Genomic DNA, 115343 nt, shown 5'->3' with positions numbered 1-115343 from the left:
CTGTTATCGATAACAAGGGCCGGGATAATGGAGTCACTGCAGTTCAGACTCGGCATCTTTGTTACTCTCTTTGCGAACCTGATCTATCTGGTTCTCGTCTACTATCTGTGGAAGGCGATCTACGACTCGTCCGGCACATCCGTTGTAAACGGTATGACCTTTGAAGACACCATGATCTACCTGATCCTCGCGACGGCGCTCTTCAACTTCCTCGAAATGTTCGTCGTCTGGGACATGAGCAGGAAGATCCAGTCGGGTTCGCTCGTATTGGATCTTTTGAAACCGATGAGGTTCCGTAAATACACGTTCTGGTCTTACACGGGCAATCACGTGGTCCAGTTCGTACTGACATTCATACCGACGTTCATCATCGTCATGATCGTCACCAAGGGCGCCATACCTTTAGGTCTGAATATTTTGTGGTTCCTGATCGCAACGGTTTTCGCGCTCATCATAAACTACAACATCGAGATGCTTGTAGCTCCGATATGTCTTTTCACCGAATCGACATGGGGCATCAACATCGTAAAAGAGACTATCGTATTACTTCTGTCGGGCGCTTCGATCCCTTTGGCATTCTTCCCTGAGAAGGCAAGGATCGTTGTACAGTATCTGCCTTTCAGAGCGGTCTACGACATACCGCTGTCGATCTTGCTCGGCAAGAGCGGATCGGATACATGGCAGGGACTTCTGCAGCTCTTCGGACTGCAGCTGATCTGGCTCGTAGTGCTTACGGCAGCGGGCAACATTTTCTGGAACTGTGCGGTGAAGAAAGTCACCGTGAATGGAGGCTGACATGCGCAAAAGAGGACTGAGATTTTACGCGAGAATGTACAGAAAGATTCTCGTACAGGACCTTAAGAGCAAGATGAGCTACCGTGCGGACTTCATCATTTCGACTTTCGGAATGATAATGACGAACATCTCGGGCTTTGTCACCTTCATGATCCTGTTCCACAACTTCCCGACGATCAACGGCTGGGACTACTACCATATGCTGTTCCTGTACGGCTTCTCGCTGGTCGCGCTGACACCGGTGCAGTGCTTCTTCGACAACAACTGGAATCTGCGATTCATGGTCCAGAGCGGCGACTTCATCAAGTACTGCTTCAGACCGGTCAACGTGTTCTTCTATTTCATATCGGAGGTCTTCGACGTGAAGGGTTTGGGACAGCTGGCGTTCGGCATCGGCACCATCGTCTATGCGTGGATCAGGATAGGGATACCTGTCACACCGCTGATCATTTTGAAGCTGATCGTGTTCCTGCTGACCGCATCCCTGTTCATGATCGCGCTCATGAACTTCGCGGCCGCGACATGCTTCTGGATCAAGGGTTCAGGCTACGTAATGGTCATCATGTTCCGCTTCAAGGATTTCGCGAAATACCCGTCGTCCATCTTTGAAGGGATCTTCAAGGTGATCTTCACGTTCATCATCCCGATCGCGTTCATCGCCTACTACCCGAGCCTCGTCATCCTCACGCCTGACAACGTTCCGCTGCTCTCGTGGATATCGCCCCTGTACGGACTCGTCTTCGTCTACCTGAGCTACAGGTTCTGGATGCTCGGTGTACGAAAATACGACTTCACGGGTTCGTGACAGGATTTAGGATGCGCGCTGCCTGAGGCGGCCGGGTTTGACAGATTGAGTAACAACATTTGGAGCGGCCGCCTTTCCGGTCCGTGACCGGGCGGGGGATGCCCCGTGAAACCGATCTAAGCTATTATGAGAAAAACTAAGGAGGAATATTGAGATGAATGACCTGGTAAAGATAATCAAACAGACTGTTATGCCGAATTTCCTGAATATCAGGACTTCGATCAAAGCTTACGACAGAGACGCCCTCTGCTGCGGCGCACCTTGCTGGCGCTGGGCCTATCACGCGCTCCACTCCGCCGACAAGTGGTTCATCAACCCCAACGTCTACGAGGAGCCGTCCTTCCACGAAGAAGGCATGGACAATCCCGACAATCCGACATCCGTCGTGCTCTCCGACGAGCAGCTCCTCGAGTACCTTGATTCGATCGAAAAGAAGACGCTGGACTACCTCGACACTCTGTCTGACGACATGCTCTACGAGTGTCCCGAAAACTGCCGCTTCACCAGGATGGAGCTGGTATTGCGCCAGTACAGGCACCTGTCTTTTCATACGGGCATGCTGAACGGCCAGACTGCCCTGGCAACGGGTAAGTTCCCGATGTGGGTATCCGATGCCGACAAGTTCATCGATGACGGCGTGTTCTTCGGCCGTTACAGGAAGGGCCCGACAAAGATCTGAGTTGCTGCGGTTTGCTGAGGTTCGCGGCGGTTGTGGCGGTTCGCTGAAACTGTTGCGGCTTGCAGCTGTCTGCAGTGGTATGCAGCGGTCATCTGGTTCTACATGAGGTATCGTAACCGAGGATTTTTTCCCGAAAACGATACCTTGCAAAGTCATCAAAATGCGAAAGAGTTCAGTAGTACGTAAAACAGTACCGTTTCAAGGTAGTTTTGGTACCAGATCACGTACTTTATCGAATATTTACGCAAAACAGTACCGTTTCACGGCACTTTTGGTACCAGATCACGTACTTTATTGAATATTTACGAAAACGATACCTTGCAAAGTCAGCAAATATCGTTTTTCAAGACTTTTCCCATGAAAACGATATCTCGGTGCTTCGTCAGGTATCGTTTTTTGATAAATTCCATGAAAAACGATATCTTGTTATCGCAAAATCGAAAAATGAAAATTTAAGATAACTTGCGGGTTTCCTTCTTGCGTTCCGCAGAAAAGCACCCTGTTGCAGCCTGCTCAGAGGTCAGGCCCGGAGATGAAGATCATGGCTGCGAATTTATCCCAAACCTTGGATTATTTCCGCCGCGGGATAATTTTCGAAGGCATAATTATCCCAAATCTTTAAAAATGAATCTCAAGGGATAATTTCCTGTCCGTTTTTTATCCCAATCGCCCCGAAAAGCTTTCCCCGGGATAATTTCGCGCTCGATTTTTATCCCAAAGTCCCGAAAAATGAACGATCGGGATAATTTAGCAATCTCCGCCTCCGCTCCCCGAGCCTTGACAAACAGACTCCGGCGGCTTAAAATGACACCATGTCATTTTATCGACCAACGGTCAACTGCCAATGCATTACGCGCAGCGATGATGGTCACATGACAAGCAGCAGAACTGGTTCACCCGGACGGAGGTTTATATGCCGAGAGTCAGCGAGGAATATTTCGAGAAGAAGCGCAAAGAGATAATTGATGCGGCGTACCGCGTGTGCACCAGAAAGCCGATCACATCGATCGAGATGAAGGACATTATCGCGGAGACCGGCTTTTCGCACGGGGTTATCTACAGGTATTACAAAGACATCGACGAGGTGTTCAAGGACCTGGTCATCACGATCAATTCTGAGAACAAGATCGACGACAGGCTGGATGAGATCCTTAACAATGCTGACATCAGGGATTGGGAGCAGACTATTTACGATATCTGCCAGATGCTCGCTGACTACATGAAGGAAGTCGGAACGGATCTTCTTAAGGTATCGATCTACGGCGACATGCTCGCAATGACTGATCCCGAACGTGCGATGAACATCGCGAAAAGACTCGGCAAGGACGAGCAGAGCCCGCTGCTTTATGCGACTGAAGCCATGACGGATTTCCTTACAAAAGCCGTTAAGCAGAACAAGTTAAAGCCTGCGGTGCCGGTCGATCAGATCATCCAGTTTTTTATCGTGAACTATCACGGGATCCAGTCGGGATATGTGCTCACGGATTGCTTCAAGGCAGAGCACATAAAGGGCAAATATAAGGTCGACGACATGTACAGGAACCTGGCGACATCGGTGGTGCTGATGATGGGCGGAAAGGCCCGGACAAACTGACCGGTGCGGAAAACCAGGAAAAACTGCACTGCAGGCGGAAAGGCAAGACAATGATCTTTCATACATTCGGAAATAAGGACAACAGATCAATAATCCTCATCCACGGGATGCTAACGCCGTGGCAGATCTGGAACTATGCGGCGAAGCAGTTCGCTAAAGATTACTATGTGATCGTGCCTGAGCTCGATGCCCATACGGAGGTAACGCCTACCGTGTTCCATTCGGTGGAAGAGGAGGCTGCGAAGATCCATGATTACATTATGGAAGAACTGGGCGGAAAAGTCTTTCTTCTTGCCGGATTATCGATGGGCGGAAGGATAGCCGCAACCCTTGCAAAGAGCGATGACCTGAGCGTCGAAAACCTGGTGCTTGACGGAGCGCCGCTGACTAAGCTAAACGGTCTGCTGAAGGCAATAATGAAGTCGAACTACAAAACGATAATCATGAAGTCAAAACAGCACGACGCGAAGATCCTTGAGCAGGCAAAGAAAGACTTTCTGCCTGAGAACATGCTCCCTTACTACATCAAGATCGCCGAAAACATGATCATGGTGTCGGTAAACAACATGATAGATTCAGTGTTTATGCCTTTCGATTTCAAAGAATACAAAAGCAACATGAGGATCCTTTTCATGCACGGAACTAAGGGCAATGAGTCGGTATCCGCGAAGTGCGCGGTCAGGATGAAGAAGAGCAATCCGCAGACTGAGATAAGGGCATTCGAAGGCCTCGCACATGCTGAGCTCGCGTGTTTCGAGCCCGAAAAGTGGTACGGGGAAGTGAGGAGCTTTATAAGCGCATGATCGATTACATCAGGGAAAACTTAAGCTACTATCCCATGTACTACAGGCTCCTTTTCAAAACGAAAAAGGAGTTCACGCCGGAACGCGTGGATTACGGGCCGGACAGGAACCAGTATTTTCTGTACTACGAGCCCGCGAAACCCGTCAGCGGAAAGGTTGTCATCTGGGTGCACGGCGGTGGCTGGAATGCAGGCGATCCGAAGTTCTTCGACTTTGTCGGCCAGAGCATGGCAAAGGCCGGATACCGCTTTGTTTCCGTGGGTTACAGGCTGTCGCCGAAAAATAAATATCCCGCGCAGATAGAAGACGTCTGCAAGTGTTTTAATGCGGCTGTCAGATATCTCGAAGACAAAGGCATCGATACGTCAGAGCTTATTGTATCAGGACCTTCCGCGGGCGCGCATCTGTCGTCGATAATGTGCTACAGCAAAAAGGTTCAGGAAAAATATAATGTCGACGTATCAAACGTCATCGGTTACATCGGCGTCGGAGGGCCTTACAGCTTCAGGAAGGATCAGGGCATGACACTTAAGATGCTTTTGGGAATGCTTTTCGCGAAGGGGTACGACAGAACGGAAGGCGAGCCGTGGTCTCTCATGGACAAAAGCCATATCCCGATGCTGCTGATACAGAGCAGGCACGACGGACTTCTCGCGTTCGAATGCGCGGAAGACTTTGCCGAAAAGGCCGCGACGGTCGGAAACAGGTGCGAGATCTACGAAGTCGAAGATAAAAGGAACACGCATTCCTGGTATACGGCAGGGTGCTTTCTCTTCAGCCGCGAAGAGGATAAGACGTTAAACAGGTTCGTGACCTGGATCGAGAACATTTAAGATGAGCCGCCGGGCCGTGCGGCGCCGGGAGCTGCTGCCAGTTGAAGTCAGTTGCCCTCAGCAGTCAGTTGCCCTCAGCATCCATCAGTTACAGTCCGCCGCGATCAGAAAAACACTTCAAATTAAAGGCCGTCCCTCAGGTGATGCAACTCACCTTGGAGACGGCCTGAATGATTTTTGTTAAAGTTTAATCAGATGCCCAATGCCTGGAGCTCTGCTACGACTGCGTCAACCTGCTGCTCGCAGAGCTTGCAGTTCTTTCCGCCGAGGCTGCCCATGTTTGCCCAGCCGTTGGAGATGGCGCCCATGGCGATGTTCTTCATTACGTTTTCCTTGCCGATGGCTTCGTTCTTCATGACTGTCCACTTGGTGCCTTCGCCCTTCATGGATGCGGGAACGATCTGGACCTGATTCTGTCTGTCGACCTCAGGGAAACAGATAACCTTTGTAAATGCATGATCTACGAGCATCGGCTTTCCGGGTGTGAATTCATGATCCTTTATTGCGTCGAAAAGTGACTGTACGTTGTAGCTGTTCTTAAATTCAACCTTCTTTTGCTTGATTCCAAATGCCATATGAGCCTCCAAGTTATATTGATCACCCCGTTTCGGACGGGTTCCAAACTAATGATACTACTTACATAGGAATTTGTAACAACTCTTTTTGAGAAATTTAATATAAAGACAATATCCGGGCATCATTCGAGTAGTAATATGGGGACATCAAAAATGAAACAAGCGAGGTAACAGGTTGATCTCTTTTATCATTGCGCTGGCCGTACTGCTCATTGGCTATTTCACATACGGTAAACTTACCGAAAAGATCTTTGGTCCCGACGACCGCAAGACGCCCGCTGTCGAGATAAACGACGGTGTCGACTGCATGCCCGTGAAGACATGGAAGGCGCTTCTCATCCAGCTCCTCAACATCGCCGGAACGGGTCCCATTTTCGGCGCCCTGATGGGTGCGTGTTTCGGACCTGTCGTATTCCTTTGGATAGTATTCGGTTCCATCCTCGGCGGCGCAGTGCACGATTACATGAGCGGCATGATCTCGTCGAGGCACAGGGGCGCATCGATCGCCGAACTCTCGGGCATCTATCTCGGCAAGCCCGCGCTCTACGCAATGAGAGTCTTCTCGATACTGCTACTGCTCCTGACGGGCACGGTCTTCGTCACTTCGCCCGCATCGCTCATAGCAATGCTCACTCCCGGTTTTCTCGGCAACACGTTCTGGATAATCGTGATCCTGCTCTACTATGTCGCCGCAACGCTGCTCCCGATCGACAAGGTCATCGGCAAGCTCTATCCGGTTTTCGGCGTCATATTGATTGTCATGGCCGTCAGCATCGCGGGCGCCATGATCGTTCTTCCGCAGTACACCATTCCCGAAGTATCGCTGGCAGATCTTCATCCCGACGGACTTCCGGTCTGGCCTTTCATGTTCATAACCGTCGCGTGCGGCGCGATCTCGGGTTTCCATGCGACGCAGTCTCCCATGATGGCGAAATGTATCACCTCCGAGAAGGCCGGACGCAAGGTCTTCTACGGCGCCATGATCATCGAATCCGTCATAGCGCTCGTATGGGCCGCCGCTGGCGTCGCCTTCTACGGCAGCACGAAGATGCTCGGTGACGCACTCTCGGAAGTCGGACAGTCGGGCGCGGTATACGAGATCAGCAAGACGATGCTCGGCAACGCCGGCGGGATCCTCGCCATAATCGGCGTAGTCGTATGTCCCATCACTTCAGGCGATACAGCATTCAGGAGCGCGAGACTTATCCTTGCCGAATGGACGGGCCTGGAGCAGAAGAAGATCAAGAACCGACTCATAATAACTATCCCTCTCCTTGCCGCAGGCGCTGTCCTGACGCAGCTCGATTTCAACGTTCTCTGGAGATATTTCTCATGGAGCAACCAGACTCTCGCCATGATCTCCCTCTGGGTCGCGACCGCATATCTCGTCTTCAACGGCAAAAAGATCGCGAGCCTCATAACGGCGCTGCCAGCAGCTTTCATGAGCGCGGTGAGCGTCACATACATCCTTATGGCGCCCGAAGGGTTCAAGCAGTCCGCAGTCATCGGCTATCCCGCAGGCATTGTTTTCGCCGCCGTCCTTTTAGTGATATATTTTGTGATGTGCACCAAAAAAGTTCACTTGAAGGGACAGGTACGGGGATGAGGAATATCAAAAGGCTGACGGCGATCCTGATGTGCGCCGTTATGGCACTTTCGGTCTGCAGTTGTTCGTTTGTCGAAAGGGTGGTCGACAAGGTCAAAAACGACCCCAAAAAGCTTGAGAAAGCCGACGCGGAGCAGATCTTTGAGTATCTGAAGAATGAGGACATCGAGAGCCTGTGCGCTCTGTTTTCTCCCGAAGTAAAGAAGCATCACAACTTAGAGCTCGAGTGGGAGATCTTTTTCGATAATCTGGACGGCAATCTCGTGTCATATAAGAGCTTGAGTTATCCGGGCGAAGGCGGCAGTACCGATAAGAACGGTGAAGTCATCGATTCCCATATCTCGGTCAATTACAACGGAGTCACCACCGACACGGGAACCCAGTACAAGGAATTCGGATACTATCACGTAAGGGTCAACAGGAACGATCCGGATTCGGAGGGTCTTACGGTATTTACGATGCAGCTTCCGGTCTCGGGCAACTGGATAAGCGTCGGCGGGGAATAAGCCTGTTAAGTGTCCTGATTTTCCTTTCGAAAACCGTTAGTGCAAGAGCCCCCCTTAAAGCGCCGTCAGGATTGAAAAGGCGTATTGTTTTCGCTACTATTAAATAATCAGACGTGCGCGTTTTATGGGGAGGATAAGGTCTCGTGTCGAAGAAGAATAGGAGTAACCTGTCTTCCAAGATCATCCTGATGGTCGAGTGCATCATCCTGATCTCCAGCACGATCTTTTGCGCGATCTCCATCTACAGGGCAAGAGTCGGTATCCGCAAGGCGATCCAGCAGCGAATGCTCGACATTGCGAACTGCGCTTCCGGATCGGTCAACGGCGAGGTCATTAAGCACCTGACAGAGGACCAGGTCGGCAGCATCGGATACAACAAGATCTATGACACGCTTGCCGTCTTCAGGGACAACGTCGAACTCGAATACGTCTACTGCATCAAACAGGTGGGCGAGAAAGACTTTATCTTCACCATGGATCTTGACCAGGTAAGCCCCGCAAGCTACGGCGACAGCGTCGAATACACCGATGCGCTTGCGATAGCAGGAAACGGGACCGCAGCTGTCGACGAGGTTCCTTACACCGACCAGTGGGGCGAATTCTACAGCGCCTACAGCCCCGTTTTCGATTCGACGGGAAAGGTCGTCGGCATAGTAGTCGTCGACTTCTCGGCCGGCTGGTTCAACGACCAGCTTTCATCACAGACACGCTCGACGGTAATAAGCTATGTGATCATCCTCCTCTTATCGCTCCTCGTTGCAGCGCTCTTATCGCTCCTTACGGTAAGGCCGTTTGTCAGGGCACAGGGCGAACTCCTTGAAGAGAAGGTCAGGGCCGAGAGCGCCAACCACGCAAAGAGCGACTTCCTGGCCAACATGTCGCACGAGATAAGAACGCCGATCAACGCTGTCCTCGGCATGAACGAGATGATCATAAGAGAGGACCACCGCGCCCAGGAAGCTGCCGACGGCGATCCGAAGGCAGTGCAGGAAGCTATCCAGAACATCGGCGTTTATGCGGGCGACGTCAAGAAAGCCGGGCATAATCTCCTGGCCATCGTCAACGATATCCTCGACTTTTCGAAGATCGAGGCGGGTGCCATGGACCTGTCGGAATCGCCTTATCAGCTGAGTTCTCTTCTGAACGACCTCAACAACATGATCGTTTTCAAGGCGCAGGACAAGGGTCTTGATTTCTCGATAGACGCCGACCCTTCGATCCCCTGCGAGATCTGCGGAGACGAGGTGCGCGTCCGCCAGATCTTCACGAACCTTCTGAACAATGCGGTCAAGTATACGGACAAGGGCTCGGTCACTTTCAACCTTCACGGTGAGAAGCAGGACGGCGGAAGAATCCTTCTTGTTGCCTCCGTCAAAGATACGGGCATCGGCATCAGGTCTGAGGATAAAGAGAAGCTCTTCACGAAGTTCCAGCGTCTCGAAATGGAGCACAACAGCACGCTTGAAGGCACGGGCCTTGGCCTCGTCATCACGCAGCGACTTCTGGATCTCATGGGCGGAACCATTGAGGTCGATAGTGAATACGGCAAGGGCTCCACATTCACTGTCACCTTTCCGCAGAGGATAATCAACGCGACTCCGATGGGCAATTTCCATACCCATTTCGCAGCGAACATGCCGATCGACACACCGTACCGCGAATCTTTCCGCGCGCCTTCCGCGCACATCCTTATTGTCGACGACACGAAGATGAACCTGACCGTTGTTGTCAGTCTCCTTAAGAACACGCTGATGAAGATCGATACGGCCCTGTCCGGCGCAGAAGCGGTCGACATGGCATGGAGGATCAGATACGACCTGATCTTCATGGACCAGAGAATGCCCGAAATGGACGGCACCGAGGCCCTGCACCGTATCCGTCAGAAAGAGGACGGAGCGAGCGCCAAAACCCCGGTCGTCTGCCTTACCGCAGATGCAGTCATTGGCGCGAAAGAGCGCTATCTCGCAGAGGGTTTCTCGGATTATCTGACCAAGCCGGTCGACAATCACGCATTGGAAAAAATGCTTTTGAAATACCTTCCCGAAGAGAAGATCGAACTCGTTGCCGGGCAGGCAGAAGAGTCAGACTCCGGTTCCGGAAATGATGTCTCCGACGAGTTCTCGGATCTCCGTCCGGTCGGCATAGATCCGCAGACGGGTCTCATGTTCTGCCAGGAAGACGGTGCTCTCTACAGATCCCTGCTGATAGAATACGCAAACGGCTGGACCGAGAAAAAGGAGCGTCTGCAGAAGAGCTATGAAGCCGAAGACTGGCACGATTACGGCATCTTTACACACTCTCTCAAGAGCACGTCCAAGATGATCGGCGCGTTGTCGCTTTCCGAGCGTTTCGCCAAGCTCGAAGCCGCAGCCAACGCTGAAGACGCCGGCACGATAAGGTCGGAGCACAACGTCGTCATGAAGGCATATGAATCAGTAACGGGCGCCATCCTGTCACTGATCGGTCCTGACTCTTCAACAGGTTCCGACGACGGCGACGTCATGGAATTCTCGCCGAGCGAAGACGTTATCGAATTCCTTCCGAGCGGGGAAGAGGAATAAACGCAAAACAAAGGAGGGCTGTATCAAAATGCCGGTACAGCCCCTTACTTTCGCTTTTTGGCTGGCATTTGCCCAATGCCTGCTTTTCTGCCGTGTAAAAACGGCGAAAAACTGACCCCTTGAAGTGGATGTGCTAATGACCAGCCATGTCTGCCGGAAGGCCGAAGTATCGAAATGTTTAAGAAACCTCCGTTTCCGATATCTGTCGAGAGTTCAACGTATCGAAATCCGGGGAAATCCTTTGTTTTCGATACCTCGGCTGAACCGCAGATATCGTTATTGAGATTTTTCTTCCGAAAACGATACCTTTGATCTTCCACTGATATCGTTTTTGAAGACTTTTTCCTGAAAACGATACCTTTGATCTCCCGCTGATATCGTTTTTGAAGACTTTTTCCTGAAAACGATACCTTTGATCTCCCGCTGATATCGTTTTTGAAGACTTTTTCCTGAAAACGATATCGTAGCTTTCCTTGCAGCCGATTTTATCCCAAACCGTGAATTATTGCCTCCGTGGGATAATTTTCAGAGGTGAATTTATCCCAAAAGTTTAAATATGCTTCACTTGGGATAATTTGCGGTCCGAATTTTATCCCAAATCGCAAGAAACCCTCATCTTGGGATAATTTCGAGCACAAATTTTATCCCAAATCGCAAGAAACCCTCATCTTGGGATAATTTCGATCTCACCTTTCAAAAGTCGAGGTATCGAAACGCAGATAATCACTTCGATTTCGATACCTGTCGAAAAGACAGGTCAGAATTCTGCAATCAACTGCAACTGCCACACTTGCTGAAACAATAAGGGGCTGTCTCATTATGTTTTGAGACAGCCCCTGTATAACCTTTCGCAAATACCATTTATTTATGTTTATAGACTTTCGCAAGAGACTGGAGTGATATGCCGTTCGGCAGCTTTACGAGTTTATCGTTCTTGAAAAGTCCGGTGGACACATCAATGGGCGTGTGTCCGTCATAGAGTCTTACTTCGATCAAAACGTAGTCATCGAACTCGGAGATCGTGATCTCAACATTGCCGGTATAACGCACTTCCATTTTCTTCAGGTACTTGATGAGCTTGGCCGTGTCATAAGCGGCGCGCTCCTGTGTGTAGCGCCAGTCTGAAGCATTGCTCGTCGTGGCAACGGCGGTATAGGTATAGGTCGTCTTTTCGATCTCCTTGTAATTTGAGCTGGAACCGTTGACCAGATTCTTGAAACGGACCTCTCTTACTTCGGATACCGTTTTTCCGTTGAGCTCGAAATAAGCCTTGTAAGACTCGACCAGACCGTTGTTTACTGACGCTTCCAGCACATATGCCGGTTCACTTTTTGTTCCGCACGAAACAGCCATCAGGCACATAAGCATCAGTGCCATCACAGTGCATATCGTCTTTACTATTTTGGTCTTCATAATAAGCCGCCCCCAAATGCGCTTGATTTTTGTGTCAGAATATCACAATCCGCGGCTCATTTGAATCTAAAAGTGTCGAAAACGGCTCTGATTGCTTCATCTTCAGTCTTAAAACCGAAATAGACAGCATGTTTTCCGACAACTTTTTCGCCGAGTGTGAAGATCAGTTCGTTCGTATCCTCATCGACCGTCTTTACCGCGATCTCCCTGCCGTCATAGCTGTCCAGCATGAGACTTACGGTAAATCCCTTGGGGAAAGTACCCGTTACGACCGCTTCAGAAGCGCCGTCAGCGCCGAAATCCAGATATCTGAAGCCTACCGTTGCGCCGCTCTGGATATCGACGACCGGTGAGGAATCGCCCTCATAAACAGGGCTGATGTGTGCGCGTCTTACATCCTTATTCGTGCCTTCCGCATTGTCCAGATAATTGGGCTTGCCGGTGCCGTCGTAGATGTGGCATGCATAACCTGCGGAAATTATGGAGAAAGCATCAAGTCCGTCAGCGTTGAAGCCCTGTGATGTCATCTCGACCGTGTCGGAGCTTACGGGTTCGCCGTTCTCGTAGGTGATCTTGCCGATAAAGATCTTTCCGTTCTTATCGACAGCAACGTCTACAGGATCGACCATTCCCTGTCTTGCGAATTCGTTGCAGCCCGTCTGTCTGTGATAGAAGACGTACCACTTATCCTTTATCTGCATCAGAGAACCGTGGTTGTTGCCCCACTGATATGTCATTATGCCGTTGCCGTCAGGTCCCGTGATGACTTCGCCGCCGTTGAAGCTGATGTCTCCGCCCGGCTGGTAATCGCCGAGAGGGGTGTCGCACCACTTGTAGCTCAGGAAACCGTTGCAGCTGCCGAAAACGCCCGACTGGGGCTTGTTGTATTCATATCTCTTCGAATAGATGAGTACGTATTTGCCGTTGACCTTTCTCGGGCTCGATGCTTCGAAAAATCCGTCAACCGGATCGACATGTCCGTCGTCTTCCTTGATCCAGAAGGGTTTTGAATGGCCGATCAGATGAGGTCTTACAGTCTCTTTCTTAAGAGTGCACATGTCATCGTTGAGCTCGCCCGCATAGGATTCGCAGAAGCCCCAGAATGCATAGACCCTGCCGTCGTCATCTACCAGGATGCCGGGGTCAAAGCCGAGCTCCGTTTTAACAGGATCCGTAAAAGGACCCCACGGTGTCTTTGACTTGGCGAGCATTATTACCGATCCCTTTGACTCTGCCGCATACATATAGAAAGTGTCGCCCTTCTGAACGACATCGGGCGCATAGAGCATTCCGCCGTCAGATGCCCTGTAGCATTCGCCGTGGCATGTCCAGTTTGTCAGATCGTCCACGGGTGCCGACCATACGACATAATCGGGACCGCAGTATTCGGTCTTCATTGTGTCGTGTGATCCGTAGATATATATCCTCGTCTCGCCATTGTATGTGAATACGCGCGGCTCGCCGTCCGGGATATGTTCCCAAAGCGGAAGATAAGGATTGGCGCTCTTGATAGTTTTGATGTCAGTGTTCTCCATCGTAATACCTCACTTTTGTCCCTTGATTACACTATGCTACAACATAATCCCTGATTATGTAACTGATATATTGACGCGCTTTTTATTATTTTGTGAGGTCCGGTCACGGTCTGCGGAAGGGCATATCAAACGGTTAGTTTGTGCTAACTGTATAAAAACAGCCGTGTCAACCGCAAGGTTAGTTTATTCTAACTGTCAATTCCGCACAAAAGACGCCGAGTATATAATGGTGTCGAAAATAAAGTTTTACGATGCCGTCTGTCTGCAGGACTGGGCCCGATGTCAGGACTAAACAGCGGCCGGCATGGATCGGAGAGGTTATGACCTTAAAGGAACTCAAAGCAGGGCAGAGTTGCATAGTTGAGACAGTAGGCGGGGAAGGCGCGCTGAGGCAGCATTTCCTCGATATGGGAATACTCCCGGGCGCTGAGATCACGATCGTGAAGTTCGCGCCGATGGGAGATCCTGTCGAAGTCAGGATCCACGGATACGAGCTGTCGCTCAGACTCGATGACGCCGCACAGATCACCGTAAGAGACTCAGTTAAAAAGGCTGAGGAAGACAAGCCCGAGAAGCGCAAATCAAAGGTCGCGCACCCGAATCTCGGTGAGCCGGGCATCCACCACGACAAAAAGCATGAGAATCCTCTGCCGGATGACCACGTCCTTTCTTTCGCTCTCGTGGGCAATCAGAACAGCGGAAAGACAACTCTTTTTAACAGACTGACAGGTTCGAACCAGCACGTCGGCAATTTCCCGGGCGTTACGGTGGACCGCAAGGACGGCGCGATAATAGGGCACGAAAAGACCGTGATCACGGACCTTCCGGGCATCTACTCGATGTCTCCCTATTCGAAAGAAGAGATCGTGTCGAGGGATTTCGTGCTCGACAACAAGCCCGACGCGATAATAAACATCGTTGACTCCACGAATATCGAGCGCAATCTCTACCTGACGATGCAGCTTCTCGAGACCGAACGTCCCGTTGTAGTTGCGCTCAACATGATGGACGAGCTGACCGGAAACGGCGGTTCGGTCGATATCAACATGATGGAGCAGATCCTGGGCGTGCCTGTCGTTCCGATCAGCGCTGCAAAGAACCAGGGCATCGGCGAGCTCATTTCGCACGCCATCCACATCGCGAAATATTGCGAAAAGCCTCTTGAGCAGGACTTCTGCGCACCCGAGAGCCCTATCCACAGCTCGATCCACGCGGTCGAACACCTTATTGAGGAAAAGGCGAAGAGCACGGGTCTGCCGCTGAGATTTGCGGCATGCAAAGCGCTCGAAGGCGATGAACTCATACTTAACCAGCTGGACCTCGACGAGAACGAGAAAGATCTCCTCGAGCACATCAGGGTAAAGGTCGAAAAAAAGTCCGGCTTAGATCCCGCTGCGGCTGTCGCAGACATGAGATTCACATACATCATGCAGCTCGTCGGAAGCTGCGTTACGAAGCCCGTTCAGAACAAGGAACGCGAGAGGAGCGAGAAGGTCGACAGGATCCTGACCGGCAAGTTCACCGCGATCCCGATCTTCATCCTTATAATGGCTGCGGTCTTCTTCCTGACGTTTAACGTCATCGGTGCGGGCCTCCAGTGGCTGCTCGAACAGGGAATAGATACACTTACCAAATGGACTGAAAAGGCGCTCGTTGCGGCCAACGTAAACGATGTCATCCACAGCCTCATAATCGACGGCATCTTCGAAGGTGTCGGAAGCGTACTGAGCTTCCTGCCGATCGTTGTCGTAATGTTCTTCTTCCTGTCGCTCCTCGAGGACAGCGGATACATCGCGCGCATCGCGTTTTTCATGGACAAGCTCTTACGTAAGATCGGCCTTTCGGGAAGATCCATCGTGCCTCTCCTCATCGGCTTCGGATGCACGGTTCCCGCCGTCATGTCCACGAGAACGCTCCCTTCAGACAGGGACCGTAAGATGACAATAATCCTCACGCCTTTCATGAGCTGCACCGCAAAGCTCCCCATCTACGCTTTCTTTGTAAGCTCTTTCTTCCCGGGCCAGGGCGGTCTCGTAATGACGGGCCTTTATCTCCTGAGCATCGTTATCGGGATACTGATAGCTTTTGTATACAAGAAACTCCTCTTCAAGGGCGAGGCTGCACCTTTCGTAATGGAACTGCCGAACTACAGACTGCCTTCGATCAGGTCGACCCTGCAGCTCATGTGGGAGAAGGCGAAAGACTTCCTCCAGAAGGCTTTCTCGGTTATCCTCATCGCCACGGTAGTCGTCTGGTTCCTGCAGAGCTTCGATACGAGATTTAACCTTGTCACCGATTCGCAGACGAGCATAATGGCCCTGATCGCCGGATTCCTTGCGCCCGTAATGAAGCCTTTGGGCCTCGGCGACTGGCGCATCACGACATCCCTCATCAGCGGCTTCATGGCAAAAGAGAGCGTCGTCTCCGTATTGGAAGTCCTCTTCGGCGCCGAAGGCGGCATCACCGCAGTGCTCGGCACCGTCGAAGCCGGAACGCTCCTTATCTTCAGCCTTCTGTACACGCCCTGCGTTGCGGCAATCGCATCCGTAAAGCGTGAGCTCGGCTGGAAATGGGCTGCCGCACTGGTCGTCTGGCAGTGCATCCTCGCGTGGATCGTAAGCTTCCTGTTCAGGATCCTGATGCTCGCCATAGGAGGTGCTCTGTGAGACCTGTTGATATCGTGCTGATAATCGTGCTGGCCGCCGTACTTGCAGGTGCTGTCGTGCTCGCCGTCAGGCGTAAGAAGACCAGTCCCTGCTGCGGTAACTGCGCCGAGTGCATGAAGAAACGCAACGCGTGCGGGGAGAAATGAGTTTTTAGCGGCTCACGATATCTTCTCGCCCGTCTCCGATCCCGTAAGTTCAGTTCTGAGCGCCGATGTCGCGGCCTTGTGCCTGATGGGCTTCCAGCCGGGATTGACGAAGAGCGCCGTGAATGCGACGGGGATATATGTGAGCATGAACAGCGGGAAAGAGAATACAGAGAATATCTTCCGTGCCGTGCCGGCGTGAATGTTCTTCCATTCCGTGATCATCGTGATACCGCCCAATACGAAGAGCAGTGCGCAGGCGTTGATCACCGTTTCGAACATTGACCAGAGGGCTATCGTTATGTCGCCGCCGGTAACCGCGCCTATGATGCCGTAGAGAAGATTGCATGTGATCGAAATGGCTGTGAGAAGGAAAGCGGGCATTATGTTCATGGCCATGTCGAATGCGGCGAAATTGCCGTGCAGCGTCTCATACATAAGGTCCTTGCCGTAGTGGCGGAAGACCTGGATATAGCCTCTTGCCCAGCGCATGCGCTGTCTGAAGGACTGCTTTACCGAAGTGGGCTGCTCGTCGTAGAAGACGGCGCTCCTGCAGAATGCGATCTTGCGGCCTTTGCAGACGCGGTTGATCGTGAACTCGATGTCTTCCGTGAGGAGGTGGAAGGGCCAGCCGCCGATGTCCTTGAGAACGCTGTTTGCAAAGAAGAAACCGGTTCCCGAGATGGCTGCTGAAGAGCCGAGCTTGTAACGTGCGTAGTTGAGATACATCGTCTCTCTTAAGAACCAGAGGCCGTAGCCTGAGCTTATCCAGTTGTCTCCGTAGTTCTTGGTGTTGCGGTAGGAGGTGATGACGTCATTGCCTTCGAGGTGGCACTTGTGCATCTCTTCAATGTAGTCGGGCGATAAGATGTTGTCCGCATCGAAGACAAAGTATCCGTCAAAACCTTCCGGGAAGTCTCTTCTGATCTCTTTGAGGAGAGCTTCCATTGCGTAGCCCTTGCCGATGAATTCGGTCGAGTGGCGTGTGTATGCGACCGCGTTGTGGCTGACAGCGACATCGTATGTGTTGTCGGTGCAGTTGTCTGCCATAACGAAGGTCGTGATGTTGCCCTTGTAGGTCTGGCTGTTGATGCTGTCGATGAGTTCGCCTATGACGTTTTCCTCATTGCGTGCGCAGATGAGGACTGCATAGCTCTTGAGGTTTCTGTCGCAGAGCTCTTTGTCAGCCTGTATGTCTGCACGTCCGGCGGATTTCCGGGCCTTCTTTTCGCGGTGCTGCATCCAGAGCGATACAGGAACGTAGATGAACTGATAAGTGTAGCAAAGCGCGAAGATCGCGGTGATTATGAAGTTGATGATTCTAATAGTTTCCATATTATTTCTCCCGGCATCAATTATTGCACAGTGCCTTGAAAAAAGTAGTGGTTAAAACCTTAAGATTCGCTTAAGATTGAGGCAGTTTCAGTATAAACAGAGGCAAAACTCCGCTCCATCGGATCTGCTTACGCAGAACTTACACTTTTGTCACTTTTGGTCACGGCACGCCTGAAAGTGAAGCTATAATGTAAGCGGAAAAGAGGTATCGCATATGGCATTTAAGATAGTCCGCAACGACATTACGAAGATAAAGGCTGACGCCATCGTCAACACCGCAAATCCCGAGCCTGTATACATGGCCGGGACCGATACCGCGATCTATATGGCGGCGGGCGCCAAAAAGCTCCTGGAAGCCAGAAAAGAGATCGGCAGGATCGGTGAAGGAGAGGTGGGAGTCACACCCGCTTTTAACCTTCAGGCGGAGTATATCTTTCACACCGTCGGACCCGTATGGGAAGGCGGAGATAAAGGCGAGAGGGAGACCGTAAGAAACTGCTACGTCAACTGCCTTAACAAGGCTAAGGAACTGGGGCTTACGAGCATCGCTTTCCCGCTGATTGCGACCGGCACGTACGGCTTTCCGAAGACCGAGGCGTTCCTCATTGCGACGTCCGCGTTCAGCAGTTTTCTTGCGGAGAACGAGCTCGACATAACGCTCGTCGTTTTCGACAGCGAATCTTACGAGATATCGAAAAACATATTCGCAGGTATCGACCAGTATATCGACGAGAACTACGTTAAAGAGAAGTTCGACGAAGAGTACAGTCTGAACGATGAGATCTGTATCGACGGGGCAGCGCTTGAAGAAGCGCCTGAAGATGAAGAGCCGCCCAGGACCGCGAATGAAAGGCGCAGGGGAAACAGGGCTCCGGGAGGGCTTTTCGGGAACAGGAAGAGAGAAGCGGCCGAAGACCGGATGCGGGATATGCCGTTTACGGGAGCGGCCTGTGCTTCCGAAGCCAAGCGCGCTGTTCCGCCCGCAGCCGCATCATCCGCAATGGCAGCCGCAGTACCCGCCTCAGCAATACAGCCCAAAAGATCTCTTGAAGACGTTGTAAAGAACGTCGGAGAGACATGGCAGGAGAGCCTTTTGAGGCTGATCATCGAGAAGGGATATTCGGATACTGAAGTATATAAGCGCGCGAATGTGGACAGAAAGCTGTTTTCGAAGATAAGGAGTAATAAGAACTATCAGCCGAAGAAGGCAACGGCGGTCGCTTTCGCACTGGCGTTAAGGCTAAATCTCGACGAGACAAAGGACTTCTTAAGGTGCGCGGGATATGCGTTCTCGCCGTCCAGTATTTTCGACCTGATAATACAGTTCTCTATTGAGCACGGGATATATAATTTCATGGACATCAACTGCGTGCTCGAAGAGTACGGGGAACCCCAGCTGGGCGATTAAGACAAGCCTTTTACCGACAACTCACCACTCATTGACTGCAACTCGCCACAGGATCCGCAAAAGACCTGAGGCGGGTGTTAGCATGGCAGCATCAGAGAAAAGGAGTATCGGTTATGAAGAGATTTGCTGCACTGACACTTGTTTGCACGATCGCAGTCTCAGGCTGTACGGCGGTAGAGTACTACGAGCCTGCTGTCACGGCTGAGACCGGTGAGGAAGGGCCTGCAAGACCTCAGGATGATTTCTACAGATACGTCAACGAAGAGACGCTTAAGAACGTTGAGTTCAAATACGGTGAGAGCAAGGCCGGAGAAGCATTCAACCAGGACCTGATCGAGGACAGGGTAAAAGGGATAATCAAAGAGGTCGTAAACGGCGGAGAGTACGAGGAAGGCAGTGAGGAAGACATAATTAAAAGAGCTTACAGCCTCTATCTTGATTACGATTTCGACAACACGCCCGTTCCGGAGGACATAGCTTCGCTTTTTAACGATATAAAGAACGCGTCTTCAGTTGCGGAACTGATGAAGATCGATGCCCGGATGCACAGGGACTACGGCATCACGGGGATCCTGAACTGCGATGTTTACACAAATTTTCTGGAGCCCGGAAGAAACGACATCTGCTTCAGGAATTACAGCGGCATCATTACAGCTGATTTTGTGGCTCTTGCGGATTCATACTCGGGCCTCAACGAGATCAGGCAGATCGGCAGCAACGCCATGCAGTATATGGGTTTTGGCAAGGAGGAAGCTGACGGGGCAGGCACATCGCTCGGATATCTTGTAATGGACATCTACAATTCCACTGACATGGATATCATTATCGATTCGATGCCCATCGAGCATTTTTTCGAGATGACGCCCGATGAGGCGCAGGCGGTATTCACGAATATCGACCTGAACGGATACCTTGCGGATGCGGGCTTTGACACCTCGAAATGCGACAGGTTCAGCGCGATAGACAGAAGCCAGCTCGAGGCCCTCAACAGCATGCTCACCGAACAGAATCTTGAAGCTCTCAGGGCATGGGAAGCCTTGAACCTCATACAGGAGTACAACTGCTTCATAACGCCCGGTTCCGACCTGCTCCTGCAGTACTACAGCAAGGATTACAGGGAACCTGAAGAGAGGGCTATAAGTGAGGTCATAGGGAAGTTCTACGACCAGACCGATCCCCTTTATGTTGAGAAGTATTACACGGATGAGATGGATACGTATCTCAGAAGCATGTGCGACGATATAAAGGGCGGTTACAGGGAGCTTATTGATCAGGTTGACTGGCTTACAAAGGAGACCAGAGAAGGACTTCTTAAAAAACTCGATAACATCGTCTATGTCACGGGAAAAGACTTAAAGCGTCACGACAACGCGGAGTTTTCCGCCGTAAAAGGTTCGGACTACTATGAGTTATTCCGCAATTACAAAAGACTCCTGTCACAGAAAAGGACTGCACAGCTTGGTACGATGTCCGCAAGGGACGAGATATCGATGCCGATGCAGATGTTCAACGCGTGCTACAGTCCTTCGCTCAACAACATAACGATAACCGCGGCCATGATGAACGCCCCGTTCTTTGACATCACGGCAGATTACTATACCAACCTCGGAGGCCTGGGGATTACCATCGCGCACGAGATGGGGCATGCATTCGACAGCAACTGCATCGTTTTCGACTGTGACGGCAGATACGATCCGTCGTGGCTTTCCGGGTCCGACATCGAAGCGCTTGAGGAGCGCAACGGCACGGCCGTAAGGTATTTCGAAGACAACTTCACGGTCTTTGGCGTGTACCACATAAACGGTGAGAATACGCTCGGAGAAAACTACGCCGACTTAGGAGGCATGGAGTGCGTGATCTCGCTCGCAAAGACAAAGGAACAGCGCGAGAAGGTCTTCACGAACTATGCGGCCGTATGGTGCGAGAAACAGCTGGATACCGAAGTTCTGGACCAGCTCGAAATGGATGAGCACAGCCCCGCGGTGATAAGGGTAAACGCGATCCTGTGTACGCTGGACGAATTCTATGAGACTTATGACGTCAAAGAAGGCGACGGCATGTACATAGCGCCCGAAAACAGGATCTCGAGATGGTATTGACGGAGGGGATCAGGAAATGAACATATTGGTAAAGAACACATTAAGAAACACATTCGGAAAGCCGCTCCGCACGATCCTTGTCATATTCTCGATCTTTGTATGCTCGCTTTCCGCGATGCTCTCTTTCGACCTGTCCGATTCCATGAAGACAGTGCTGCTGGACGACTTAAGATCTGTCTCCACGGCGGATTTCCAGGTGCTCGTAAGGCCCGGGCAGGGAACAGACATGCCGGACGGTTTTCCCGAAGCCGACACCTTCTCCGTATACGTTTACGGAGAGAAGATTTATACCGACATTCCCGGTGAATATAACTACGTAAAGCAGCAAAACCTCAGGGTCATGGGCATCGATTTTGAAAAGGCCGCAGAGATGGAGTTTACGGACTATACCGAAGTCGGCCTGATGGAGACCGTGATCACTTACAGATTTGCGGTCAAACACGATCTGTCTGAAGGCAGCAGGATAACGCTTCACGACAAGGCCGGCGGGCCTCATGAGTTTACGGTCGTAAAGGTGCTTCCGGGTGACAACAGGAATGCCCTTCTGAGTCAGGATTCGGCACTGGTAAATCTCGAATCAGCAGAGATCCTTTCATGCGGCAACGATACGGTCGGTCTTCTCATGATCGACATCAAAGACAACAGTCTTGCGGAAGAAGCGGAGGAAATGCTCAAAGAAAAGTACGGTCCGGATTCAGTGGACAATCTCCTCGTTCCCGAAGAGATACTTGCCATGATCGACAATCTTGCGTCGATACTTACCATGGTATTCGTGATCACATTCCTTCTCGTCATCTTCGTAACCTATTCGATCTGCGAGAGGATCGTGAGCGAGAGGATGTCCCTTGTCGGAACATTAAGGAGTCTCGGCATGAGCTCAAAGGGCACGGCCAAGCTCCTGCTGCTCGAGAACGTCTTCTATGCGGTCTTCGGCAGCGTTCCCGCGGTAATTCTGTATACACTTATAAGAGTCCCTGTCATGTCGCTGTTACTTTCGGTCGAGTATGAGGACGGAAGCTCTTCGGTTCCGGACATTCCGCCCGTATCGGCCGTGCTCCTCGTATCGGTCATCCTGGGCGCGGTCCTCATCGAGTGCCTTATCCCGTTAAGAGCGGTCTTAAAGGCTCTCAAGACTTCCGTAAGAGACATAATCTTCGACAACAGGGACACCGAATACAAGTTCAGCAAAGGCATGATCATAACAGGCATCATCCTCATCGCGGCAGCAGCAGTACTGTTCTTCTTCAGGAGAAATCTCGTTGTATCGACGTTCTGCATGATCTGTGCGGTCACGGGACTCGCGTTCCTGTTCCCGGTCCTGTTCAGATACTTTACGGGACTTGTGAAGAAGATCTCCGCAAGCAAAGGTGACGCAAAGTGGAATCTCGCACTTACCGAAGCGGTATCCAGAAAGAGCACCGTCACGAGCGGTATACTCTGCGCAACGTCCGCTACGATGTGCGTGATAATCTTCGCCATCGCAATGTCCGCCATCAATACGTTCTCTGCCTCGGTCAATAAAGCGGATGTCATCCTCAGCTGCACCGAGAAGGCAAGCAGGTATTCATTCGTTGAACACATCGACGGCGTTGATGAAGTCGAAAACCTTTACTCCATGATGGACGAGGTCCGCATCGGCGACAACGGTAAGATCCGCTACTGCACGTTCTACGGAGTCCCCGAAGGCGGCTATAAGTATTACGACATGTTCCGCGATCTTCCGGACACCATAGAGGACGGAACGGTCTATATCCACACCTCCATGACGGATGTGCTGGGACTTAAGCCCGGCGATAAGGTGACCATAGAATTCAACACCAGAGGTCTCTTCCCGATAAGGAAGGAGATGACGGTCGGAGGGACCTTCAATACCGTATCCGCAAACGACGGAAAGAACTGCTTCGTTATTTCCCAGGCAGACTACATAAGGATCTATCACGACAATCCGAGCCAGATGCTGATAAAGACTGCTGTGCCTGAAAAGGTAGCAGCCATCATCAACAAATACACGACAGGTGATCAGGCGGCAAAGACCAGGACAGAGATCGAAGAAGAGGACAGACGTGATTCCGCAAGTTCGATCGCCGTATTCACAGCGGTCATCGCGCTCGCTATCGGCATGACCAGCATCGGCATGGTAAGCAATCAGATAATCGGCTTTGAGGGCAGAAAGAAGGAACTCGCGGTAATGCTCTCGACCGCAATGAGCAGGAAGACCTTATCGTCAGTCCTGACGCGCGAGATACTCACGATGTCGTGCTTTGCGTCAGGTCTGGGAGTCATAGTCGGAGGCATTGTCGGCATGATCCTTCGCTCAGCGATAGCGGGCATGGACGGGGTTTATTTCGACCTTCAGATAAACCCTATGGCGCTTCTCATATTCTGGGTGGTAATGACATTCCTGTACACGCTTACGGTGCTGTTCCCCGTATCCAGAATGAAGAAGATGAAGATATCAGAACAGATCAAATACGAGTAACCGGAGGATATAAAGATGAATACGATAATAGAAGTCAGCAACGTCTCAAAAACATTCGGCAAGGGTTCGAACCTCAACAAGGTTCTGGACGATGCCTGCATGTACGTGGGTGAGGGCGAGTTCGTCTCGCTCATGGGCGCATCGGGTTCGGGCAAGTCCACTCTGCTCTACCTCATAGGCGGCCTTGACCGTGATCTCGAAGGAAAGATAGAGCTCTGTGGCAGGGACATCACGACTTTAAAGGACGATGATCTTTCCGCTTTAAGGCTCGAAAAAGTCGGCTTTGTCTTCCAGTTCTACAACCTCGTCATGAACCTAAACGTCGAAGACAACATCCTTCTTCCTTCCACGATAAACGGCAGAAAGAGAAAAGACCTTGAGGCAGATCTCGATGAGATCCTTGAGATAACGGGTCTTACCGACAAGAGAAAGGCAATGCCCGCGACTCTTTCGGGCGGCCAGCAGCAGAGAGTCGCGATAGCAAGAGCGGTACTGGGAAACCCTTCCGTACTCCTTGCGGACGAGCCCACCGGCAACCTCGATTCAAAGTCGAGCAAAGAGATAATGGAACTCTTCGCAAAGCTCAACAGGGAAAAGGGACTTACGATCCTGCAGGTCACACACTCTGAGAAATGCGCATCCTACGGCACGAGGACCATAATCCTCGAGAATGGAAAGACCGTCGGGTGAGTGTTAAACTGAAAAAAATGAAGTAAAAGGGGGCAGTTATGCGTCTTGCCATAGTCGACGATGAGGAAGTGTTCAGGCTCCAGGTGGCCGACAGCATATTCTCACTTTACGGCAGGGAGAACGCGAGCTGCTTTCTTTATTCCGACGGCAGCGAGCTCGTAAAGAGCTTTGAGAACGGTTTTAAGACGGATGCCGTCTTTCTCGATATCGAGATGAAGGAACTGGACGGTATGTCCACCGCTAAAGTCATCCGGAACTATTCGAAAGACATCCCGATAATATTCCTTACGAGCCACACGGAGATGGCCATGGAAGGCTATGAAGTGGACGCTTTCAGGTTCCTCGCCAAGCCCGTCAACAAAGACAAGCTCCTTGAGGCTTTGAGAGATCTTGAAAAGAAGCTGAAGGTGGATGAGAAGATCGTCCTTAAAAAAGACGGCGAAGAAGTGATCTGCCCCGTAAAAGACCTTATCTATGTCGAGGCGGCAAACAACTCGGTCCGCTTTGTTTTCAGGAAAGACACCGTCGAGCTCCGCATGAAGTTTACGGAAGCACAGAAGACCGTTGACGGCGTGAGCTCCGATTTCTTCAAGTGCCACAGGTCCTACTATGTCAATCTTGCTCATGTTAAAAAGCTCGGCAGTACCGACTGCATGATGGATAACGGCGATGTCCTGCCCGTGGCAAGGAGCGCGGCACAGGATACGAAGAAGGCCCTTTTCGATTACATCAGGAGAGAAGGACGATGAGAGATCTGTTCGTAGGGATCCTGCTTCCTGTACAGCCCGTATCGATAATACTCTTTACGTTCTACTGCCTGGACAGGGTATTCAAGTATGAATACAAAAACAGGAAGACCGCGCTTATCGTATCACTTATAGCCGCGCTGGTAACCGGCGCAGCCGTGGACATAGCACACTTCTGTGTCCCTGAATCCGATACATCATCGGCAGCCGGAGACATTGCCCTCATGGCGGGCCTTGCCATTCACGCTTTGATCCTGATGTTCCTACTCAAGGGCAAGATCTGGAAAAGAGTCCTGGCAGTCTTTCTGACATCAGAGATAATCAACACCATCAACATGATATTCACAAACATACAGACACAGGTGTTCAGTATAATCGAATGGCCCGACAGGTACCTGTTACTGATAGCGTTCCTGATCATGGAGTTCTTCGCAATATTGCTCGAATTCTTTTTCCTCGTCCTTATCGGAAGGATCAGAAGGAAAAGCGACAACACACCGCTGCCGCTTCCTTTCATCGCGATCATCGCAGTCTCGCTGCAGCTCATCACCGGCTTCCTGCTCGATGAGGACACCGGTGACACATTGGCATCAGATATAGGTGTTATCAGGACCGTGGCGCTTCTCATGATCCTCGTCATCCTGATACTCTTTTTCTACATCCGCGTAACGCGCAAGGAGCGTGACGGATTAAAAGACATGAACAAGATCAACGCTGAGCTCATAGAGTCGCAGACGAAGTATTTCGAAGCCTCGGCGAAAGCCGATTCCGAGATCCGCTCCATGCGCCACGACATGAAGAACAACATCCAGGTCCTTATGCTCCTGCTCGAAAACAAAGAGTACGATAAGATGCGCGAATACCTTGAAGAGATGGGTGAGGGCCTTGCCGTTACCGACGTGAGCAGCCACACGGGCGACGTTATAGCCGATGCGATTATCGCCGACAAGAAGGCCAGAGCAGCTTCGGCCGGTGTGGAACTAAAGGTTACAGGCACCATTTCAGGCGTCGAGATATCGCCCGTCAACATGTGCAGGATGCTCGGAAACCTTTTAGACAACGCGATAGAGGCGGCCGGTGACGACAGGCTCAAAGACCTGCCCTCTGACGTCAGGGTAATAGACCTTCAGTTCAGACGTACCGATAATTTCTTCATGATATCAGTCACCAATCCGTGTGCCGAAAGTCCCAATATAGAGGACGGCAGGATCGTTACCAGCAAGTCCGACCGCAAGAACCATGGCTTCGGCATCCAGAACATACGCGGCGCCGCAGAAGAATGCGGCGGCGAACTCTCCGTCTCATGCGAAGAGAGACCTTTTGGTTATCTCTTCAGGGCAGAAGTGGTTATGTGAGTATCAGCATTCTTCTCTGCGTCTTCTTCTCGAGAGTATCAGCGTGATCGCAAATCCTGCGGAGATCGCGAGGATGATGCCTGCGCTGACGTCAATGTCTGAGTCGACGCCTGTAGGGAGGAGGACTGCACGTGAGTTGATAAACTGGACTCTTCTGTTGTTCTTGATGCTGCCGTTTACGGTTCCGTTTGAACTTACAAAGAGGCCGTCACGGTATCCCTTACTCTGATATCCCTTTGGATCCTCTGTAATCGAGAAATATGCGTCATCATCGATATCAAAGAATACGACGCTGTCTCCGTGGCCGAGTACGAGATCTATCTTTCCGTTATCAGCTGCGGTGAGGACATGTTCAACAAGGGCTTCCGCATTCTTCTGCGTATATACGGTACCGACATACGGATTACCGCTTCCGTCTGTAAGAGTTACGGTCATCGGGAATTCGTCAGCCCTGTTACCCATGTTACCTTCGACCTGCTTGGAAAGCATGAGATCTCCGACAGCAGGATCATTGTAGATCAGGAGAGTGTACTGAACCCTGTCGTTTTCGACTTTCTCTTCGACTATAACCTCAGGATGGACCGCATTGAGACGGATATCACCTGTTTCAGTAACGGTAAAGAGAATAAAGTAGTTAAGACCGAAATGGGTTGACGGGGTGGAGATCTCTCTGAGCTCATAAGTGCCGGGTGCAAGAGTTGAGTCGATGCCCGGAACGATTCCGTCAGCACGGGTTATAAGGTGTTCGTAACCCGGAATAGGCTGGAAGTCTACGATAGTGACACCGCCTACGGTCTTTTGCTTATGCAATGCAAACTCAACACCTGCAACAGGAGCATTTGTCAGTCTGTCCTTCTTTGAGATCGAGAAATCGTATCTGTAGTTAATGAGCGTGATAGAAGGATCTGCAGGACCGGCAACGTAATCAAATCTGTCAGAATCGATGCGGGCAGTCTTCGGATCCGGAGTTACTTTGATTGAACCGTCAGCGTTCATTCTTATGGTAAGAGGATTCTTGAGGCCGGCATAACCTGAAGGTGATTTGATCTCAGTGAGAGTATAATTAATGCCCTTTCTGAGATATGCCATGGTAACAAAGCCTGTTGCATCTGATTCGAACGTGCCGATGAGGGTACCAGCATCATCGCGCATCTCAAAGCGCGCACCTGCCAGAGGAGCACCGAAGTTGTCCGTCTTATTGATCGTTATACCGTCACGTGTGTTCTTAATGGTTTCAACACGCATATTGTTGCCGGTGTAATCAGGATTGCTGTCGTAAGTGACTTTGTATGTGCCGGGATAAGTAACGTTTTCGCCCTTAAGTCTGGCGTTCAGATCAAACTCGCCATTATCTGCCAAAGGAGTAATGGAAGTGTATGAAGTTACTTTGCCTTCGCTGTTAACGACAGGATCTTCGATGACGACTTCTCTGATGTGATAATTCTGCAGGGTCAGTCCGCTGTCCAATCTGTCGTAGTACCAGTATAAAGTACTTTTACTGAACTTAAGCATGTAGATCGAATCAGGATCCAATACCTCTCCGGAAGCAGAGTCCTTATAAACTGCAAAGTAAGTATTGTCACGGTAAGATACGAACTGTTCATCAGACCATTCCTTATAAATTCGTATACCAAAACCTTTGATGTTATGTACCTCTACATAAGGATCCTTGCCCTTGATGATGGTGCTCGTTGTATCGTCGTCCTCTATGTGACCTGTCTCGCTGACGTCATCGTGAACGACATAATGTATTCTTGAATAGCCGTCAGGCATCTCATCATATCTTTCCTCAACCCTGTATTTCGTTCCGGCAAGAAGTTCTCTGACCTCAACAGTATAGAAAGCAGGGATCTTGGAAATCGTACCGTTCATTGAAGTCGTAAAGCTTGCAGCAAGTTTATCCGAATCTGACATGGTCTCATAATCATTTGCACCGGGGATCGGAATAAACTTCTGCTGTGTGGAATCCCATCTGCAATATATGCCGTCAGGATCCTTTACATGATATGTATACATGTTGGCGAGGGTAAGTTCATTTGACGTCTCGTGCTCTGTTGCCAGATAGAGTCTGAAATCAAATGTTGTATCATCCGTTGTCAGCTCATTGCCCTCACCAATCCCGTTCTCGTTCCAAAGGTACTTCTTGAAGGACAATACACGAAGAGAAGCGGGGTTGACGTTATTGACATAATTGACACTGGTACGGTCCTTTGCTGAAGAATCTACCGTCTTATAATCACGCCTGTCATAACCTGATGCCGCACCATCAGGTAATGTCCCCGTCAGTTCGGCCTCGTTGGCATAGACATGGTTATAAACATACGGATCGATACCGCATTCAACGATGTAGTACTTGATGGTTTCATCAGGAAGCTTGATCTCGCATGATTCACCGGGTTTGAGGAAGAATACATCGTTATAAAGCTGATCGTCTATTGTATATTCATATTTATATTTAACACTGGTGTTGGTGCTACGGTAGACAACGTTTATATGCTGGTTGGAATTGTTGAGTCTCTTGAACGGTCCGTTTTCCTCGTCCTGATACCAGATCTGATAAGGGAATTCAGCGTTAAATTTTTCAACATTATTAACACCGGACAGTTCCTTGCTGAGGATAACGGTTCCGGGTTTTACCGAAGACTGGTTGAAGCGCATACGGAGGTTGGACGCACCGCCGCCTCTTTCCATGTAGAATATCTTCATGGTGTGAGCGGTGTAGTCCTTGAATACATATTGTCCGGCGGAATTCTGTTTGAATATCTCATCAAGTTTTGCATCTACTTCTGCAGATGATAATCCTCTGCCTTCATAGTTTGTCTTGAAGATATCATACAGATTGTATTCAACGGAAGGCTGTTTATCTCCGTTTGTCTGGACAATGACTTTACCTGTTGAATAGTTGATAGAACCAAACAATGCACTATGTACACCGCCCAGGTCGATTACGAGCTCGTCGTCAACATAAAGCCAGAAATCATCGTCACCCGTGAATTCATAGATGATGTCGTGGCCCCAGTCATCAAGTCCGTCAGGAGTCTGGACAAATGACGTCGTCAATTCTATGCCAAACTGATAGTCAGGATCATCTATCTTGTGCAGAAGTTCATTCTTTCTCGGATTGCTATCCGGAAGCGCAACCTGAAGAGCATTGTATTTATTCAATAGTGATGAGTAGTCTCCGGCGTCGATACCATCGAAAGGCAGGAATTGTCCATGCTGCATAGATGGCTTTGTAGAGCCATCTACGGTTACCAGTTCCTGATAAACAGTGAAGTTATCACCATTACCTTTTGTCAAAGTAGCTGTGTTTTGGGTACTGTCAAATACGAAGTATCCTGAAGAGTCGTAAGTCGATTGAATGAACAGATGATTTACTTCTCTGAGCCTGGAAGGATCGTAGAGAGTCTTCATCGACAGGCCGCTTTCTGTTGCTGTAGGATAACCGTCATCACCTAATTTAGTTGACAAAAGGCCTTGCGTCGGAGGAATACCTGCGGACCATAATGTTCCGGCACGGGAACCCAGGAAAGCCGTTTGCTCACCTTTTACCCAACCGTTGTTACCGGAGGGGCAATTGAAATCAATTATCTTCATTGAGATACCATATTGATTGTTATCGACAGTTTCTACTTCGTGAAGTTCGTCTTCATATGTTGTTTCCTTAATGGTCGCAAAATAGAAGTCTGTAGACTCGTTGGAAGGAACAGTGCCCGTGTAAGGATAGGAGATGATCTTCGGATGGTTGGGATTGGAACTGTCAGTCCTGATGCCCGCATATGCGTAGTTTGTGTCATCCCAGGCGATAAAAGGCGAGAAGTAATTACCTTCACGTCTTCCGGTCATATTGATACCGATCTTTGTATCTCCCAAAGCAGTATCGCTTCCTGCATTTGGCCTGATAAATTTCTCGGAATACTCATTGTATAGTTCGTAATAGTAGTTTTCGTTTTCCGGGGTCTCATCTTTATCTTCATAATAGTAAATGGTGAGATCCCACAACAAAGTGTTGATTCTGTCGTCGATCCACTGTATTTCGTCACCGTCTTCGTAACACTCATATAAAGATCCGTCGTGGTCGACAGCATAGAATCTGTATTGTTTATTTGCAGCATCCCAGACACGGGTGTATATGATTACGCGCGAACCGGTATGCAGGCTCGGATCGGATACGCTGATCTTTTGAGCCGAATAAGGCAGAACGTAATCAGAAGTCAATGTGGAAAGTCCGGCAAGATTAAGCCATTTGTAAGCGTTATTTACCGAGGCGTTTATGGTATTAAAACCAAGACCAGGGTCACCCGTGTAAGCTAACGCAGTACTTCCTGATACAAGCGAGATCTTACCGGCATTTGTACCTGTACCCGGAATTACCTGTATTTCCTTTGGAGTATCAGATACAGTAACGCCATAGGCATTTATATCAAGATATTTGATAGTACCGTCTATTTCAGCGGAGAGATAGTATTTGTCATCTTCAACTGATGCAAATGTCCACATCGTGAGATCCGTGTCATTAGGAACGAATATCTTTTTATCGTAATCATTATTCTTTGTAAGTACCGGCATGGTAAGGGCATCAAGGGAATTGGGAATGGTCGAGTCTGCCATCATACCCTTGCCTGAAATACCGGTTCCGTAATAGAGCAGGCCATATGTCTTACCGTCAAGTTCGTAACGGTCGTAGTTCGGGTCTTTGGCCGTGGTGTACCATAATGCGAGTTTTGCGTTGGGATCCTTAGCAGCATCTGTGGCATTCCCTTTAGCATTGTATGTGGCAAAGCCTTTTCCTTTGTCGCCATTTTGTTGATTAATATAGTAGGCTGTGGTTCCGCACTTTGCGTTGAAAACACCGGACGGGCCATCCGGAAAATCACCAAAGGTGAAAACAGTTGCAAGCGATGCATCCGTTACAAGCGATAATGAATTGCTGTTTTGCCTGACATAATATGTAGTTCCGTCTTTATCGATGCTGAGTTTATACTCATTTGTATTTCCGGTAGAAATGAATGTATAAGCCTTTGCATTATCGTTAGGATGATCACTTGTAGTTTTAGCTGTCTTTGAAATACCGGTTCTTGTTCCGCCTGCCGAATACTCTTCGTCTATAAAAGCACAGTTGTTATCGGGATTACCGATGTAGATCGCAGTCGCATGGGCAGGGATCCTGTCTAATGATTTGATCCTGTGCCATACGACATTGTTATTGGCAGAAGCAGAAGGTCCTTCGACGATGGCATATGCCGAGAAGCCTTCCGCTTCGAAAATGACCTCTGTTCCGTCACCATTTTCGGGATCCGTAACGTCAAGAGCGTCAACAACCGTTGCTTCCGAATCATCGCTGATATGAACGACGTTTACTTCGTCCTCGAGTGATTCGGCGAGCATGATCTTGACGGAAACCGATGTTCCTTCAAGAGGTTCATACTCGACACCGTCCTTCATAAGGCAGATGTCGAAGAATCTGACGCGGTTTATCTCAACATCGCTGAGAGCTTCCGCGGTCAGATCCATATATTCATTATAAGTATTGCCTTCAACTATCTCGCTCGCGATGAGCTCGCAGTCTTCAGGAATACCGGTTTCAGGTCCGTACGAAGCGGTTACCGTGTAACCGTCGCCTTCGAAGGTCTTAGTCGTGAGTTCTGTCTCCGTGACCGCAGTTGTCGTTTCTTCTGTGGCCGTGGTCTCATCTGCAGATGTTTCTTCCGCTGTTGTCTCTTCCGCGGAAGTTTCCGTCGCTTCAGCGGTCGTTTCACCGGTTACTTCACCGGTTGTTTCATCTGTCAGAGGCTCTGTTGCTTCGGTTTCATCCTGAGCAGTAGCTTCTGTCTCTTCGATCGTCGTGTCAGGTTCGAGAGAATCATTTACTTCCTTAAGCACCGTCATTCCGGACGAGGTCACCATGTTACCGAGAACAAGGATCAGGGCGATCGTGCGGCGCCAGCCGCGGGATCCGGTAAATCCTTTGAACTTAGCAAACAGGGAGGCTATGAAATCATGGAAAAAGTTGTCGTTAAGCATTTTCCGCCTCCCTTCTCTTTCTTTGAACAGCGAGGAGCATTGCTGTACCGGAAGAAAGCAGTATTACCGCGATCAAGGTATTCAGTGTGCCGTTTTCGCCCGTCGCAACAATGGGTGTGAGGGGCTTTATCGCGCTGTTTGCAAAATCCACTGATGTCGGCTTTACCATGTCGTCCTTCGAGAGAATGATCTGATATTGGAGCTTTCCGTTCCCGTCATCGGTGACATAGATCGTGACCATATAGACCGTGTCGTCATAGATTATGTTGCTGTCCGTGCCGGCTTTCTCATAGACCTTGTAGCGGTATGTGCCGGGCTCTTTGACGACTATCTTGAAAGTATTTGTGCCTGAACCGTCGATGGTGATCAGTTCTTCTTTTGCAGATGGGACATTTCCGTCGAGCTTTTCGATCACGAATTCGTAGAGCTTCTCAGCGGAGCGTCCTGAAATCTCGCAGTTGACAGGTACGGGTACCTCGAGAGGTGTGTAGTCGAACGCTGCCAATGCGTTTGAGAAACATACAGCAAGCATTACACTTGCGGCCGCCATGACCGTCAGTGCTCTTGTCAAAGATCTGATTGTCTTTGCAAATACTCTCACTTGCTGTCTCTCTTTCTTATGTTCCTAATAAGTACGCAAACACGACTATCCTTTTTGTTGAAGCGTCGCCCGCGCATGTCGACAGACATATGATTCGTTCCTGTCTGTCCATCGAAAGCTCTCTGAAGTATTCCTGAAGAAGCTCGTATTTATCAGGCTCGAAAACATATTCATCCTTTGCATCCGCCGACATCGCATAGAACACTTCAAGTTCATACGATGTCTTTCCGTCCCGTCCCACGAGCAGTTTGCCGTGTGTGTGGGAGGCGAGGAAGGAAGGATCGAGGTAGTCGTCCAACGCACCGAACATCATCTTGTATTCCATATGGTGTCCGTAGATCACGGAGTAGGGGTCCGTGAAATCGCCTGCGTTGCGACTGTCCAGGAATATGCTTCCCGACAATGAATAGTTTCCGAACGGATCCGTATTCAGATACTCTATATTCGAACTGCCCTGCATTACCGGGTAGTCAACGGACGTATCATCCAAAGTGATCCATCCGACCATATCATCCGTTATCGTTGCTGCCTGAACATCGGTTACCTGATTATCAGAATCCGGCTTGAAGTTCAGATAGTTCCTGTCCGTCGCATGATCGTAAACATACAGTGTGTCGTACAATGCATAACTTACGACCAGGAGAGCGGCAACGAAGATCGCCAGCATGACACGGTCATAGATACGATTCATCGTCATCCAGAACTTCTTCATACAAAGAGCGTTCCGGAATTATTACTGGTTTTCTGTCTCGAGTTCTTCGCTCTCTCTGCGCTTAACGCTCATGACTGCGAAGAAGATAACTCCTGCAACAACAACGAAGGCAATGCCTGCAACAGGTGCGATCTTAAGGAGAACGCCTGTAGGGATGATGCCCTGCTTGTCGTTTGTGAAACCTGTGTGGATGTTTGCATTTGTGATAGTTCCGTTTACGGAATCGGTCAAAGCGTCGAATCCGTCAGTTCCATCCCAGTTCAATGAGGAAAGAGTCTGTACGATACCCTGAGTAGAGGTATAGTCCTCTGCAGCCTCCGCAAGTGCATATTCTGTGTTTACAGCAAGACCGGAAACGGTGATGTACTGACCATCCTGGAGATAGAAATGAGTTACTACAGCTGTATTTGCCGTAAGATCAATCGTCTGAACATTGGTTCCTGATACTGTTGTTGCATCATTGACGCCTGCGGCAACTGTACCGTCAGCATTATGGAAAGTAACCTTAGCCGTTTCTGTAACAGGTGAAGTTAATGTCAGTGTAAAGTCAAAGTACTTGTCTCTTGAACCCTGGTTGCCTGTTACCTCTTTACCGAATGTGATCGTGTAAGAGTCGAAATAGTTAACGATACGGTTTGTCTTTGTAGCGCCGCCTGCAACATTTGCCTGTGGTGCTGCCGGATCCTGTACCGGTGTAGCAGCAGTAAGAGCTGCTCCCTGTGTTCCTGTTGTTGCTGACGGCGGAGCTGAGGTTACAGTGCCGTTATACATAACATAACTTGTAACGATAAGATTCTTATGATCCTTATCTGTGGTTGACTGGTCATCCTCAACATATACATCAAGTGTGCGGGTACGGTCGCCGGATGCTGTAGTCGGATTTGTCGGATCGACATCGTAAACGATTCCTGCAGCAGCGTTGTTATTTTCAGTAATGATGTAACGGTATACGCCGGGTTCTGTAAATGTAATTCTGGAGAAATCAACATCAACTGTTTTCTTGTATGTTGTGTAATTAGCATTGAGCGAAGTTGTTTCTGCCGCGTCTGAAGCTGTGAAAGAAACGGATGCTGTAGGTGTTCCGACACCCGGATATACCTGAATCGTTGAAGCGGTCGCTGGGATAGCGGTGCCTGCAGCGAAACCATAAGTGAAAGTTACCGCCGGTGCCTTCTCGCCATCTTTTACTAGCAGATACTTGTCAAATGACGTGTTCTGCGCGCTGACAGGAGTGTAATTTGTACCTGCTGCGGCTGCGGGCAATGCCAGGACGCCTGCGATGAGTGTGGTTACCAGCGCTGCTGATAACAGTTTTGTTGTCTTTTTCATTTTTTGCTCCTCCTAAAGAGTAATTCAATATTGCTAAATCCCGCGCCGGCGGAGGATGATAACGACCTCACCCTCACAGTCGGACTGCGGTATCGCGCCAAAGGTTCTGCTGTCGTTCATGTCGGAACGGTAATCATTGAGTATGAATACCGAGCCTTGGGGAACGACATAGGGGAAAGAAATGGATGCACCGTCAGCCGAGGTGGGGTAAACGGTGTCTTCGAGGACCTCGTAGCCGTTGACCATGAGACGCTGATTCATGATCTGCACCTCATCGTCCTCGAAAGCGACGATCCTGCCCATGCGGACTTCTCCGTCATGGCGGTAGACGATCTCCTGTCCGCCCTGAAGATCAGACAGCTTATAGGTGATAACCAGATCGCCGTCTTTGATCATGGGATAGGAAGAGTTGCCGTGATTTACGTGGATCCCGACAACGAATACGCATAAGACTGTGACTATGACGGCTGTTACTGCGATCTTGATCAAAAATTCGATCGCGTAATCCGTCGAAGTCTTCTTGCGCTTCTTTGCCTTTACAGCGGGCTTAACCTCCTGCTGTGCGGCTGTTACCTGTTCCTGACCGTCTATTTTCTTTCTCCTTATTATGCGCGCGGTAAAGCGCGCAATAATAGAAGGGCATAGTTACCCCACGTTTGCAAATATATCACTTTTTCTTGAATTGTCTATTTTTATATAAAAGAAAGACACTAATTTGACACAAAAAAATCCTGAAAATGTAATGTTTTTCGCGTTTTCGAGCAGAATTCCCGAAAAGTGCCTAAAACATTGGCTTTGCGGTTTTTGCCCCCCTTTTTTCAAATGTCGCCTGCCAGGCGACCAGTGACAGTGCACGTCCACCTATACTGAACTCAACAACCAAACAGCTGCGCGGAAAGCAGCGGAAAAAAGGAGGAAATAAAGATGAAAAAGGGATTGACAGAGATCGTATTCATACTGGACCGCAGCGGTTCAATGTGCGGACTTGAGGCAGACACGATCGGAGGCTACAACTCCATGATCGAGAAGCAGAAGAAGGAAGACGGGGAGGCCCTGGTATCAACGGTCCTCTTCGACGACAGGTCGGAAGTGCTCCATGACAGGGTACCGCTTTCCAAGATCGAGCCCATCACGGCAAAGGAATATTACGTAAGAGGCTCCACAGCCCTTCTGGATGCTGTCGGAGGCGCGATCCGCCACATCGGAAACATCCACAAATACGCAAGGGAAGAGGACGTTCCGGAAAAGACGCTGTTCATAATTACAACGGACGGAATGGAGAATTCGAGCCGCGAATTCACCTATGAAAAGGTGAAGAAGATGGTCGAAAAGAAGAAGGCAAAGAACCACTGGGAGTTCATTTTCCTGGGCGCAAACATCGATGCCGTAAGCGTTGCGGACAAGTTCGGCGTCGACAAGAGCAGGGCGGTCACTTACGAATGCGACAGCATGGGAACAGCACTCAACTATAAGGTCATGAGCAAGATGGTGTCCTGCGCAAGAGGCGCGGTTTCCGCAGCGGCGATGAGCAATGCTCTGGATTCTGAGGAGATGCTGGAGGACATCCGCTCCGACTACAAAAAGAGGCATAAGAACTGACCGTCTGACAGGGCAAAATCAGCCGCAACCCTTATCTCCGTAAGCGACAAGCGGGGATTCATAGAGTATAATTGTCTCGTTGCCCCGGCTTGACGGTTTTCAGGCCGGGGACAGCGAATAAGACGGCGGGAATTGCGGCAGATAATGAAAGTCTCAAGGAACAGGATCACGGTCACTATCCTGGCGGGCGTTGTGCTCGTTCTTTTTTTCGCGACGGTGGCGGGCCTGATCTATTACAGGGACATGATCGGACGTCTGGGCGAAGTCAGGGAAGAGGTCTACGAGGAGTATCCGAGACTCTATGCCTATATAGCGGAAGACCCTGACAGCCAGCTTTCAAACAGGATCTACAAGGAGATCTCCGAGTATGCCAAGGAGAACGACTGTTATGTCGAGATGACGGGACAGAATCTTTCCACGAGCTATTCAAAGGCGGACAGGATCGATATCGCCATCAGTTCAAGGGTCGACGGGATCATCCTGGAAGGCGACGATTCCGAAGAGACCGTGCAGCTCATCGAGAAGGCAACCGAGAAGGGGATCCCCGTCGTTACCGTGCTTTCAGACTGCAACGGTTCTTCAAGAAAGAGTTACATAGGCCTCAACAACTATACTCTGGGCAGCGAATACGGCGACCAGCTCGTCGCGATAGGCGAAGAGAAGAAAACGTATCCTCTTTCTGCTCTTATCCTTCTGGACAGCGATGACGGAAATGCCGACGACATCATACACTCGGCGATCCAGCAGGCCATGACGGGACGCAACATCAGCCTTTCATCGAGCGTCGTAGACACATCAACACCGTTCGCTTCGGAAGAGGACGTAATGAACATCCTTGACAGCCTCGATAAGATACCGGATGTCATCATATGCCTGAACGACAGAACGACCGAGAGTGCGATCCAGTGTGTCGTCGACAAGAACCTGGTAGGAAAGACCACCATCTTAGGCTATTACGACTCCGAGACCATCAGAAAAGCCATCGACAGGGGCTCGGTCTATGCGACATTCGCGATAGAGACGAAGACCCTTGCGAGACAGTGTGTCAAGGCATTAAACGAGTACTATGAGACGGGCTTTGTCAGCCAGTACTATCCTTCGAATTTTATCCTCATAAACCGCGAGAACTTATCGAGCTACGATCCGGAGGCAGCTGCGGATGAAGGCTAATTTCTTTGCGAACATGAAGATCTCACGCAAGCTCGTCGCGGTGTTCCTTGCTACGTCCGTGATCGCGATGCTCGTAAACGTTTTTATCTACATTAACCTGAACAGGGCGCTGGAAAAGATCAACCAGGTATTCGCGAGCAACATCAGTCTGAACGAGCTCCAGGATAACCTGAACCAGATCCACACCGGTCTCACGGGTTATCTCGAGACAAAGGGAACCGACGATCTCGAGCTCTATTACGCGTCCACACAGAGCATGAACATGCTCATGAAAGACCTTAATAACAGCGTCATAGACAACAACGTAAAACTTGCCGAACGAGACATAAGATACATGCTCGAAACGTATCTCAAGACGGCGGATGAGGCGATCCTCGCAAAGCGCGGAAGAAACATTGACGAATATACCGCGAAATATAACGAATGCAGCAAGATCAAGGATTATCTCAACACATACATCTATTCGGTAAACAACGAACAGTTCAGGACGAACTCCACCAATTACAATGCCCTCGTGAACTCCCTCAGATATACGGAGATCATGAGCATGCTCATCTTCGCGGTCGCGTCCGTAATGAACATCCTGCTCATCATCATACTGACGAATACAATAACGAGACCTCTTACCAGGCTGTCGGCAAAGGCCGAGGAGATCTCCCAGGGAAGCCCCGAGAACGTTGAACCTCTCGAGGTCATCTCGGAAGACGAGGTAGGTAAGGTGACCAGGGCATTCAACGAGATGCTCGCATCCATCAAGGACTACATCGCGCGTATCAGAACGCAGCTCATCACGCAGAGCGAAATGAAGGAAAAGAACCTTCTCATGGAGACGCACCTTAAGGATGCCCAGCTCAAGTATCTGCAGTCGCAGATAAACCCGCATTTCCTTTTCAACACGCTCAACGCAGGCGCCCAGCTCGCCATGATGGAGGGTGCGGACAGGACCGTAGAGTACATCAGGAATATGGCGGACTTCTTCAGATATAATGTTAAAAAGAGTTCCGAGACCGTAAAACTCTCGGAGGAGATCGAGCTCGTCGATTCCTACATGTACATCCTGAACGTAAGATATGCGGGGGAGATGCTTTTCGAGAAGGACATCGATGAGAGCCTGCTTGACGTTATGGTTCCGTCAATGATCATCCAGCCTCTGGTCGAAAACTCGATCAAGTACGGCATCAAGGACCTTGAACCCGGCGAAGGCAAGGTAACGCTTTCCGTTTACCGCGAGGACAAGATGTGCTGCATCCGTGTAAGCGATAACGGTATAGGCACCGACGAAGAGATAATCGAGAAGATAATGAACCATGAGAAGCGCCCTTCAGAGACAAGAGGCGTCGGAATAACGAATGTAATGGCAAGGCTCGACCTTTACTACAACAACAAAGAAGTCTTCGAGATGAAGAGCCGCAAGAATGAAGGAACACACGTTACGATAAAGATACCGCTGGAGGATGCAAATGTATAAGCTCATGCTCGCAGATGACGAGGGCATCGTAAGAGAGTCGCTTAAGTTCATAGTGGATAAGGAATTTCCGGGATCGTTCGAGACATTCGAAGCAAAGACCGGAAGACACGTTATCGAGCTCGCTGATGAGGTGCGTCCTGACATCGCATTCATGGACATCAGAATGCCCGGCATCAACGGTATCGACGCCATGAAGGAGATACGCCGCACGAACCCTAATATCGTGTTCGTGATCATATCCGCATACGATAAATTCGATTATGCGAAACAGGCTTTGAATCTTGGCGTCATCGACTACATAAACAAGCCTTTCGACAAGGCTCAGATCGTTGCCGTTCTCAAAAAGGCAATGGCTGAGGTCGACCGCGTAAGAGAGCAGAGAACAAGGGAACTCGAGATCAAGGAAAAGCTAGATTCCATCGTGCCCATCATCGAGAACGGCCTTATCCAGGACCTTTTGTCGCATGAGCATTTCAAAGAGAATATCGAAGAATACAAGAAGCTCCTTGAGATCGACGAAAAGTACGGTCTTATGCTCGCCATCGTCGGCGGTGACAGGGAACCCGGCGGATACATGCGCGGCGCGGTCCCCGCGAGCGTCAAGACACAGAATAATTACGAGACGGTCCTTCTCGTTATCTCCGACAATTTCAAGTGCATCACGGGCTCCGTAATGGGTAACAAGATACCCGTTCTGATACCCTGTGCAAAGAGCTCCCTGACACCTGAGGAATACCAGAAGATCGTTGATTCCGCGAGCAAAGCGCAGAAGGAATTATCCGATGCGCTGGGCATCGATTTCAGGATCGGGATCGGCCCCGTAAAACCTCTCGAAAACATGGCGGATTCATACAGCGAGGCGCTTTCCGTGCTCGTTAAAACGAAGCAGACGGTTGCGGAAGCCGTCGACCTTCCGGAGGGCTGCGAATACGATACGGATTATCCTCTGAAGACCGAAAAGGATCTTTTCGATGCCATCGCTCAGGGCGATGTATCCAGAGCGCAGGAGCAGGCAAATCTGTTCTTCGACTGGATGGAAAGATCTTCAGGCGGCGCCATGTCCGACATCTGTCTGAAGGTGCTTGAATTCGTGCTTTGGGGCGAGCGTCTGGCCTACAGCAACGGCGGTCACGTCTATCACTTCATGTCCAGGAGCGAATACCTTCCCGAGATCAATTCCATGAAGAGTTACGATGAGCTCCGTCTGTGGTTCTTAAGCCACATCGAGCGTGCCGTCAACATGATCAACGCAGCCAATGCCGCAAAGACCGAAGATGTTGCCGAGAAGGCGAAAAAGTACATCGACACGCATTTCCGGGAAGACATCTCCCTGGACGATATCTCCGGCATGTACGACATCAGCCCGTTCTATTTCAGCAAGGTGTTCAAGACGCAGACCGGCGTTACTTTCACCGACTATCTGACCGGCGTCAGGGTCGCAAAGGCAAGAGAGCTCCTCGAAGGAACGAACATGTCCATGAAGGAGATCTGCTCGGAGGTCGGTTATTCGGATCCGAACTATTTCAGCCGCATATTCAAGAAAAATACGGGTGTCACCCCCACCGAATACAAGGAGGGCAAGAGATGAGACGCAGGATCACCGCATTTTTGCTGGTAATAACGATACTTCTTTTCGCCGGATGCAAAGGACCGGAAGTAAAGGAAGTCACACCGACCACCAAGAACGAGGTGTGCACCATCGGACTGTCTTTCGACTCTTTTGTAATCGAACGCTGGACCAGGGACCGTGACGTATTCGTGTCAACGGCCAATGAACTTGGTGCAGAAGTAAATGTCCAGTCCGCAGGCGGTGATGTTGCCACCCAGATATCCCACATCAAGCTCTTCATTGAGAGGGGAGTCGATGCCATCGTCATCATAACGGCCGATGCGAACGCGCTTTCCGATATCGTAAAGGAAGCAAGCGATAAAGGCATTCCCGTCATCTGCTACGACAGACTCGTAATGAATGCCGGCGCCGATCTTTATATATCTTTCGATAACGAATCGGTAGGCAGACAGATGGCCGAGGCGATCTGCGCCAATGTTGAGGACGGCGGCAACATCGTGGAGATAATGGGACCCGAGTCGGATTACAACGTTCCCCAGGTAATGAACGGGTTTGATGCTGTCTGCGAAGAGCACGGAATGAACATCACCCTCAAGTATAACTGTGACAACTGGAAGCCTGAGCTTGCATACGATTTCGTAAACGAGCATTTCGATGAGATAGCCGGAGCAGATGCCATCATGTGCGGAAACGACGCGCTTGCGGGCGAGACGATCCACGCCCTGGCTGAGAGAGGTTATGCCGGCAGGATCTTTGTCACCGGCCAGGACGGCGATCTTGAGGCATGTCAGAGACTGGTCGAAGGTACACAGCTCGTGACGGTCTATAAGCCCGTCGAAAAGCTCGCGCGCCTGGCAGCGGAATGCGCGGTAAAGCTAGCGTCCGGTGAGTCTCTTGGACAGACGGAGTTATTCTTCGACGGCGGTCAGGACATTCCATATATAGCGATAGAACCTTCCGCTGTTACGATCGAGAACCTGGACAGCATAATAATCGACAGCGGTTTCCATCTCAGGGAAGAAGTCTACATGAACGCCGGTTAAGACCGGTATTTTCACTGGCAGGATTATCTTGTTATCAGATGCCGTGCGCATGTGTGCGCGCGCCAGAATAATATAATTAATTTCCACCTCAGTGTTAGATTTGTGGCATTTTTGCCGTATTTAGCACAATCTTGTCAATCTTGTCAGATGTACTACAAGATTGTGCTAAATTGCCTCAGAACCTTATGCCGTTTCGCCAAAAATATCAAGAATCTCGATATGCAACTCCTATATACCTCATGTTAAGGTGTACGTGGCAAGAAGTGCCAACATCATTTTTTAGGAGGAATTTCTCAATGAAAGCAAAGAAAATTGTTGGAACAATTCTTTGTGCTGCAATCGCATTTACAGCATTGACAGGATGCGCAGCCGGTTCAGGAAAGAACAAGGTTGGTGTATCAATGCCTACAAAGGATCTCCAGAGATGGAATCAGGACGGCGACAACATGAAGAAGGAGCTCGAGGCTGCAGGTTATGAAGTAGATCTTCAGTATGCTAACAACGACGTAGCTACACAGCTTTCTCAGGTTGAGAACATGATCAACTCCGGTTGTAAGGTTCTCGTTATCGCTGCTATCGAAGGTTCTTCACTCGGCTCAGCTCTTGATAAGGCTGCTGCAAAGAAGATCCCTGTCATCGCTTACGACCGTCTCCTCATGGACAACGCAAACGTTGACTATTATGCAACATTCGACAACTACATGGTTGGTACTATCCAGGGTCAGTATGTTGTAGATACTCTTGACCTCGCTAATGCAACCACAACTTACAACATCGAGTTCACAGCTGGTGACCCCGGTGACAACAACGCAGGCTTCTTCTTCAACGGCGCTTATGACGTTCTTAAGCCTTATATCGAGAACGGCACACTCAACGTAGTTTCCGGTCAGAAGACATTCGAAGAAGTTGCTACACCTTCCTGGAAGACAGAGACAGCTCAGTCCAGAGCAGAGAACATCCTCGCTTCCAACTATGCTGACGGCACAAACGTAGACATCTGGCTCTGCTCCAATGACTCTACAGCTCTCGGCGTTGAGAACGCTCTCGCTTCCAACTACAATGGTACATATCCTATTATCACAGGTCAGGACTGTGACAAGGCTAACGTTAAGAACATGCTCGCTGGCAAGCAGTCCATGTCCGTATTCAAGGATACACGTACACTCGCTTCCCAGGTTGTTAAGATGGTAGGTCAGATCCTTAAGGGTGAGACAGTTGACGTTAACGATACATCAACATACAACAACAACGCTAAGACCGTTCCTTCTTACCTCTGCAAGCCTACATACGCTACAGCAGACAACTACAAGACAGTCCTTCTCGACTCCGGTTACTACACCGAAGCTGACATTACTTAATCAAGTAGTTTAAAGCCCTTTGCAGGCGGGGGAGACCCCGCCTGTATATTGGGGTTGTGACTTTACTCTGAACGACAAACAAACTCAAAGCTTATAAATCTATACGAAAGAGGCGACACATGGCAAAAGTTTTGCTTGAAATGAAGAGCATAACCAAAACTTTTCCGGGCGTTAAGGCTCTCGACAACGTCAACCTTCAGGTTGAAGAGGGGGAGATTCACGCGCTGGTCGGCGAGAACGGTGCCGGTAAATCGACATTGATGAACGTTCTCAGCGGTATTTATCCGTATGGCACCTATGAAGGCGACATAGTTTACGACGGCGAAGTATGCGAATTTCATAACATCAAGGATTCCGAGAAAAAAGGAATCGTAATCATCCACCAGGAGCTCGCGCTGATCCCTTACATGACGATCGGCGAGAACATGTTCCTCGGAAATGAACAGGGAAGCAAGTGGTGTATCGACTGGAACAAGACCTATGCCGAGGCAGACAAATACCTCGAGATGGTAGGTCTTGAAGATTCATCGAAAACACTTATTAAAGATATTGGTACAGGTAAACAGCAGCTCGTAGAGATTGCGAAGGCTCTGGCTAAGCACGCCAAGCTCCTTATCCTCGACGAGCCTACATCATCACTCAACGAGACCGATTCAAGAGCTCTCTTAGACCTCATGAAGAAGCTCAAGAGCGAGGGAATGACGATGATCATCATCTCCCACAAGCTCAACGAGGTCTCTTATGTAGCAGACAAGATCACTGTCGTCAGAGACGGTTCCACGATCGAGACGATGGATGCAAAGACTGAGGATATCTCAGAGTCAAGGATCATCAAGGGCATGGTAGGCCGTGAGATCACGGACCGTTTCCCGAAGCGTCATGACGTCCCGATCGGCGACATCATGATGGAAGTCAGGAACTGGACCGTATACCATCCCGAATTTGCCGAAAGAAAAGTAGTAGACGACGTATCGATCAACGTACGTGCGGGTGAGGTAGTTGGAATCTACGGACTCATGGGCGCAGGCCGTACCGAGCTTGCGATGAGTATCTTCGGACGTTCATACGGTATCGGTATATCCGGAACCCTGATACTCCGCGGTGAACATGTCGTACTGAAGAGCCCCAAGCAGGCAATCGCAGCAGGACTTGCATACGTTACCGAAGACCGTAAGGGCAATGGTCTTGTCCTCACGAACTCGATCAAGACAAACACGACACTTGCAAATCTCAATGCTATCAGCAAGGGAAGCTTTATCGACAAGGATAAGGAATACCTGGTAGCAGAGGATTATGTACAGAAACTCAAGACGAAGACTCCTTCCGTCGAGCAGCTCGTAGGAAACCTCTCAGGCGGTAACCAGCAGAAGGTCCTCCTCGCGAAGTGGATGTTTGCGGATCCTGACGTACTTATCCTCGACGAACCGACAAGAGGTATCGACGTAGGTGCAAAGTACGAGATCTACTGCATCATCAACGATCTGGCAAAGGCCGGTAAATCAGTCATCGTAATCTCATCCGAGCTTCCTGAAGTCATCGGCATGAGCGACAGAATCTACATCATGAACCAGGCTAAGATCGTAGGAGAGATGAAAGCTTCCGAGGCAACACAAGAGAACATCATGGCTTGCATTGTTAAGTCGGGAAGTGAGGCATAACGATGGGTGGAAATAAAGTAGTAACCTTCCTGAGAAAATACATGATGCTTATCGCTACTGTCATAGTAGTCATAATCTTCTATTTCCTGACTGGCGGCAGGTCATTATTACCTCAGAATATCAACAACGTAATCTCACAGAATGCATACGTTTTCGTACTCGGAACAGGTATGCTCCTCTGTATCTTGACAGGTGGCAACATCGACCTTTCAGTAGGTTCTGTCGTCTGTCTCGCAGGCGGTGTCGGCGCCATCATCATGGAAGCAAACCTTCCCTGGCCCCTCGCTGTAATCGCAATGCTCCTCATGGGACTTCTGGTCGGTGCATGGCACGGCTACTGGATCGCATTTATAAAGGTTCCGCCTTTCATCGCAACCCTTGTCGGCATGCTGGCATTCAGAGGACTCGCGAACATCATAATGAAGGGTTACGCTTATCAGATCAGTGATAAGACATTCCTTAACATATTCGGCGGAGGCGACAGCTGCTATATTCCTGATTTCCTCGCCGGAGTCGGACCTGCAACATCATTCAACAAGACATGTATGTGTGTAGCGATCCTCATTGCAGTAGGTTATACGGTATTCACGTTTATTAACCGCACGAGACTGATCAATCAGGGCTACAAGGTAGATTCGCTTATAAGCGTCATAGTCAAGACGGTTCTCATCGATGCAGTAGTTATCTGGATCGGAAATAAGCTCGCAAACTACAAGGGTATCCCCACGGTTCTCATCTGGATCGCCCTCGTACTCGGCGTATTCGCTTACATCACATCTAAGACCACACTCGGACGTAACCTCTATGCTGTCGGCGGTAACGAGAAGGCTACAAGACTTTCCGGTATCAACACAAAGATGGTAATGTTCAGTGCATACACATTCATGGGACTTCTCGCTGGTTTCGCAGGCGTCCTCAACATCGCAAGACTCATGGGTTCACAGCCTACTTACGGTCTCGGTTATGAGATGGATGCGATCGCAGCATGCTTCATCGGCGGCGCTTCCGCATACGGCGGAACAGGTTCCATTGGCGGTGTTATCATCGGTGCTGCTCTCTGCGGTATTATCAACCAGGGCATGGTCATCGCGAACACACCTCCTAACTATCAGACGGTAGTCAAGGGTCTGGTTCTCCTCATCGCAGTCCTCTTCGACGTCATCATGCAGATGCGCAGAAAGGGTGCCAAGAAGACTGCCGCAACAGAAGCTGCAGATAAGGGAGGTGCTAAAGCATGAACACGTTCAGCATAAAGAATGTTCTTAAAAAGAACGTAATGACCATAGCACTTATCGTAATCTACGTCTTCTTTACGATAATGACCGGCGGTAACATGTTCACTCCCTCGAACGTTACATCGCTCATCGAACAGAACGCATACGTATTCATCCTCGGTGTCGGTATGCTCATGTGCATGCTCACCGGCGGTAACATCGACCTTTCCGTTGGTTCCTTCGTATGCTTCATGGGTGCGATCGCAGGTGTTCTTTCCGTCATCAAGCACGTCAACACACCTCTCACTCTCATCCTCGTTGTAGTAGTAGGCGTTATCTACGGTGCCATCTTAGGTTTCCTCATCGCATACCTCAAGATACCTCCGTGGATTGCAACCCTCGCAGGTTATCTCGCATTCAGAGGTCTCGGTACCCAGATCCTCATCTCCGTATCCGATACCAGCGCCATCTCAAACTTCCCGCCCGAACTCCTCGGCATCTTCTCCGGAAGGATCTTCGAGTCGGCATGGGGCACGCTCAACATCCCTTGCATTGTCCTCGGCGTTATCGGTGCTGCAGCTGTTGTCTACATCAACATCTCCACCCGTGCCAACAAGGTAAAGAAGGGATATCAGGCAGATCCTCTCGGATTCGTTATCGGAAAGAGCGTTCTTGAAGTAGCGGTAATCCTTATCCTTGCTTACCAGCTCGCAATGGACGGCGGCATCCCGGTAGTTCTCATCTGGATCATCGCAGTTCTCATCATCTACGGAATCATCACAGAGAAGACGACCATCGGACGTCACTTCATGACTGTCGGCGGAAACGCAGAGACAGCAAGACTTTCAGGTATCAACAATAAGCTCGTCATGTTCTGCGCTTACCTCAACATGGCAGTCCTTACGGTTCTTGCCTCACTCATCGTTACTGCAAGATTCGGTTCGGCAAACTCCTTTGCAGGACAGAACTTCGAAATGGACGCGATCGCAGCTTGTATCGTCGGCGGTGTTTCCGCATACGGCGGTTCAGGAACGGTCATGGGAATGGTAATCGGTGCCGCCCTCATCGGTGTCATCAACCAGGGCATGTCCCTGATGTCCATCGACCAGGACTGGATCAAGATCGTTAAGGGTGCGGTACTCCTTGCCGCAGTAGTCTTCGACATCCTTTCCAAGAAAGGAAACAAGAGACAGTAACAGATAAGAGAAGTAATAACCAGTTCTTTTCATAATACTGTTTTCCGGTCACCCGAATACCCGGAATGCACTTTACCTCCAGCCGCCGCGAGTCCCCTTGCGGCGGTTACTTATTGCAAGGAATTTTCATTTTTGAAAAATTACGTTATGCGTTTTGATTTTTCTCTTTCTGTATGATCGAAAAGAATCAAGAAATGACGTTTTTCTGATTTTTTGCCCCCCTTAAAATAAGAAAAAATCAAAATTATCAAGACTGAGATTTAACAATCAGTATTAACGTAAAAATTGAGACTAGTCTCACGACCACCGTATAGTCTCAATTTTCGGTGTAAAAACCGCTTGATGCGCGAATCACCCACATTTCTTGTTTGCAAGGTCATATAATCTCATCACAAGAAGGGAGGTGAACACATGGCTATCAACATCAGAAAAGATCTTAATGTCAGATATAGATTGTTGCAGAAAAGCATTGAGGAAATAGAGAAGAAATTGGCACATTCTTCTGAAGGTAGGATAAATGTCAGAGAAGAACATGGCAACTCATATTACTATTTGTTTGAAAACAAAACATATGTGAAATATCTGACTTCAGACGACAGCGAAATCATTGCAGAATTACTTCAAAAGAATTATCTCCAGAAAGTTTTGCGTTCTATGAAACAGGAACTGATTGCAATAGAAAAGATGCAGAAGATATATCCCGAAAAACTTGCAGAGGACGTATTTGATCAACTGTCGGATGGCCGGAAAGCTTATACAAAGCCTATTGTGTCAGCGGATGATTCATATGCACAAAAATGGATGGATACTCCATATGTACATAAGTCTTTTAAAAAGGGTTCACCGGAATTCTATACAGCCAAAGGTGAACGTGTCAGATCAAAGTCTGAAGTCATCATTGCCGACAGGCTGAGAGCTAATGGTATTCCATACAGATACGAATGTCCGTTGAAAGTGGGGAAGAAGATAATCCATCCTGACTTTACTATCCTAAGAATGAGCGACAGAAGGATTCTTTATCATGAACATTGCGGGAAACTGGGTGATCACGAGTATACAGAAGAAATGTTGACCAGAGCCAACGATTACAGTCAGGAAGGTATCATTTTGGGAGACAGATTGTTTTATACATTTGAATCAGATACTAAGCCTCTTAATGTAAAGCTGGTTGATATGATAATCAACACTCACTACAGATGAATAAATGATTTATAACCCATTTAGCTGCTGTATTTTGGTCTTCATATTACAAACCGAGTATCTTTGATGCATGGAGGGACTTGCCCCTCCTGAGCACAAAAAAGCACCTGCAATGCAAGCGGTCAAGGGGACCTTCAGGTCAGCTTCAGGCGGCCCCTGACGGCCGGTAATGAGCAGGTGCTAATAGTTTTATGCTTCTTTTTGTGTTCCGTTGTATGTGAAGCTCAGCATCGTAAGATCGTCGAACTGTTCCGCGTCTTTTACGAAATCTCCGACTGAAGCCCTGACGTTCTTTATCAGTCCTTCGGCTGACGTATCAGGATTGCTGTTGAGGGCAACGAGGATGCGGTCTGTTCCGAACATCTTGTTTTCTTTGTTGTTTGCTTCGGGAACGCCGTCTGTGTATACGAAGATCCTGTCACCGGGTTTCAGATCGACGGTGTATTCCTTGTACTTGCTTCCGGGCATTCCGCCTATTACGAAGCCGTGCTTGTCCTTGTAGAGTTCGAACGGTCTGCCTTCCTGCTTTAATATCGGATATTCGTGTCCGGCGTTTGCGGCTGTGAGCTTTCCCGTGGAGATCTCAAGGATGCCGACCCATGCCGTGACGAACATGTCGACATTGTTATTCGTGCTTAAAGCCTCGTTTGTCTTCATGAGGATGTCTGCAGCCGACTGGCCGAGCATTGCGCAGCTCTGAAGGATCGTCTTGGAGATCATCATGAAGAGGGCCGCGGGAATGCCTTTGCCGGATACGTCCGCTATTACGAGGCAGAGATGGTCATTGTCGATCAGGAAGAAATCGTAGAAGTCACCGCCGACTTCCCTTGCAGGTTCCATCGTGGCGAAGATGTCGAATTCAGTCCTGTCGGGGAAGGGAGGGAAGATATGGGGGAGCATTGCCGACTGGATTGCCGTGGCAAGTGAGAGCTCGGTTCCGATACGCTCTTTTTCGGCGATTATCTTTGTGAGGTTTGCCTCGTACTCGGAGAGGTCATGCTCCATGTCCTTCATCGTGACGGCGAGGTTCTCGAGCTCGTCCTTTGTGTGGATGTTGAGGTCTGAGAAGTGCTCTTTGTTATCAATGCCTTCCTGTCTGTCCTTGACGTAATTCTGGGAAGCTTCGGCTATCTTGTTGATAGGTTCGACAAGCTTTGTCTTTATGAGTTTTGTCTGGAACCACGCGAGAAGGAACGTGATGACGAGGAATACGATGGTAAGCTGGAAGGAGAGGTTTCCCATGCCTACGATAATGTTATGTATCGAGATGTCAACGAACATGAACGATACAAGGCTTCCGTCGGCTTTATCGTTGATGGGGACTGCGACCGTGCAAAGAAGCCCGTATTTCTCAGTGTTGTCAAAGTAGTATAGTGTCTCGTCTTCCGTGCCGTTCAGGAGTTTTTGCATGCCTTTGACGTTGGCGGGTTCCCAGTCGCCAGGCATCTGCTTTGTCTCCGGATTCTTGTCGGTGTCGACCATGTAGACGATTGCGTTGTTTTCGGGATCGAACATTCCGACATATATGTAAGCAATCTCGTCGTAGGTTCCGACATTATCGAGCATGTGTACCAGGACGTCGTAAATGCCGCCCTTTTCCATGTCCTGATGTTCAAAAAACGCCCTGTATTCCGGCGTGCCGATCTTGGCGCGGTCTTCATCGCTCAGGCCGTTATAGATATTCATGATGCTGCGCGAAAAACTTACGACGTCAGAACCGTGCATTGCCGACGAGCGGGCCTGGATCGCAGCGGCATGAGCAATTTCGATGTATTTTTTCGTGAAGGAATATGCATAGAACGACAGAGCCACCAGCTGGATGATAAGGCCGAAGAGTATGCAGCTTACGACGGTGGAACGGACGGTCTTAGCCGAGAGAGAATGACGCCTCTTCTCCCGGTCTGACATTTTCTTTATGTTGTTGCTCATTTAAGACACCTCTTTAAAAGGTTATTCCAGATTTTTTACTATCGTGAGATTGTTGCAGCCGTCGATGAATCTGTAGCGGATGTCATCCATGTACTGCTTGATGAGGAAGATGCCCAGGCCGCCGATCTGGCGCTCCTCGCCGGGGAGTGTGACATCGGGATCCTCTTTCGCGAGCGGATCGTATGGGATGCCTGAGTCGATGAACGTGATTAGGACCTGTGATCTGTCTTCGCTGAGGCCGATCTCGATCACGACGTCACCCGTTCCGGGCGCATAAGCATAGAGTGCGACGTTGACGAACAGCTCCTCCACCGCGAGATCGATCTGCATCTGCTTCTTCATCGGGCATTCGACTTCCTCCAAATAACCGTCGATGAAAGCAAGGACCTCTTCCAGGTTCTCTTTCTTTGCCTCTATCTCTATCTTCTTCATATCCGTATACCTCACTGTCTTGCGCCAGGCGTTGCTCTTGATGAAACTCTTAAGTATCTTCGCGTCTATCTTGCCCTTCTTTGCCATGTCCTCAAGTATCTTGAAGGCCTGCTCCGGTGACATCGGCGGCTTATAAGGCCGGTCGTCTGCCGTAAGAGCATCGTAAATGTCTATTATCGTGAGAAGCCTCGTCTCCCAGGGGATCTCGTCTCCCGAGAGCTTTTTGGGATAACCCGTGCCGTCGAGATATTCGTGGTGCGCGGATGCCCAGGCGGGAACGTTCTTATAGTCACCGACGAATTCCATCTTTGACAGGAGCTTTGCAGTCAGCGAGGCATGCGATTCGATGATGTGCCGCTCTTCGGCGGTGAGAGTTCCCCTTGCGACTGTTATCGCTTCGAGTTCTTCGGGTGAGAAAAGGGGAGTGGTGCCGCCGTCGGATGTCATGAGATCAATGTCCGCAACGGACTTAAGCTGTTCTATCGTTTCCTCATCGAGTACGGGTGCGGTATTTGCCGAGATTATCAGCTTTTCGAGCCTGCCGAGGCGGGCGAGTTCCTTTTCGCCCTCATCCCTGGTCTTCTCGCCTGAAAGGATGCGGTTCTTTATCATGAGACGCGCGATCTCGAGCTTTGTCATGACGGTGACGAGATGCGCGCCGAGCCTTGTGGCTTTATCCATTACCTCCTGGGGGATCAGGAGCTTGCCTATGTCGTGGAGCCAGACGCTCATGAGAAGAGGCCCGATGTTCCTGGAGGTGTTCTTTGCAAGTTCGCCGTGTGACGACAGCCAGTCGAGATAGGCCTCGGCGTACCTGACCATGTTCTTTGTGTGGTTTGCGTTGTATGCCGATTTTTCTTCGACTGCGGTTACCATGACCTCAACGAAGGAATTCATGAGAGCGGTTATCTGCGTGGCAAGGCTCTTGTTCCTGATGATGAGGTTTGTGACCTCTGTCTGGTCGGAAACTACCACGACGAGGTTTGTCTCTTCGTTGCCTGCGGTAATGAAAGTCGTGGTTACCTTGAGATATTTCAGCTGCTTGCCGTTGGTGAACGTGACGGTCTTCGAGACCTTTTTCTTAAGGTAGATAGCGTCCAGGAGCAGCTCGAAAAAGTCATCGTTGCCTTCGATCTCGGTCATGAGTCCTGCGATCGTTTTGCCGATGATGTTGTCAGATTTGATGCCCAGCATGTCGCAGGCAGAGTCATTACAGGTCTCGACCCTGCTGTCGAACCCGATAACGATCACTCCGTCGGAGAGATTCTCGATGATATTCTGATAGATGAGCGCTTTTTCGTCGTCCATAAAACACCACCTTATGACGTCAACCGTGAAACAATGCCTCTTATAATTTTAATGTATGCAGGCCGATTATTGAATATGCTCTTTTCGGCGGGCTGATCAGGCGGAAAGAACAAACATTTAATCGTTGATAAAGATTATGTGAATTTTGCCCGAAAAGATAAGATTTTTTGACTGTCCTATATTAAAATAAATATTATTTTAAATTGACGAAAGGGGTCTCTTTTATGAGTACACAGAAACAGTTCAAAAAGGGTGAAGTTATATTCAAGCAGGGCGATCTGGGCAACAGCTTTTTCAAGATCATCGAAGGAAGCGTTGAAGTCATCGTGAACTACGGCGAAGACGACGAGCGCTCACTGACCATCCTCAATCCCGGCGAGTTCTTCGGCGAGATGGCTGCGATCGAATCCTATCCCAGGAGCACGACCATCGTTGCCAAGGAAGATGTAAGCACGGAAGAGATCTCGAGCGACGAGCTTGAAACCTTCTTTGCAGAGAATCCCGACATGATCTACGCTATCATGAAGCATCTCGGAGTCAGGATCAAGGAGCTGTCCGCAGAATATGACATCCTTGCCGGCGTCTTAAAGGAAGTCCGCGCTGCCCAGGACAAGAAGAGCGATTCCATCTTCTCCAAGATCAAGAAGTATATCGACTATTATTCTTCCGGCAAGAACAATATCGAGAAGCCTTCCGCAGAAGCTCTCCGCGAGGCATCTGCAGGACTTAAGGACCAGAAGGCAGCAGCCATCGAGACTTATGACAAGGGCACGATCATCTTCAAGGAAGGCGAGACCGGCAAGTGCATGTACATCGTTTACGGCGGTGTTGTCGGTATCTACAGCAATTTCGGCAGCGACAGACAGAACAAGCTCACGGATCTTTATCCGGTATCCTTCTTCGGCGAGATGGGCATGATCGCAGACGAGCCCAGGAGCGCAACGGCTGTTTCCGAAGAAGACGGCACATATGTCGAGATCGTACGTCCCGAAGGACTCGAGCAGCTCTTCAAGGATACTCCGGTCAAGGTCGAGATGATCTTAAAGCATCTTTCTTACCGTCTGAGAAAACTCACTTACGACTACCTTTCAGCCTGCAAGGAGATCAATGATCTTTACAACAGCTGATAAGGATTTCTGTCAGATACAGCTGACAGGGTGATTGCGGTAAGACCGGGATGACTTCCCGGCCGGATGGAGGGGCGTCATGTTTGACAATATACCTGCCGAACAGATCAAGTATATCTTCGAGAACACCGATGATGCGGTATGCGTCGTCTCTTCTTCGGGAGTGCTCATGGACTCCAATCCGTCGGCCGAGAAGCTTTTCGGGATCCCCGCAAACAGCAACATAAAGATATGGGACGCCATCCCTTACGTTGAAGGCAACGACGACCTGATCCAGCTCTTCATCGACGCGGTAACGCAGAAGCTCACTTCCCAGGAAGCGATCGTCGATTACGTGAGCAATGAAGGTCAGGTCCACAACCTTCACGTCAGACTGACTTTTTACAAGGGAGACGTCTCTTTGTATCTGATCGTCATCACCGATCTTACGAAGCTCATAAAGGTGGAATCGGCTTTCGCCAGATACACTTCGCCTGATATCGCCGACTACGTGCTCACGACCTCCGAAGGCCAGAAGCGCGGCGGCGTTACCCAGGAAGTCACCATCATGATGAGCGATCTCAGGGGATTCACGGCGCTCGCGACAACGATGTCCGCGCAGAGGCTGATAAATCTCCTGAATCATTATTTCGAGAAGATGGTATCCGTCATAGAGAAATATCACGGCACCGTCATAGAGTTTTTGGGTGACGGCATCTTTGTCGTTTTCGGCGCCCCGAAGGAATGGCCGGACCATGCGACCCTTGCGGTGAGCTGCGGGATCGAGATGCAGAACGCCATTAAGGAAGTAAACGAATGGAACCGTGAGAACGGTTATCCCGATCTCGAAATGGGTATCGGCATCAATACCGGCAGCGTCGTTGTCGGCAACATCGGCTCCGAAAAGAAGATGAAGTACGGCTGCATGGGCTCGCCCGTCAACACTGCGGGAAGACTCGAAGCCCTTACGATCGGAGGCCAGCTCCTCATAACGGAGAACACGAGACAGCTCCTCAAAGAAAACATCGAATACATTTCGGACGGAGCATTCCTTCCCAAGGGTTCGACAAAAGAACTCAAGTATTACGAAGTGACCGGAATGGGCAGTCTTACGCTCGACGTAAGAGGACGGGACATAGAGTGGGGCGAAGAGGTTCCGGAGGAGTGTTCTTTCTTCATGCTCGAGGCAAAGACTGTCATCGAGGAGGAACTGAAGGGCACCATCCTGAAGGCTTCAAAGGATCTGAAGTTTGCGGTCCTGAAAACGGACAGGGAACTGCCGCTAAGGCAGAACATAATGGTGCAGAAGAACGGTTCAAGGATATATGCAAAGGTTATAAGGAAGGAGCCTGACGGATACATCGTCTGTTTCACTTCCGTAATGCAGGGCGTCTGAAGGAGAGTGTGGTCAAATGGCAAAATCAAAACTTGATGAATTCGTACAGAATGACGTAAAGAACCAGAAGGGTGTATACATCCCCGTTCACGCGGGCATTCTGGAGCGTATGTTTGTCAGGAAAGCCGCGTGCGCGAAACTCCATCCGAATGCCGAGGACGAGTTCTCCATGGAGTCGGTCGGTCCGAGCTACAGGATCATAAGCGAATACGAGACGAAGTTCCGTGAGGCCATGAGGCTCGAGCGCAAGGTTTTCGACGAGCCTTTGACGGTCGAAAAGCTCCGTCCGAACGGATATCTCCTCCTGAACGGCCACCACAGATGGGCGGCCGCGATGCGCTGCAACATCAAGAAAGTCCCGATCAAGATAATCAACGTCGCCACGGAATCAGACATCAAGAAGATACTCGAGAAGTCCCAGCACGATAAGCGCGTTACGCTGGATCTTGACGAGGTTGTTTTCAGGCCGGAAGACTACAAGTATCTCGAAAAGAAATTCATCTTCCCCCTGAACCTCCGCATGAAGCAGAGGATAAGGCTCGGAATCCCGGCTCTGTTCTACTTCCTCGCGAAGAACGGCTACGACATCTGGGTATATGCGGCAGATTACTATTCGATCGATGACATCCAGAAATTCTTCAGGGCTTATTCTGTCCACGTCGACGGCATAATCACGGGCGTCGCGAAGAGAGAGCAGAACCAGTCCGAGAGCGTGATGCGGATGGAAAAACTCATCGCAAACAAGTACGCAAAGACGCTTCACATCGATAACGACCTGATCCTCGTTACGCGCGGCAAGACCGGCGAGTTCGAGGAATATGAGATTAACTCCTCTGAGGAGGAATGGGCAAGAAAGGCTATTACCGTCATCGAGGAAATGGAGAAGAATGAAAGAAAAAAATGACGGGGAGAAGATGAGGGTCTCTTTTGACCTTGATGAAGTCCTCTTCGTTAATCCGGCGACCCACAAGACCGAAAAGGAACTGGCTTTTCCCTTAAACCACATCTTCAGGGAACGGTTGAGACTCGGCACGCCCGAGCTTATCAACACGCTTCAGAGGATGGGCTATGAGGTCTGGGTATACACGTCTTCGTTCCGCTCCGAGAAATACATAAAAGCCCTTTTCGCCCACTACGGCATAAGGTTTGACGGCATCGTCAACGGCTCGAGGCACCTTAAGGAGGTCCAGAAGGGCCACTCCCAGATACTGCCGCAGAAGGTCCCGAACAGATACCGCATATCCCTTCACGTGGACGACGAATCCGTCATCTGCTCATACGGCAGGGAATACGGGTTTGACGCTTACCAGCTCGACGCGCCCGACGATGAATGGAAAGAAAAGATCATCGCCAAGGCCGAGGAAGTCAAGCGCAAGTGGGAGAGGAGAAGGAAGTCTTGAAGACTTCGTTTGTTTCATTTATTATTTTCGCGAAAAGAAAATCCATCCCTGAAGCGAGAATAACATGGAACAGTTTTTGGAAAAGATCACCGAGATAAATGACGCAGTAAACTCTTTCGTATGGGTGAAGATAGGCCTCGTCCTTCTCATAGGCACGGGCATCCTTCTGACTTTTGCGACAAAGTTCTTCCAGATATCGCACTTGAGGCACTGGTGGAAAAAGACCGGCGGCGGCGTTTTTGACAAATCCAGCCACAATAAGAGGGAGAAGGGAAGTGTCTCGCAGTTCCAGGCTCTCTGCACGGCTCTTGCCGCGACGATCGGCACGGGCAATATCGCAGGCGTGTCGGCAGCCATCTGTATCGGAGGCCCGGGCGCGGTGTTCTGGATGTGGATCGCCGCTTTCTTCGGCATGATGACGAACTTTTCAGAGAACGTTCTCGGCATCTACTACAGAAGGAAGAACGAAGACGGCGAATGGTCCGGCGGCGCGATGTACTATCTGCAGGACGGACTTGGCTCTTATAAGGGCTGCAAATACATAGGAAAGATCCTGGCGTTCCTTTTCTCGTGTTTTACGGTCCTCGCTTCTTTCGGCATCGGCAACATGGGTCAGGTGAATAAGATAACGCTCAATATCGAGTCGGCTTTCTTCTCGGACATCTCGAATGACATCCTGATCGCCGGAAAGATCAAGCTCGTTCCGTTCCTCATCGGCATTGTCCTGATGGCAGTCGCGGCGATCGTAATACTCGGAGGTCTTAAGAGGATCGCGGCAGTAGCCGAGATGGTGGTTCCTTTCATGGCGGTCGCTTACATTGTCGGCGCGCTCATTCTGGTCATTATCCACATTCCTTCCATACCGGCGGCATTTGCGTCCATTTTCAAGTTCGCTTTCGGCATCAAGCCCGTTGCGGGCGCCGCTGCGGGTATCGTGCTGAAGGAAGTCATCACACAGGGCTGCAAGAGAGGCGTCTTCTCCAATGAGGCGGGACTCGGCTCTTCGGTCATGGTCCACAGCAACTCCGACGTCAAAGAGCCCGTAAAGCAGGGCATGTGGGGAATCTTCGAAGTTTTCGCGGATACGTTCGTCGTCTGCACCATGACGGCACTTGTTGTCCTTACGTCAGGCTTTATCAACCTTGAGACGGGTCTCGTAAACGAAGGCGTGGAGGATGCGACGCTCGTAGCCAAGGCTTTCAGCAATGTCTTCGGCAGGGGCGGCGAATGGTTCATCGCGGTTGCGATCCTGCTCTTCGCGTTCACGACTGTTCTTGGTTGGTCCCACTACGGGAGCAAGGCAGTGGAATATCTCATCGGCATAAAGGCCGCCAAGGTCTACAAGGTAATCTTTGTCCTTCTCATAGTCGCAGGCGCCGTCATGGAAAGCTCTCTTGCATGGGACCTCTCAGATACGTTCAACGGCTTAATGATGATCCCGAACCTGATCGGCGTAATAGCGCTCTTCCCGCTCGTGAAGAAGATCACTTCCAACTACGTCGCAAGGAAGATCAAAGGGCAGAAGGATGTTAAGCCCCTCTTATCTTACGATGAGAAGCTCCAGAAAGAGCACGAAGAGCTCGTCGAAAACGGCGCCGAGTAAGTTATTTCCTCGTTCTTGCGACGCGGTGCGCGATGTTCTGCCACAGATGCGGGATAACGCCGAAATCCCTGTGAAGGGACTGCGGGAGTGTCGGTACGCGATCGTAGAGGAGCTGCAGATATTCACACTCCTGATCTCCCATGTCGAGTATCTCGATCGTCTGTGTCCTCGCGACGTTGTTGCGGGATTCCTTGATGCCCGTGATAACGCCCTTTAAGGTGACGTTTGCTTTTTCGCTCGTGATGCTGACCTTTACTTCGGAACCTAAGCCGAGCTCGGGACCCTCATCGAGGAATACCGTGACGTTGTGTTCCGTCATCTGGGTCGTTACGCCGTCATAGGAAGCACCGTCCGCTTCGACGGATACCATCTCCGGATCGAGCACATGTACTGTCTCGCCGTCGCTGTCGCGGCCGTCTATCAGGAACAGCGCCATAATCAGGTAATAGAGGTTCCTGACTATCCAGAACAGGAGGATGACCGTGCTTATGGTCTGCGTCAGATCGAAGATGCAGGCGATCCTTACGATGCCCGCAACGGAAAGTGCGATCAGGACGAGGAACGGGATCATGGAGCGTATGTCGCGCTGGCGTCTCGTGCTCTTCTTGGACTTGTCGGTGACCTTGAATTTGGCGAGCGTGATGCCGACCGACTCCTTTAGGATCGGGATGAACAGGTGGGGCATGACGCTTGTCTCGTAGATGCCGCTCCACTTGGTCGAAATGGCGTTCTTACTGTTGAGCCTGAGGCTTAGATCCTGCAGGAAGAACATCGGAAGCCAGAATACGAGGAGCTCCAGCCAGTTGCAGTTGAAGACAGGTATCGCGAAGGTCGCATAGAGCAGCGGGCTCAAGACGTAGATGAAGTTCTTGAGCGGCGAATACCAGTATATGACCGAGCTCCAGTAGCTTATCTTCTGCGCGAGGTTCAGGTTCTTTCTCCTGAAGATCTTCAGCTTTTTGGCGGTAACGATAACGCCTCTGCCCCAGCGCGTACGCTGCTGGATGTGCTCCTTGAAGGTGTGCGGCGTCTGGCCGCTCGCAAGGGGCTCGGGGAGCGCGAGGCTGATGTATCCGGCAGATTCGATGAGGAGGCCGGTCGCGAAGTCTTCCGTGATGGAACCTGTGAAGAAGCCGCCGATGTCCTCTAATGCGCGCCTTGAAAGGATCGTGTTCGAACCGCCGTAGATAACGCTGTTTGTCGAAGTCTTTGCGGGTTCGATCGTGCGGTAGAAGAAGTCCTGCTCGTTAGGCGCGCGCTTCTCCGAATAAAGGGCGTGCTGGAAGACGTCAGGGTCGTAGAAGCACTGCGGAGTCTGCAAAAGACCCAGGTGCAGGCGCTCCTTCTCGGGCTTGTCCTTTTCGCGCAGTTCGACATCGACGAAGTAGGGGATGGTCTTCAAAAGGAAGTCGCTCTTTACGACCATGTCGGCATCGAGCGTGACGATGTAGGGCGCGCTCGTGAGGCCCATCGCATGGTTGAGGTTTCCTGCCTTTGCGCCCTTGTTGTCCGGGCGGTCGAAATATCCGACGTTCATCTTTTCGGCCAGGGCCCTCATCTGCGGGCGGCGGTTGTCGTCGCATACCCAGATGTGGACCTTCGACTTGTCGGGATACTTGAGATGCTTGCATCCGTTGATGGTCTTGTACAAAAGCTCCGTCGGCTCGTTGTATGTCGCGATGAAGATGTCGACATCGGGCCATGCGTCGTCGGGGATCACAGGGAGCGGATGGTCCTTCTTTCCGATGAGGTTGCGGTACAGGACGAGGGATTCGACGAAGCCCAGAACCTCGACTATGAGAAGGAGAATGTTCATTATGATCGGGAAAACACCTGCCTGGAGCGGGATCGAGTAGATCACACGCCAGCAGAGGTAGATTATCGTGAAGCCGATGCTGACGAAGAGGCAGAACTTGGCAAAGCCGCTGCCCTTGCCGTTCTTTGCGTCGCCTTTTACGACGTCATCGTACGTGAGTCTCTTTTTCGATCTCGCCGAACGGTAGATGAGCGCTATGAAGAGACACAGGAGCAGGAATCCCGCGGAGATGGCCGCGAAGAACCACCATGAGCCTATTGCCGCAAAACCGCGGTCGCCCAGGGAGTTGGTGACAAAGGTCCGTATGAAGTCGGTCTTGCTCTTTTCGACAATGGGAGCGGGTCTGTAGATGTCGCCCGGCCTGCCGCCGCGGATGAGCTCCCTTACCCAGAGTCCAGTTATCGTGAGGTCGCTGTCCTCGATCTGCTTTGAAGGATCGAATCCCGGCTTGAAGAATGCTGAAGTCTCGTCCTTGTCGGAGAGATTCCAGACGGAGTAGCTGATCTTGAACTTATTCAGCAGGCTGAACCACTCGACGGCCGATTTGAAATCGATATCCCCGTCGCCTGATTCCTCGCTTATTCCGCATTCGCTTATGAACACGGGAAGTCCGGCCGAGATGGCCGACATGAGCTCGGTCCTCAGACCTTCGTTATGCGTTGCGGCGTAGAAATGCAGCGAATATACGACGTTCTCGTACTTCAGCGGACGGAGCACCGGGTCGCCCAGGTTCCTTCCGAATTCGGGCGTTCCGACGATTATGACCGAATCGGGCATGTTCTCTCTGATGACCGGTATGACCTTGTCGGCGTAGACCGATACGTCGGACCAGTTCGCGGGGCCGTTCGGCTCATTGCAGATCTCGAAGATGATGTTGGGGCATTCCTTATATTCTGAGGATATTCTCTCGAAAAACTCTATCGCGGAGTCGCACTCCTCATTCGGATTGCCCTTCTCGAGCATATGCCAGTCGACTATGACGTACATGTCGTTCGCCACTGCCAGCTCGATGCCCTTCTTCATGAGGGCGTAGCTCTCCTCACGTTCCTTGCTCTCGTAAACGGAAGCGTACATCGCGAGCCTTACCAGGTTGCAGTCCCAGTCCCGCGACAACTGTTCGAAAAGATTCTCGTTAAGAAAATCGGAATACCACGTCAGTCCGTGGGTGCTTACGCCCCTGAGCTGCACGGGCGCACCGTTCTGATCCGCCAGGCACAGCCCTGCGACACGGAGTTGCCCGTTGACTGACGGTCTTGCGGTATAGACGATGTCGTCCGCATTGACTATTCCCTGTACCGGCAACAGCGCAAAACAGGTGATCAAAAGGCTCAGGATTATCTTCAGGCCTATCTTCGCATGCTTTTTCATGAGAGTCCTCCTTCGGGAAAGAGAGGTATTTTCATATTATATGCGTGTTTGACCGCGGGCGTGCAGATTCTAAAAGAATCTTTACAGATTGTTCACGGGGCCGGGGCGGGAGAGTGTGGCAGCGTGTCGGCGCGTGTGGATTGGAGTGGGGTGTGAGTGGATTGCGAGTGGCATTTGAATGATCCGCTAATGACCAGCCATGCCTGCCGGAAGGTCAAAGTATCGAAATATTGAAAAAACTTCTGTTTCCGATACCTTGATTGATCTGCCGATATCGTTATTGAATATTTTTCACTGAAAACGATATTTCGGCTGATCCGAAGATATCGTTATAGAAGATTTTTCACAAAAAACGATATCTTGATTGATCCGCTGATATCGTTATAGAAGATTTTTAACAAAAAACGATATCTTGCAAAGTCGGCTGATATCGTTTTTGAAGACTTTTTCCCGAAAACGATACCTTGCAATGGCGATTTTATCCCAAACCGTGAATTATTGCCTTCGCGGGATAATTTTCAGAGGTGATTTTATCCCAAAAGTTCAAAATGCTTCACTTGGGATAATTTTGAGCTGGGATTTTATCCCAAACTGCAAGAAAACCTCATCTTGGGATAATTTTGAGCTCAGAATTTATCCCAAAGTCCCGAAAAATGGCGCGGTGGGATAATTCAGCCCTGGTGCTCTGTCAAGATAACGGACAGTGATTTCACAAATTAAGCACCCCCGTTTTATCCCAAAGTTCAGAAAAATGGCTTAGTAGGATAATTCAGCGTGCCCTGGACTGGCTCACTGCCAGAAATCTCCATTCTCATCGACGAAAGACTGCTTCGCGAACAGGTCGTTCCTGCAGATCGCGACGGTGACTTTTCCTTCGAATTCCGGGTTGTATTCATAAGCTGCCAGGGTAGGGAGGAATATGAACGTGTCTTTCCCGGTCCTGAGCGTGCCATCAACAGGGCAGTTCGTGTCAAAAACCTGAAGAACGATGGCAGAGGCTTCCTGAAGGTTGCTCTTCACATTGCTGCTCATATAGGGTTCTATGTCGATACCGTTCTCAAGGCAGAAGGATTCGAGCTTTTCGTAGCTGTCGAAAATCTTATGCGTACCGATAAGGTCTTCTCCGCCGTAGGGTACATTCAGCATATTGGGATAGATATGTAGGCCATAGGACGGGGTAGGAGCGGGAATGAAGCCCATCAGTCTTTCCGCCTTATCCATTGCATTTGATAATGCCTCATCTTCGGTATCAAGCTTGAAATCCCCTCTCTTGAACACGGTGATCTCCTCACCGGTCTCCTGATTCCTGAAGTTCAATACATAGTTTCCCATGTCGTAGGCCGTTTGAACTTCGGAAGTCTTGGCGTCAGGGCTGATCTCAAGGCAGGCCTCGTACAGATCTGCGATCTTCTCGGGGTCTAAGTGTCCGTTGGGCTTTGCGTAGGTCTTAAGGTAAAGGAGGGCAATCTCCGGATCCAGGCCGATCCAGTCTTCGGAGGTATAAAGGTCCCCGCTTCTGGTGACGAGCGTGACAACGTGGGTAAATCCCCAAGCCATGTTGCTGTAGGAGTAGGTGAAGAGGATGTCGTCATCCTCAGTGAGTTCGGGCGGGACCGTGAAGCCGGTGCCGGCATCTGATGAGCTTCCTCCGGCGGAAGCGGCATCGTCCGTGACCGATATGTCATCCTGACCTGCGGTCTCTTCCATGTCCTCACTGCGGTCTTCAGCCGCCGTTGTTGTTACTGCTGCTGTGGGTGCTTCGTCCTTTCCGTTGTCTTTTACCGTGCCGCTGCAAGAAGTGATGCCCGCGATGACTGAAACTGCCAGGATCCCCGAAATTATCTGATTTTTCATGATATATATCCCCTTTTCGAATTGTTTGTATCCTAAATACAGGTAAAAGTAGTAAAATGTTGCACCGGGTCTGCCCGCGGCAGCCTGATAATGACCGCAAAGTGCTCATCCTCCAAGTCCTTGAAGGGGGGTGCAACATAATGTCTGTCATATCTGTATTATTGGTGTGACGGCCCGGAAAACAGGGTAAGCAAAGCGGTTTAGGGGGACAAATTGCAGGAAAGACGTTGCAAAAATACATCATTCTTACAATTTTCTTAAACAATTTGCGTTCTTGATAGTATAATAGGCAAGTCAAAATATTTTTATGGTAGCGTGTACAAGTGTGTAAACAGCACTAAACGCGGAGAAATGAGAGGTTTTTATGGCTGAACAACTCGTAATGAACATCAATGTTGATGAGCTGGCTAGAGCCAATTCGATCATCAACAACATCAGGACTTACTACAATTCCAAGATCGTAGGACAGTCGCAGCTGGGCGTATCGCTCCTGGTCTCCATGATCGCGAACGGTCACATCCTGCTCGAATCGGTTCCGGGTCTTGCGAAGACGACGGCTGCAAAGGTCATGACCGAAGCTGTCGGCGGTTCCTTCTCGAGAGTTCAGTGTACTCCTGACCTTCTGCCTTCCGACATTATCGGTACGCAGACGTTTAACATGACGAACAACACGTTCGAGACGAAGATCGGACCTGTATACGCAAACTTCCTTCTCCTCGACGAGATCAACCGTTCCAGTGCGAAGACACAGAGCGCCATGCTCGAGGCGATGCAGGAGAGATCCGTAAGTATCGGCGGCCAGACATACAAGCTCCCGCCCGTATTCATCGTTATCGCAACGCAGAACCCTATCGAGCAGGAAGGTACATATGAGCTTTCCGAGGCTCAGCAGGACAGATTCCTTTTGAAGGAAGTCATCACATACCCCAATGTCAACGAGGAAGTCGAGATCCTGAACAGGATCGAGGGCGATGTATTCACCGCTGCAAAGGCCGTCGTTACCATCGAGGACATCGAGTTCCTGCAGGATCTCTGCAAGAAGGTCTATATCTCACCTGCGATCAAGAAGTATATCGTTGACATTGTTCAGGCAACGCGTGATCCGGCGAGATACATCTCACCCAACCTCGCAAACTATATCGCAATGGGTTCTTCCACACGTGCAGCCATCGCGTTCATGGAAGTTTCCAAGGCTGTTGCCCTCATCCAGGGCAGGGCTTATGTAACACCTGATGACGTCAAGGCCATGAGACATGAGGTCATGCGTCACAGGATCATGCTCAATTTCGCGGCAATCGCCGACGGAATCAAGGAAGAGACAATCGTTGATGCTATCGTAGGTGCGATCGTTACTCCATGAATCTAGATTACGTATCAAGGATCAAGTTCGGGCTCAAGCGTTATAAGATGATAGCTACGGACAAGGCTACGAGCAGGGTGCTCGACGGTTCATACAACTCCATCTATAAGGGAAGGAGTATGAATTTCGACGAGCTCCGTGAATACGTGCCCGGCGACGATATCAAGGATATCGACTGGAAGGCCACGTCCAGGAGCCAGAAGGTGCTCATCAGGCAGTACATTGCCGAGAAGAAGCACAACATCATGCTCGTAATGGATACCAACAGGAGAATGCTTGCCGAGACGAAGGCCGGAGAGGTCAAGGGCGATGTTGCGCTCATGGCAGGCGGCACCCTGGCATACATGGTCACGGACAATGGCGACTATGTAAGCGGTCTTTATTACAATAATGAAAAGATGGAGCGTTCGCCTTTCAAGACAGGATTCCTCAATCTCGAGTTCCTTTTGGAAGGCTATGCGAAATGCCTGAAGCCGGACAACAAGTCCGATCTGAACGGCATACTCAAATACATGATGAACTACATCAACAGGAGGATGATCATCGTCATCGTGACGGATCTTGAGGGCATCTGCAGTCTCTCGGACAGCCTCCTGAACCAGATAACTATGGTCCACGATGTACTGCTCATCAGGGTAAGCGACACTGATATCTTCGGCAAGAAGGTCTACAATGTCGAGGGCACCGGATATCTTCCCCCGTTCATTTCGACGAACAAGTCGATCCAGAAGAAGCAGAAGAAGATAGTCCAGGATATGGAGAAGACTGCCGAGACCAAGCTCAACAGGCACGGCATTCCCACGATCACGGTCGATTCGGAGGTAAGAGTCGACGGCAGGATCGCGGAACTTTTGGAGAAGAACAAGGTCGTAAATTAAGGAATATGGAAACGACGATAGAATTAAGGAGATTATTTGATTTCTCTCAGCTTCCGATAATAATCACGGGGGCTGTTCTTGCCGCGCTCACGGTGACTGTTCTCATGATGTTCCTTTACAGCGTTCTTAAGGATATAAAGAGGAAGGAAAAGGAAGTTATCGAGGAGAAGCCCGTCTTTGTCAAGCCTGACATGCCCAAGCTCAAGGCTGAGTACCTTGCGCTTCTGGACGGCATAGAAGCCAGGTTCAACCAGGATACGACAAAGATCAGGCCGGCTTATGAGGACATGAGCCGCGTTGTAAGAGAATTTGTATACAAGGCGACCGGTACGGAAGTCGACAAGTTTACGCTTTTCGAGATCAGCAGGACGGATTTCGGTGATCTCGCCAAGCTCGTAGGCGAGTACTACCAGCCGGAATTCGACCAGATATCCGAAGGCGACGTAAGGGCGTCACTCGAAAAATCAAGGAGATTGGTGTCTGAATGGAACTGAAGAATCCCATGGCTCTGTATATATGTGCCGGTGTTGCGGCGGTGTTTGTCATCCTCGCATTCATCAACATCCGTTTCGGTAAGAAATACAGGGGCGGCAAGAAGGCATATCTGCCTGACTATCTTAAGAAAGAAGCAATGTACAAGACGAGGATCGTCTGGTACACGATCCTCAAGTATGTCCTTATCGTGCTCATAATCGCGGACATCCTGCTCTCGGGCTTCCTTATGGCAAGACCTTACAAGACCGAGTCCAGGCAGCTCGCGAACTATAACAGGGACATCATCCTCTGCATGGACATCAGTACGACCGTTGACCATCTGAACGCAACGCTCATTGACAAGCTCGAAGACCTGGTTCTTGAGCTCAACGGCGAGCGTTTCGGCATCGTTATCTTCAACACATCACCGGTCCTTCTGTGTCCTCTTACAAATGACTACCAGTACATCATCGAAATACTTGAAAAGGTGAAGGTCGGCCTTCAGATGAGACTCGATTTCACGAACGGAAAGCTTATCTATTCCGACAAGCTCCTTGAATCAGAGGCTTTCATCAGCAACGGCACGCTCGTCGACAATGCCGAGAGAGGTTCGTCCATCATAGGTGACGGCCTTGCTGCGGCAGCATTGGACTTCTACGACGTGGAGGACAAGCCCGACCGTTCGAGAGTAATCATCTTCTCAACCGACAACGAACTTTACGGTACGGAGATCATCACCCTCCCCGAAGCTGGACAGATGTGCCAGGACAGGGACATCATCGTATACGGCATCGGCACCGAGAAGATGGCTTCAGCCGACCGCGCCATGATGAAGGAAGTCGTTGAAGACACAGGCGGAACATTCTATTACGGCGAGGATGACGACATCGTCGAGAACATCGTCGCCGAGATAAGACAGCAGATGGCAACATTAGACGATACGCAGTATGAGATCATCGAGTACGAGACGCCGGAGGTTCCTTTCAAGTATCTCCTCCTTTCGCTCTGCTTAACGCTCCTGCTGGCGTTTATATTGAAAGTGTGATCAGATGGAAAATTTGCATTTTGAACCTATAATTCCCATCTGGTTAATGGTCATAATCTGTATAGGTCTCCTGGCGATCAAGCGCAGGGGCATCATGCCTTATGTCAGACAGGTGCTGATAGTGCTCCTTCTTTTCGCGATCAACTTAAGACCTCAGTACGTTTCGAACGAGATCACGGTCGTAAGACAGAAACTCAACTGCTACTGCATCATCGTCATCGACGATACGCTCAGCATGATGGCTGAGGACTACAACGGTGACAGTCCGCGTATGGACGGCGTTAAGGCCGATGTCGAGTACATCACCGAGCGTCTGGCAGGATCGAGGTTCTGCCTGATCGACTTCAACAACGACGTCAACCTCATCGCGCCTTTTACCGATGACACATACTACATCAGGTCCTGCATCGACAGCATCTATCCGCTTCCGGATTATCATGCCACGGGTACGAATCTCAATGTCTCGAAAGACCTTCTCGGCAAGATGATCATGGACGCGAACATGCTCGGAGACGGACACGTAGTCGTATTTTTCATCTCTGACGGCGAAAATACCGACAACCACGAACTCGAATCCTTCGTCAAGGTATCGGGCGGCATAGAGGCCGGCGCGGTAATGGGCTACGGCACCGAAGACGGCGGCAAGATGCATTACTGGGACGAACTCCACGAAGAGACAGTTCTTGTCGAGGATAAGAGAAGCTTCCCTTACGAGCCTGCCATCTCCTGCATCGATGAGGATAACTTGAAGCAGCTCGCAAAGGATCTCGGTGTCGATTACATCCATATGGACGATCAGTCCGACATCGATCCGGTCCTTGATGAGGTAATAGATCTTCTCGACACTAAGGAACAAGAGACAACGGAGTACGGATATGCCGATGTTTACTATTGGTTTGTCATCCCGCTCGCAGCACTTGTTGCTTATGAGTTCATAAGCGTGAAGAGGAGGGCCTGACGCATGGTAAAGAAGATAGCTATAGCAGTCTGGATCCTTACAGCCGCATTCCTGGGCATCCTTGTTCTCAACTATGTAAGCAACAGGAAGCTCATCGAGAATTACGGCGAGGGCGTATACCAGCAGAACGATTTCGGATTCCTGGGCTTCACGCAGCCTTATATCAACCACTTCAACAAGGGTAACATCTGCTACAAGCTCGGAGATTACGAGAAGGCCAAGCAGGAATATCAGATGGCTCTGAACCTGAGACCTTCTGATCCCTACGACTGCAAGGTCAGGGTCAATTACGCGCTTTCCCACGTTACGCCTATCGATGTCGACGAGATCGATGAAGACAACTACGAGGAGATCATTGAGATCTGCGAGACCGCAAAGAGCATCCTCTCAGAGAACGGATGCGCTACCGAGAACAACGACGGTCACTACTATGCAGCCCAGAAGCTCTATAACGAGATCAATCAGTTCATTGAGGATCTGAAGAATCAGTATGAGAATCCGCCGACGCCCACGCCGACAGATACTCCCACGCCAACTCCCAATCCTGACGATCCTACGGCAACACCTACTCCGACGTCAAAGCCGGACGCTGATGCCACAGAGACTCCGACACCTACGCCCACACCTGAAGGCGGCACGTCGACTCCGACACCCACGCCTACACCCGGCGGCGGAACGGCAACGCCCACACCTACTCCGGGCGGCGCGACACCCACACCTACGCCTACTCCCGGCGGTCCGGGCTCTCCTACGCCAACACCCGGCGGAGAAGGAACACCCACGCCCACACCCACACCGGGCGGAGAGGGAACAGGCACGCCCACACCCACACCCGGCGGAGAAGGAACGGGTACACCTACGCCTACTCCCGGCGGTGAAGGAACGGGTACACCTACGCCTACTCCCGGCGGAGAAGGAACAGGTACGCCTACACCTACACCCGGCGGCGGAGACGGCCGCGCTACACCTACGCCTACAAAGTCTCCTGAAGACAAGATCAGGGACATCCAGGACAGAGGCAACAGAGAACGTTACTCCGATGGCGGTGACGAGGGCGGAAGAGGCGGCCGCGGCAATTCGGCAACCTGGTAATTTTTTCCAGAGGATACGCCTATGTATAAGGAAAGACCTGCGATAAAGGTTTTTGACGGCATATTCATCACGGCTGCATGCCTGAGCCCTTTTCTCTATGAGATAAGCTACTGGTTCATCGCACTCACGGCCGTGCTCGCCATACTGGCCTTTGTATTCCCCGGACTGTACGCTTCGGGCGTTGCCGGCGGAAGGCTCAAGACCTGCTCTTACGGCAACATGATACTGTCCGTATTCCCGCTGACGCTCCTGGTCGTCGTACCGGTATTCATAGTAGCGCTCATCTTCAACGAAAAGATCGGCTGGACGCCCATCATCGTCTATGCCTGTGTGACCATAGGGCTTCTGAACGCATATTTTTGGACGGGAATAATACTCGTCTACCTGACTTCGAAGCAGATCGGCATCAGCAAGAGGCTCATCGGAATCTTCTGCGGCATGATCCCCGTCGCAAATCTCTTCGTTCTTTCCTGGATCGTCAAGGTGGCGACAAGGGAGATCCGCGAAGAGAGCGAGCGCTACTGGCGCGATGAGGCCAGAAAGGATCTTCAGGTCTGCAAGACCAGATATCCGATCCTCATGGTGCACGGCGTTTTCTTCAGGGATTCGGAGCACCTTAACTACTGGGGCAGAGTTCCCGAAGAGCTCATAAAGAACGGCGCGACCATCTATTACGGCGGTCAGGAATCCGCAGGCGACGTCAGGACATGCGCTCTCCAGATAAAGAAAGCGATCGTTCAGGTGCTGCAGGAGACAGGCGCTCCCAAGGTCAACATTATTGCCCACAGCAAGGGCGGTTTGGACTCGAGATACTGCATTTCGATGCTTGGCATGGCTCCTTATGTCGCATCGCTTACCACGGTCAACACGCCGCACAGGGGCTGCGAATTTGCCGAGTATCTAATGAACAAGGCGCCCGACAAGCTGAAGAATACGGTCTCCGCCGCATATAACAAGGGCGCGAAAGCTTTAGGCGACACGAATCCGGACTTCGTTAAGGCTGTCACGGACCTCACCAAGGACGGCGTCGCAAGGCTCAATGCCGAGATGGCTCCGATGCAGTCTCAGTTCGACGGCATCTACACTCAGAGCTTCGGTTCCAAGCTGAATCACGCCACGAGCGGCAGGTTCCCGCTCAACATGAGCTACTATTTCGTTAAATATTTCGACGGCTTCAACGATGGTCTTGTCGGAGAAGACTCATTCCAGTGGGGTCAGGAATACCACTTCCTCACGAACAAGGGCCTCCGCGGCATCTCTCACGCCGACATGATCGACCTTAACCGCGAGAACATCGACGGCTTCGACGTCCGCGAATTCTACGTAGGCGTCGTTCAGGGTCTTAAGGAGAGAGGACTCTGAGATAACCGCCGGACTCACGCTTCTTTTGCCGCCAGATCCGCGATCGTGTATTTCTTGAAGAAGGCTTCCATCTCTTCGCTGAATTCCTTCCACATCGGAAGCGTAACGCATGTGTTGATGCGGTCGCACTTTGGACCGTCAGGATTCATGCATGCGACGACGTAGAAGTCGTTCTCTGTGACAGAGATGATGTCCCATGCCGTGATCTCATTGGCGTCCTTAGCGAGCTTATAGCCGCCGTTCTTTCCGCGGAGTCCCTTGACCAGGCCGTTCTGCACGAGCATCTTGATTATCGATTCGAGGTATTTCTCGGAAAGCCCCTGGCGCTCTGCGATGCCGCTGAGCGTGACATAAGAATCCGTTCCGTACTTTGCTATATCGATCATTACGCGAAGCGCGTAGCGTCCCTTTGTTGATACGACCATTTATCTCTCCTCCGTGAAGAAAGTCAAAAAATACAAACCTATTATAGTAGAAGGTAAAAGGGGAAATAAAGGGCAAATCAAAAAGTTATGCAAAAGATTTGTATGTTGTTCGGGAACGCAGTAAAACAGGCACTTTAACAGTGTTACTTGAGAGGTTTTATCTCTTCGCCGTCCTTGAACTGCTTCCAGGGGAGCTTTCCGGTGTGTGCAAATTCACTCCACAGGTCGCGCATCTTCTCGCCCACGCATCTGGAGATCGGATCGTCGACATTGGCATACGGAGTAGACTTGCCGAACAGCACAGGGAGTTCGCTCGCGTGATAGCACCCGGCGCCCCTCTTCTCGATGTCGGGCGTCATGTACTGGTATTCGTAAACCCATGAGGGTCCCTTTATCTCCCTCGCGATCTCACGCGAAGGGTCGGTGTAGAACGTCTTGGTAAAGTCGTCGGACATGCGGCGGCGAGAGTTCTTTCCGGGTACGAACTTGAACTTGAACCAGTAAGCCGCCAGAGGAAGAGCCACCGTCGGAATGTTGCAGATGAAGGCATCGCCTTCCTGACTGCATGTGCCGATCAGGATCGGCTTGTTCGACTGCTTTGCAAGGTCTGCCGGGCGCCCTTTTATCACCGTGCCGTCTATGACAGGTGAGAAGGCGCAGTTTGAGTTGCCTTCACGGAACACGAGTTCTCTCAGTTCGCGGTTTGCCGCATGGATGCTCTCGATGTCCATGTCCTTGAGTTTACCCAGCTCTTCAGGCTTGATGCCGATGTATTTCAGGTACTTGTAAGTCAGGCGCTCGCTCTGCTGCTCCGTCCAGAACGACACGACGCACGGCGACTGCAGTATCGCCTTGTCAAAAAGGAGCTTTGCCTCAGGCATTCCGAGCAGCGCGATAATGCATGCCGCGCCTGCCGACTGCCCGAAAACCGTAACGTTGTCGGCGTCGCCCCTGAACCTGTTTATGTTGTTCCTTACGAATTTGAGCGCAGCCATCTGGTCGTAAAGTCCGTTGCTCTTATCGAAATTCTTGTCCAGGAAATTCAGATTGAGGAATCCCTCGAGATTCAGCCTGTAGTTGAAGGATACGACGACGGTCTTCGTCTCTCTTGCGAACTTGGCCAGGTCGTAGACCAGCTCGTCGCTGTCGTCGCTCACTCTTCCGCACCCGCCGTTGGCATACGAGCCGCCGTAGAACCATACCATTACGGGAGCGTTATTCTCTATTCCTTCGGGCACGAAAACATTAAGGTAGAGGCAGTCCTTGCTGTCCACCTCTATCGTGGATCTGCCCTTGCCCTGGACAGGGCTTACAGGGCCCCTCACGGCGTCTAAGAACCCTTCCCAGGGTTCGGGCGGTACCGGATGCTTGAACGCAAGATCACCCACAGGGGGCTTCGCGAACGGTATTCCGAGATATTCCTCGCACCCGTCTTTTACGATGCCCCTGACCAGTCCGTATTCAGTTGTGACTGTCCTCGAATAATTCATAAAAGAATTTTAACACGCTAAAAGTAAGGGGTGCAATCAGACTGTTAGCGAAAAAATAATGTTTGAGTTTCGTACAAATAGCAAGGTCTGTGTGTCAGTTCACATTCATGAGGGTCGGACCTCAGCTCACCTTTACGACAACGATCTCCGGATAGTTGTTGATCCTCACGGGCAGCACGCTGTTGCCCAGGCCTCGGCTTAAGACGAGCTTCATTCCGTCAAAGTCATGAATGCCTTCGTAAAGCTTCGGAAGTATCTCGAATTCGGGCGAGACAAGTCCTCCGACGTTCGGGATGATAATCTGTCCGCCGTGATAGTGACCGGTAAGGACGAGATCGGCGCCAAGGCTCTGATAGAGATCATGGTACTGCGGTTCGTGCGCGAGCATTATTACGGGCTTGCTGTCATCGAAAGGCGCATACGCATTGAAGGAATTGAGCGAAGCATCACCGATGCCGGCCAGTATGTATTCATCAGTCTCGATATAAGTATCGTCGAGGAAGATGACGCCCAGATCGCGCATGTCATCGAAGAAGGAATCGAGTTTAGCCCCCTTCATCCAGGCCTCGTGATTGCCCGTGACATAGTAGACGGGGCAGATCTTTACGGCGCCTTTTACGAAAGAGAGCGCGATGCTGTAAGAGGGATGCGTCTTGTCAACGATGTCGCCCGTAATGACGATCATGTCGGGGTTCTGCTTCTTGATCTTGCTCAGGAGAGCCGACTCGTTGATCCCGAAGATCTGGTTATGCAGGTCTGATATCTGGATCACGGTGATGTCGTTTTCGAGACCTAATGAAGCCTCATATTCCGTGACAGTAAGGTGGTAGTTGCCGATAAGCGAGAAGATGATTATCGCGATCTCGAGCGCCGTGAGGATCGGAACGGGGATGGCGAACTTCGGCTTTAATGTCTTGTGGTGGAAAAGCCTCATGCCGAGGAAGGCACCGATCGAGCCGCCTATCCATGCCCAGAACAGGAGTGTCTTTTCGGGTATGCGGCGGCGGTCCATCCTGGCCATGGATTTGTCATAGCCGTAGAGGATGAATGCGGTGAGATTGACTGCGATGAGGTAGTAGACGAGTAACATGTGCCGGTATTATTCTCCAGGAAGTTTGTAGGGGAAAAGAGGCTCGTAGTTGTGGAGCTTTCCGGAAGCATCCGGATTCTTCGAGCGTTTTGCCAATGCGAGTTCGTATTCCGCGACACCGTTTCTCTCGAGAAACCCGAGGATCTCCGGATGTTCCACGTTCAGCTCGTGGTAATTCGTTATTATCCTGAACATGATCGAATTGGAGTCTTTCCAGTATTTGCGAAGGATGACGGGTTTTTTCTCGTCGTCGATGTGGAATATAGACGCGTGGAAATTCGAGTTGAACGACAATTCATCGAGTCCCACCAGACTGACGTGCTTGGGTTTGTCGAAATAACACTTCATCTCACGGTAAGCCCAATAGTACGGCCTGTCTTTGTAAGGGATGAGGATGGGGTTTTTCTCCTCCGGTTCGGGTTCGTAATCCGCATACGAAACGAAGCCTTTGATCGGGGATTTTTTTGCGGCGACCTGGAGTATCAGCCTGCCGATCTGGCGGATGTAGAGAGCCTTCTCGTCCTTCTCATCCAGATCGATGTCTTCCGCAAGGGCCTTCTTGTGCGGATTATCCGTCTTTGAGAGTTCCTCGTCATCCGGAATGTCTACCACGTGGGCATTCTTTATGAGGTCTTCGAGTTCTTTGATGCGCTTCTCGTTTTCCGCTTGTTCGGCGGAGAGTTTGTCGAATTCTTCGTCGCCTTCACGGGGATTCTTTTTTGAGGCTTTTTTCAGTTCTTTCAAGAGCCTTTGCTTGATAGAGGTCGTTCTCTCGCCCCATTCGGCCATCAGAACCTCCAACTCTTCACCGGTCATCACGTATTTGTAGTTTTTCTTTTTTGCCATGTCATCCGTCCCTTTTCAAAAGCCGAAGCATTTGCCGTGATTTCTGAGTTTCCGATAAGGAGTGCCGTCATCCGTAAATAAGATTATAAAGCACTGCATTATAATTAGCACAGATGCTGCCGATTTCAAGGAAGCTTCGAAATGACTTCGAAATGACAGCCCGGCCGGCTCATCACAGTACTTCTGCCAGAAGATAGGCTATGAAGCCCTCGCATCCTTCCTTAATGTCGTCGTAGGCTCTCTGGAAATTGTCCGTATACCAGGGGTCCGAAATGTCCCTCGGGTCGGAAGTATAATCCAGCAGCAGATGGAATTTGCCGTCGGGGTCGTCCGGGATGATCCTTCTGAGGTTTCTTATGTTGTACTGCTCCATGCAGATGATGTAGTCGAATTCGTCGTAGTCGGAGGGGCGTATCTGCCTTGCGCTGTGGCGTGTGTAGGGCACGTGCATCTTGTCGAGCTGCCTCTTTGCGGGCGGATACATGTCGTTCCCGAGTTCCTCCCTTGAAGTCGCGGCTGAAGCCACGCTCACGCGGTCCGAAAGGCCCTTCTTTTCGAGCATGTCTCGCATCATGAACTCACACATTACGGACCGGCAGATGTTGCCGTGACATACGAATAGTACTTTTATCATTTTTGGTTTCTTTCTATTAAATAGTTTCTGCAGAACACATAAAATATATCATATCTGGTTCGTTATTTTGGGGAGCAGATAATGGAGAGCAGGGGCGACGAAAATGTCTGCCGGCAGTGCTTTTCTGAAATTTTCTTTGAAAGCGCAGAACTAATAAGTTTCATGTAACGCAACGTTGATGAATGCTGGGTCATCGACGATAGTTCTGCAGGATAATCCCAATAAAACGCAAAACGATAAATGCGGGTTAACATTACCATTTTTGCGTTTTTGATAAAAATGGTAACGTTAACTGGACTTTTACGCGTTCGTTCATCTTGTGTTTAGGCAAATTCACAAAGCGGCAATTATTTGGAGAAAAAACACATATATAGCAAATTTTCTCCAAATATAAGGCAAAAATTGATTTTATTTGGTTTTTGAACTATAATTTGTTTGATTGGAGTTGCTTTTGCGTTAAGGAGATATCAGAGAATGGCTATTATTGGAAGAAAAGATGATATTCGGGAGTTGGAACGCTGTGAACGATCTCAGAAATCAGAGTTGATTTGTGTATATGGAAGACGGCGTGTCGGTAAGACATTTCTTATCGAGCAAACATTTGCCAATTATTTTGCGTTTCGCGCTACAGGTGTTGAGAGTGGTAATACTCGTACCCAGTTAAAATCCTTTCATCAGAGATTGATAGAGGCTGGAGACCCGACAAAGCGGATTCCCCAAAATTGGTTTGAAGCATTCTCAAGACTTGAGAAAGTATTGGAATCTGACAACATAAGGCTTTCTATACACGGGAAAAAAATAGTTTTCTTAGATGAGTTTCCGTGGTTTGCGACTGCAAGGTCGGATTTTTTGGAAGCCTTTGGAGAGTTTTGGAACAGATGTGGAACTGTATCCAGAAACTACATGTTCATAATATGTGGAAGCGCAACATCATGGATTATTAAGAATGTTCTGGAAGATACAGGAAGTCTGTATGACAGGGTTACATGCCAGATGTTTCTTAGACCGTTTACATTAAGAGAAACAGAACTGTTCATGATTGATAAAGGCTTTGGTTGGTCAAGAAGGCAGATTGTTGAGAGCCAAATGGTGTTTGGAGGATTGCCGTACTTTTTTGACCTTCTTAATCCAAATGAGAGTTTGACCTGGAATATTGATATGCTTATTCTGAGATCGCATGCATTACTTCGTAATGAGTCTAAGAAACTATTAGAGGCAACCTTGAAGAAGTCACCAGCTTATAATGAAATAATGGAGTGCCTGTCAGCACATTATTATGGAATGCTAAAACAGGAATGCTTTGAGAGTTTGAATATTTCTCAAGGAACATTTTCAAGAGCTGTTGACGATTTAGTTAAATGCGGATATGTTCATGAGAGCGTGGATACATACACAAAAGGACATCCGTTGAGACTTCAGCTCGTAGATCCGTTTTTGCTGTTTCATTATTATTTCTTATCTAAAGGTTTTTCTGAAAACATAAAGTTTGAAGATTTTAAAAACGATACCGGAAGGTACATGAACTGGAGAGGACATGCATTTGAAATCTTATGCATGTACCATATCGATAGTATAAAAAACGCCTTGGGTATTTCCGGAGTAAAAACAAACGAGTATGCATGGGTGAGCCAAAACAAGAAATCACAGATAGATATTATTATTGAACGCGATGACGGCATTATCGACATATGCGAGAACAAATACACGGATACTCCATTTAGTATTAGTGAGTCTTATGAAAGAGATCTTCTGAAAAAGATGGATACATATCGCGAGGAAACAAATTCCCGAAAAGCATTGAAATTAGTAATGATATGTGCAGAAGGCATAGATGGTATTGCGCACACAGAACATATTTCCCGCACTTTAACTTTGGATGATTTGTTTAATTGATTGTTTTACGAGACAGATGTCCGAGAGCTTAGTTACGGAAATGCTGTATCGGGCTTGTTTTTGGTTTTCGCCAATCCGGTATATGGGAAATACCAGTCGGTATAAAGTCGGTATAAATGTGCTAACTTTACTCCGCAAATGCAATGAATTAAGTGATTTTCAGGTTTTCGGCAGTACAGTGCCGTGACAAATAAATAAATCTTTTATCATTCGTAGATTTCTTTCTTTACGGATTGTTCATGCAGAACACATAGAATATACCATATCGGACTGTGAAGACATTGGTTTTGATATAATTGATTAGTACAGATAATTATCAGCATAATTGACTAAGATAAATCGCAGTTTGCGGGGAAGATTACGTGAAAATAGAAAAAGATGAAATAACAATCCGAGATTTTACGGAAACAGATCTTCCACTCATGTTTAAATGGTTGACAGATAAGAGAGTGCTGGAGTATTACGAAGGTCGTGACGTCAGGTTTACGATGGATACTTTGTCTGCACATTTTTTGGAAGAAATTCCAGATGGATTCAGAATGATCATCGAGTATAAGAAATCCCCCATCGGATATGCACAGGCCTATCAATTGAGTGGTGAATTGTTCGATGAATATGACTATCCTGACGATGGACATATAGTGTTTGCTATGGATCAGTTTATAGGTGAGCCGAAATACTGGAGTAAGGGAATAGGCTCGTCTTTTTTGAAAATGATGGCTTCTCATCTGAAAGAAAATATGGCTGCGGAACGAGTTCTTCTTGACCCGCACCAAGATAATAAAAGGGCTATAAGGGCATACGAGAAAGCCGGGTTTAAAATCATTAAATCACTTCCAAAACATGAAATGTTTCAGGGAGAAAAAGTAGATTGCTGGCTGATGGAATTAGCACTGTAGATTCCAGTTTGCAGAGATGCCGTTGGTAAGAGAGGTATGCCATGATACTTGAAACGAAAAGATTGATCCTCCGACCGTGGGAAGAAAGCGATGCGGAGAATTTATTTAAATATGCAAGTCATCCTGATGTGGGACCAATCGCAGGATGGGCGGTTCATACAAGTGTAGAGAATAGCCGTGAAATAATCCGGAGGGTTCTTTCAGCGCCGGAGACCTATGCTGTAGTATTAAAAGAATCAGGCCAACCTGTTGGCAGCATTGGACTTATGCTTGGGAAAGCCAGCAATATTGGCCTTCCTGATTCAGAAGGTGAAATCGGCTACTGGATCGGAGTTCCGTATTGGGGACGAGGGCTGATACCGGAAGCAGTCAGGGAATTGATGCGCTACGGTTTTGAAAACCTGAAACTTAATAAAATATGGTGTGGTTACTTTGATGGGAATGAAAAGTCAAAGCGTGTTCAGGAAAAGTGCGGTTTTCATTATCATCATACGGCCTATAATGTGCCCTGTGCCATAGAGGGCGTTCTCCGAACGGAACACATAACATGCCTTTCCAAAGAGGAATGGCAGTCTGTCAGATAACTTCCAGTTTGTTGGGATGAGCATTATATAGACAGTTAAACGTAATGATCCTTATATGAGTGTAGATATCAGAGAAGCAACTAGTAAAGAGATTCAAAAGAATATACAAGTCGTCAAGAGAATGACGAAGGGTATGAGTTTTGACGAGAATATGGGTAATGTGAACTGGCGTATGGTTCGGCTTATCTCTAATTTCGGCTATAAATTCATGCCCAAAGCCAAAGGCGTAAGTTTTAAGAAATATAGAGGAGATGGGTGCCGTTATGAAGTAGCGTTGCCCAAAGAAATGACCGGAAATAATGTGATCTGTTATATACACGGTGGAGGATTTGTATCAGGAAGTGCATCGTCATCCCGTGGATACAGTTCCATGTTGGCTGTCACGAGCGGCCTCCGTGTGTTTTCTGTCGATTACGATCTGGCTCCGGAGCATCCGTTTCCTGCCGGATTTAATAATTGTTGCTCAGTCATAAATGAGATAAGAAGACTTTATCCCGACTCCAAGATTGCTCTTGTAGGCGAAAGCGCAGGGGCAAATCTTTGTATTGCAGTAGCATTGAAGATGAAAGACAAGGTCTCATCGGTAATAGTCCATAGTCCGTTCGTTGACTTCACCGGATCTCTTGAACGAAGTGAACATGAGATAGACGATTTTACGGTTAAAGAAGGATGCCTCAAGCCTCTCAACGATATATATGTTGCCGGTAACAATGCAATGGATCCTTACATATCTCCTATGTACGGCGATTATAATGATTTTCCGCCGACCTTTATTACTTGCGATTATAACGAAACCCTTTTTGCAGACTCTATCTGGCTATACAGAAAACTTCAGGAAAATGGAATCAAGGTAAAGATGATACAGATGAAAGGCGCTTTCCATGCTTTTGCAACCACAGGAACACAGGCTCCTGAAACAGCGACGATCTTGAAAGAAAACGTTGAATTCATTAAGGAAAACATGGCCTGTTATAATTCTTTTTGAGTGGAGCCTATTGGTAAAGAAAATCAAGAAATATGAAAAGAATACTGAATTCTGTTATAAAGATCATAAAGTGGATTGTTGTTATAGTTTTATCGCTGATAATCCTGTTTCTCGCTGTTGTTTATATCGGTAAAGGAATCAACCACATTACTCCCAAAGGCGGGATCAATGAGACTCAATATGTGGAAGTGAATGGTCAGGAGATGTGGATCAGCATATACGGGAAAGATATTAACAATCCTGTTCTTTTATATTTGCATGGTGGCCCCGGGTATTCTACAAGTTATGCTGATTATGCGATCCTGAATAAGCTGGCTGATGATTATACGATAGTAAATTGGGATCAGCGAAGCAGTGGAAGGACATGCCTGAGGAATCCTGGCGATGATACCGAGATTACGCTTGATCTCATGCGGTCAGACATTGATGTAATCACGGATTATATTCTCGATTATCTGGGAAAAGATAAGCTTACGGTAATGGGTATTTCCTGGGGATCATTTTATGGGATAGATTTTGCTTATAATCATCCGGAGAAAGTGGAGTGTTATATCGGACTTAATCAGACCGTGGGTTATTATAAAGATTCTGTCGCGTACAGTATGTCTGTTTGGATAAGAATGGCGCAGTGCCTGAAAGAAGCGGATTTCCTGACACAGGAAGAAAGGGAACTTGCCGATCAGATCGATTTGGATGAACTCAGACAATATATGGCAGAGTCTTACGTAGGTGAGACTGATGTTTCCGACAGATCTAAAAATCTTTTTTTTCAGCTTTATAGAGCACATATTGATGAAGTTCAGAAATATATGAAGGATCATGGGCTATCGGATCCTGTTCGAGAATGTGATGTGAATCTTGTTGTAGCAATTCTTTTCTGCCCTTACTATTCGCTTTGGGAATCTTACCGGGTTTACTCTTATGATGCTGATGATGTCTATAACGGATTAATAATGGAGACAAATATGCCCGGAGAGGACAATGATATTCTCGGCAGAACCGAGTATCAGTGCCCTGTATACTTCTTTCTTTCGGAAGATGATCTGACCTGTGATCCTGATATGGCGCAGATGTATTTAGAAAGTATTAATGCTCCGGATAAAGGTATTGGATATACTGCAGGAGGGCATGGAAATGCGATATATCACTCAGATGAGTTGGTAGCATTTATACATGAAGAGGTTTTAGAAAATTGAGATACAGTCGGGGTAATAAAATCACGAATATAATGCACCAAGGATAAAATCTTGCAAATGAATTGGCAGCCCGTAGCGACAGAAGATGCATTGGGTGATCTTTTCAGTTGGAGCATGGCTTTTCGAAAATAACAAGCTGTGCATATCTGTCCTTTTGCACGCCGATATAACGGAAGCCCTGCTTTTCAAATCTTGATCTCATCTCTTGCGATGAAAAGAATTCGCCGTTGATGTTACGGCACATAAGATTAAGTACTTTTCTTACCGGATGAGGAAAGGCGGGATCTGCTATGTATAATCTGCCGTTCGGTTTCAGGAGGCGCAAAGCTTCCTTCGCAAAAGCATCTTTATCAGGGAAATGATGATATGCCATGCATGCGGTTAAAGTGTCAAAATAAGAATCCCCGTAAGGTGTGTCTTCGCAGGAGCATTCTCTGATATCCATGTCAGGACATTTGCTGCGCGCAACAGAAAGCATCTGAGGCTCGACGTCAATTCCGTGTCCTTCTATGTTCTCGAACTCACTGAATGTTTTTAGGATCGTGCCTGTTCCGCAGCCCACATCAAGGACCCTGTCGCCTTTTTTCAGGCCGATGTATTTGTAGAGCAGCTCATAGAACCTGCGTGACATCCTGCCTTCAAAATGATCGTCGTATTTGTCAGCTCTCTTGTCGAATTTGAAATCTCTCTTTTCCATGTTTTAAGTCCTTTCTTTTTCAATAGCCAGAAATGCGCCCAGTGCCATTATCACGAATGAGATGATGAACAGCAGTGCCGGTATCTTCGGGAACAGCGCAAGCGAAATGAGCGCTCCCATGAACGGTGCCAGGGCATAGAATGCCGATGTCTTGGCGGCTCCTATGTAGCGCTGTGCATAGACGTATGTGTAGATGCTGAGACCGTAAGCGACAAAGCCCAGGAGCAGCGCCAGCAGTATATAAGGCGTGAGCGTGAGACGTTCTCCCGATATCAGTGCCACGATGACAGAACCCGTCCCTGAGCCAAACCCTTTTATTATCACTATCCTTGCCGGGTCCCTGTTCGAGAGTTTCCTTGTGCAGTTGTTCTCGAGTCCCCAACAGCAGCAGGCGAGCAGGGCCAGGAGCGAATAGACCGATACGGAGAACGAAGTGATGTCGCTTAAGGAGAGCAGGATGCTTGCGGCGGTTATCAGTACGATCGCGATCCATAACCGGGGCGATATCTTCTCCTTGAAGATGAGCAGCGCGATCAGGGATGTGGCGACTATCTCGAAGTTGTTAAGAAGGGATACAGATTCGGGCGAAGAGTTCTTCAGAGCCGTCATCAGGAGGATCGGGGCCGCGATGTCCAGCACGACCATCAGAATGAGATAGGGCAGGTCGCTGTGGATAAAAGATGAGTTCTCTTTGCTCCTGCCACGGGACAGGAAAGTAACTATGCACATGCCGGCCGTGGCTCCGAGATAGAGCAGGCCCGCCATGAAGACCGGAGGGATCTTCTCCATGAGGAGTTTGGAGAAAGGAGTGCTTACCGCATAGAGCAACGCCGCGTATATTGCGTATCTGATCGCTTTACTGTTATTCATATCCGTCACTTTCTGAACACTGTGTTCAGTAAAATGGTATAATCAGCTGTATGAGCAAACAATAATCAAACTTTTCGATATGTCAGTTATTGAACATTTCGGCAAAAATGTACGGTAAAAGAAGATGGACAGAAGACAGCAGAAGACCAGGACGGCGATATACGATGCGCTTACAAAGCTGCTGAGAAAGCGGCGTTTTGAAGATATAACGGTGCAGGAGATCATCGATGAAGCCAATATCGGAAGGAGCACTTTCTATTCTCATTTCGAGACGAAAGACCAGCTCCTCGAGCAGATGTGTGACGAGATGTTCTCGCATGTATTTTCCGAGTCGCTCATGCCTGAGAAGAGCCACGATTTCTCGGCCAACCATGAGGAAATGAAGGCATTGCTGGAGCACATCCTCTGGCACATCAAAGATCATGAAGACAACATCAGTTCGATCATGTACGGAGAGTCGGAAAAGCTCTTTACGCGCTACTTTTCGAGGTATCTTGAAGATGCATTTGGCGACATGATCTCTCATATTGATATAGATGTGTCTGCTGATTTCAGGAAGCAGTTTGTCATAGGAAGTTTTATCAACACAGTCAAATGGTGGATCGGGAACGGACTTACACAAAGTCCCGGCGAGATTATTGATTCATATCTGAAATGTCTGATCAGGAAATGATCTTAGAAGAGGTAACCTTGAATAAAACCGACAAAGAGATAAGGTGACTGCAAAATCAACAGTTCTATACACACTAACACATTCCTTAATGACATGATAAACGAATTTGAAGAAATGCTGAAAGCCAAGAGGTCTCTTTTGTCATCCGGGAACGGCTGACAGTGTTGAAATAAGGGAATTAACTAGAACGACTCCTTTACCTGTGCAAGGAATTTCTCGGCTATAGGCGTAAATGTCTGGTATTTGTTCCAGATCAGATACAGCTTTGTTTCCTGCTTCGGAGACAGCGGACGGAATACAAGGTCGCTTTCTTCGGAACAGTTTATCAGGTGTTCGAATGTAAGAAGGATTCCCAGACCTTCTTTCGCAAACATGGAAGCATTATAAGAAAGGCGGAATGAGCCTTCCAGATGAAGCTCAGAGAAGCGTTCGCCGGCCCATTCAGGTATCTCGATATTCCAGCTTTGTTCTGAGCAGAAGAGCGGCTGGCCGATAAGGTCTGAGACCTTTATATTCTTTTTCTTTGCCAAAGGGTGGCTCTTTAACATGACCGCACCCCAACGGTCCGATGCCGGGAACGGGAGATATTCATACTTTTCCTTATTGGGAAGCTCGCATATCACACCGAAATCGAGTATGCCTTTGTCCAGCTTCTCGGTTACCTGCTCCGTATCACCGCTTGTTATGTGGTAGGTAAAGGACGGGTATCTGTCTTTTAGCTTCTTTATCTCGCGTGCAAGCAGGGCTATCTGATACGATTCTCCAAGCCCGAAATAAATATCGCCGCCTGTAATGTCATCAAGGGAGATGAATTCCTGCTCGATCTTATCTGCCATTGCGACAAGGTCTTCGGCACGGTCGCGGAGCAGCATGCCTTCATCAGTCAGCTTGATGGAGAAGCTGTGACGGGTAAAGAGCTTTTTGCCCAGTTCATCTTCAAGAGCTTTAAGCGCCTTTGATAAGGTCGGCTGCGTCACATGCATGAGCTCTGCAGCGTGTGACATGTTCTCTTCTCTCGCGACTGCAAGAAAGTAACGAAGGTTCTTTATCTCCATCGGGCACCCCTTTCTGTGATATTCCAATATGGCATATCACGATATTCATTTTATTCATTAGCGCACTTCATAGCAACCCTTTATACTGATCTTGTAAGGACAAAAACAGTTTTAGCGGAGATCCGGTTATGGACTTGAAAATGATGATCGACAGTCTGTCTGAAATAGGCTTGACCGATGAACAGAAAAGAACGGCAAGAAAGCTCTATGACATGGGTCAGAATGCGGAACTTATCAGATATCTTAAGAAATGCCGGTGCGGCCTGATCGATGAGATGCATGAGAGCCAGAGGAAAGTTGACCGGATGGATTATCTGATCCGGAAAGCAGAGAAGGAAACAGTATAAAAGCCACGGAGGTTTATAACGATGAAAGCAGAAGATCTGAGACTTGTAACAGAGTGGGATAAGACATTTCCAAAGAGCGGGAAGGTTGATCACAGCAAAGTAACCTTTGTGAACCGTTATGGAATAACATTGGCTGCAGATATATATGTGCCGAAGGGAGCAGAAGGAAGACTTCCTGCGATCGCGGTAAGCGGACCTTTTGGTGCGGTCAAGGAGCAGTGCTCAGGCCTTTATGCCCAGACCATGGCAGAGAGAGGCTTTATTACGATCGCATTTGATCCTTCTTATACCGGAGAGAGCAGCGGTGAGCCCCGATATATGGCATCTCCCGACATCAATACAGAAGATTTCATGGCTGCAGTAGATTTCCTTTCTCTCAATGAGAAAGTCGATCCTGACAGGATCGGTATCATCGGCATCTGCGGCTGGGGCGGCATGGCACTTAATACGGCTGCATTAGATCCGCGCATTAAAGCTACGGTTGCTTCGACCATGTATGACATGACCAGAGTTAATGCCAACGGATATTTCGATTCTGAGGACTCTGAGGAGCAGCGCTATGAGAAAAAGAAAGCAATGGCTGCACAGCGCCTTGAAGACTTAAAGAACGGTACTTATAAGCGCGCAGGAGGATGCCTGCCACTTCCGGTTCCGGAAGATGCTCCGTTCTTCGTGAAGGATTACAGTGAGTACTACAAGGGAAGGGCATATCATGCGAGGTCCCTTAATTCCAACGAAGGATGGAATGTTACAGGCTGTGAGTCTTTTATGAATCAGCCGATCCTTAAGTACTCGAATGAGATAAGAAATGCAGTCCTGATCATTCACGGAGAGAAAGCTCATTCCTGCTATTTCTCAAAGGATGCATATGCGAATATGACAAAGGACAGCAAGTATAAAGATAACAAGGAACTCATGATAATTCCCGGCGCAGTTCATACGGATCTGTACGACAATCTTGATGTTATTCCTTTCGATCATATCGAAGAATTCATGAGGAAATATCTATGAGAATAAGAAGAATCTTTGCACTTCTTGTATTGGCATCAGTCGTGTTGGCGGCAGCATCATGCAGCACGCAGCAGAGCGCTGAGTCAGTTACTTCGGCTGTGCAGACAACGGAGACAAGTGCGTCTTCTGAGGATACAACCATGAGTGAGCAGACGAAAGCAACAACAGAACAGAGCATTGAAGCCAAAGCCGGAGCCTTTGACATGGTAAACAAACAGGTCAGACTCAACAGCGGATATGACATGCCTATAATGGGACTCGGCACATATTCGCTCGATCACGATACCTGTGTCAATTCCGTAAAAGCACTTCTCAGGAACGGCGGAAGACTGATCGATACGGCATATATGTACGGCAATGAGGACGCGGTAGGTGAAGGCGTCAGACAGGCGATGGAAGAGTATAACATTCCGCGTGAAGAGATATTCGTCATCACCAAGATATATCCAAGCCAGTTTAACGAACCGGAAAAAGCGATAGATACGGCGCTTGAAAAGCTTGATATAGGATATATAGACATGATGCTCCTCCACCATCCGGGAGCAGGAGATATAGATGCCTACAAAGCGATGGAAAAGTATGTTGCGCAGGGAAAGATCCGCTCTTTGGGACTTTCAAACTGGTATGTGAAGGAACTTACGGATTTTCTTCCCAAGGTATCCATAACTCCGGCGCTTGTACAAAACGAGATACATCCTTACTATCAGGAACAGGATGTGGTCCCGTTCATTCAGGAAAAAGGAATCGTTGTCCAGTGCTGGTATCCTCTCGGAGGAAGAGGTCATACTTCAGAACTCCTCAATGACGGGACGATCAGCTCGATCGCAGAGGCACACGGAGTGTCTTCGGCACAGGTGATCCTGCGGTGGGATCTGCAAAGAGGAATAGTTGTGATTCCGGGTTCGAGCAATCCGGATCACATAAAGGAGAATATCGATCTGTTCGGCTTTGAACTTTCGGATGAAGAGATGGCAAGGATAAATGCTCTCGACCGGAACGAAAAGCACGACTGGTATTAACGGGGTAAACTTATATGAGAATGAACATTGCAGCCGCTTTGATCGCAGGCACGATCCTGGTAAGTCTGGCAGGTTGTTCTGCGGCTCCTGAATCTACACCAACTTCTGAAACGCAGATTACGGCTTCGGCTGAGGTAATGTCTGAAATGACTACAGAAAATACTACCGCAACTGCAACTTCTGAAACGTCTGAAATGACTACAGAAAATACTACCGCAACTGCAACTTCTGAAACGTCTGAAACGACTACAGAAAATACTACCGCAACTGCAACTTCTAAAACGTCTGAAACGACTACAGAAAAAACTACCGCAACTGCAACTTCTGAAACGTCTGAAACGACTACAGAAAATACTACCGCAACTGCAACTTCTGAAACGTCTGAAACGACTGTTCAGACAGAAGAGACGACTACCGTCACGGAGGCAGAAAGATCAATGACATTAAAGATCGGAGAAAGGGAAGTTCAGGTTACCTGGGAAGATAATGCTTCCGTGGAAGACCTGAAGAAACTCGCTGCATCAGATCTGACCATAAAGATGTCGATGTACGGCGGCTTTGAGCAGGTGGGTTCCATAGGGCAGGCTATCACAAGAGACGATAAACAGACAACAACAAAGCCGGGCGATATTGTTCTTTATTCCGGTGATCAGATAGTGATGTTCTATGGATCCAATTCCTGGAGCTATACAAGACTCGGTAAGATCAACCTTACTGAAAAGGAATTAATAGATCTCTTAGGCAATGGTGATGTAACTATTACGCTAAGTCTTGATTAGATCGTATATATCTTTAATATACCAAACTCGTTAGTTGATACTTGGTTTTAGTGCCCGATGACCGTCGATACGAACAACTATCTAATGTTCTGTTTATAAAATATAAAATACCGCAGGATCCATATCTTGCGGTATTTATCGTATCGGGATTGGCATAGTAGAAACTTATATGTGTGGTCAACACATTTTTTGAAAATTTCAAAGGTACAAATAAGGTACAGTTATGAACCTAAATCCCCTCAAAACGCGTGGAAATAAGTGCTCTGTGTGTCTGATACTGGGAATAGCCCCATTCTTTTATAACTCATCCATCATCAAGAAGTCTTTGAGTTTATAGTGATATACCGTGCTGGTTGAATAATCTATATCGTCATTTGTTATGATGATCTTCTTTACTGAGTTATCAATGTTCGAAAAAGCTGAGAATTCTCGTTCATACGCCTTGTCTTCAGCAACAGAATATGCAACCTGGATCAAATAGGTCTTGCCGTCTTTTTCAGCCCTGAAATCTATTTCTCTGCCTTTATTGTCATATACCGTGACCTCGTAACCCATAAACAGCAGTTCATTAAGGACAATATTCTCAAGATTGTGCGTAAGATCATATCTTGTTCCGGATACCCTGATGCTGTTCATTGATACATCTTCATCATATAACTTGTAATAGTAATTCAGCTTGGACTTGGCTTTTGGAGAGTAAAGAGCAACATCCGCAATAACATATGCTTCTTTAAGATATCCAAGATACTTAATAACGGTCGGAACAGAAACGGATATGTTTTTACCTTTCATGTAATCTGCTATAGACTTAGCACTGAATATACGGGCGTTGGATATTAAGATATAATCTACTATCCTTTCAAACTCTTCCTTCTTGCGTATCTTATAACGGTTTTCAAGGTCGTTATATACGATCGTATCGTTCAGATCGGTGAGATAGCGTTTTTTCGCCGCAATATCATCCTGCGCCAGTGCTGCAGGGAAGCCGCCCCAGACAAGATAATCGGATATGCTGTATTCTTTATTGTTCTGCTCTGCATATTCCAGGATTTCCTTATAAACGAAAGGTCTTACCCGAAATGATATATATCGTCCTGATAATTCTTTCGTGAATTCTTTGGACAAAAGCTTGGAATTGCTGCCCGATATAAAGACCGAGCAATTCATTAATCGCAAAGTACGACAAGCTTCATTCCATTCTTTAACATTCTGTATCTCATCAAGGAACACATATAGCTTTTCTTTTTTTATACACTTATCGATATAGTCGATAAGTACATCAGCATCAGGAATCAGGTTTCTTGTCGGCTTAAGATCAAAATCAAGAAAAAGACAAGGCTTACCCGCCGCTTTAATCTCGTCCTGAACCTGTTCCAGGATGACAGACTTTCCGCACCTTCTTATTCCGGTAATGATCTTGATCAGATCACTATCGTAAAATGGACGGATCTGCTTTAGATAGTGCTCCCTTATTACCATTTGGACACCTCCGATGCTATTGGTTCAAGATAATTCTACTTTAAGATTTTTTCGGAGTCAACAAAATCTTAAAGTAGAACTTTAAAATAATCCCTCAGCAGGCCAAATCTTTAAATACGCGTTTTGCGATCAAATCAATAGTCGACTATAGATTTGATCGCTTTATCTGTCTGCAGGATATTTTGCGTAAATCCGCATTTTTGTTCATCTGATAAAATATTGTCGTAGGATGAAATAAGGGGTAAACCATATGTGGCACGATGAAAACAATGAAATAATGAAACTGTACAAGATCCTGGAGGAACATGACAGTTATTGTCCTCTTCCAGCCGTTTGTCCTGTCTGCGGTTCCAAGTCCGGTCATCTCTATATGCAGCGTTATGATGGGGATCACCGGGGCGGTTCATGGGTATGGTGCAGCAATTGTCACAGCTATTCTCACGCGAGCTGTAAAGTGCCCGAATGGTGGAGAAATCTGAGCACCATTTCGATCCTTAAGCTTGAGCATTCACCTGATTATCTTGAAGCACAAACGGAACAGATTGACAGTTTTGTCAACAAACTGCTCGCGATCCATGATGACAGGCTGCTTAAGCAGAAGCCGTGTGATTGGGTGTGCGAGAAGTGCGGAACACTTATGATAAAAAAATTGCCGGAAGACAGAGCAGGCACATACAGTATTACTTGTCCTAACTGCGGTTGGGGAGCGGTAACGACATATACAGATCCCATTTGTATGGATAAGACCAGGTATTCGATCATCTTGCTGGAAGGAAATGAAACATCAGTCGAGGTAGTCCGCGCCGTTAACCAGGTATCCCACCAGAATCTGGTGAAAACTAAGGAACTTATCGTGAAAGCTCCTCAGGTTATATTTGAGGGCAACGCGCTTGAAACTTATGGCATGAAAGAGATACTGGATGCCGGGTTTGTCGATTACAGGATCGAACCTGATTTTCCGTATGTATAAACTAAGCGATTGCTTCTTCAGATGATCAGCGCCTTCTGGAGTTATATACCCTTACCGAAACAGCGTTTCCCTTAAAATTAGCCTAAAAATAAGCGTATTTTCTCAATTTACTTGTTTTCCCCTTAAAAACTGATAGAATTTAAGGGAAAGTTTATGGAGGTAAGGGAAAATGAGAGATTTTAACTACTCGCTGATGAAGGATATGAAATGGGATTCAGAGATACTCGGATACATTGCGGCGATATACAAAGAAGCCGGTAAACAGGAGATGTATCTTAAGCAGCGTCCCGAAGAATTGGAAAAATTAGTCGAGATCGCAAAGATACAGAGTACTGAAGCATCTAATGCCATTGAGGGGATCGTAACTACGAATACCCGTATTAAGCAGCTTGTTGAACAGAAAACAACGCCAAAGAACCGTGACGAGCAGGAGATTGCCGGATATAGGGATGTTCTCAGCCTCATTCATGAGAGCTTTGATGCGATTCCTTTGACACAGAATTATATACTTCAGCTGCACAAGATCCTCTACAGTCATATGAGTAATCCTGCTGCCGGTAAAACGAAGATGGTGCAGAATTATATCAGCGCAGCATATCCTGATGGTCATACGGAGATCTTATTCACTCCGCTTGCCCCTTATGAGACACCTAAAGCATTGGATCGTTTGTGTGAGGAATACAACAGAGTCATCGGAAACATGGAGGTGGAACCGCTTATCGCAATTCCGGTTTTCATTCATGACTTCCTTTGTATTCATCCTTTCAACGATGGAAATGGCCGAATGAGCAGACTCCTTACGACACTGCTGCTTTATAGAAGCGGTTTTTATGTAGGAAAATACATTTCGCTGGAAGCAAAGATAGCCGATCACAAAGATCTTTATTATGATGCTCTCTATGCTTCTCAGTCGGGCTGGCACGAAGGAAATGATGATCCGGTTCCTTTTATCAAGTATCTGCTAGGCACGATAATATCTGCGTACAGAGATTTTGAGGATCGCTTTGCGCTTGTAGAAGTTAAGAGACCTGCTCTAGAGATCGTAAGGCTTGCTGCGCAGAATAAGATAGGGAAATTTACGAAGCAGGACATCCGTGAGATTTGCCCTTCTCTAAGCATCAGTTCCATTGAGGGCGCTCTTCGAAAACTAGTCGAATCCGGAGAGATAAAGCGCGAAGGCAATGGTAAAAGCACCTTCTACTACAGGGTGAGATAAACAAAAGCACAATGCCTGAGATCGTCAGTCATGTTTATACCGGATACAGTTTTCTAACGATAGTATTCGCTTATGTATCAAAAGTTGTATGAGGGATTAAGATTCCTACTTTTGCAGAATATAATAAATAAAGCAACGAAAAAACGGTTTTTCACTGAGAAACCCAGGAAATGTATTTTCAAGCCCTCACCGGGTACAGATCTATCAGTCAGCAGACAGATGCACTGCGGCAGAAAGGATTCACCATGGATAAAAAGATAACCCCTCAAATGATCGAAAAACTGAAAAGTGCAAAATCTGCCTCAGAGATCAGCAGAATTATCGGTCTTGGCGATGCGGATGTACAGCAGCTGAATCTGGGTGATCTGGATGGTGTCAGCGGAGGCGGACATTATATCAAGGATGATTTAGGTCAGGAAATCTGGATCGAGTTATCTGATAAAGATTATGAATTGGGAACAGATCCTTTCTATGACAAAGCATACTTATTGGAGCAAATGGCATTAGCCGGTTTCAGTATGGATATACTGATCGACGTTGCAAACAATCTTTATATGGGCAAATACAAATCCAGAGATGTTGATACAGCGCTCAGGGCGGGCGGTCCGGTATATCTGGCAGACTGTGTCAGAGGTGCACACGGTTTCCATTTCTTCGGTGAAGGGTGAGAAACGGTTTTTCTGAAGATAATTATCAAGTGCGCAGGATAAGACAACAACTTATTGTTGTTTTCCCTTATGGAGTCGTGACTCCATAATAAAATCGCCGGCAGGGCGGTGGCTGAAAACAGTGAAATCGCCACCGGGATGCCGGCATTTATGTCAAAAGCGCATTGCTTTCCGATTAATTGAGTTCTGCCTTATCCTCGACCTTTGATACGGACTTTGTCTTGCCCGTTACGACCGTGAAGCAGCTTGTGAAGCAGAGTGCAAAGCAGATGCCGAGAGCGAAATTCTTGAAGACCAGGCCCCAGATGATCACCATTGCGATGAAGAAGACCGTATCGGTCATTACGATGCCGAAGATGCTCTTGCTCTTGAGCTTTGAGACGATCTTGTCCTGATATTCGGCTTCGCAGATCTGTCCTGATCCTACCGAGCTCTTGAAGTGATCGATCATGGACTGATCAAACATCGCCATTTCCTTTTCGAAGCCTTCAGCGAAGAACCTCTTAACTTCGACAGCCTTATCCGTTGAGGACTCGAACCATGAAGCAGCGCCTGTCTTTCCGGAAGGCTCGCCGGCGATCCTCTTTATGCAGGACACGCCGATGATGTATTTTTTCTTATCGATCTTTTTTGTCATTACGAAGATCTCTGCCGTGGGCATATCCCTGACCGTCTTGCCTCTGCCGTCGGTAAAGAATACTCTTGCTTCTTCGAACATTTCGCTCAGGACTTCATAAGAAAGATCATTCTTTAATCCGTCTGCGATTGCGATCCTGCCGTCTGCGATCTTCTTGATGTTGTACTTTGAAAGAACAAAAATGTCACAACCTTTTACATATTCCATAACTGTTTTCCTCACTGTTTCGTTTGATTTTGCTTTCGACACCGTAATAGTATCAGGTGTGAAGCCGTCAAACGGAGAAGTGTCGTGAATGGAATAATTCCTGTCGCAAACTGCACAGATGGCGAAAAACAGGCCGCTGCTGTCTGCAAATGCGGATAACATTTTGAAGTGAATCCCCGAAGTCTTACAACCCGGAACTAACATCCCGCCACGAAAGGCAAATTATCCCGAAGGCCTTATTTTTCGCGATTTGGGATAAATTTTAAACGGCAAATTATCCCAAATTTTCAAAAACACTTCACTTGGGATAAATTCATGACCGATTTTTATCCTAAACCGTCCAAAAACCTTTTCGCAGGATAATTTCATGCCCGTTTTTTATCCCAAAGTCTCAAAAAATGAATAAACGGGATAAATTCAGCATATTGCGTCCTGACCATGCTTTTGCTTTTCCCAAGGTATCGAAACAGAGCACTTTTCCCATATCCCGATACCTCTGCCGCAATAGTCCATTTTTCAGCCTCGCGGACTCCCCAAAGTATTAAATTAAGCTCAGCCGCGTTCGTCCAGGACTTTCTGCACTCTGTCCTGAGCTACGGACAGTACCTGGTCAAGATCTTTCTGCCCTGCGAAATAAGGCTGCATCTCCTCTACGAGAACGATGTTTATCGCGGCATCTCCGCTGTCCATGAACTCGCAGGATGAGATTATGTCCGCGAGAGCATTGACCTGGCTTTCGCTGAAGTTGAGCTTGTTCCTCGGAGGGATCTTATTGCCGTACTCGTCGTATCTGTCAACGTCGACACCGCCCTGTTCGTTGTAGTAGTCGACTGCGGCAAGCCCGGCCTTACGGAATGCGTCTTTGTTGAGGACGAAGTTACCGTGCATGGCGATCTCCTCCTGAACCTTGTCCGACATCAGCATCTTTATGAATTCACCGCACGCGTCGATGCTGACTGCCTGGGCCGAGACCGCGATGGAGGTGTACTGGCCTGCCGCAGGTCCGTGTCCGTCTGCGGAAGGGAGGCCAAGTATCGCTGTGGAGCCGTTCAGGTTTTCGAGATTTCTGAAATACGAGTAATAGGAGCCGCACCATGTGTAAGCTGCCAGTCCAGTATCACTGAGGTTATAGCCGTTGATGGCGTAAGTGCTGTATCTGCCCTCGTTATCCTGCTCATCCCAGTCAGTGCTCTTTCCGCGCACGTTATCCTTGACGAATTCGGCGAGCGCCTTCAGTGACGGATCGGAGAAATCGGCCTTGCCGTTTACGATGTACCTGTCGCTCATGGAATTGAACAGTTTGGCGAAATACATCGTCTGACCGGAAGGGATGACATCCGTCCCGTTCAGTGTGTCCTTGAGGAACTTTACATACTCATCAGTCGTAAATCCGACCCCTGAGCTCCCTGCGTATTGGGCATCGGTCTGGATGCCCTCGACGGTATAACATACCGGGAAGTTGTAGAGCTTGCCGTCTGTTTTCGCAGCATCGAGTATGTTGGTGAAATATTTCGAGGGATCGAGCTTTCCGATGTATGGTGTCAGGTCGGCAAGATATTCCGGATTTTTCAGCTGGCCGTAAGCGTTTACATCCATCAGCATGTCAGGCCCCTCGCCGTTCAGTATATCCATGGCGAGCTTGCTGCTCATCTCGGCGTTGTAATTGAGCTGCTGCGCATCCAGTTCGTCATCGCTGTTTAAGTCGCTGTAACTGTAGTTGGCGATGTTCCTGTAGCGGTCGGTAACCTCGATAAAGTAGTCTTTGTTGGTCTCATTGAATTCGATGACGGCATCGGCGATCTTGTCGTCCATATATCCGTACGAGGAATACATCTCGAGGATCGTCTTGCCGGCATGGGGATTCTTTTCGGCCCTGTTGAATTCGACCATATAAAAAGTGCCGTTCCTCTCCGGAAACTCCGAGAACGGATTGTCATTGTACTGCGTACCGCAGAGCAGGAAGGCATCTTCCGATATCTCGGCTATCTGAAGGTTGGTCAGGATGTTCCTGTTTATTCCGCACCAGCTGTAATTGAACATCTCGGTGTCGGTCTTTTCCTTGAGGTTGATCTTTGAGATGCCCGCGGGTGTCGCATAGTAGACATTGCCGTCCGACCCGTTGAAAGTCGAATAGAGCATGCCCAGGTCGATCCAGTCGTAATCCTTTGCGTCTGTCTTTGTTATGGTCCCGGACTGAAGATCGGCTATGAAATAAGCACTTCCGTTATCCGCATATGTGATAACCAGTGCGGTGGTATTGCTCAAAGGAAGGACGGCCGAGATCTCATAGATGCTGTTGCGCTCTTCCTTGATCTCGATCTTCTTTTTGCTGCCGTCGGGTGAGGTAACATTGAGGATGGCATAAGACAGGTTCGAACTCCAGACCATTTCCGAATCCGCCGTATAATCCCCTAATCTGAAAGTCTTCCGGTAAATGCCCGTTTTTCCGAGGTCGCGCGTATCCGTGATTTCTCCGGTGGCAATATCGATATCCATCTCTTTTACGAGGTTTTCCCAGGTCTTATCTTCGATGGAAGTATATATGACCGTGATCTTTCCGTCCGAGTAGCGGGCGTTCTCGGCATAGTCACTGTCCTTGAGTTTGGTGCTGAGGTCTATTGTCCTGACAGTCTTTTTGGTGGCTCTGTCCACAATGGTCAGGACGGATATTACATAGTCGGAGTAGTTATAGGTTTCCCAGTCGATCTTATCCGGTATCTTGTAGTTGCCGCTGGTCAGAACGATTATGTTGTTCTCATCAGAACCGACATAGTCCGAATAAACATATTCTATTTCGCGTTCCTGATTCAGCCCCTGATCCACGTCGTAGAGCGCGGTATCAAACCAGGGCGTGTCGTCCGAGATGGTTTTCTTTCCGGACGCGCCGCCTTTTTTCTTCCCGCAGGAAGCCAACGGCAGCACCATTGAAAAAGCGAGCAGAGCCGTTACGGCTTTGATTATCTTACTATTCATACGTCTATCTCCCATTTCCCCGAAAAATCTATACTTTAATTGTAAGAGGCGGTTTCATCAAATCAGCATCAATTAAATGTCAAATTATTCAGATTAATCTGCGGGAGACATGTTCCAGTGCGGGTTTCCGATGTGCGTGTAAAAGTGGCCGTGTACATTTTCGTGCGGATTTTCGCCCCTATTTTGCGCACGAAATAATGCAAATTCCGAAACAGTGATGATTTTCGTGCTGTTTTTAACCGGATTTCGGTACTGAAAAATGCACTTTTAACCTTTTTGCTCTTTTGAGTACGGTTTTTGGCCGAAACCCGCACGATTTTGTACACTTAACGGTTCACGACTTATGCCGACCCGCCCGCGGTCCGGATTTTTAAATATCCGCGGACACCCGGACAGCGAACCGGCCGTGCACCTTACAGAAGCGCATAACGCATTGACACGGTAGGATATAGATGTTACTCTACCCCCATCGAAAAGAAGTTGCCCGGGATCTGTAATCGGTTTCCGGGCTTGATTTTATACACACGTTAATTTGGAAAGAGAGCATCCGGATATGGAACAGAATTCGAGAGAAAAAGAAATCGCCAGCCTGGTCAGCAAGGTCATATCTGATTACGACGGAGGCAAGAACATCGATACCACCGATATCTACAACAAGCCTGACCGCAATGAGGTCATCGACATCATCAACAACCTGTTCTTCGTGGTTTATCCCGGCTATTTCAAGGACCGCACATACAAGACATACAACCCCAAGAACGAGATCGCGGTCATGATAGAGGACATCTTCTATCACCTGAACAAGCAGGTTTTCCTGGCGCTTGATTTCTGCAAGCTCAGAGGTTCCATGAGTGAAGCGGAGAGGGAAAAGGAGAGCTACCGCATCTGCAGCGCGTTCATCGAAAAGATTCCCGTGATCAGGGAATATGCCGAGACGGACCTTTTGGCGACATTTGACGGAGATCCCGCCGCAGGCAGTTTTGATGAGATAATCCTCGCATACCCCGGACTCATCGCGATCACGACCTACAGACTTGCTCATGAACTTTATCTTTTGAATGTTCCGGTCATCCCGAGGCTCATGACTGAGGTTGCACACTCGAAGACCGGTATCGACATCCATCCGGGCGCGACAATCGGAAAATTCTTCTTTATCGACCACGGCACCGGAATCGTTGTCGGTGAGACATCCGTGATCGGCGACAACGTAAAGATCTATCAGGGCGTCACGATCGGCGCTCTTTCGACAAGGGGCGGCCAGAAGCTCGCCGGCAAAAAGCGTCATCCGACGATCGAAGACAACGTCGTCATCTATGCCGGAGCGTCAATCCTCGGCGGCGAGACTGTCATAGGAAAGAATTCCGTTATCGGAGGCAACACCTTCATCACGAGTTCCGTTCCCTCTGATACCAGAGTCAGCATCAAAAACCCTGAGATGGAGTATTACTCTGCAGGCAATAAGCATGTCAAGGAAGAGATAAAGCAGGGCGACGAGTGGTTTTACATAATCTGACTGGATACGGCTGTCACGCTTTCTTTTTCCCTGCCGTCAGCGCCGATAATATCTCGATATATTCCGAAGTCAGATGCGAGGGATGGATCGATCCCGGAAGTATGTAGCCGATCTCCATGTAGTCGTCGACCTTGAGCTTCTTGGCGATTATGTTCGGGCCGTTCAGCTCTTCGTTTATCACGCCGCTGCAGATCGTGTAACCGTTAAGTCCAATGAGCATGTTGAAGAGCGTCGCGCGGTCGAGGACGACCAGTTCCTTGTCGCAGTCGACGGTGCTCAGGATCTCTTCCGCGAAATAGAAAGAGTTGTGGCTGCCCTGTTCGTAGGAGAGCCTGGGGTAGGGCTTCAGGTCTTCCAAAGTAAGGTATTTCTTCTTTGCCAGAGGGGAGTTCTTTCCTATGAAGACGTGCGGCTCGGCCTTAAAGAGCGGAGTGAACGTCAGGTTGTTGTCCCTTAAAGTCTTCATTATTACCTCTTCATTGAACCTGTTGAGGTAGAGGATGCCGATCTCGCTCCTTAAGTGCGCCACGTCGTCGATTATGTTGAAGGTCTGTGTCTCCCTCATGTGGAATTCGTATTTGTCGGCGCCGCTATTCTTGAGGAGCTCCACGAAAGCCTCGACAGCGAAGGAATAGTGCTGTGCCGAGACGAAGAACTTGAGCTTGCCGGACTCCTTGCCCCTGTAGCGTTCCTCGATGAGGTTCGTCTGCTCCAGGACCTGTCTGGCGTATCCCAGGAACTCCTCGCCTTCGGAGGTCAGCTTTATGCCTTTGTTGGACCTCATGAAGATCGTGATGTTGTATTCGTTCTCGAGTTCCCTGATGGCGGTGGTGAGGCTCGGCTGGGCGACAAAGAACTTCTTTGCGGCGGCGGTGATGTTGCCTTCCTCTGCGACTGTGACGACATATTGGAGCTGTTTGATGGTCATGGGAGCAGATTCCTTTCGATAGTCATTTTCTTGATTTTACCACTTGGTATAGATAAAAACTATTGCAAAGCGTCCGTTTTATATATTTTACCCATTGCATTGATGGGAATATACTCCCATTCAAGAAAAACATCCGCAACATGAGGAGGCAGCAAAAATGAATACATCAGTTATAGGTTATCCCAGAATAGGCAAGGACAGGGAACTCAAGTTCGCGTCCGAGAAATATTTCAGAGGCGAGATCGGCGGGGACGAACTTCTGGCCGTCGCGAAAGAGATAAGGAAGGGCGGTCTTCTTAAGCAGAAGGAAGCCGGCATCACGTACATCTCTTCGAATGACTTCTCGTTCTACGACAACGTGCTCGACACGGCTTTCCTTTTCGGTATCGTTCCACAGAGATATAAGGATCTGGGCCTCTCTGACATCGGCACATATTTCGCTATGGCAAGAGGCTATCAGGGAGAGAAGGGCAACGTCAAGGCACTCGCTCTGAAGAAGTGGTTCAACACAAACTACCACTATCTCGTCCCCGAGATCGACGACGATACGAATATCGCGCTCACAGGCACCAAGCCCGTTGACGAATATCTTGAGGCAAAGGCACTCGGCGTCGACACGAAGGTTGCTGTCACTGGACCTTTCACGTTCCTCAAGCTTGCGAAGTTCACGGGCTCGAAAAAGATATCCGACGTCTCATCCGTCCTTACCGGAGAATACATAAAGCTCGTATCGCTCCTCGCGGAAAACGGCGCATCGTTCATCGAGTTCGACGAACCCTACCTCGTAAGGGATCTGTCGGCTGAGGACATCGCGCTTTTCAAGGAGATATACACTTCGATCCTCGCGGAAAAGAAAGGCGTCAAAGTTCTTCTGCAAACATATTTCGGCGACATCAGAGACATCTACGGCGAAGTAACGGTACTTGATTTTGACGCAGTCGGCCTGGACTTCATCGAAGGCAGAAAGACCGCGGAACTCGTTGAGAAGAACGGGTTCCCCGCTGACAAGATCCTCTTTGCCGGCGTCGTAAACGGCAAGAACATCTGGAGAAACAACTACAAAAAGTCTCTCGAGACGCTGAACGGCATCAAGGCCGCAAACATCGTTGTAAGCACTTCCTGCTCGCTCCTGCACGTTCCTTATTCGCTTGAGAGCGAGACAAAGCTCGCGGAGGAGTACAAGAAGCATTTCGCATTCGCAGAAGAAAAGCTCACGGAGCTCGGCGAGATCGCGGCGCTTTACGGCACAGACTTTGAGAATGCCGAAGCATACAAAAAGAACCAGGCTCTTTTCGAAGGCAGAGTTGACTGCGAGGACAAGGATGTCCAGGCAAGGGTTGCCGCCATCACGGATGCTGACTATGTAAGGCTTCCCGTTTTCGAAGAGCGCGAAAAGATCCAGAAGGCAAAGCTGAATCTCCCGCTCTTCCCGACGACGACGATCGGTTCGTTCCCGCAGACGCAGGATGTCAGAAAGAACAGGCAGGACTTCAAGAAGGGCAACATCACAAAAGAGGAATATGTTGAGTTCAATAAGAGAAAGATTGCCGAGTGCATAAAGCTGCAGGAGGAGATCGGCCTCGACGTTATCGTTCACGGCGAGTTCGAGAGAAACGACATGGTCGAGTATTTCGGCGAAAACCTGAACGGCTATGTCTTCACCGAGAAGGCCTGGGTGCAGTCCTACGGTACGCGTAATGTCAAGCCACCGATCATCTGGGGTGACGTATCACGCAGGGCACCCATCACGGTTGAGTGGTCGAAATTCGCGCAGTCCTGCACCGACAAGCCCGTAAAGGGCATGCTCACGGGTCCCGTTACGATCCTCAACTGGTCGTTCCCGAGAGAGGACATCTCCATCAAGGAGAGCATTCTCCAGATTGCTCTGGCAATCAGGGACGAGGTATTGGATCTTGAGGCGAACGGCATCGGCATCATCCAGATAGACGAGGCTGCGCTCCGTGAGAAACTCCCGCTCAGAAAGAGCGACTGGTACGGCGAGTATCTCGATTTTGCGATCCCTGCGTTCAGGCTCGTTCACAGCAAGGTAAAGCCTGAGACCCAGATCCACACGCATATGTGCTACAGCGAGTTCACCGACATCATCCCCGCGATCGACGCGATGGACGCCGACGTCATCACTTTCGAAGCATCGAGATCCGATCTTCAGATCCTTGATTCGCTGAAGGAGAACAACTTCAAGACCGAAGTCGGCCCCGGCGTCTACGACATCCACAGCCCGCGCGTTCCTTCCGTTGAGGAGATCGTCGCAGCGCTCACGAAGATGAGGGAGAAGATCGAAGAATCCAAGCTCTGGGTAAATCCCGACTGCGGACTTAAGACCAGGGGAGATGAAGAGACGAAGAAGAGCCTCGTAAATCTTGTCGAGGCTGCCCGTCAGATAAGAGGTTAAGTCATGAAAGTATCACAGGTCTGCCAGAATAAGAGGAGTCTCTCTTTCGAGATCTTCCCGCCCAAAAAGGACACCGAGCTGTCCAACATTGACGCTACTCTTGAAGTATTGTCCGAGCTCAAGCCCGACTTCATAAGCGTCACCTTCGGCGCGGGCGGATCGTCCAACTGCAACCGCACGATCGAGCTCGCGAAAAAGATCAAGTACGAGTATAAGATCGAACCTGTGGTACACCTCACTTGCCTGCATTACGACAAAAACGAGATCGACGAGTTCGCCCGTGTCCTTAAGGACGAGGGCATCGAAAACATCCTCGCCTTAAGGGGCGACCCGAACCCGAACGTGCCCGCAAAGAACGACTTCAGGCACTCGTCGGATCTCATCTCATACTTAAAAACTGACAACGACTTCTGCTTTCTGGGCGCGTGCTATCCCGAGTGTCATCCGGAATCTTCGGGCGTTGTGAGCGAGATAAAGAGCCTCAAAAAGAAGGTCGACGCGGGTGCCGAAGTCCTTTTGTCGCAGCTCTTTTTCGACAACGAGATCTTCTACCGCTTCCACGAGGAATGTAAGATCGCGGACATCGACGTGCCGGTCATCCCTGGCGTAATGCCCGTCATCAATGCGGCGCAGATCAAGAGGATGGTCTCCCTGTGCAACGCCTCGTTCCCGAAAAGATTCCAGAAGATAATATCGCGCTACGAAGACAACAAAGATGCGCTTTTCGACGCCGGGATGTCCTACTGCCTGAGCCAGATAATCGACCTGCTCGTAAACGACATCAGCGGCATACATCTTTACACCATGAACAACCCGCTGGTGGCTAGAAGGATCTGCGAGGGGATAAAGAATATCGTGTGAGCGCGAGTTTGGCGGGGCGGATGCTTTTCTGGTGTGACTTCGGGTCTGGCTGTCTCTGAAAAGTTGCAGGTATCGAAATCGGGTGGTTTTACCGGATTTCGAGACTTTTGTCTTTATGAGGTATCGAAAAAGAGGAATTATCCCTGATTCTGATACTTTTGCTTTTCGTAAGATATCGAAAAAGAGGAATTATCCCTGATTCCGATACTTTTGCTTTTCGTAAGATATCGAAAATGAAGTTTTTCCCGAAAGCGATACCTTGCAATGGCGATTTTATCCCAAACCGTGAATTATTGCCTCCGTGGGATAATTTTCAGAGGTGAAATTATCCCAAAAGTTCAAATATGCTTCACTTGGGATAATTTCCGGTCCGTATTTTATCCCAAACTGCGAGAAATCCTCATCTTGGGATAATTTCGAGCTCAGAATTTATCCCAAAGTCCCGAAAAATGTCTCCATGGGATAATTCGGGGCAAAGTCAGCTGATATCGTTTTGAAGTCTTTTACTAAATCTCGATACCTCATGCTGAAAATATATCCCAAAGGCTTGAAAAAAGGTTTTTCCCCAAAAACGATATCGTGGCTCTTCAACTCACGCTGTTCCGTTCTTGATCATGTATGCCCGCAGAGCATCGAAAGTTGTGTCGCTGATAAAGCGCTCGATGCGGCCGGCGTCTTCTTCCGCGGTCTTCTCGTCGACACCCAGGGACATCAGATGCCTGGTGAGGAGAAGGTGGCGCTCATATATGTGCTTTGCCAGGATCAGGCCGCCCTCGGTCAGCTTTATGTAGCCGTTGCTGTCGTTTCTTACGAGACCCCTTTCCCTAAGCGAATTAAGGGCGCGGCTTACGGACGGGCGGGTGACGCCGATGCGGTTGCCGATGTCCTTGCCGCGGACTTTATCGGATTCCAATGACAAAAGATATATCGCCTCGACATACATTTCGCCGGTTTCCAATATGGCCATGAGAAGAGGACTCCTTTCAAAAAGTTAGCCATAACTTACCAAAACGAAACTCGGATTTCAATAGAAAGTTCAGCAAATTAACAATAAGCGACACTTGACGCGTTAGCGATTGCTAACTATACTTGTAAACGGTTAGCGAAGCCTAACTATATATTTACGTGCACGGCCAGATAAAGATGACCTGCAGACAAGGAGTGTGGTTATGATGCCTCTCGTTTATGCGGAAGTGGGAGAGCCCCAGATCATAAAGAGGATCGGCGGGTCGCCTGACGTCAAAAAACATCTCGAGGACATGGGATTTACCGTCGGCGGTGAGGTGTGCGTCGTAAGCGCGATCGGAGAGAACCTGATAGTGAAGGTTAAGGAGAGCCGCGTAGCTGTCAGTGAGGAATTGGCAAGAAAAATAATGATATAGGAGGAACAGGCAAGTGAGGACATTAAGAGAGGTAAAGGTGGGTGAGACCGTAAAGGTCACAAAGCTCAACGGTGAAGGCGCGGTAAAGCGCAGGATCATGGACATGGGCATCACAAAAGGCGTCGAGATCTTCGTCCGCAAGGTAGCCCCGCTCGGTGATCCGGTCGAGGTAACCGTCAGAGGATACGAGCTTTCACTTCGAAAAGCCGATGCCGAGATGGTAGTGGTCGAGTGATATTGCATATTCTCACTAGGTCCTCAGAGCTAAAGCTCCTGCGGAAACGTTCGAATAAGCAATATCACTCCTACAGGAAACTTAACCGATAGTAAATGGAGGATTAAAAAATAAATGGCAAACAATGAAATCAAGATCGCATTAGCGGGTAACCCTAACTGCGGTAAGACGACACTCTTTAACGCGCTGACGGGTTCCAACCAGTTCGTCGGAAACTGGCCGGGCGTTACAGTCGAGAAGAAGGAAGGTAAGCTCAAGAAGCACGACGGCGTAACGATCACCGATCTTCCGGGTATCTATTCCTTATCACCTTATACATTGGAGGAAGTCGTTGCGCGTAATTATCTCATCGACGAGAATCCGAACGTCATCCTCAACATCGTTGACGGTACGAACCTCGAGCGTAATCTTTACCTGACGACACAGCTCACCGAACTGGGCATCCCGGTCGTCATGGCGGTCAACATGATCGACCTCGTCAACAAGAACGGCGATAAGATCAACCTTGACGCACTTTCCGAACAGATGGGCTGCAAGGCTGTTGCTATCTCCGCTCTTAAGGGAACGGGCATCATGGAGGCAGCCGAGGAAGCGATCAAGGCTGCAAACAACACGAAAACGGTTCCGCCACACACATTCTCCGGCCCCGTCGAGCACGCGCTCGCACACATCGAAGAGGCTGTCCTGCACGACATGAACGAGGACAAGCAGAGATGGTATGCGATCAAGATCTTCGAAAGAGATGAGAAGATCATCGCAAAGCTCGGCATCTCCAAGGAGAAGATGGATCACATCGAAAAAGATATCGCTTCAGCCGAAAAGGAACTCGAAGACGATGCTGAGTCCATCATCACTAATGAGAGATATGTATATATCGCATCCATCATCAAGAGCTGCTATAAGAAGCAGAGCAAGGCAAAGCAGTCCACATCAGACAAGATCGATAAGATCGTTACGAACAGAATCCTCGCGCTTCCCATCTTTGCGGTTATCATGTGGGCCGTATATTGGATCGCAATGACGGCTTTCGGTGCAAGCGCAACAGACTTTACCAACGACCAGATCTTCGGTGACGGCTGGTATCTTTTCGGTATCGGCAGAGCCAATTATGAGGAGATGGTCGACGAGTGGGCCGGCGAGACGGTCTTTGTTGACAGCGTTAAGGCTGTTATCGATGAGGCTGCAGATAATGACGTAACCGGTGCCGAGAACCTGCAGGGCGATTTCGAGGACGCGGATTTCGGTGCTTTCGAAGAAGACTTCGGATTCTACGCTGACGAGTTCGACGAGAACGGTTTCGACCTCGCGGGAGCTCTTGAAGCATCCGGCGCGCTCGATGAGGAAGGCGAATTCACTTCACCCGGAATGGACGAGGCTGAAGGCGCTGTATTTGTTCCGAGCATTCCTGACCTTGTAAGTTCACTTCTCGAAATGGCCGGCGCAAATGAATTCGTAACAGGCCTTGTTGTTGACGGTATCGTTGGAGGTGTCGGTGCGGTATTGGGATTCGTTCCCCAGATGCTCGTCCTCTTCTTCCTCCTCGCGTTCCTTGAATCGTGCGGATACATGGCAAGAGTCGCTTTCGTGCTCGACCGTATCTTCAGAAGATTCGGTCTTTCCGGTAAGTCATTCATCCCGATGCTCGTATCTTCGGGCTGCGGCGTTCCGGGCATCATGGCATCACGTACCATCGAGAGCCAGCGCGACCGCAAGATGACTATCATGACTACAACATTCATCCCCTGCGGAGCAAAGCTCCCCATCATCGCCCTCATCACTGCAGCTCTTTTCAGACACTCTGCATTTGACGGCGCCTGGGTTGCACCCGCATGCTACTTCATCGGTGTAGCCGCAGTAATCATCTCAGGTATCCTTCTCAAGAAGACCAAGATGTTCGCTGGCGATCCTGCTCCGTTCGTTATGGAGCTTCCTGCATACCACTGGCCTACACTCGGCAACCTCCTGAGATCCATGTGGGAGCGCGGCTGGTCCTTCATCAAGAAGGCAGGAACGGTCATTCTCATCTCATCGATCCTCATCTGGCTCGGCAAGGTATTCGGTAATACAGAAGCAGGCTTCGGTTTTGATCCCGACATGGAGCTTGAGGCTTCCGTCCTCGGCATCATCGGCGGCGCAATCAAGTGGATCTTCGCTCCCATCGGATTTGCAAACATCAAGGCTACAATCGCTACTATCATGGGACTCGTTGCAAAGGAAGAGGTAGTAGGCGTATTCGGTGTCCTCGACTTCGAAGGACTCGACGCTCTTGCAGGATTCTCATTCCTTATCTTCAACCTTCTCTGCGCTCCCTGCTTTGCAGCAATCGGTGCCATCAAGAGAGAGATGAACTCCGCGAAGTGGACATGGTTCGCGATCGGTTATCAGTGCATTTTCGCTTATGCGATCTCACTCATCGTATACCAGTTCGGTCTCCTCTTCACGGGTGCCGTAAATGTTATCGGCCTGATCTTCGCAATTGCGGTTCTTGCAGGACTCTGCTTCCTCGTATTCAGACCTGCCAAGAAGTACACCGGTGCGATCAAGGTCTGATCTGAGAGGGTTATCAGATGCTGGAGTGGCTTTCTGAGAATTGGGTAAACATCCTGATACTCGCGGGGGTAGCTGCACTGGTCGCGCTTGCGGTCATCAGCATGATCCGTGACAAGAAAGCAGGGAAGAGTTCCTGCGGCTGCAACTGCGCCAACTGCGCACTGGCCGGTAAATGCCACTCCGCAGCGAAAACAAAGAAACAGAAAGGAAACGCTGTCTGAACCTTTTATGGGAGCGTTCAGCGTTTCCTCCCCCCTCCATAAACCATCCATGCTAAAAGGAGCCTGACAAAGATGAAAGATTCGTTTGTGCGGCTCCTTTTATGCTGAATGGCAGCGGCTGTGGGTGACTGGCGGGGACTTGGCTGTGATGGTTCCATAAGTGGCTTGACCTGCCGCGCTCTGGTAGTGACAGGTCACTGTGTCCCGGTTGTGCAAGTGACATGTGTGGCGTGACCTGCCGCGTGTAGACCAAGTGCACGAAATCGTGCGGATTCCGGTCAAAAATGGTACGAAAATATGCACTTTAAGAGAATTTGCACTTTTTCGTGCTCGAAATGAAGAAAAATCAGTACGAAAATGTGCACTCCGTTTTTCAGGACTCGAAATGTGTACTCCGTTTTAACGCACTTGGCAGCGCGATGCACACAGCAATTTGTTACATATGCACAACCATTCATATATTTACAGTTAGCTTCTGCTAACCTAAAATATGAACAAATGAACAACTATTCATATGAAGAGGCGTATATGTCAGAAGAAACATTTTTGGTAGTAAAGGATCTCCACAAATCCTATGGTGAAGGCGGATCTTATGCCCAGGTCCTCAAAGGCGTGAGCATCAAGGTCTTTAAAGGCGAGATGTGCGTCATCCAGGGCACTTCAGGTTCGGGCAAGTCGACGCTGCTCAACTGCATCGGAGGTCTCGACAGCATCGATTCCGGGAGCGTGAGCGTTGCCGGCACCCTCATAGAGGGACTCAAAGGGGAGAGGCTCTCCGACTACAGGAGAGACAACCTGGGGTTCATATTCCAGTTTTATAACCTGGTTCCGAATCTCACTGTCAGGGAGAACATTCAGGTATGCGAATTCCTGAGCAAGGACCCGCTCAACATCGACGAACTCCTCGCCGTGCTCGGACTTACCGAGCATCAGCATAAGTTCCCGTTACAGCTGTCGGGCGGTCAGCAGCAGCGCTGTGCGATCGCAAGGGCGCTTGCCAAGAATCCGAAGGTATTGCTGTGCGACGAGCCGACAGGCGCGCTGGATTCCAAGACATCCAGAGACATCCTCGTCCTTCTCGAAAAGATAAACAGACAGTACGGCACGACGATGCTCATCGTTACACATAACAACTCGATCAAAAACATGGTCGATCACGTCATCTATCTGAAGGACGGCGAGATCTACAAGGATTACTACAACGAGAAGAAGACACCCGCCTCTGAACTGGAGGATCTCTGATATGGGGTGGATACTTTTTAAGAGAGCGCTCCGTGATCTCAAGGCAGGCTGGTCGAGATACATAGCCCTGTCGCTGCTGATCATATTCTCGATATTCATCGTAACGAGCCTCATGGGCGCGGCGGTAACGGTCATCGACTATACGGAATTAAGGAACAGGGAGCTCTGCCGCGAGGACGGTGAGTTCTCCGTTTTCGTTCCTTTGCGCACTGAGGAACTTGAGAGGATAACCGAAAAAGGCGTGTCGGTGGAGAAGATGTTCTTTGCTGACTATGCACTGAATGATGATCAGGTCCTCAGGGTCTTTAAGGTAAGGGAAAACATCAACAGGATATCTCTCATAGACGGATCACTGCCGCAGTCTGATGATGAGGCGGTGATAGAGAGAAGATATTCCGAAGTAAACAATATCGGCATCGGCGGCAAAGTTAAGATCGGCGAAAAGGAATTCACCGTGTCCGGTATAGGTGCGACGCCTGACTACAATACGGTCATAAAGAAGGTAACAGATTCCGTTGTCGACAGCAGATATTTCGGTCTGCTATTTGTAACGCCGAAAGCCTACGATGAGCTCTATTCTTCAGGCTGCTCGCTTTCATCGGAAGAATACTATTATGCATATCTCCTGAATGGGGCGATGACGAAAGAGGAGCTTAAGAAAATCCTGGAAGATATCGAATTCGACGTCGGCGATGTCGATGACGAATATTTTCAGGAATACTGGGAAAGAATGACGGGTCGCAAGGATGATCTCCTTGAAGGCATAGACGAGCTCAAGGACGGCGCGGATGAACTTGCCGACGGAGCCGAAGAACTGAGTGACGGAATCGGTGATTTCCACGACGGTATGACGGACCTTCACGACGCGGTTCCCGATCTGACGGACGGTATAGAAGCACTGGATGACGGCGCGGCCGAACTTGAGAAAGGCATAAAGGCATATACGGACGGCGTGAGCTCTGCTGCGACCGGCGCGTCTTCGCTCTATGACGGTGCATCGTCACTTGCGGAAGGTACGTCCGAACTGAATGACGGGGCAAAGCTCTTTGACTCCGGCATCAACGAATATGCGAAGACAGTAGGTTCCATGCTGCTGAGCGAGGATCCGTATGTCGCAGCCGTTGCCGCGGGACTTGCCGATCCTTCGAATGAACTTGCGACCGGATATGCGCAGATTGGCGCCGGTGTTGCCGGAGTCGATACGGGCGCGGCTTCCCTCCGTGACGGCGCATATCAGCTCTATAACGGCATAAAGACACTCGACAAGAACAGTTCTGCATTAAGGAGCGGAGCATCTGCTCTGCATGACGGTACATCTGAACTCGTGGAAGGAGCAACTGAATTTGCCGACGGTATCGAAGAACTCTTTGACGGCTCGAAAGAGATAAAGGACGGCGCAGCAGAGCTCGCTGACGGCGCGAGGGCACTTGCCGACGGCGTCAAGGAATTTTCCGATGAGGCAAACGATCTCATAGATGAGGTTTTCGACATCAAGACATCGAATCTCATGCTGTTAATGGACTACAAGGAAAACCCCAGGATCGATTCCGCTGCGGATGACGTTCAGATAAATTACTCCGCGAGCATCATTTTCGGGATACTTCTCGTAATGCTCTTTGCATACGTTATCTCGGTATTCATCGTACACATGATAGATCAGGAGAGCTCCGTCATCGGCGCGCTCTATTCCATGGGCGTAAAGAGAAGAACTCTTACATTGAGCTATGTCGCCGTGCCGGTCATAGTGACATTCGTATCGGGTGTCATCGGAACTCTCATCGCTGTGCTGACTCCTGCCGGAATCCCCGCGCAGCTGGCGGATTCGTTAAACTATTTCTCGATGCCCAAGCTCGAGATCGAAGTAACGCCTTCGATTCTTATTTACGGCCTTGTTGTGCCTCCGGTCACGGCGTTTATCGTAAATGTCCTCGTTATCCGCAAGAGGCTCAAGAAAACGCCGCTCGCACTCCTCAGGAACGAGAAGAAAGCGGTCCGCGGCAGAGAACTCAAGATCAGGGGACTCAAGTTCATAAGCATGTTCAGGATAAGGCAGATGATCCGTGAGATGAGGGCAGGATTTACCGTCATCTTCGGAATGTTCATGAGCCTTCTTGTCGCGCTCATGGCGCTCAATACATATGTCTACTGCAACAAGGTGAACGATTACTATGTGAACCAGACCAAATATGAGTACATGTACAGCTACAAATATCCGACCGAAGAGGTTCCCGAAGGAGGATATGAGGCTGTCGCGGAAGGCTTTAAGAAGGAGATATACGGATACACGTTTGATGTCACCCTGATGGGCATCACAAACGATAATCCGTTCTTCGATACGGGTGATCTTCCCGACAACGATACTGATGTCGTATTGAGTTCCGCAGTTGCCAACAAATACAACCTGGCAGCCGGTGACGTATTTACGCTTCAGGGCGAAAACGGCGACAGGCTGTATGCGTTCAGAGTCGCGAGGATCTTCGATTATTCCGCATCGCTCATGGTATTCATGGACATAGACAGGTGCCGCGACATGTTCGGTGAGGACGACGATTATTTCAATGTCGTTTTCGCGGATCACGCGCTTGATATCGACAGCGGAAGATTATATTCAACAGTGACCAAGTCTGAGATCGAGAGATCGGCGAGTGTGTACGTCGACATGATGGCCCCGATGGTTATCACGATGTCCGTTGCGGCTTCGGTCATTTTCGTTGTCGTAATGTACCTCATGATAAAGATGATGATCGACAGGTCGTCTTTCAACATCTCGCTCATGAAGATATTCGGATTCAAAAAGCGCGAAGTCCGGAAGATGTATCTTGACGGCAATTTTTACATGGTCGTTATCGGTGCTCTCGCCGTGATCCCGCTCTGCAAAGCGATAATGGACTATATCTATCCGAGATATCTCGTAAGCAATGTCGGAGTCGGCATCAGTCCGTCCTATACGCCTGAGATGTATGTGATCATCTTTGCGGTAGTCATAGGACTCTACCTCGTGATCAACCTGGTTCTCACGAACAGGCTCAGAAAGATAACACCGGCAGAAGTATTAAAGAACAGGGAGTAATCATGTACAGGACAACGGTTAAAGTGGACGGAATGATGTGCGGGATGTGTGAGGCTCATATTTGTGATGCCATAAGAAAAGCCGTTCCTTCCGCGAAGAAGGTCAAGGCATCCCGCGCGAAAAAGGAAGCAACGTTTATTAGTGACTCTGCCGCAGACGAAGCGGTGATCGAAAAGGCGGTAAAAGACACAGGTTACGGCTTTATAGGCATCGTGACGGAACCTTATGAAAAGAAAGGACTGTTCGGATGATCATCAGCAGGATTATCCTCGATGGACTTGCGATGAGCCTGTTCTTCAACTTCAGTGCAGGCATGTTTTCTTTTGTCATGCCTCAGGCTTACAGCACGATGTTCCCGAAAGAGATAAAACAGGCAGCCGCTCCTTATGTGGATAAGAAAGAAGTCCGCAGGATGGCCGTGATACTTACCGCGATATATCTGTTTGTATTTCTGTTTTTCGGTGTAAGCACTTATTTCTCAGGTACTGAAGGCTTTTGGAATCTCTTTTGGACAGGCTACATAGAGATGCTCTTTGTAAATTTCGGAGATCTCCTGATCCTCGACTGCCTGCTCCGCGCAATAACGAAAAACATGAGAGGTTTCATCAAAGGCGCCGAAAACTGCAAGGCATGGGAACTTAAGGAATGGATGAAGTCGGCTCTGCCCGAACACCTTATCATCTGGCCCCTTACGTGCTGCCCTTTGGCAGGACTCATAACGGCAGGTGTTGTAAACCTGATGAAGCTTATCTTCGGTTAAAGGAGGAGCAAAAACATGAGCGGATATAATGACATAGGCATCAGCAAAGAACTTGACTGGGAAAGGATCTCACATCTGTTCAAGATAGGCATCGTGGCTGCCCTTATGGGACTTGCCGGTGATCTTATCCTCGGCTGGGGTGTTGCAGACAGCACTCTTTCCGGAATGGAGCAGTATTTTTCAAGATATCTTACCGTGTCGGATGACCGCATCGTCAGATCCGCGATATTGGGACTTATCGGAATTCCCGTCGAGTGTCTTTGCTATTTCGGAATATACAGACTTATCGCAAACAGTAACGAAAAACTCGCGCACATCTACAGGAGCGGACTTTTCGGAATGCTCACGTTCGGAAGCTTCTGCCATGTTGTTTGCTGCGCGACCGTTTACCATCTTAATTCGATCCACAGACTGGATCCTTCGGCCTCATCAGACGGCACGATCAAGTTTGCTCTGTATTTTCTCGTACCCGTAACAGCCGTCTTCCTGGTGTTTTTTCTGCTGACGACAATCGTACAGATCGTTGCGTTTGCGAAAGGTTACACGCCTTACCCGAAGTGGTGCTGGATCTTCTCTATCGCATCAGGACTTGTGATCGTCGCCGTAACCAGGTTTTTCGGAAACAGTGAGGCTGCAAATGCGATAGGCACGGGCTGGATCAGCCTGGGAAGCCTTTGGACATATCTGGGACTTCTCTTAATGATGAAGAAAGCAAAGGCGAAGAAGTGACATGAAAAACTACACCAAAGAAGGTCAGAAACTTCCGTTATTCGGAATAGGACCGTATCTTATAAGCGGCATATCCTTACTTTCCATAGCGGGACTCATCATGTCGGGAAATGTCTTAAGTTCAGGCATTCTTGAAGGTGTCTGGGCATGGATATTCAGAGTATTAGGAATCATCTTCATTCCTCTCGGGATCTTTATCTGGTATATGGGCGCGCTCGGCTCAAAGATGGACGAACACATTGAGAACAATAAGCTTCAGACAGGCGGCATCTATGCATGGGTCAGGAACCCCATGTATGTCGGAGTGTGGTTCATCAACATAGGTCTTTTGCTCTTATGGCACAACCTGTGGCTCCTCATACCGCTGCCTGTTCAATGGCTGATCCTGACGGTTGTTTTGAAGAATACCGAAGAGAAATGGCTTTTTGATCTTTACGGTGCTGAATATGCTGCTTACAAGGCAAAAGTAAACAGACTCATCCCGTTTAAGAGAATAAAAAATAACTCCGGCAAATAAAAGAATGCTCAAATATTTAGGAGGATGAAAACATGGAAATGAACAGGAGCGCCGACTACGGCAACTGGGTGCCCGCAGCGATGCTGAGGATGATGTGGACGGTTTCATGCATAATAACCGCCGCAGCGGTTGCATTGCTGATATTCCTCAGGACAAAGATACCGGGGATCATACTTCTCGTTGTAGCGCTTGCGGCTTTGGCGATGACGGTCTATATGCAGCGCTGCAAAGCTCTTTTCGATTTTAACGGCGGAGGAGTAATGGGCGCCATCCATCAGTTCCTTGTAGATCATTTTCCATGGGATAAAGAACAGGAAGGCCGCATCATCGACATAGGATGCGGGGCTGCCGCACTCACAAACCGAATGCTGAAGACTTTTCCGAATATCCATGTCACCGGTATAGATTACTGGGGCGCCGAATGGAGTTATGCCAAGGAACAGTGCGAGAAAAATGCCGCAGCTGAGGGCGTATCCGGCAGAGTGCTTTTCCAGAAAGGAGATGCCGCAAAGCTTGATTTTGCAGACGGCTTTTTCGACGGTGCGGTAAGCAACTTTGTATTCCACGAAGTGCGTTCAGTATCTGACAAGAGAGTAGTCGTCAAGGAAGCTCTCCGCGTGGTGAAAAAAGGCGGCTCATTCGCATTCCAGGATATGTTCGGACAGAAAGCTCTTTACGGTGACATGAATGAGTTTTGCGAAGAGCTGAAACGCAGCGGGATTGTCAGCGAGATCTATTACATTCCGAATATCGAGAAGACGGATCTTGTACCAAACTTCGTAACTGCTCCCTGGATGATAAAGGATGCCGGACTCATCTATGGTATTAAATAAGGAGTAGCGCTCATGGTCATTACGGTAATAACAACGCTGATGCTCATGGCTGCATATTTCCTTATCCTGTATGGCGGAGTAGCATTTATCCAGGATAAGCGGTTTTTCGGTTCCGCTCACAAAGATATCCTTAAGGTTATTCCTGACCGCAAGGAGCGTTTCAAAGGCGCACATGTAATAGGCTGGTTCATCATCATCTTTGCATTTCTGATGTATCCTGCGGCGTTCATATTGGGTGGCTGGGATGGAGTCAGAAACGGCTTCGGATTTCTGCAGTTTTTTATCAGGTTCATCATCATGCTCTATGGCATGGAAACATTTGATATCGTTTTCTTCGACTGGGTGCTTTTGTGCAATTCAAACTTCTTCCCGAGATACTATCCTGAAGTCAAAGACATCGTCGGACGTCATATGTTCGGATACAACAAATGGACACACGTCATCCATTATATTGTCTATATTCCCGTCTGCGCATTGATAGCGTGGATCTGCACTATGTTCTGATAATCTGAGGAGGGTATATTCTCCTGACGAAGACACAGTTTTTTCAGCACTATTTTCCTGAGACAAAAAACTGCATCGGTTGGAAACAGTTTGGTTATAACCGCAAACAACAGATAAGACAATGCATTATCATCCCGGTATGTTGTCTTATTGGTGCATTGATCCTTACATTTATATAAACGTTATGAAAAGGGAAAGCAAAGGGACCTGCTTTTCAGCGCGGTCCCCGTAATCTGATAAGGATTTATGAATACTTATGTCAGCCTTCAGCGATAGCGCCTGCAGGGCAGGATGCTTCACAGGCACCGCAGGATACGCAAACATCAGCATTGATGTTGTACTGTGTATCACCCTGGGAAATAGCTCCGACGGGGCAACCGTCAGCGCAGGTGCCGCAAGATACGCATGCATCAGAAATTACATATGCCATAGTAAGATCCTCCTTTTGAGTTAGTGATTTGATTATTTCATTTGGAAGGCAGGTCTTCAATAACTTGCGGGAAGATTTAACTCATAGTTTACTAAACGTTACCTGACGCTAACCTGCGATGATGTTGTAATAAGATCCCTGATCATTAAGGAGCAGTGTACAGGCCTTTATGCGGATTCCTGTTTATGTTCTTTTACATAAGCTTTGACTGCTTCGAAAGTCTTATCGCATATATAGTGTTCTACACGGCAGGCATCTTTATTCGCGGTATCTTCATCAATTCCCATCATCATAAAAAGATCGGTAAGAACGATGTGGCGTTCATATACGCTCTTTCCGATTATCTCACCGGCTTCGGTCAGATACAAAAAGCCGCGGTCATCTCTTCTTATAAATCCTTCACTCTTAAGGAGACTGACAGCCCTGCTTACAGAAGGTTTGGAGTATCCCAGGTATTCACCGACGTCGATAGCTCTGACCAGTTCATTCTCCAGTGAGAGAACATACAAGGCCTCGAGATACATTTCACCTGATTCCATTAAAAGCATACGAAAGCTCCTTCGTCATATCGGTTAGCCACGGCTTACTGAAGCAGTTTATCACACAATGCATTCCATGAGAATATCGGAACGGTCACGAATTCGAAGCCGAGTATCAATGCATCATTATCGACCAGTGTTGTTCTCAAACAAAATACACGAATCGTGTTGAAAAATATAAAAACCTATTGAACTGGTGGGAATATACGTTATAATAAATACATGCCATAAAAAACCGATTGAGGCATCAATATAGAGTCCGGGTGTTGTTGAAAACGGTTCGGTATCTATAGCGCGTGTTGAGTAGACAACACTTCTATCTGTCTCGATCTAAATGATGTTCTTTTCAATTCTTAACATCATAAAGGAGAGTCCGGAGGTAAAAACTCCGGACTTTTTTGTGCATATTCGGTTAGCATAATCTAACTTAAGATGATAGAATAGGTCAGAAGTTAGCGATGTGTAACCAAATTGAGGTGCCGGATGGATCAGCAGAAACAGATTCACAAGTGGCTCAGAGAAGTCATAGCAGACGATTCGGAAAGGATATTTGAAGTCCAATCGTCTGTCTATTCTGATTGTGTTGATTCTCTTAGAGGCAGAACACCCAATCAGTATAAGACACTGACTAAGACGATCCTGCCGCGCGTGGCATTGTACAAGGCGCTTAAGGCAGATGACAAATTGTCTGGAAGTGCATATGAACTGACTCACAGATACATGGTCGAAGTGATCGGGACGCAGAAGCATAAAAGCACAGCGGTTCTCGAGATAATACCCGGTTTCTACAGGATTTACAGCAGGTCATTTTTGAAGATCATGAGGACCACAGATCTCCAGAAGAGTACTCAGGAAGAAGGAAAAGATTACTACAACATAACGATCACCGATTGTCTTTGGCACAATGCCTGCAGGGAATTCGGATGCCCCGAGCTGTGTCCGGCATTTTGTGATGTTGATGACATTACCTACGGAGACCTGAAAAAACTGGGCTTCACAAGGACTCAGACACTTGGAAAAGGAGGAGAATGCTGCGACTTCCATTTCTACAGGAAGTGAAGCACACTCAGAGAAACAAATGAAATACTCCGGATTACCAATGGGAATGTGGCTGCTGCTGAAAAGTTCTTTTGAAAAGAACCTGGTAAATGATCTCGGACTGACAAAAGAAGAAGCAAAGCTGGTAAGGATTAAAGCCAAGCCCGAATACAGGCGGATAATAGAAAAGCTTCCCGAATTCGAGAAGGAAGACAGGTTCAAGACGAATATTGTTAACTGCGCGATGCTGATATCTTTTCTGAGTTATCTTCCGCAAAAACCTGATGTGACAGAGGTGACAAGGTATTATGAGGACGCGATGACTGTACCGTTCTTAAAGAAGATGTGCAAAAAGAGCGGAAAGAATAAGTTCTCTGATAAAGACATTGCATCCATGAAGGCAACGGCAAAGCTTAAAGCTGCCGACCGCAATCCTTATTCCTGGAACATGGATTACATCCCGTATGAAGACGGAAGCGGTTACGAAGCAAGGTTCTTCAAATGCGGTATATGCGTACTCATGAAGGAGCACGGCCTTTTCGAATATGTTCCCGCGATGTGCCATCTTGATTATGTAATGAGCGATCTGGGCGGTGCTTCAAACTTCGTAAGAGAATACACTCTCGCATCAGGCGGTCCGTACTGTGACTGCGGATATAAAAAGAGGACATGACGGATGCAATTTGTTGAAACAGGTAACATGTCGGGCAAGACACTAATGCTCCTTCCGGGAACATGCTGTGACTGGCAGATGAACTTCAGCACGGTCATCGACAGGCTTGCGGA

The 115343-nt window shown here is 49.0% G+C and carries 98 protein-coding genes (2 of these 98 cut by a window edge); 70 read left to right on the top strand and 28 right to left on the bottom strand.

Annotation, left to right across the window (positions count from 1 at the left end; all coding sequences use genetic code 11):
• From BO18_RS24730 to BO18_RS24705, 6 genes are all read left to right on the top strand, one after another.
• Positions 1 to 795: the 3' portion of an ABC transporter permease gene (locus BO18_RS24730; protein ID WP_034450340.1), read on the top strand. It extends 15 nt beyond the left edge of the window; 795 of the gene's 810 nt are visible here — the last part of the coding sequence; its start codon lies off the left edge, out of view; the stop codon is at positions 793 to 795.
• Position 796: 1 nt separating this feature from the next.
• The gene (locus tag BO18_RS24725; protein WP_034450338.1) at positions 797 to 1600 is read left to right on the top strand and encodes an ABC transporter permease; all 804 of its coding nucleotides are present in this window, start codon (positions 797 to 799) and stop codon (positions 1598 to 1600) included.
• 154 nt (positions 1601 to 1754) lie between these two features.
• Complete coding sequence (locus tag BO18_RS24720; RefSeq protein ID WP_034450336.1) at positions 1755 to 2279, top strand: hypothetical protein; 525 nt, start codon at positions 1755 to 1757, stop codon at positions 2277 to 2279.
• A gap of 913 nt (positions 2280 to 3192) precedes the next feature.
• Positions 3193 to 3873 (top strand): TetR/AcrR family transcriptional regulator, encoded by a 681-nt coding sequence (locus BO18_RS33495; protein ID WP_051689134.1) that lies wholly within the window; start codon positions 3193 to 3195, stop codon positions 3871 to 3873.
• A 50-nt stretch (positions 3874 to 3923) separates the two neighbouring features.
• Positions 3924 to 4676, top strand: coding sequence for an alpha/beta fold hydrolase (locus BO18_RS33490; protein WP_051689133.1), 753 nt, complete (start codon positions 3924 to 3926; stop codon positions 4674 to 4676).
• The gene (locus BO18_RS24705; protein ID WP_034450334.1) at positions 4673 to 5509 is read left to right on the top strand and encodes an alpha/beta hydrolase; all 837 of its coding nucleotides are present in this window, start codon (positions 4673 to 4675) and stop codon (positions 5507 to 5509) included. Before BO18_RS33490 ends, BO18_RS24705 begins: the two co-directional genes overlap by 4 nt.
• A 191-nt stretch (positions 5510 to 5700) precedes the next feature.
• On the opposite strand, the gene BO18_RS24700 is transcribed toward BO18_RS24705, so the two are convergent.
• Entirely contained in the window at positions 5701 to 6084 is a 384-nt protein-coding gene (locus tag BO18_RS24700) for a hypothetical protein (RefSeq protein ID WP_034450332.1), read from the bottom strand.
• Between the two features lie 175 nt (positions 6085 to 6259).
• Here BO18_RS24700 and BO18_RS24695 point away from each other — a divergent pair, with 175 nt between their 5' ends.
• The 3 genes from BO18_RS24695 to BO18_RS33485 all read left to right on the top strand — a co-directional run bounded on the left by BO18_RS24695 (position 6260) and on the right by BO18_RS33485 (position 10757).
• The gene (locus BO18_RS24695; protein WP_034450331.1) at positions 6260 to 7690 is read left to right on the top strand and encodes a carbon starvation CstA family protein; all 1431 of its coding nucleotides are present in this window, start codon (positions 6260 to 6262) and stop codon (positions 7688 to 7690) included.
• Complete coding sequence (locus tag BO18_RS24690; protein WP_034450330.1) at positions 7687 to 8196, top strand: DUF5104 domain-containing protein; 510 nt, start codon at positions 7687 to 7689, stop codon at positions 8194 to 8196. Before BO18_RS24695 ends, BO18_RS24690 begins: the two co-directional genes overlap by 4 nt.
• 143 nt (positions 8197 to 8339) lie before the next feature.
• Positions 8340 to 10757 carry an ATP-binding protein gene (locus tag BO18_RS33485; RefSeq protein ID WP_051689132.1) on the top strand — a complete coding sequence of 806 codons (2418 nt, stop codon included), beginning with the start codon at positions 8340 to 8342 and terminating at the stop codon, positions 10755 to 10757.
• Positions 10758 to 11618: 861 nt separating this feature from the next.
• Here the strand turns inward: BO18_RS33485 and BO18_RS24680 are convergent.
• Complete coding sequence (locus BO18_RS24680) at positions 11619 to 12170, bottom strand: hypothetical protein (protein ID WP_034450328.1); 552 nt, start codon at positions 12168 to 12170, stop codon at positions 11619 to 11621.
• A 56-nt stretch (positions 12171 to 12226) separates the two neighbouring features.
• A complete protein-coding gene (locus tag BO18_RS24675; RefSeq protein WP_051689131.1) occupies positions 12227 to 13705 on the bottom strand; it encodes a family 43 glycosylhydrolase in 1479 nt (492 codons plus the stop codon).
• A 320-nt stretch (positions 13706 to 14025) separates the two neighbouring features.
• Between BO18_RS24675 and feoB (BO18_RS24670) the strand changes: the two genes are divergently transcribed.
• The gene (gene feoB, locus BO18_RS24670) at positions 14026 to 16371 is read left to right on the top strand and encodes a ferrous iron transport protein B (protein ID WP_034450327.1); all 2346 of its coding nucleotides are present in this window, start codon (positions 14026 to 14028) and stop codon (positions 16369 to 16371) included.
• Complete coding sequence (locus tag BO18_RS35085) at positions 16368 to 16517, top strand: FeoB-associated Cys-rich membrane protein (protein WP_185752569.1); 150 nt, start codon at positions 16368 to 16370, stop codon at positions 16515 to 16517. Before feoB (BO18_RS24670) ends, BO18_RS35085 begins: the two co-directional genes overlap by 4 nt.
• A 12-nt stretch (positions 16518 to 16529) precedes the next feature.
• Here BO18_RS35085 and BO18_RS24665 read toward each other — a convergent pair whose 3' ends face one another.
• Entirely contained in the window at positions 16530 to 17849 is a 1320-nt protein-coding gene (locus tag BO18_RS24665) for a glycosyltransferase family 2 protein (RefSeq protein ID WP_051689130.1), read from the bottom strand.
• A gap of 214 nt (positions 17850 to 18063) precedes the next feature.
• Between BO18_RS24665 and BO18_RS24660 the strand changes: the two genes are divergently transcribed.
• The 6 genes from BO18_RS24660 to BO18_RS24635 all read left to right on the top strand — a co-directional run bounded on the left by BO18_RS24660 (position 18064) and on the right by BO18_RS24635 (position 26626).
• Positions 18064 to 19257, top strand: coding sequence for a macro domain-containing protein (locus tag BO18_RS24660; RefSeq protein ID WP_034450326.1), 1194 nt, complete (start codon positions 18064 to 18066; stop codon positions 19255 to 19257).
• Between the two features lie 113 nt (positions 19258 to 19370).
• On the top strand, positions 19371 to 21356 hold the full coding sequence (locus BO18_RS24655) for a M13 family metallopeptidase (protein WP_034450324.1): 1986 nt from the start codon (positions 19371 to 19373) through the stop codon (positions 21354 to 21356).
• Positions 21357 to 21372: 16 nt separating this feature from the next.
• Positions 21373 to 23835 carry an ABC transporter permease gene (locus BO18_RS24650; RefSeq protein WP_034450323.1) on the top strand — a complete coding sequence of 821 codons (2463 nt, stop codon included), beginning with the start codon at positions 21373 to 21375 and terminating at the stop codon, positions 23833 to 23835.
• A gap of 15 nt (positions 23836 to 23850) precedes the next feature.
• Positions 23851 to 24525 carry an ABC transporter ATP-binding protein gene (locus BO18_RS24645; RefSeq protein ID WP_034450322.1) on the top strand — a complete coding sequence of 225 codons (675 nt, stop codon included), beginning with the start codon at positions 23851 to 23853 and terminating at the stop codon, positions 24523 to 24525.
• A 38-nt stretch (positions 24526 to 24563) separates the two neighbouring features.
• Entirely contained in the window at positions 24564 to 25274 is a 711-nt protein-coding gene (locus BO18_RS24640; RefSeq protein ID WP_034450321.1) for a LytR/AlgR family response regulator transcription factor, read from the top strand.
• A complete protein-coding gene (locus BO18_RS24635; protein ID WP_034450320.1) occupies positions 25271 to 26626 on the top strand; it encodes a sensor histidine kinase in 1356 nt (451 codons plus the stop codon). The genes BO18_RS24640 and BO18_RS24635 overlap by 4 nt, the downstream gene beginning before the upstream one ends.
• Positions 26627 to 26629: 3 nt before the next feature.
• On the opposite strand, the gene BO18_RS24630 is transcribed toward BO18_RS24635, so the two are convergent.
• From BO18_RS24630 to lepB, 5 genes are read right to left on the bottom strand one after another with little or no spacing between them, the layout of a single operon-like run.
• Positions 26630 to 32650 (bottom strand): SpaA isopeptide-forming pilin-related protein, encoded by a 6021-nt coding sequence (locus tag BO18_RS24630; RefSeq protein ID WP_034450319.1) that lies wholly within the window; start codon positions 32648 to 32650, stop codon positions 26630 to 26632.
• On the bottom strand, positions 32643 to 33251 hold the full coding sequence (locus BO18_RS24625; RefSeq protein ID WP_034450318.1) for a Spy0128 family protein: 609 nt from the start codon (positions 33249 to 33251) through the stop codon (positions 32643 to 32645). The genes BO18_RS24630 and BO18_RS24625 overlap by 8 nt, the downstream gene beginning before the upstream one ends.
• Positions 33252 to 33267: 16 nt before the next feature.
• On the bottom strand, positions 33268 to 33963 hold the full coding sequence (locus tag BO18_RS24620) for a class B sortase (protein ID WP_051689129.1): 696 nt from the start codon (positions 33961 to 33963) through the stop codon (positions 33268 to 33270).
• Positions 33964 to 33984: 21 nt separating this feature from the next.
• Complete coding sequence (locus BO18_RS24615; RefSeq protein ID WP_034450317.1) at positions 33985 to 35292, bottom strand: DUF7601 domain-containing protein; 1308 nt, start codon at positions 35290 to 35292, stop codon at positions 33985 to 33987.
• A 33-nt stretch (positions 35293 to 35325) separates the two neighbouring features.
• On the bottom strand, positions 35326 to 35781 hold the full coding sequence (lepB, locus tag BO18_RS24610; protein WP_034450316.1) for a signal peptidase I: 456 nt from the start codon (positions 35779 to 35781) through the stop codon (positions 35326 to 35328).
• Positions 35782 to 36216: 435 nt separating this feature from the next.
• Between lepB and BO18_RS24605 the strand changes: the two genes are divergently transcribed.
• From BO18_RS24605 to BO18_RS24560, 10 genes are all read left to right on the top strand, one after another.
• On the top strand, positions 36217 to 36891 hold the full coding sequence (locus BO18_RS24605; RefSeq protein ID WP_034450315.1) for a vWA domain-containing protein: 675 nt from the start codon (positions 36217 to 36219) through the stop codon (positions 36889 to 36891).
• A 144-nt stretch (positions 36892 to 37035) separates the two neighbouring features.
• Positions 37036 to 38061: a sugar ABC transporter substrate-binding protein gene (locus tag BO18_RS24600; protein WP_034450314.1), complete on the top strand. Its 1026-nt coding sequence runs from the start codon at positions 37036 to 37038 to the stop codon at positions 38059 to 38061.
• Entirely contained in the window at positions 38051 to 39529 is a 1479-nt protein-coding gene (locus BO18_RS24595; protein ID WP_034450313.1) for a sensor histidine kinase, read from the top strand. Before BO18_RS24600 ends, BO18_RS24595 begins: the two co-directional genes overlap by 11 nt.
• Positions 39522 to 41117, top strand: coding sequence for a response regulator (locus BO18_RS24590; RefSeq protein WP_034450312.1), 1596 nt, complete (start codon positions 39522 to 39524; stop codon positions 41115 to 41117). The genes BO18_RS24595 and BO18_RS24590 overlap by 8 nt, the downstream gene beginning before the upstream one ends.
• Positions 41114 to 42142: a substrate-binding domain-containing protein gene (locus BO18_RS24585; RefSeq protein WP_034450311.1), complete on the top strand. Its 1029-nt coding sequence runs from the start codon at positions 41114 to 41116 to the stop codon at positions 42140 to 42142. Before BO18_RS24590 ends, BO18_RS24585 begins: the two co-directional genes overlap by 4 nt.
• A gap of 296 nt (positions 42143 to 42438) precedes the next feature.
• A complete protein-coding gene (locus BO18_RS24580) occupies positions 42439 to 43500 on the top strand; it encodes a substrate-binding domain-containing protein (protein WP_034450310.1) in 1062 nt (353 codons plus the stop codon).
• A 119-nt stretch (positions 43501 to 43619) separates the two neighbouring features.
• A complete protein-coding gene (mmsA, locus tag BO18_RS24575; RefSeq protein WP_034450308.1) occupies positions 43620 to 45158 on the top strand; it encodes a multiple monosaccharide ABC transporter ATP-binding protein in 1539 nt (512 codons plus the stop codon).
• 2 nt (positions 45159 to 45160) lie between these two features.
• Positions 45161 to 46396: an ABC transporter permease subunit gene (locus BO18_RS24570; protein WP_081861239.1), complete on the top strand. Its 1236-nt coding sequence runs from the start codon at positions 45161 to 45163 to the stop codon at positions 46394 to 46396.
• Entirely contained in the window at positions 46393 to 47568 is a 1176-nt protein-coding gene (locus tag BO18_RS24565) for an ABC transporter permease subunit (RefSeq protein ID WP_034450307.1), read from the top strand. The genes BO18_RS24570 and BO18_RS24565 overlap by 4 nt, the downstream gene beginning before the upstream one ends.
• 411 nt (positions 47569 to 47979) lie before the next feature.
• On the top strand, positions 47980 to 48768 hold the full coding sequence (locus BO18_RS24560; RefSeq protein ID WP_034450306.1) for a hypothetical protein: 789 nt from the start codon (positions 47980 to 47982) through the stop codon (positions 48766 to 48768).
• A 189-nt stretch (positions 48769 to 48957) separates the two neighbouring features.
• Here the strand turns inward: BO18_RS24560 and BO18_RS24555 are convergent, their stop codons facing one another.
• Both BO18_RS24555 and BO18_RS35765 read right to left on the bottom strand, forming a co-directional pair.
• Complete coding sequence (locus tag BO18_RS24555; RefSeq protein WP_051689128.1) at positions 48958 to 50697, bottom strand: PP2C family protein-serine/threonine phosphatase; 1740 nt, start codon at positions 50695 to 50697, stop codon at positions 48958 to 48960.
• Between the two features lie 21 nt (positions 50698 to 50718).
• Positions 50719 to 52437, bottom strand: a complete 1719-nt coding sequence (locus BO18_RS35765) for an HD domain-containing phosphohydrolase (protein WP_066738440.1) — start codon at positions 52435 to 52437, stop codon at positions 50719 to 50721.
• A 224-nt stretch (positions 52438 to 52661) separates the two neighbouring features.
• On the opposite strand from BO18_RS35765, the gene BO18_RS24545 reads away from it, so the two are divergent.
• The 5 genes from BO18_RS24545 to BO18_RS24525 all read left to right on the top strand — a co-directional run bounded on the left by BO18_RS24545 (position 52662) and on the right by BO18_RS24525 (position 57942).
• On the top strand, positions 52662 to 53564 hold the full coding sequence (locus BO18_RS24545) for a cyclic nucleotide-binding domain-containing protein (RefSeq protein ID WP_034450305.1): 903 nt from the start codon (positions 52662 to 52664) through the stop codon (positions 53562 to 53564).
• 79 nt (positions 53565 to 53643) lie between these two features.
• Complete coding sequence (locus BO18_RS33480; RefSeq protein WP_051689127.1) at positions 53644 to 54939, top strand: adenylate/guanylate cyclase domain-containing protein; 1296 nt, start codon at positions 53644 to 53646, stop codon at positions 54937 to 54939.
• A 16-nt stretch (positions 54940 to 54955) separates the two neighbouring features.
• On the top strand, positions 54956 to 55843 hold the full coding sequence (locus BO18_RS24535; RefSeq protein WP_034450303.1) for a ParB N-terminal domain-containing protein: 888 nt from the start codon (positions 54956 to 54958) through the stop codon (positions 55841 to 55843).
• Positions 55827 to 56339: an HAD family hydrolase gene (locus tag BO18_RS24530; RefSeq protein WP_051689126.1), complete on the top strand. Its 513-nt coding sequence runs from the start codon at positions 55827 to 55829 to the stop codon at positions 56337 to 56339. Before BO18_RS24535 ends, BO18_RS24530 begins: the two co-directional genes overlap by 17 nt.
• Positions 56340 to 56403: 64 nt before the next feature.
• Positions 56404 to 57942 (top strand): alanine/glycine:cation symporter family protein, encoded by a 1539-nt coding sequence (locus BO18_RS24525; RefSeq protein ID WP_034450302.1) that lies wholly within the window; start codon positions 56404 to 56406, stop codon positions 57940 to 57942.
• A 1-nt stretch (position 57943) separates the two neighbouring features.
• Here BO18_RS24525 and BO18_RS24520 read toward each other — a convergent pair whose 3' ends face one another.
• Both BO18_RS24520 and BO18_RS24515 read right to left on the bottom strand, forming a co-directional pair.
• A complete protein-coding gene (locus tag BO18_RS24520) occupies positions 57944 to 61126 on the bottom strand; it encodes a cellulase family glycosylhydrolase (protein ID WP_081861238.1) in 3183 nt (1060 codons plus the stop codon).
• A gap of 789 nt (positions 61127 to 61915) precedes the next feature.
• Positions 61916 to 62980: a hypothetical protein gene (locus BO18_RS24515; protein ID WP_034450301.1), complete on the bottom strand. Its 1065-nt coding sequence runs from the start codon at positions 62978 to 62980 to the stop codon at positions 61916 to 61918.
• Positions 62981 to 63344: 364 nt separating this feature from the next.
• Here BO18_RS24515 and BO18_RS24510 point away from each other — a divergent pair, with 364 nt between their 5' ends.
• Genes BO18_RS24510 through BO18_RS24480 form a run of 7 tightly spaced genes read left to right on the top strand, consistent with a single transcriptional unit; the run spans position 63345 to position 70149 of the window.
• Positions 63345 to 64340, top strand: coding sequence for an AAA family ATPase (locus BO18_RS24510; protein ID WP_051689125.1), 996 nt, complete (start codon positions 63345 to 63347; stop codon positions 64338 to 64340).
• Positions 64337 to 65218 carry a DUF58 domain-containing protein gene (locus BO18_RS24505; RefSeq protein ID WP_034450300.1) on the top strand — a complete coding sequence of 294 codons (882 nt, stop codon included), beginning with the start codon at positions 64337 to 64339 and terminating at the stop codon, positions 65216 to 65218. The genes BO18_RS24510 and BO18_RS24505 overlap by 4 nt, the downstream gene beginning before the upstream one ends.
• A gap of 5 nt (positions 65219 to 65223) precedes the next feature.
• Entirely contained in the window at positions 65224 to 65712 is a 489-nt protein-coding gene (locus BO18_RS24500; RefSeq protein ID WP_034450299.1) for a hypothetical protein, read from the top strand.
• The gene (locus tag BO18_RS24495; protein ID WP_051689124.1) at positions 65703 to 66737 is read left to right on the top strand and encodes a vWA domain-containing protein; all 1035 of its coding nucleotides are present in this window, start codon (positions 65703 to 65705) and stop codon (positions 66735 to 66737) included. Before BO18_RS24500 ends, BO18_RS24495 begins: the two co-directional genes overlap by 10 nt.
• A 4-nt stretch (positions 66738 to 66741) precedes the next feature.
• The gene (locus BO18_RS24490; RefSeq protein WP_034450298.1) at positions 66742 to 67695 is read left to right on the top strand and encodes a vWA domain-containing protein; all 954 of its coding nucleotides are present in this window, start codon (positions 66742 to 66744) and stop codon (positions 67693 to 67695) included.
• 3 nt (positions 67696 to 67698) lie between these two features.
• Complete coding sequence (locus BO18_RS24485; RefSeq protein ID WP_034450297.1) at positions 67699 to 68787, top strand: tetratricopeptide repeat protein; 1089 nt, start codon at positions 67699 to 67701, stop codon at positions 68785 to 68787.
• A 21-nt stretch (positions 68788 to 68808) separates the two neighbouring features.
• Positions 68809 to 70149, top strand: a complete 1341-nt coding sequence (locus tag BO18_RS24480; RefSeq protein ID WP_034450296.1) for an esterase/lipase family protein — start codon at positions 68809 to 68811, stop codon at positions 70147 to 70149.
• Between the two features lie 14 nt (positions 70150 to 70163).
• Here the strand turns inward: BO18_RS24480 and BO18_RS24475 are convergent, their stop codons facing one another.
• The 5 genes from BO18_RS24475 to BO18_RS24455 all read right to left on the bottom strand — a co-directional run bounded on the left by BO18_RS24475 (position 70164) and on the right by BO18_RS24455 (position 74634).
• Entirely contained in the window at positions 70164 to 70574 is a 411-nt protein-coding gene (locus tag BO18_RS24475; protein ID WP_034450295.1) for an RrF2 family transcriptional regulator, read from the bottom strand.
• A 143-nt stretch (positions 70575 to 70717) separates the two neighbouring features.
• On the bottom strand, positions 70718 to 72064 hold the full coding sequence (locus BO18_RS33475) for a carboxylesterase/lipase family protein (RefSeq protein ID WP_051689123.1): 1347 nt from the start codon (positions 72062 to 72064) through the stop codon (positions 70718 to 70720).
• A gap of 121 nt (positions 72065 to 72185) precedes the next feature.
• Complete coding sequence (locus tag BO18_RS24465) at positions 72186 to 73154, bottom strand: DUF1294 domain-containing protein (protein ID WP_051689122.1); 969 nt, start codon at positions 73152 to 73154, stop codon at positions 72186 to 72188.
• A 9-nt stretch (positions 73155 to 73163) separates the two neighbouring features.
• Positions 73164 to 74000, bottom strand: a complete 837-nt coding sequence (locus BO18_RS24460; RefSeq protein ID WP_034450294.1) for a hypothetical protein — start codon at positions 73998 to 74000, stop codon at positions 73164 to 73166.
• Between the two features lie 172 nt (positions 74001 to 74172).
• Positions 74173 to 74634 (bottom strand): low molecular weight protein-tyrosine-phosphatase, encoded by a 462-nt coding sequence (locus BO18_RS24455; protein WP_034450293.1) that lies wholly within the window; start codon positions 74632 to 74634, stop codon positions 74173 to 74175.
• A gap of 474 nt (positions 74635 to 75108) precedes the next feature.
• On the opposite strand from BO18_RS24455, the gene BO18_RS24450 reads away from it, so the two are divergent.
• The 5 genes from BO18_RS24450 (at position 75109) to BO18_RS24430 (ending at position 80191) form a co-directional block, all read left to right on the top strand.
• Positions 75109 to 76527, top strand: a complete 1419-nt coding sequence (locus BO18_RS24450) for an AAA family ATPase (RefSeq protein ID WP_034450292.1) — start codon at positions 75109 to 75111, stop codon at positions 76525 to 76527.
• 368 nt (positions 76528 to 76895) lie between these two features.
• The gene (locus BO18_RS24445) at positions 76896 to 77426 is read left to right on the top strand and encodes a GNAT family N-acetyltransferase (RefSeq protein ID WP_330379678.1); all 531 of its coding nucleotides are present in this window, start codon (positions 76896 to 76898) and stop codon (positions 77424 to 77426) included.
• Positions 77427 to 77467: 41 nt separating this feature from the next.
• A complete protein-coding gene (locus BO18_RS24440; RefSeq protein WP_009984887.1) occupies positions 77468 to 78010 on the top strand; it encodes a GNAT family N-acetyltransferase in 543 nt (180 codons plus the stop codon).
• Positions 78011 to 78065: 55 nt separating this feature from the next.
• On the top strand, positions 78066 to 78995 hold the full coding sequence (locus BO18_RS24435) for an alpha/beta fold hydrolase (protein ID WP_081861237.1): 930 nt from the start codon (positions 78066 to 78068) through the stop codon (positions 78993 to 78995).
• Between the two features lie 32 nt (positions 78996 to 79027).
• Complete coding sequence (locus BO18_RS24430; RefSeq protein ID WP_034450289.1) at positions 79028 to 80191, top strand: alpha/beta fold hydrolase; 1164 nt, start codon at positions 79028 to 79030, stop codon at positions 80189 to 80191.
• Between the two features lie 103 nt (positions 80192 to 80294).
• Here BO18_RS24430 and BO18_RS24425 read toward each other — a convergent pair whose 3' ends face one another.
• Positions 80295 to 80888 (bottom strand): class I SAM-dependent methyltransferase, encoded by a 594-nt coding sequence (locus BO18_RS24425; RefSeq protein ID WP_034450288.1) that lies wholly within the window; start codon positions 80886 to 80888, stop codon positions 80295 to 80297.
• Between the two features lie 3 nt (positions 80889 to 80891).
• Positions 80892 to 81758 carry a DMT family transporter gene (locus tag BO18_RS24420; RefSeq protein WP_034450287.1) on the bottom strand — a complete coding sequence of 289 codons (867 nt, stop codon included), beginning with the start codon at positions 81756 to 81758 and terminating at the stop codon, positions 80892 to 80894.
• Between the two features lie 124 nt (positions 81759 to 81882).
• Here BO18_RS24420 and BO18_RS24415 point away from each other — a divergent pair, with 124 nt between their 5' ends.
• Entirely contained in the window at positions 81883 to 82431 is a 549-nt protein-coding gene (locus BO18_RS24415) for a TetR/AcrR family transcriptional regulator (RefSeq protein ID WP_034450286.1), read from the top strand.
• 182 nt (positions 82432 to 82613) lie between these two features.
• Here the strand turns inward: BO18_RS24415 and BO18_RS24410 are convergent, their stop codons facing one another.
• Entirely contained in the window at positions 82614 to 83486 is an 873-nt protein-coding gene (locus BO18_RS24410; RefSeq protein ID WP_034450285.1) for a LysR family transcriptional regulator, read from the bottom strand.
• A 128-nt stretch (positions 83487 to 83614) separates the two neighbouring features.
• Here BO18_RS24410 and BO18_RS24405 point away from each other — a divergent pair, with 128 nt between their 5' ends.
• From BO18_RS24405 to BO18_RS35760, 4 genes are read left to right on the top strand one after another with little or no spacing between them, the layout of a single operon-like run.
• The gene (locus BO18_RS24405) at positions 83615 to 83833 is read left to right on the top strand and encodes a hypothetical protein (protein ID WP_034450284.1); all 219 of its coding nucleotides are present in this window, start codon (positions 83615 to 83617) and stop codon (positions 83831 to 83833) included.
• Between the two features lie 21 nt (positions 83834 to 83854).
• Positions 83855 to 84844, top strand: a complete 990-nt coding sequence (locus BO18_RS24400) for an alpha/beta hydrolase (protein WP_034450283.1) — start codon at positions 83855 to 83857, stop codon at positions 84842 to 84844.
• Positions 84841 to 85863 (top strand): aldo/keto reductase, encoded by a 1023-nt coding sequence (locus BO18_RS24395; protein ID WP_081861236.1) that lies wholly within the window; start codon positions 84841 to 84843, stop codon positions 85861 to 85863. The genes BO18_RS24400 and BO18_RS24395 overlap by 4 nt, the downstream gene beginning before the upstream one ends.
• A gap of 14 nt (positions 85864 to 85877) precedes the next feature.
• Positions 85878 to 86642 (top strand): cyclophilin-like fold protein, encoded by a 765-nt coding sequence (locus tag BO18_RS35760; RefSeq protein ID WP_051689121.1) that lies wholly within the window; start codon positions 85878 to 85880, stop codon positions 86640 to 86642.
• Positions 86643 to 86939: 297 nt separating this feature from the next.
• Here the strand turns inward: BO18_RS35760 and BO18_RS24385 are convergent, their stop codons facing one another.
• A complete protein-coding gene (locus BO18_RS24385; protein WP_034450282.1) occupies positions 86940 to 88121 on the bottom strand; it encodes an ATP-binding protein in 1182 nt (393 codons plus the stop codon).
• A gap of 250 nt (positions 88122 to 88371) precedes the next feature.
• Between BO18_RS24385 and BO18_RS24380 the strand changes: the two genes are divergently transcribed.
• From BO18_RS24380 to BO18_RS24370, 3 genes are all read left to right on the top strand, one after another.
• Complete coding sequence (locus tag BO18_RS24380; protein WP_034450281.1) at positions 88372 to 89091, top strand: hypothetical protein; 720 nt, start codon at positions 88372 to 88374, stop codon at positions 89089 to 89091.
• 169 nt (positions 89092 to 89260) lie between these two features.
• Positions 89261 to 90307 (top strand): Fic family protein, encoded by a 1047-nt coding sequence (locus BO18_RS24375; protein ID WP_034450280.1) that lies wholly within the window; start codon positions 89261 to 89263, stop codon positions 90305 to 90307.
• Positions 90308 to 90552: 245 nt separating this feature from the next.
• Positions 90553 to 90975, top strand: a complete 423-nt coding sequence (locus tag BO18_RS24370; RefSeq protein WP_185752568.1) for a hypothetical protein — start codon at positions 90553 to 90555, stop codon at positions 90973 to 90975.
• Positions 90976 to 91150: 175 nt separating this feature from the next.
• Here the strand turns inward: BO18_RS24370 and BO18_RS24365 are convergent, their stop codons facing one another.
• Together BO18_RS24365 and BO18_RS24360 are read right to left on the bottom strand one after the other, a co-directional pair.
• On the bottom strand, positions 91151 to 91981 hold the full coding sequence (locus tag BO18_RS24365; RefSeq protein ID WP_034450278.1) for a hypothetical protein: 831 nt from the start codon (positions 91979 to 91981) through the stop codon (positions 91151 to 91153).
• A 390-nt stretch (positions 91982 to 92371) separates the two neighbouring features.
• On the bottom strand, positions 92372 to 94792 hold the full coding sequence (locus tag BO18_RS24360; RefSeq protein WP_034450277.1) for an ABC transporter substrate-binding protein: 2421 nt from the start codon (positions 94790 to 94792) through the stop codon (positions 92372 to 92374).
• Positions 94793 to 95345: 553 nt separating this feature from the next.
• On the opposite strand from BO18_RS24360, the gene epsC reads away from it, so the two are divergent.
• Entirely contained in the window at positions 95346 to 96305 is a 960-nt protein-coding gene (gene epsC / locus BO18_RS24355) for a serine O-acetyltransferase EpsC (protein ID WP_034450276.1), read from the top strand.
• 13 nt (positions 96306 to 96318) lie between these two features.
• Here epsC and BO18_RS24350 read toward each other — a convergent pair whose 3' ends face one another.
• Positions 96319 to 97233 carry a LysR family transcriptional regulator gene (locus BO18_RS24350; protein WP_034450275.1) on the bottom strand — a complete coding sequence of 305 codons (915 nt, stop codon included), beginning with the start codon at positions 97231 to 97233 and terminating at the stop codon, positions 96319 to 96321.
• 157 nt (positions 97234 to 97390) lie between these two features.
• Between BO18_RS24350 and metE the strand changes: the two genes are divergently transcribed.
• On the top strand, positions 97391 to 99646 hold the full coding sequence (gene metE / locus BO18_RS24345; protein ID WP_034450274.1) for a 5-methyltetrahydropteroyltriglutamate--homocysteine S-methyltransferase: 2256 nt from the start codon (positions 97391 to 97393) through the stop codon (positions 99644 to 99646).
• Between the two features lie 3 nt (positions 99647 to 99649).
• Positions 99650 to 100507, top strand: coding sequence for a methylenetetrahydrofolate reductase [NAD(P)H] (gene metF, locus BO18_RS24340; protein WP_034450273.1), 858 nt, complete (start codon positions 99650 to 99652; stop codon positions 100505 to 100507).
• A 592-nt stretch (positions 100508 to 101099) separates the two neighbouring features.
• On the opposite strand, the gene BO18_RS24335 is transcribed toward metF, so the two are convergent.
• Positions 101100 to 101474, bottom strand: a complete 375-nt coding sequence (locus tag BO18_RS24335) for a metal-dependent transcriptional regulator (RefSeq protein ID WP_034450272.1) — start codon at positions 101472 to 101474, stop codon at positions 101100 to 101102.
• Between the two features lie 202 nt (positions 101475 to 101676).
• Here BO18_RS24335 and BO18_RS24330 point away from each other — a divergent pair, with 202 nt between their 5' ends.
• The 12 genes from BO18_RS24330 to BO18_RS24275 all read left to right on the top strand — a co-directional run bounded on the left by BO18_RS24330 (position 101677) and on the right by BO18_RS24275 (position 112550).
• Entirely contained in the window at positions 101677 to 101889 is a 213-nt protein-coding gene (locus tag BO18_RS24330; RefSeq protein ID WP_034450271.1) for a FeoA family protein, read from the top strand.
• A 13-nt stretch (positions 101890 to 101902) separates the two neighbouring features.
• Positions 101903 to 102124: a FeoA family protein gene (locus BO18_RS24325; RefSeq protein ID WP_034450269.1), complete on the top strand. Its 222-nt coding sequence runs from the start codon at positions 101903 to 101905 to the stop codon at positions 102122 to 102124.
• 114 nt (positions 102125 to 102238) lie between these two features.
• Positions 102239 to 104674: a ferrous iron transporter B gene (feoB, locus tag BO18_RS24320; protein WP_034450268.1), complete on the top strand. Its 2436-nt coding sequence runs from the start codon at positions 102239 to 102241 to the stop codon at positions 104672 to 104674.
• 17 nt (positions 104675 to 104691) lie between these two features.
• Complete coding sequence (locus BO18_RS24315; RefSeq protein WP_034450267.1) at positions 104692 to 104895, top strand: FeoB-associated Cys-rich membrane protein; 204 nt, start codon at positions 104692 to 104694, stop codon at positions 104893 to 104895.
• A gap of 528 nt (positions 104896 to 105423) precedes the next feature.
• Positions 105424 to 106137: an ABC transporter ATP-binding protein gene (locus BO18_RS24310; RefSeq protein ID WP_034450266.1), complete on the top strand. Its 714-nt coding sequence runs from the start codon at positions 105424 to 105426 to the stop codon at positions 106135 to 106137.
• A gap of 1 nt (position 106138) precedes the next feature.
• Entirely contained in the window at positions 106139 to 109207 is a 3069-nt protein-coding gene (locus BO18_RS24305) for an FtsX-like permease family protein (protein ID WP_034450265.1), read from the top strand.
• 2 nt (positions 109208 to 109209) lie between these two features.
• Positions 109210 to 109458, top strand: coding sequence for a heavy-metal-associated domain-containing protein (locus BO18_RS24300; RefSeq protein WP_034450264.1), 249 nt, complete (start codon positions 109210 to 109212; stop codon positions 109456 to 109458).
• Positions 109455 to 109967: a hypothetical protein gene (locus BO18_RS24295; RefSeq protein WP_034450263.1), complete on the top strand. Its 513-nt coding sequence runs from the start codon at positions 109455 to 109457 to the stop codon at positions 109965 to 109967. Before BO18_RS24300 ends, BO18_RS24295 begins: the two co-directional genes overlap by 4 nt.
• Before the next feature lie 15 nt (positions 109968 to 109982).
• Positions 109983 to 110696, top strand: coding sequence for a DUF6796 family protein (locus BO18_RS24290; protein ID WP_034450262.1), 714 nt, complete (start codon positions 109983 to 109985; stop codon positions 110694 to 110696).
• Position 110697: 1 nt separating this feature from the next.
• Positions 110698 to 111213 (top strand): methyltransferase family protein, encoded by a 516-nt coding sequence (locus tag BO18_RS24285; RefSeq protein ID WP_034450261.1) that lies wholly within the window; start codon positions 110698 to 110700, stop codon positions 111211 to 111213.
• 32 nt (positions 111214 to 111245) lie between these two features.
• Positions 111246 to 112046 carry a class I SAM-dependent methyltransferase gene (locus BO18_RS24280; RefSeq protein ID WP_242856603.1) on the top strand — a complete coding sequence of 267 codons (801 nt, stop codon included), beginning with the start codon at positions 111246 to 111248 and terminating at the stop codon, positions 112044 to 112046.
• A gap of 12 nt (positions 112047 to 112058) precedes the next feature.
• On the top strand, positions 112059 to 112550 hold the full coding sequence (locus BO18_RS24275; RefSeq protein ID WP_034450260.1) for a hypothetical protein: 492 nt from the start codon (positions 112059 to 112061) through the stop codon (positions 112548 to 112550).
• A 259-nt stretch (positions 112551 to 112809) separates the two neighbouring features.
• Here BO18_RS24275 and BO18_RS24270 read toward each other — a convergent pair whose 3' ends face one another.
• Together BO18_RS24270 and BO18_RS24265 are read right to left on the bottom strand one after the other, a co-directional pair.
• Positions 112810 to 112980, bottom strand: coding sequence for a DUF362 domain-containing protein (locus BO18_RS24270; RefSeq protein ID WP_034450259.1), 171 nt, complete (start codon positions 112978 to 112980; stop codon positions 112810 to 112812).
• 167 nt (positions 112981 to 113147) lie between these two features.
• Positions 113148 to 113528: a metal-dependent transcriptional regulator gene (locus tag BO18_RS24265; RefSeq protein WP_034450258.1), complete on the bottom strand. Its 381-nt coding sequence runs from the start codon at positions 113526 to 113528 to the stop codon at positions 113148 to 113150.
• A 474-nt stretch (positions 113529 to 114002) separates the two neighbouring features.
• Between BO18_RS24265 and BO18_RS33465 the strand changes: the two genes are divergently transcribed.
• The 3 genes in view from BO18_RS33465 to BO18_RS24250 are tightly spaced (at most 19 nt apart) and all read left to right on the top strand, a layout consistent with a single transcriptional unit that may run on beyond the window.
• The gene (locus BO18_RS33465) at positions 114003 to 114578 is read left to right on the top strand and encodes an L-2-amino-thiazoline-4-carboxylic acid hydrolase (RefSeq protein WP_051689120.1); all 576 of its coding nucleotides are present in this window, start codon (positions 114003 to 114005) and stop codon (positions 114576 to 114578) included.
• Between the two features lie 19 nt (positions 114579 to 114597).
• Positions 114598 to 115230, top strand: coding sequence for an L-2-amino-thiazoline-4-carboxylic acid hydrolase (locus BO18_RS24255; RefSeq protein WP_034450257.1), 633 nt, complete (start codon positions 114598 to 114600; stop codon positions 115228 to 115230).
• Positions 115231 to 115233: 3 nt separating this feature from the next.
• A protein-coding gene (locus BO18_RS24250; RefSeq protein ID WP_034450256.1) for an alpha/beta fold hydrolase crosses the window boundary here: on the top strand, positions 115234 to 115343 show its 5' end (the start). 652 nt of this gene lie beyond the right edge of the window; the window shows 110 of its 762 coding nt (coding positions 1–110); its start codon is at positions 115234 to 115236; its stop codon lies beyond the right edge, outside the window.

It is taken from the genome of Butyrivibrio sp. AE2032, assembly GCF_000702965.1.
Note: the sequence above shows the minus strand (reverse complement) of the source record. Positions and strands in the feature narration are given on the sequence as shown.

What these genes read in the sequence shown, in the direction of transcription:
- BO18_RS24460 (WP_034450294.1), bottom strand. Translation starts at nt 74,000, where the DNA reads ATGGCAAAAAAGAAAAACTACAAATACGTGATGACCGGTGAAGAGTTG.
- BO18_RS24500 (WP_034450299.1), top strand. Translation starts at nt 65,224, where the DNA reads ATGGAAACGACGATAGAATTAAGGAGATTATTTGATTTCTCTCAGCTT.
- BO18_RS24650 (WP_034450323.1), top strand. Translation starts at nt 21,373, where the DNA reads ATGAACATATTGGTAAAGAACACATTAAGAAACACATTCGGAAAGCCG.
- BO18_RS24270 (WP_034450259.1), bottom strand. Translation starts at nt 112,980, where the DNA reads ATGGCATATGTAATTTCTGATGCATGCGTATCTTGCGGCACCTGCGCT.
- BO18_RS24600 (WP_034450314.1), top strand. Translation starts at nt 37,036, where the DNA reads ATGAAAGTCTCAAGGAACAGGATCACGGTCACTATCCTGGCGGGCGTT.
- BO18_RS24280 (WP_242856603.1), top strand. Translation starts at nt 111,246, where the DNA reads ATGGAAATGAACAGGAGCGCCGACTACGGCAACTGGGTGCCCGCAGCG.
- BO18_RS24395 (WP_081861236.1), top strand. Translation starts at nt 84,841, where the DNA reads ATGAGAATAAGAAGAATCTTTGCACTTCTTGTATTGGCATCAGTCGTG.
- BO18_RS24385 (WP_034450282.1), bottom strand. Translation starts at nt 88,121, where the DNA reads ATGGTAATAAGGGAGCACTATCTAAAGCAGATCCGTCCATTTTACGAT.
- epsC (WP_034450276.1), top strand. Translation starts at nt 95,346, where the DNA reads ATGGAACAGAATTCGAGAGAAAAAGAAATCGCCAGCCTGGTCAGCAAG.
- BO18_RS33490 (WP_051689133.1), top strand. Translation starts at nt 3,924, where the DNA reads ATGATCTTTCATACATTCGGAAATAAGGACAACAGATCAATAATCCTC.
- metF (WP_034450273.1), top strand. Translation starts at nt 99,650, where the DNA reads ATGAAAGTATCACAGGTCTGCCAGAATAAGAGGAGTCTCTCTTTCGAG.
- BO18_RS24305 (WP_034450265.1), top strand. Translation starts at nt 106,139, where the DNA reads ATGGGGTGGATACTTTTTAAGAGAGCGCTCCGTGATCTCAAGGCAGGC.
- feoB (WP_034450327.1), top strand. Translation starts at nt 14,026, where the DNA reads ATGACCTTAAAGGAACTCAAAGCAGGGCAGAGTTGCATAGTTGAGACA.
- BO18_RS24410 (WP_034450285.1), bottom strand. Translation starts at nt 83,486, where the DNA reads ATGGAGATAAAGAACCTTCGTTACTTTCTTGCAGTCGCGAGAGAAGAG.
- BO18_RS24420 (WP_034450287.1), bottom strand. Translation starts at nt 81,758, where the DNA reads ATGAATAACAGTAAAGCGATCAGATACGCAATATACGCGGCGTTGCTC.
- BO18_RS24525 (WP_034450302.1), top strand. Translation starts at nt 56,404, where the DNA reads ATGGAACAGTTTTTGGAAAAGATCACCGAGATAAATGACGCAGTAAAC.
- BO18_RS24365 (WP_034450278.1), bottom strand. Translation starts at nt 91,981, where the DNA reads ATGTTATCCGCATTTGCAGACAGCAGCGGCCTGTTTTTCGCCATCTGT.
- BO18_RS33475 (WP_051689123.1), bottom strand. Translation starts at nt 72,064, where the DNA reads ATGAATTATTCGAGGACAGTCACAACTGAATACGGACTGGTCAGGGGC.
- BO18_RS24680 (WP_034450328.1), bottom strand. Translation starts at nt 12,170, where the DNA reads ATGAAGACCAAAATAGTAAAGACGATATGCACTGTGATGGCACTGATG.
- BO18_RS24530 (WP_051689126.1), top strand. Translation starts at nt 55,827, where the DNA reads ATGAAAGAAAAAAATGACGGGGAGAAGATGAGGGTCTCTTTTGACCTT.
- BO18_RS24290 (WP_034450262.1), top strand. Translation starts at nt 109,983, where the DNA reads ATGAGCGGATATAATGACATAGGCATCAGCAAAGAACTTGACTGGGAA.
- BO18_RS24490 (WP_034450298.1), top strand. Translation starts at nt 66,742, where the DNA reads ATGGAAAATTTGCATTTTGAACCTATAATTCCCATCTGGTTAATGGTC.
- BO18_RS24605 (WP_034450315.1), top strand. Translation starts at nt 36,217, where the DNA reads ATGAAAAAGGGATTGACAGAGATCGTATTCATACTGGACCGCAGCGGT.
- BO18_RS24720 (WP_034450336.1), top strand. Translation starts at nt 1,755, where the DNA reads ATGAATGACCTGGTAAAGATAATCAAACAGACTGTTATGCCGAATTTC.
- BO18_RS24485 (WP_034450297.1), top strand. Translation starts at nt 67,699, where the DNA reads ATGGTAAAGAAGATAGCTATAGCAGTCTGGATCCTTACAGCCGCATTC.
- BO18_RS24300 (WP_034450264.1), top strand. Translation starts at nt 109,210, where the DNA reads ATGTACAGGACAACGGTTAAAGTGGACGGAATGATGTGCGGGATGTGT.
- BO18_RS24640 (WP_034450321.1), top strand. Translation starts at nt 24,564, where the DNA reads ATGCGTCTTGCCATAGTCGACGATGAGGAAGTGTTCAGGCTCCAGGTG.
- BO18_RS24655 (WP_034450324.1), top strand. Translation starts at nt 19,371, where the DNA reads ATGAAGAGATTTGCTGCACTGACACTTGTTTGCACGATCGCAGTCTCA.
- BO18_RS35760 (WP_051689121.1), top strand. Translation starts at nt 85,878, where the DNA reads ATGAGAATGAACATTGCAGCCGCTTTGATCGCAGGCACGATCCTGGTA.
- BO18_RS24375 (WP_034450280.1), top strand. Translation starts at nt 89,261, where the DNA reads ATGAGAGATTTTAACTACTCGCTGATGAAGGATATGAAATGGGATTCA.
- BO18_RS24660 (WP_034450326.1), top strand. Translation starts at nt 18,064, where the DNA reads ATGGCATTTAAGATAGTCCGCAACGACATTACGAAGATAAAGGCTGAC.
- BO18_RS24370 (WP_185752568.1), top strand. Translation starts at nt 90,553, where the DNA reads ATGGATAAAAAGATAACCCCTCAAATGATCGAAAAACTGAAAAGTGCA.
- BO18_RS24630 (WP_034450319.1), bottom strand. Translation starts at nt 32,650, where the DNA reads ATGCTTAACGACAACTTTTTCCATGATTTCATAGCCTCCCTGTTTGCT.
- BO18_RS24475 (WP_034450295.1), bottom strand. Translation starts at nt 70,574, where the DNA reads ATGGTCGTATCAACAAAGGGACGCTACGCGCTTCGCGTAATGATCGAT.
- BO18_RS24315 (WP_034450267.1), top strand. Translation starts at nt 104,692, where the DNA reads ATGCTGGAGTGGCTTTCTGAGAATTGGGTAAACATCCTGATACTCGCG.
- BO18_RS24430 (WP_034450289.1), top strand. Translation starts at nt 79,028, where the DNA reads ATGAAAAGAATACTGAATTCTGTTATAAAGATCATAAAGTGGATTGTT.
- BO18_RS24330 (WP_034450271.1), top strand. Translation starts at nt 101,677, where the DNA reads ATGATGCCTCTCGTTTATGCGGAAGTGGGAGAGCCCCAGATCATAAAG.
- BO18_RS35765 (WP_066738440.1), bottom strand. Translation starts at nt 52,437, where the DNA reads ATGGACGACGAAAAAGCGCTCATCTATCAGAATATCATCGAGAATCTC.
- BO18_RS24580 (WP_034450310.1), top strand. Translation starts at nt 42,439, where the DNA reads ATGAAAGCAAAGAAAATTGTTGGAACAATTCTTTGTGCTGCAATCGCA.
- BO18_RS24380 (WP_034450281.1), top strand. Translation starts at nt 88,372, where the DNA reads ATGTGGCACGATGAAAACAATGAAATAATGAAACTGTACAAGATCCTG.
- BO18_RS24275 (WP_034450260.1), top strand. Translation starts at nt 112,059, where the DNA reads ATGGTCATTACGGTAATAACAACGCTGATGCTCATGGCTGCATATTTC.
- BO18_RS24635 (WP_034450320.1), top strand. Translation starts at nt 25,271, where the DNA reads ATGAGAGATCTGTTCGTAGGGATCCTGCTTCCTGTACAGCCCGTATCG.
- BO18_RS24285 (WP_034450261.1), top strand. Translation starts at nt 110,698, where the DNA reads ATGAAAAACTACACCAAAGAAGGTCAGAAACTTCCGTTATTCGGAATA.
- BO18_RS24725 (WP_034450338.1), top strand. Translation starts at nt 797, where the DNA reads ATGCGCAAAAGAGGACTGAGATTTTACGCGAGAATGTACAGAAAGATT.
- BO18_RS24455 (WP_034450293.1), bottom strand. Translation starts at nt 74,634, where the DNA reads ATGATAAAAGTACTATTCGTATGTCACGGCAACATCTGCCGGTCCGTA.
- BO18_RS33480 (WP_051689127.1), top strand. Translation starts at nt 53,644, where the DNA reads ATGTTTGACAATATACCTGCCGAACAGATCAAGTATATCTTCGAGAAC.
- BO18_RS24415 (WP_034450286.1), top strand. Translation starts at nt 81,883, where the DNA reads ATGGACAGAAGACAGCAGAAGACCAGGACGGCGATATACGATGCGCTT.
- BO18_RS24665 (WP_051689130.1), bottom strand. Translation starts at nt 17,849, where the DNA reads ATGGAAACTATTAGAATCATCAACTTCATAATCACCGCGATCTTCGCG.
- BO18_RS24520 (WP_081861238.1), bottom strand. Translation starts at nt 61,126, where the DNA reads ATGAAAAAGCATGCGAAGATAGGCCTGAAGATAATCCTGAGCCTTTTG.
- BO18_RS33465 (WP_051689120.1), top strand. Translation starts at nt 114,003, where the DNA reads ATGGATCAGCAGAAACAGATTCACAAGTGGCTCAGAGAAGTCATAGCA.
- BO18_RS24620 (WP_051689129.1), bottom strand. Translation starts at nt 33,963, where the DNA reads ATGAAGAAGTTCTGGATGACGATGAATCGTATCTATGACCGTGTCATG.
- BO18_RS24510 (WP_051689125.1), top strand. Translation starts at nt 63,345, where the DNA reads ATGGCTGAACAACTCGTAATGAACATCAATGTTGATGAGCTGGCTAGA.
- BO18_RS24310 (WP_034450266.1), top strand. Translation starts at nt 105,424, where the DNA reads ATGTCAGAAGAAACATTTTTGGTAGTAAAGGATCTCCACAAATCCTAT.
- BO18_RS24555 (WP_051689128.1), bottom strand. Translation starts at nt 50,697, where the DNA reads ATGAGCAACAACATAAAGAAAATGTCAGACCGGGAGAAGAGGCGTCAT.
- BO18_RS24700 (WP_034450332.1), bottom strand. Translation starts at nt 6,084, where the DNA reads ATGGCATTTGGAATCAAGCAAAAGAAGGTTGAATTTAAGAACAGCTAC.
- BO18_RS24705 (WP_034450334.1), top strand. Translation starts at nt 4,673, where the DNA reads ATGATCGATTACATCAGGGAAAACTTAAGCTACTATCCCATGTACTAC.
- BO18_RS24590 (WP_034450312.1), top strand. Translation starts at nt 39,522, where the DNA reads ATGTATAAGCTCATGCTCGCAGATGACGAGGGCATCGTAAGAGAGTCG.
- BO18_RS24595 (WP_034450313.1), top strand. Translation starts at nt 38,051, where the DNA reads ATGAAGGCTAATTTCTTTGCGAACATGAAGATCTCACGCAAGCTCGTC.
- BO18_RS24690 (WP_034450330.1), top strand. Translation starts at nt 7,687, where the DNA reads ATGAGGAATATCAAAAGGCTGACGGCGATCCTGATGTGCGCCGTTATG.
- BO18_RS24480 (WP_034450296.1), top strand. Translation starts at nt 68,809, where the DNA reads ATGTATAAGGAAAGACCTGCGATAAAGGTTTTTGACGGCATATTCATC.
- BO18_RS24505 (WP_034450300.1), top strand. Translation starts at nt 64,337, where the DNA reads ATGAATCTAGATTACGTATCAAGGATCAAGTTCGGGCTCAAGCGTTAT.
- BO18_RS24465 (WP_051689122.1), bottom strand. Translation starts at nt 73,154, where the DNA reads ATGTTACTCGTCTACTACCTCATCGCAGTCAATCTCACCGCATTCATC.
- BO18_RS24615 (WP_034450317.1), bottom strand. Translation starts at nt 35,292, where the DNA reads ATGAAAAAGACAACAAAACTGTTATCAGCAGCGCTGGTAACCACACTC.
- BO18_RS24400 (WP_034450283.1), top strand. Translation starts at nt 83,855, where the DNA reads ATGAAAGCAGAAGATCTGAGACTTGTAACAGAGTGGGATAAGACATTT.
- BO18_RS24425 (WP_034450288.1), bottom strand. Translation starts at nt 80,888, where the DNA reads ATGGAAAAGAGAGATTTCAAATTCGACAAGAGAGCTGACAAATACGAC.
- metE (WP_034450274.1), top strand. Translation starts at nt 97,391, where the DNA reads ATGAATACATCAGTTATAGGTTATCCCAGAATAGGCAAGGACAGGGAA.
- BO18_RS24435 (WP_081861237.1), top strand. Translation starts at nt 78,066, where the DNA reads ATGAGTGTAGATATCAGAGAAGCAACTAGTAAAGAGATTCAAAAGAAT.
- BO18_RS24565 (WP_034450307.1), top strand. Translation starts at nt 46,393, where the DNA reads ATGAACACGTTCAGCATAAAGAATGTTCTTAAAAAGAACGTAATGACC.
- BO18_RS24255 (WP_034450257.1), top strand. Translation starts at nt 114,598, where the DNA reads ATGAAATACTCCGGATTACCAATGGGAATGTGGCTGCTGCTGAAAAGT.
- BO18_RS24335 (WP_034450272.1), bottom strand. Translation starts at nt 101,474, where the DNA reads ATGGCCATATTGGAAACCGGCGAAATGTATGTCGAGGCGATATATCTT.
- BO18_RS24265 (WP_034450258.1), bottom strand. Translation starts at nt 113,528, where the DNA reads ATGCTTTTAATGGAATCAGGTGAAATGTATCTCGAGGCCTTGTATGTT.
- BO18_RS24350 (WP_034450275.1), bottom strand. Translation starts at nt 97,233, where the DNA reads ATGACCATCAAACAGCTCCAATATGTCGTCACAGTCGCAGAGGAAGGC.
- BO18_RS24295 (WP_034450263.1), top strand. Translation starts at nt 109,455, where the DNA reads ATGATCATCAGCAGGATTATCCTCGATGGACTTGCGATGAGCCTGTTC.
- feoB (WP_034450268.1), top strand. Translation starts at nt 102,239, where the DNA reads ATGGCAAACAATGAAATCAAGATCGCATTAGCGGGTAACCCTAACTGC.
- BO18_RS24450 (WP_034450292.1), top strand. Translation starts at nt 75,109, where the DNA reads ATGGCTATTATTGGAAGAAAAGATGATATTCGGGAGTTGGAACGCTGT.
- mmsA (WP_034450308.1), top strand. Translation starts at nt 43,620, where the DNA reads ATGGCAAAAGTTTTGCTTGAAATGAAGAGCATAACCAAAACTTTTCCG.
- BO18_RS24585 (WP_034450311.1), top strand. Translation starts at nt 41,114, where the DNA reads ATGAGACGCAGGATCACCGCATTTTTGCTGGTAATAACGATACTTCTT.
- BO18_RS24440 (WP_009984887.1), top strand. Translation starts at nt 77,468, where the DNA reads ATGATACTTGAAACGAAAAGATTGATCCTCCGACCGTGGGAAGAAAGC.
- BO18_RS24535 (WP_034450303.1), top strand. Translation starts at nt 54,956, where the DNA reads ATGGCAAAATCAAAACTTGATGAATTCGTACAGAATGACGTAAAGAAC.
- BO18_RS24495 (WP_051689124.1), top strand. Translation starts at nt 65,703, where the DNA reads ATGGAACTGAAGAATCCCATGGCTCTGTATATATGTGCCGGTGTTGCG.
- BO18_RS24570 (WP_081861239.1), top strand. Translation starts at nt 45,161, where the DNA reads ATGGGTGGAAATAAAGTAGTAACCTTCCTGAGAAAATACATGATGCTT.
- BO18_RS24405 (WP_034450284.1), top strand. Translation starts at nt 83,615, where the DNA reads ATGGACTTGAAAATGATGATCGACAGTCTGTCTGAAATAGGCTTGACC.
- BO18_RS33495 (WP_051689134.1), top strand. Translation starts at nt 3,193, where the DNA reads ATGCCGAGAGTCAGCGAGGAATATTTCGAGAAGAAGCGCAAAGAGATA.
- BO18_RS24545 (WP_034450305.1), top strand. Translation starts at nt 52,662, where the DNA reads ATGAGTACACAGAAACAGTTCAAAAAGGGTGAAGTTATATTCAAGCAG.
- BO18_RS24360 (WP_034450277.1), bottom strand. Translation starts at nt 94,792, where the DNA reads ATGAATAGTAAGATAATCAAAGCCGTAACGGCTCTGCTCGCTTTTTCA.
- BO18_RS24675 (WP_051689131.1), bottom strand. Translation starts at nt 13,705, where the DNA reads ATGGAGAACACTGACATCAAAACTATCAAGAGCGCCAATCCTTATCTT.
- BO18_RS24645 (WP_034450322.1), top strand. Translation starts at nt 23,851, where the DNA reads ATGAATACGATAATAGAAGTCAGCAACGTCTCAAAAACATTCGGCAAG.
- BO18_RS24515 (WP_034450301.1), bottom strand. Translation starts at nt 62,980, where the DNA reads ATGAAAAATCAGATAATTTCGGGGATCCTGGCAGTTTCAGTCATCGCG.
- BO18_RS24560 (WP_034450306.1), top strand. Translation starts at nt 47,980, where the DNA reads ATGGCTATCAACATCAGAAAAGATCTTAATGTCAGATATAGATTGTTG.